The 112,282-nt window shown below is 51.7% G+C and carries 115 protein-coding genes, 4 tRNA genes, 1 rRNA gene, 1 other RNA gene, 1 pseudogene and 1 other annotated feature (1 of these 123 cut by a window edge); of the genes and pseudogenes, 64 read left to right on the top strand and 58 right to left on the bottom strand.

From position 1 onward, the window contains the following. From cysC to rpoS, 10 genes are all read left to right on the top strand, one after another. Positions 1-252, top strand: partial view of an adenylyl-sulfate kinase gene (cysC, locus tag FFT88_RS19340; RefSeq protein WP_135403825.1) — the final stretch only. It extends 354 nt beyond the left edge of the window; the window shows 252 of its 606 coding nt (coding positions 355-606); its start codon lies beyond the left edge, outside the window; its stop codon occupies positions 250-252. A 49-nt stretch (positions 253-301) separates the two neighbouring features. Beyond that, the gene (locus FFT88_RS19335; RefSeq protein WP_130221529.1) at positions 302-625 is read left to right on the top strand and encodes a DUF3561 family protein; all 324 of its coding nucleotides are present in this window, start codon (positions 302-304) and stop codon (positions 623-625) included. Between the two features lie 193 nt (positions 626-818). After that, the gene (gene ftsB, locus FFT88_RS19330; protein ID WP_000517476.1) at positions 819-1,130 is read left to right on the top strand and encodes a cell division protein FtsB; all 312 of its coding nucleotides are present in this window, start codon (positions 819-821) and stop codon (positions 1,128-1,130) included. Between the two features lie 18 nt (positions 1,131-1,148). Continuing rightward, positions 1,149-1,859 carry a 2-C-methyl-D-erythritol 4-phosphate cytidylyltransferase gene (gene ispD, locus FFT88_RS19325; RefSeq protein WP_135403783.1) on the top strand — a complete coding sequence of 237 codons (711 nt, stop codon included), beginning with the start codon at positions 1,149-1,151 and terminating at the stop codon, positions 1,857-1,859. Beyond that, entirely contained in the window at positions 1,859-2,338 is a 480-nt protein-coding gene (gene ispF, locus FFT88_RS19320) for a 2-C-methyl-D-erythritol 2,4-cyclodiphosphate synthase (RefSeq protein WP_001219242.1), read from the top strand. The genes ispD and ispF overlap by 1 nt, the downstream gene beginning before the upstream one ends. Then, positions 2,335-3,384, top strand: coding sequence for a tRNA pseudouridine(13) synthase TruD (gene truD / locus FFT88_RS19315; protein ID WP_135403784.1), 1,050 nt, complete (start codon positions 2,335-2,337; stop codon positions 3,382-3,384). Before ispF ends, truD begins: the two co-directional genes overlap by 4 nt. Continuing rightward, positions 3,365-4,126, top strand: a complete 762-nt coding sequence (gene surE, locus FFT88_RS19310; protein ID WP_001516955.1) for a 5'/3'-nucleotidase SurE — start codon at positions 3,365-3,367, stop codon at positions 4,124-4,126. Before truD ends, surE begins: the two co-directional genes overlap by 20 nt. Further along, positions 4,120-4,746: a protein-L-isoaspartate O-methyltransferase gene (gene pcm, locus FFT88_RS19305; protein WP_000254703.1), complete on the top strand. Its 627-nt coding sequence runs from the start codon at positions 4,120-4,122 to the stop codon at positions 4,744-4,746. The genes surE and pcm overlap by 7 nt, the downstream gene beginning before the upstream one ends. Before the next feature lie 141 nt (positions 4,747-4,887). Next, positions 4,888-6,027: a murein hydrolase activator NlpD gene (gene nlpD / locus FFT88_RS19300; RefSeq protein ID WP_130214482.1), complete on the top strand. Its 1,140-nt coding sequence runs from the start codon at positions 4,888-4,890 to the stop codon at positions 6,025-6,027. A 62-nt stretch (positions 6,028-6,089) separates the two neighbouring features. After that, on the top strand, positions 6,090-7,082 hold the full coding sequence (gene rpoS, locus FFT88_RS19295) for an RNA polymerase sigma factor RpoS (protein WP_000081550.1): 993 nt from the start codon (positions 6,090-6,092) through the stop codon (positions 7,080-7,082). Positions 7,083-7,202: 120 nt separating this feature from the next. Here the strand turns inward: rpoS and FFT88_RS19290 are convergent, their stop codons facing one another. Continuing rightward, complete coding sequence (locus tag FFT88_RS19290; protein WP_135403785.1) at positions 7,203-7,610, bottom strand: MarR family transcriptional regulator; 408 nt, start codon at positions 7,608-7,610, stop codon at positions 7,203-7,205. 146 nt (positions 7,611-7,756) lie between these two features. Here FFT88_RS19290 and FFT88_RS19285 point away from each other — a divergent pair, with 146 nt between their 5' ends. From FFT88_RS19285 to FFT88_RS19275, 3 genes are read left to right on the top strand one after another with little or no spacing between them, the layout of a single operon-like run. Next, a complete protein-coding gene (locus FFT88_RS19285; protein WP_135403786.1) occupies positions 7,757-8,350 on the top strand; it encodes a non-oxidative hydroxyarylic acid decarboxylases subunit B in 594 nt (197 codons plus the stop codon). After that, positions 8,350-9,777: a non-oxidative hydroxyarylic acid decarboxylases subunit C gene (locus tag FFT88_RS19280; RefSeq protein ID WP_135403787.1), complete on the top strand. Its 1,428-nt coding sequence runs from the start codon at positions 8,350-8,352 to the stop codon at positions 9,775-9,777. The genes FFT88_RS19285 and FFT88_RS19280 overlap by 1 nt, the downstream gene beginning before the upstream one ends. 10 nt (positions 9,778-9,787) lie before the next feature. Then, on the top strand, positions 9,788-10,024 hold the full coding sequence (locus tag FFT88_RS19275) for a non-oxidative hydroxyarylic acid decarboxylases subunit D (RefSeq protein WP_015963262.1): 237 nt from the start codon (positions 9,788-9,790) through the stop codon (positions 10,022-10,024). 40 nt (positions 10,025-10,064) lie between these two features. Here the strand turns inward: FFT88_RS19275 and pphB are convergent, their stop codons facing one another. Further along, a complete protein-coding gene (pphB, locus tag FFT88_RS19270; protein ID WP_135403788.1) occupies positions 10,065-10,721 on the bottom strand; it encodes a protein-serine/threonine phosphatase in 657 nt (218 codons plus the stop codon). 105 nt (positions 10,722-10,826) lie between these two features. Then, the gene (mutS, locus tag FFT88_RS19265) at positions 10,827-13,388 is read right to left on the bottom strand and encodes a DNA mismatch repair protein MutS (RefSeq protein WP_135403789.1); all 2,562 of its coding nucleotides are present in this window, start codon (positions 13,386-13,388) and stop codon (positions 10,827-10,829) included. 75 nt (positions 13,389-13,463) lie between these two features. On the opposite strand from mutS, the gene FFT88_RS25950 reads away from it, so the two are divergent. After that, positions 13,464-13,643, top strand: coding sequence for a hypothetical protein (locus FFT88_RS25950; protein ID WP_135403790.1), 180 nt, complete (start codon positions 13,464-13,466; stop codon positions 13,641-13,643). A 31-nt stretch (positions 13,644-13,674) separates the two neighbouring features. Further along, positions 13,675-14,019, top strand: coding sequence for a nitrous oxide-stimulated promoter family protein (locus FFT88_RS19255; RefSeq protein ID WP_135403791.1), 345 nt, complete (start codon positions 13,675-13,677; stop codon positions 14,017-14,019). A 40-nt stretch (positions 14,020-14,059) separates the two neighbouring features. Here the strand turns inward: FFT88_RS19255 and FFT88_RS19250 are convergent, their stop codons facing one another. From FFT88_RS19250 to hypA, 7 genes and pseudogenes are all read right to left on the bottom strand, one after another. Next, entirely contained in the window at positions 14,060-14,488 is a 429-nt protein-coding gene (locus tag FFT88_RS19250) for a TOBE domain-containing protein (protein WP_130221542.1), read from the bottom strand. Between the two features lie 44 nt (positions 14,489-14,532). After that, positions 14,533-16,611, bottom strand: coding sequence for a formate hydrogenlyase transcriptional activator FlhA (flhA, locus tag FFT88_RS19245; RefSeq protein WP_135403792.1), 2,079 nt, complete (start codon positions 16,609-16,611; stop codon positions 14,533-14,535). 71 nt (positions 16,612-16,682) lie between these two features. Then, a complete protein-coding gene (gene hypE, locus FFT88_RS19240) occupies positions 16,683-17,693 on the bottom strand; it encodes a hydrogenase maturation carbamoyl dehydratase HypE (RefSeq protein WP_130207638.1) in 1,011 nt (336 codons plus the stop codon). Then, complete coding sequence (hypD, locus tag FFT88_RS19235) at positions 17,690-18,811, bottom strand: hydrogenase formation protein HypD (RefSeq protein ID WP_130207636.1); 1,122 nt, start codon at positions 18,809-18,811, stop codon at positions 17,690-17,692. Before hypD ends, hypE begins: the two co-directional genes overlap by 4 nt. Beyond that, positions 18,811-19,082 (bottom strand): annotated as a pseudogene (gene hypC / locus FFT88_RS19230) (hydrogenase 3 maturation protein HypC). Before hypC ends, hypD begins: the two are co-directional and overlap by 1 nt. Then, positions 19,073-19,945: a hydrogenase nickel incorporation protein HypB gene (gene hypB / locus FFT88_RS19225; protein WP_064528082.1), complete on the bottom strand. Its 873-nt coding sequence runs from the start codon at positions 19,943-19,945 to the stop codon at positions 19,073-19,075. The pseudogene hypC and the gene hypB overlap by 10 nt, the downstream one beginning before the upstream one ends. A 3-nt stretch (positions 19,946-19,948) precedes the next feature. Next, positions 19,949-20,299, bottom strand: a complete 351-nt coding sequence (hypA, locus tag FFT88_RS19220) for a hydrogenase maturation nickel metallochaperone HypA (RefSeq protein WP_130207634.1) — start codon at positions 20,297-20,299, stop codon at positions 19,949-19,951. A 211-nt stretch (positions 20,300-20,510) separates the two neighbouring features. On the opposite strand from hypA, the gene hycA reads away from it, so the two are divergent. From hycA to FFT88_RS19160, 12 genes are all read left to right on the top strand, one after another. After that, positions 20,511-20,972, top strand: coding sequence for a formate hydrogenlyase regulator HycA (gene hycA, locus FFT88_RS19215; protein WP_130207632.1), 462 nt, complete (start codon positions 20,511-20,513; stop codon positions 20,970-20,972). A gap of 124 nt (positions 20,973-21,096) precedes the next feature. Continuing rightward, the gene (hycB, locus tag FFT88_RS19210) at positions 21,097-21,708 is read left to right on the top strand and encodes a formate hydrogenlyase subunit HycB (protein WP_059268566.1); all 612 of its coding nucleotides are present in this window, start codon (positions 21,097-21,099) and stop codon (positions 21,706-21,708) included. Next, positions 21,705-23,531 carry a formate hydrogenlyase subunit 3 gene (hycC, locus tag FFT88_RS19205; protein ID WP_135403793.1) on the top strand — a complete coding sequence of 609 codons (1,827 nt, stop codon included), beginning with the start codon at positions 21,705-21,707 and terminating at the stop codon, positions 23,529-23,531. The genes hycB and hycC overlap by 4 nt, the downstream gene beginning before the upstream one ends. Positions 23,532-23,533: 2 nt before the next feature. Continuing rightward, positions 23,534-24,457, top strand: a complete 924-nt coding sequence (hycD, locus tag FFT88_RS19200) for a formate hydrogenlyase subunit HycD (protein ID WP_130207628.1) — start codon at positions 23,534-23,536, stop codon at positions 24,455-24,457. 17 nt (positions 24,458-24,474) lie between these two features. Continuing rightward, positions 24,475-26,184 carry a formate hydrogenlyase subunit HycE gene (hycE, locus tag FFT88_RS19195; RefSeq protein WP_001288122.1) on the top strand — a complete coding sequence of 570 codons (1,710 nt, stop codon included), beginning with the start codon at positions 24,475-24,477 and terminating at the stop codon, positions 26,182-26,184. 9 nt (positions 26,185-26,193) lie between these two features. Continuing rightward, positions 26,194-26,736, top strand: a complete 543-nt coding sequence (gene hycF / locus FFT88_RS19190) for a formate hydrogenlyase subunit HycF (RefSeq protein ID WP_000493785.1) — start codon at positions 26,194-26,196, stop codon at positions 26,734-26,736. Continuing rightward, the gene (hycG, locus tag FFT88_RS19185; protein ID WP_000067399.1) at positions 26,736-27,503 is read left to right on the top strand and encodes a formate hydrogenlyase subunit HycG; all 768 of its coding nucleotides are present in this window, start codon (positions 26,736-26,738) and stop codon (positions 27,501-27,503) included. The genes hycF and hycG overlap by 1 nt, the downstream gene beginning before the upstream one ends. Further along, on the top strand, positions 27,500-27,910 hold the full coding sequence (gene hycH / locus FFT88_RS19180; RefSeq protein ID WP_135403794.1) for a formate hydrogenlyase assembly protein HycH: 411 nt from the start codon (positions 27,500-27,502) through the stop codon (positions 27,908-27,910). Before hycG ends, hycH begins: the two co-directional genes overlap by 4 nt. Next, positions 27,903-28,370: a hydrogenase maturation peptidase HycI gene (gene hycI, locus FFT88_RS19175; RefSeq protein WP_135403795.1), complete on the top strand. Its 468-nt coding sequence runs from the start codon at positions 27,903-27,905 to the stop codon at positions 28,368-28,370. Before hycH ends, hycI begins: the two co-directional genes overlap by 8 nt. Positions 28,371-28,412: 42 nt before the next feature. Beyond that, a complete protein-coding gene (locus FFT88_RS19170) occupies positions 28,413-29,168 on the top strand; it encodes a hypothetical protein (RefSeq protein ID WP_135403826.1) in 756 nt (251 codons plus the stop codon). Between the two features lie 161 nt (positions 29,169-29,329). Continuing rightward, positions 29,330-29,641: a type II toxin-antitoxin system HigB family toxin gene (locus FFT88_RS19165; RefSeq protein WP_000547557.1), complete on the top strand. Its 312-nt coding sequence runs from the start codon at positions 29,330-29,332 to the stop codon at positions 29,639-29,641. Next, positions 29,638-30,057, top strand: coding sequence for a helix-turn-helix domain-containing protein (locus FFT88_RS19160; RefSeq protein WP_000126291.1), 420 nt, complete (start codon positions 29,638-29,640; stop codon positions 30,055-30,057). The genes FFT88_RS19165 and FFT88_RS19160 overlap by 4 nt, the downstream gene beginning before the upstream one ends. Before the next feature lie 113 nt (positions 30,058-30,170). Here the strand turns inward: FFT88_RS19160 and ascB are convergent, their stop codons facing one another. Both ascB and ascF read right to left on the bottom strand, forming a co-directional pair. Next, positions 30,171-31,595: a 6-phospho-beta-glucosidase AscB gene (gene ascB / locus FFT88_RS19155; protein ID WP_135403796.1), complete on the bottom strand. Its 1,425-nt coding sequence runs from the start codon at positions 31,593-31,595 to the stop codon at positions 30,171-30,173. 8 nt (positions 31,596-31,603) lie between these two features. Further along, positions 31,604-33,061 (bottom strand): PTS cellobiose/arbutin/salicin transporter subunit IIBC, encoded by a 1,458-nt coding sequence (gene ascF, locus FFT88_RS19150; protein WP_135403797.1) that lies wholly within the window; start codon positions 33,059-33,061, stop codon positions 31,604-31,606. Between the two features lie 259 nt (positions 33,062-33,320). Between ascF and ascG the strand changes: the two genes are divergently transcribed. The 3 genes from ascG (at position 33,321) to hypF (ending at position 37,412) form a co-directional block, all read left to right on the top strand. After that, positions 33,321-34,331 carry a DNA-binding transcriptional regulator AscG gene (gene ascG, locus FFT88_RS19145; RefSeq protein ID WP_167851593.1) on the top strand — a complete coding sequence of 337 codons (1,011 nt, stop codon included), beginning with the start codon at positions 33,321-33,323 and terminating at the stop codon, positions 34,329-34,331. Between the two features lie 148 nt (positions 34,332-34,479). Continuing rightward, complete coding sequence (gene hydN / locus FFT88_RS19140) at positions 34,480-35,007, top strand: electron transport protein HydN (RefSeq protein WP_001078777.1); 528 nt, start codon at positions 34,480-34,482, stop codon at positions 35,005-35,007. A 152-nt stretch (positions 35,008-35,159) separates the two neighbouring features. Further along, a complete protein-coding gene (gene hypF, locus FFT88_RS19135) occupies positions 35,160-37,412 on the top strand; it encodes a carbamoyltransferase HypF (RefSeq protein ID WP_135403799.1) in 2,253 nt (750 codons plus the stop codon). Between the two features lie 127 nt (positions 37,413-37,539). On the opposite strand, the gene norW is transcribed toward hypF, so the two are convergent. Together norW and norV are read right to left on the bottom strand one after the other, a co-directional pair. Then, the gene (gene norW / locus FFT88_RS19130) at positions 37,540-38,673 is read right to left on the bottom strand and encodes an NADH:flavorubredoxin reductase NorW (RefSeq protein ID WP_135403800.1); all 1,134 of its coding nucleotides are present in this window, start codon (positions 38,671-38,673) and stop codon (positions 37,540-37,542) included. Then, positions 38,670-40,109, bottom strand: a complete 1,440-nt coding sequence (gene norV, locus FFT88_RS19125) for an anaerobic nitric oxide reductase flavorubredoxin (RefSeq protein ID WP_000029622.1) — start codon at positions 40,107-40,109, stop codon at positions 38,670-38,672. Before norV ends, norW begins: the two co-directional genes overlap by 4 nt. A gap of 186 nt (positions 40,110-40,295) precedes the next feature. On the opposite strand from norV, the gene norR reads away from it, so the two are divergent. Next, the gene (norR, locus tag FFT88_RS19120) at positions 40,296-41,810 is read left to right on the top strand and encodes a nitric oxide reductase transcriptional regulator NorR (protein ID WP_135403801.1); all 1,515 of its coding nucleotides are present in this window, start codon (positions 40,296-40,298) and stop codon (positions 41,808-41,810) included. Here norR and gutQ read toward each other — a convergent pair. Further along, positions 41,807-42,772 (bottom strand): arabinose-5-phosphate isomerase GutQ, encoded by a 966-nt coding sequence (gene gutQ, locus FFT88_RS19115; protein ID WP_001287400.1) that lies wholly within the window; start codon positions 42,770-42,772, stop codon positions 41,807-41,809. The genes norR and gutQ overlap by 4 nt on opposite strands. 254 nt (positions 42,773-43,026) lie before the next feature. Here gutQ and mltB point away from each other — a divergent pair, with 254 nt between their 5' ends. Then, positions 43,027-44,106, top strand: a complete 1,080-nt coding sequence (gene mltB / locus FFT88_RS19110) for a lytic murein transglycosylase B (protein ID WP_135403802.1) — start codon at positions 43,027-43,029, stop codon at positions 44,104-44,106. A 38-nt stretch (positions 44,107-44,144) separates the two neighbouring features. Here mltB and FFT88_RS19105 read toward each other — a convergent pair whose 3' ends face one another. Next, on the bottom strand, positions 44,145-44,384 hold the full coding sequence (locus tag FFT88_RS19105) for a hypothetical protein (protein WP_135403803.1): 240 nt from the start codon (positions 44,382-44,384) through the stop codon (positions 44,145-44,147). Between the two features lie 180 nt (positions 44,385-44,564). Here FFT88_RS19105 and pncC point away from each other — a divergent pair, with 180 nt between their 5' ends. The 13 genes from pncC (at position 44,565) to luxS (ending at position 54,281) form a co-directional block, all read left to right on the top strand. Continuing rightward, entirely contained in the window at positions 44,565-45,062 is a 498-nt protein-coding gene (gene pncC, locus FFT88_RS19100; protein WP_130214441.1) for a nicotinamide-nucleotide amidase, read from the top strand. A 79-nt stretch (positions 45,063-45,141) separates the two neighbouring features. Continuing rightward, positions 45,142-46,203 carry a recombinase RecA gene (recA, locus tag FFT88_RS19095; protein WP_000963153.1) on the top strand — a complete coding sequence of 354 codons (1,062 nt, stop codon included), beginning with the start codon at positions 45,142-45,144 and terminating at the stop codon, positions 46,201-46,203. A gap of 68 nt (positions 46,204-46,271) precedes the next feature. Further along, on the top strand, positions 46,272-46,772 hold the full coding sequence (gene recX / locus FFT88_RS19090; protein WP_135403804.1) for a recombination regulator RecX: 501 nt from the start codon (positions 46,272-46,274) through the stop codon (positions 46,770-46,772). Between the two features lie 127 nt (positions 46,773-46,899). Next, positions 46,900-49,530, top strand: coding sequence for an alanine--tRNA ligase (gene alaS / locus FFT88_RS19085; protein ID WP_135403805.1), 2,631 nt, complete (start codon positions 46,900-46,902; stop codon positions 49,528-49,530). A gap of 234 nt (positions 49,531-49,764) precedes the next feature. After that, complete coding sequence (csrA, locus tag FFT88_RS19080) at positions 49,765-49,950, top strand: carbon storage regulator CsrA (RefSeq protein WP_000906486.1); 186 nt, start codon at positions 49,765-49,767, stop codon at positions 49,948-49,950. 315 nt (positions 49,951-50,265) lie between these two features. Further along, positions 50,266-50,358, top strand: a tRNA-Ser gene (locus FFT88_RS19075). A gap of 3 nt (positions 50,359-50,361) precedes the next feature. Continuing rightward, positions 50,362-50,438, top strand: a tRNA-Arg gene (locus FFT88_RS19070). A gap of 63 nt (positions 50,439-50,501) precedes the next feature. Continuing rightward, positions 50,502-50,578 (top strand) — tRNA-Arg (locus FFT88_RS19065). A 62-nt stretch (positions 50,579-50,640) separates the two neighbouring features. Beyond that, a tRNA-Arg gene (locus FFT88_RS19060) sits at positions 50,641-50,717 on the top strand. 278 nt (positions 50,718-50,995) lie between these two features. Then, entirely contained in the window at positions 50,996-51,562 is a 567-nt protein-coding gene (gene yqaB, locus FFT88_RS19055; RefSeq protein ID WP_063120524.1) for a fructose-1-phosphate/6-phosphogluconate phosphatase, read from the top strand. Next, positions 51,559-51,987 carry a YqaA family protein gene (locus tag FFT88_RS19050; protein WP_064529936.1) on the top strand — a complete coding sequence of 143 codons (429 nt, stop codon included), beginning with the start codon at positions 51,559-51,561 and terminating at the stop codon, positions 51,985-51,987. Before yqaB ends, FFT88_RS19050 begins: the two co-directional genes overlap by 4 nt. 72 nt (positions 51,988-52,059) lie before the next feature. Next, a complete protein-coding gene (gshA, locus tag FFT88_RS19045) occupies positions 52,060-53,616 on the top strand; it encodes a glutamate--cysteine ligase (protein WP_000611804.1) in 1,557 nt (518 codons plus the stop codon). Positions 53,617-53,765: 149 nt separating this feature from the next. Next, positions 53,766-54,281: an S-ribosylhomocysteine lyase gene (luxS, locus tag FFT88_RS19040; RefSeq protein WP_001130211.1), complete on the top strand. Its 516-nt coding sequence runs from the start codon at positions 53,766-53,768 to the stop codon at positions 54,279-54,281. Positions 54,282-54,400: 119 nt separating this feature from the next. On the opposite strand, the gene FFT88_RS19035 is transcribed toward luxS, so the two are convergent. The 15 genes from FFT88_RS19035 to FFT88_RS18960 form a co-directional block, all read right to left on the bottom strand. Further along, positions 54,401-57,031, bottom strand: coding sequence for an autotransporter outer membrane beta-barrel domain-containing protein (locus FFT88_RS19035; RefSeq protein WP_135403806.1), 2,631 nt, complete (start codon positions 57,029-57,031; stop codon positions 54,401-54,403). Between the two features lie 621 nt (positions 57,032-57,652). Then, the gene (gene emrB, locus FFT88_RS19030) at positions 57,653-59,191 is read right to left on the bottom strand and encodes a multidrug efflux MFS transporter permease subunit EmrB (protein ID WP_130210892.1); all 1,539 of its coding nucleotides are present in this window, start codon (positions 59,189-59,191) and stop codon (positions 57,653-57,655) included. A gap of 16 nt (positions 59,192-59,207) precedes the next feature. Then, positions 59,208-60,380, bottom strand: coding sequence for a multidrug efflux MFS transporter periplasmic adaptor subunit EmrA (gene emrA / locus FFT88_RS19025; RefSeq protein ID WP_001295175.1), 1,173 nt, complete (start codon positions 60,378-60,380; stop codon positions 59,208-59,210). A 126-nt stretch (positions 60,381-60,506) separates the two neighbouring features. Continuing rightward, entirely contained in the window at positions 60,507-61,037 is a 531-nt protein-coding gene (gene emrR, locus FFT88_RS19020) for a multidrug efflux transporter EmrAB transcriptional repressor EmrR (protein ID WP_000378441.1), read from the bottom strand. A 90-nt stretch (positions 61,038-61,127) separates the two neighbouring features. Then, positions 61,128-61,463: an L-valine transporter subunit YgaH gene (gene ygaH / locus FFT88_RS19015; RefSeq protein WP_130210894.1), complete on the bottom strand. Its 336-nt coding sequence runs from the start codon at positions 61,461-61,463 to the stop codon at positions 61,128-61,130. Further along, complete coding sequence (ygaZ, locus tag FFT88_RS19010; RefSeq protein ID WP_130210896.1) at positions 61,453-62,190, bottom strand: L-valine exporter subunit YgaZ; 738 nt, start codon at positions 62,188-62,190, stop codon at positions 61,453-61,455. The genes ygaH and ygaZ overlap by 11 nt, the downstream gene beginning before the upstream one ends. Positions 62,191-62,313: 123 nt before the next feature. Continuing rightward, positions 62,314-63,498, bottom strand: a complete 1,185-nt coding sequence (locus FFT88_RS19005; RefSeq protein WP_135403807.1) for an MFS transporter — start codon at positions 63,496-63,498, stop codon at positions 62,314-62,316. Positions 63,499-63,789: 291 nt separating this feature from the next. Continuing rightward, positions 63,790-64,782 carry a glycine betaine/L-proline ABC transporter substrate-binding protein ProX gene (gene proX, locus FFT88_RS19000; RefSeq protein ID WP_135403808.1) on the bottom strand — a complete coding sequence of 331 codons (993 nt, stop codon included), beginning with the start codon at positions 64,780-64,782 and terminating at the stop codon, positions 63,790-63,792. A gap of 56 nt (positions 64,783-64,838) precedes the next feature. Beyond that, entirely contained in the window at positions 64,839-65,903 is a 1,065-nt protein-coding gene (gene proW, locus FFT88_RS18995) for a glycine betaine/L-proline ABC transporter permease ProW (RefSeq protein ID WP_135403809.1), read from the bottom strand. After that, positions 65,896-67,098: a glycine betaine/L-proline ABC transporter ATP-binding protein ProV gene (gene proV / locus FFT88_RS18990; RefSeq protein WP_000985481.1), complete on the bottom strand. Its 1,203-nt coding sequence runs from the start codon at positions 67,096-67,098 to the stop codon at positions 65,896-65,898. Before proV ends, proW begins: the two co-directional genes overlap by 8 nt. Positions 67,099-67,454: 356 nt before the next feature. Beyond that, entirely contained in the window at positions 67,455-68,414 is a 960-nt protein-coding gene (gene nrdF / locus FFT88_RS18985; protein WP_135403810.1) for a class 1b ribonucleoside-diphosphate reductase subunit beta, read from the bottom strand. A gap of 9 nt (positions 68,415-68,423) precedes the next feature. Continuing rightward, complete coding sequence (gene nrdE, locus FFT88_RS18980) at positions 68,424-70,568, bottom strand: class 1b ribonucleoside-diphosphate reductase subunit alpha (RefSeq protein WP_135403811.1); 2,145 nt, start codon at positions 70,566-70,568, stop codon at positions 68,424-68,426. Next, the gene (nrdI, locus tag FFT88_RS18975) at positions 70,541-70,951 is read right to left on the bottom strand and encodes a class Ib ribonucleoside-diphosphate reductase assembly flavoprotein NrdI (RefSeq protein ID WP_135403812.1); all 411 of its coding nucleotides are present in this window, start codon (positions 70,949-70,951) and stop codon (positions 70,541-70,543) included. Before nrdI ends, nrdE begins: the two co-directional genes overlap by 28 nt. Next, positions 70,948-71,193, bottom strand: coding sequence for a glutaredoxin-like protein NrdH (gene nrdH / locus FFT88_RS18970; protein WP_001223227.1), 246 nt, complete (start codon positions 71,191-71,193; stop codon positions 70,948-70,950). Before nrdH ends, nrdI begins: the two co-directional genes overlap by 4 nt. Positions 71,194-71,401: 208 nt before the next feature. Then, a complete protein-coding gene (locus FFT88_RS18960) occupies positions 71,402-71,833 on the bottom strand; it encodes a carboxymuconolactone decarboxylase family protein (RefSeq protein WP_000209788.1) in 432 nt (143 codons plus the stop codon). An 87-nt stretch (positions 71,834-71,920) separates the two neighbouring features. On the opposite strand from FFT88_RS18960, the gene FFT88_RS18955 reads away from it, so the two are divergent. Next, entirely contained in the window at positions 71,921-73,255 is a 1,335-nt protein-coding gene (locus FFT88_RS18955; protein WP_135403814.1) for a PLP-dependent aminotransferase family protein, read from the top strand. 55 nt (positions 73,256-73,310) lie between these two features. Here the strand turns inward: FFT88_RS18955 and FFT88_RS18950 are convergent, their stop codons facing one another. After that, positions 73,311-73,640 (bottom strand): DUF883 domain-containing protein, encoded by a 330-nt coding sequence (locus tag FFT88_RS18950; RefSeq protein ID WP_001295174.1) that lies wholly within the window; start codon positions 73,638-73,640, stop codon positions 73,311-73,313. 151 nt (positions 73,641-73,791) lie between these two features. Between FFT88_RS18950 and FFT88_RS18945 the strand changes: the two genes are divergently transcribed. Next, complete coding sequence (locus FFT88_RS18945; protein WP_130221564.1) at positions 73,792-74,136, top strand: DUF2002 family protein; 345 nt, start codon at positions 73,792-73,794, stop codon at positions 74,134-74,136. A 37-nt stretch (positions 74,137-74,173) separates the two neighbouring features. Here FFT88_RS18945 and alaE read toward each other — a convergent pair whose 3' ends face one another. Beyond that, positions 74,174-74,623 carry an L-alanine exporter AlaE gene (alaE, locus tag FFT88_RS18940; RefSeq protein WP_130208083.1) on the bottom strand — a complete coding sequence of 150 codons (450 nt, stop codon included), beginning with the start codon at positions 74,621-74,623 and terminating at the stop codon, positions 74,174-74,176. A 662-nt stretch (positions 74,624-75,285) separates the two neighbouring features. On the opposite strand from alaE, the gene stpA reads away from it, so the two are divergent. Then, positions 75,286-75,687 (top strand): DNA-binding protein StpA, encoded by a 402-nt coding sequence (gene stpA, locus FFT88_RS18935; protein WP_064529914.1) that lies wholly within the window; start codon positions 75,286-75,288, stop codon positions 75,685-75,687. A gap of 46 nt (positions 75,688-75,733) precedes the next feature. Here stpA and FFT88_RS18930 read toward each other — a convergent pair whose 3' ends face one another. Beyond that, entirely contained in the window at positions 75,734-76,258 is a 525-nt protein-coding gene (locus FFT88_RS18930; protein WP_130259147.1) for a rhodanese family protein, read from the bottom strand. Between the two features lie 9 nt (positions 76,259-76,267). Next, positions 76,268-76,567 (bottom strand): metalloregulator ArsR/SmtB family transcription factor, encoded by a 300-nt coding sequence (locus FFT88_RS18925; protein ID WP_130208087.1) that lies wholly within the window; start codon positions 76,565-76,567, stop codon positions 76,268-76,270. 182 nt (positions 76,568-76,749) lie between these two features. On the opposite strand from FFT88_RS18925, the gene FFT88_RS18920 reads away from it, so the two are divergent. Both FFT88_RS18920 and kbp read left to right on the top strand, forming a co-directional pair. Continuing rightward, positions 76,750-76,908, top strand: a complete 159-nt coding sequence (locus tag FFT88_RS18920) for a YqaE/Pmp3 family membrane protein (RefSeq protein WP_000508177.1) — start codon at positions 76,750-76,752, stop codon at positions 76,906-76,908. Positions 76,909-76,990: 82 nt separating this feature from the next. Continuing rightward, positions 76,991-77,437, top strand: coding sequence for a potassium binding protein Kbp (kbp, locus tag FFT88_RS18915; RefSeq protein WP_064529911.1), 447 nt, complete (start codon positions 76,991-76,993; stop codon positions 77,435-77,437). A 6-nt stretch (positions 77,438-77,443) separates the two neighbouring features. On the opposite strand, the gene csiR is transcribed toward kbp, so the two are convergent. The 8 genes from csiR to smpB all read right to left on the bottom strand — a co-directional run bounded on the left by csiR (position 77,444) and on the right by smpB (position 86,585). Continuing rightward, complete coding sequence (csiR, locus tag FFT88_RS18910; protein ID WP_130217237.1) at positions 77,444-78,103, bottom strand: DNA-binding transcriptional regulator CsiR; 660 nt, start codon at positions 78,101-78,103, stop codon at positions 77,444-77,446. Positions 78,104-78,123: 20 nt separating this feature from the next. Further along, the gene (gene gabP / locus FFT88_RS18905) at positions 78,124-79,524 is read right to left on the bottom strand and encodes a GABA permease (protein WP_130217239.1); all 1,401 of its coding nucleotides are present in this window, start codon (positions 79,522-79,524) and stop codon (positions 78,124-78,126) included. A 263-nt stretch (positions 79,525-79,787) separates the two neighbouring features. Continuing rightward, a complete protein-coding gene (gene gabT, locus FFT88_RS18900; RefSeq protein ID WP_135403815.1) occupies positions 79,788-81,068 on the bottom strand; it encodes a 4-aminobutyrate--2-oxoglutarate transaminase in 1,281 nt (426 codons plus the stop codon). A gap of 13 nt (positions 81,069-81,081) precedes the next feature. Next, the gene (gene gabD / locus FFT88_RS18895; RefSeq protein WP_088128690.1) at positions 81,082-82,530 is read right to left on the bottom strand and encodes an NADP-dependent succinate-semialdehyde dehydrogenase; all 1,449 of its coding nucleotides are present in this window, start codon (positions 82,528-82,530) and stop codon (positions 81,082-81,084) included. A gap of 22 nt (positions 82,531-82,552) precedes the next feature. Further along, positions 82,553-83,821: an L-2-hydroxyglutarate oxidase gene (gene lhgO / locus FFT88_RS18890; protein ID WP_135403816.1), complete on the bottom strand. Its 1,269-nt coding sequence runs from the start codon at positions 83,819-83,821 to the stop codon at positions 82,553-82,555. 19 nt (positions 83,822-83,840) lie between these two features. Then, positions 83,841-84,818, bottom strand: coding sequence for a glutarate dioxygenase GlaH (gene glaH / locus FFT88_RS18885; protein WP_135403817.1), 978 nt, complete (start codon positions 84,816-84,818; stop codon positions 83,841-83,843). 707 nt (positions 84,819-85,525) lie between these two features. Further along, positions 85,526-85,888, bottom strand: a transfer-messenger RNA (tmRNA) gene (gene ssrA / locus FFT88_RS18875). 214 nt (positions 85,889-86,102) lie between these two features. After that, positions 86,103-86,585 (bottom strand): SsrA-binding protein SmpB, encoded by a 483-nt coding sequence (gene smpB, locus FFT88_RS18870; RefSeq protein WP_000162574.1) that lies wholly within the window; start codon positions 86,583-86,585, stop codon positions 86,103-86,105. A 170-nt stretch (positions 86,586-86,755) separates the two neighbouring features. Between smpB and ratA the strand changes: the two genes are divergently transcribed. Both ratA and FFT88_RS18860 read left to right on the top strand, forming a co-directional pair. Further along, the gene (gene ratA / locus FFT88_RS18865) at positions 86,756-87,193 is read left to right on the top strand and encodes a type II toxin-antitoxin system toxin RatA (protein ID WP_001339419.1); all 438 of its coding nucleotides are present in this window, start codon (positions 86,756-86,758) and stop codon (positions 87,191-87,193) included. Next, the gene (locus FFT88_RS18860) at positions 87,183-87,473 is read left to right on the top strand and encodes an RnfH family protein (RefSeq protein ID WP_064529893.1); all 291 of its coding nucleotides are present in this window, start codon (positions 87,183-87,185) and stop codon (positions 87,471-87,473) included. Before ratA ends, FFT88_RS18860 begins: the two co-directional genes overlap by 11 nt. A gap of 11 nt (positions 87,474-87,484) precedes the next feature. Here the strand turns inward: FFT88_RS18860 and FFT88_RS18855 are convergent, their stop codons facing one another. From FFT88_RS18855 to nadK, 4 genes are all read right to left on the bottom strand, one after another. Continuing rightward, positions 87,485-87,991 (bottom strand): ClbS/DfsB family four-helix bundle protein, encoded by a 507-nt coding sequence (locus tag FFT88_RS18855; RefSeq protein WP_135403818.1) that lies wholly within the window; start codon positions 87,989-87,991, stop codon positions 87,485-87,487. 64 nt (positions 87,992-88,055) lie between these two features. After that, the gene (bamE, locus tag FFT88_RS18850; protein ID WP_064529892.1) at positions 88,056-88,400 is read right to left on the bottom strand and encodes an outer membrane protein assembly factor BamE; all 345 of its coding nucleotides are present in this window, start codon (positions 88,398-88,400) and stop codon (positions 88,056-88,058) included. A gap of 148 nt (positions 88,401-88,548) precedes the next feature. Then, positions 88,549-90,210 carry a DNA repair protein RecN gene (recN, locus tag FFT88_RS18845; protein ID WP_130261274.1) on the bottom strand — a complete coding sequence of 554 codons (1,662 nt, stop codon included), beginning with the start codon at positions 90,208-90,210 and terminating at the stop codon, positions 88,549-88,551. Positions 90,211-90,295: 85 nt separating this feature from the next. Then, positions 90,296-91,174 carry an NAD(+) kinase gene (nadK, locus tag FFT88_RS18840; RefSeq protein ID WP_001059169.1) on the bottom strand — a complete coding sequence of 293 codons (879 nt, stop codon included), beginning with the start codon at positions 91,172-91,174 and terminating at the stop codon, positions 90,296-90,298. A 122-nt stretch (positions 91,175-91,296) separates the two neighbouring features. On the opposite strand from nadK, the gene grpE reads away from it, so the two are divergent. Beyond that, positions 91,297-91,887 carry a nucleotide exchange factor GrpE gene (gene grpE / locus FFT88_RS18835; protein ID WP_001300112.1) on the top strand — a complete coding sequence of 197 codons (591 nt, stop codon included), beginning with the start codon at positions 91,297-91,299 and terminating at the stop codon, positions 91,885-91,887. 34 nt (positions 91,888-91,921) lie between these two features. Here grpE and FFT88_RS18830 read toward each other — a convergent pair whose 3' ends face one another. The 3 genes from FFT88_RS18830 to FFT88_RS18820 all read right to left on the bottom strand — a co-directional run bounded on the left by FFT88_RS18830 (position 91,922) and on the right by FFT88_RS18820 (position 94,746). After that, entirely contained in the window at positions 91,922-92,527 is a 606-nt protein-coding gene (locus tag FFT88_RS18830; RefSeq protein ID WP_135403819.1) for a cytoplasmic protein, read from the bottom strand. 120 nt (positions 92,528-92,647) lie between these two features. Next, the gene (locus FFT88_RS18825; RefSeq protein WP_010723175.1) at positions 92,648-93,934 is read right to left on the bottom strand and encodes an HlyC/CorC family transporter; all 1,287 of its coding nucleotides are present in this window, start codon (positions 93,932-93,934) and stop codon (positions 92,648-92,650) included. A gap of 20 nt (positions 93,935-93,954) precedes the next feature. Further along, on the bottom strand, positions 93,955-94,746 hold the full coding sequence (locus tag FFT88_RS18820) for an inner membrane protein YpjD (RefSeq protein WP_135403828.1): 792 nt from the start codon (positions 94,744-94,746) through the stop codon (positions 93,955-93,957). A gap of 166 nt (positions 94,747-94,912) precedes the next feature. On the opposite strand from FFT88_RS18820, the gene ffh reads away from it, so the two are divergent. From ffh to rplS, 5 genes are all read left to right on the top strand, one after another. Then, on the top strand, positions 94,913-96,274 hold the full coding sequence (gene ffh / locus FFT88_RS18815; RefSeq protein WP_000460035.1) for a signal recognition particle protein: 1,362 nt from the start codon (positions 94,913-94,915) through the stop codon (positions 96,272-96,274). A 136-nt stretch (positions 96,275-96,410) separates the two neighbouring features. Continuing rightward, positions 96,411-96,659, top strand: a complete 249-nt coding sequence (rpsP, locus tag FFT88_RS18810; RefSeq protein WP_000256450.1) for a 30S ribosomal protein S16 — start codon at positions 96,411-96,413, stop codon at positions 96,657-96,659. An 18-nt stretch (positions 96,660-96,677) separates the two neighbouring features. Continuing rightward, on the top strand, positions 96,678-97,226 hold the full coding sequence (rimM, locus tag FFT88_RS18805; RefSeq protein WP_050868107.1) for a ribosome maturation factor RimM: 549 nt from the start codon (positions 96,678-96,680) through the stop codon (positions 97,224-97,226). 30 nt (positions 97,227-97,256) lie between these two features. Continuing rightward, entirely contained in the window at positions 97,257-98,024 is a 768-nt protein-coding gene (trmD, locus tag FFT88_RS18800) for a tRNA (guanosine(37)-N1)-methyltransferase TrmD (protein ID WP_000264781.1), read from the top strand. Positions 98,025-98,065: 41 nt separating this feature from the next. Beyond that, on the top strand, positions 98,066-98,413 hold the full coding sequence (gene rplS / locus FFT88_RS18795) for a 50S ribosomal protein L19 (protein ID WP_000065253.1): 348 nt from the start codon (positions 98,066-98,068) through the stop codon (positions 98,411-98,413). Positions 98,414-98,489: 76 nt separating this feature from the next. Here rplS and FFT88_RS18790 read toward each other — a convergent pair whose 3' ends face one another. The 4 genes from FFT88_RS18790 to FFT88_RS18775 form a co-directional block, all read right to left on the bottom strand. Further along, positions 98,490-98,972, bottom strand: a complete 483-nt coding sequence (locus tag FFT88_RS18790; RefSeq protein WP_064529888.1) for an OmpA family protein — start codon at positions 98,970-98,972, stop codon at positions 98,490-98,492. A gap of 15 nt (positions 98,973-98,987) precedes the next feature. After that, entirely contained in the window at positions 98,988-100,211 is a 1,224-nt protein-coding gene (gene dgcN / locus FFT88_RS18785) for a diguanylate cyclase DgcN (protein WP_130217283.1), read from the bottom strand. Beyond that, positions 100,204-100,722 carry a YfiR family protein gene (locus tag FFT88_RS18780; RefSeq protein WP_135403820.1) on the bottom strand — a complete coding sequence of 173 codons (519 nt, stop codon included), beginning with the start codon at positions 100,720-100,722 and terminating at the stop codon, positions 100,204-100,206. The genes dgcN and FFT88_RS18780 overlap by 8 nt, the downstream gene beginning before the upstream one ends. Before the next feature lie 150 nt (positions 100,723-100,872). Beyond that, positions 100,873-101,235 carry a DUF2799 domain-containing protein gene (locus tag FFT88_RS18775; protein WP_130217287.1) on the bottom strand — a complete coding sequence of 121 codons (363 nt, stop codon included), beginning with the start codon at positions 101,233-101,235 and terminating at the stop codon, positions 100,873-100,875. A gap of 211 nt (positions 101,236-101,446) precedes the next feature. Between FFT88_RS18775 and aroF the strand changes: the two genes are divergently transcribed. Together aroF and tyrA are read left to right on the top strand one after the other, a co-directional pair. After that, on the top strand, positions 101,447-102,517 hold the full coding sequence (gene aroF / locus FFT88_RS18770) for a 3-deoxy-7-phosphoheptulonate synthase AroF (RefSeq protein ID WP_130217289.1): 1,071 nt from the start codon (positions 101,447-101,449) through the stop codon (positions 102,515-102,517). Positions 102,518-102,527: 10 nt separating this feature from the next. Continuing rightward, on the top strand, positions 102,528-103,649 hold the full coding sequence (tyrA, locus tag FFT88_RS18765; protein ID WP_135403821.1) for a bifunctional chorismate mutase/prephenate dehydrogenase: 1,122 nt from the start codon (positions 102,528-102,530) through the stop codon (positions 103,647-103,649). A gap of 41 nt (positions 103,650-103,690) precedes the next feature. Here the strand turns inward: tyrA and pheA are convergent, their stop codons facing one another. The 4 genes from pheA to bamD form a co-directional block, all read right to left on the bottom strand. After that, on the bottom strand, positions 103,691-104,851 hold the full coding sequence (gene pheA / locus FFT88_RS18760) for a bifunctional chorismate mutase/prephenate dehydratase (protein ID WP_135403822.1): 1,161 nt from the start codon (positions 104,849-104,851) through the stop codon (positions 103,691-103,693). A gap of 22 nt (positions 104,852-104,873) precedes the next feature. Beyond that, positions 104,874-104,999: a sequence feature (Phe leader region), on the bottom strand. Then, entirely contained in the window at positions 104,951-104,998 is a 48-nt protein-coding gene (gene pheL, locus FFT88_RS18755) for a pheA operon leader peptide PheL (RefSeq protein WP_100229775.1), read from the bottom strand. Its footprint overlaps the feature before it by 48 nt. A gap of 103 nt (positions 105,000-105,102) precedes the next feature. Next, positions 105,103-105,444 carry a ribosome-associated translation inhibitor RaiA gene (gene raiA, locus FFT88_RS18750; protein ID WP_000178461.1) on the bottom strand — a complete coding sequence of 114 codons (342 nt, stop codon included), beginning with the start codon at positions 105,442-105,444 and terminating at the stop codon, positions 105,103-105,105. A 270-nt stretch (positions 105,445-105,714) separates the two neighbouring features. Then, entirely contained in the window at positions 105,715-106,452 is a 738-nt protein-coding gene (gene bamD, locus FFT88_RS18745) for an outer membrane protein assembly factor BamD (protein WP_000197686.1), read from the bottom strand. Positions 106,453-106,586: 134 nt separating this feature from the next. On the opposite strand from bamD, the gene rluD reads away from it, so the two are divergent. From rluD to FFT88_RS18725, 4 genes are all read left to right on the top strand, one after another. Beyond that, a complete protein-coding gene (rluD, locus tag FFT88_RS18740) occupies positions 106,587-107,567 on the top strand; it encodes a 23S rRNA pseudouridine(1911/1915/1917) synthase RluD (RefSeq protein ID WP_115438707.1) in 981 nt (326 codons plus the stop codon). Beyond that, entirely contained in the window at positions 107,564-108,295 is a 732-nt protein-coding gene (gene yfiH / locus FFT88_RS18735; RefSeq protein ID WP_135403823.1) for a purine nucleoside phosphorylase YfiH, read from the top strand. Before rluD ends, yfiH begins: the two co-directional genes overlap by 4 nt. 129 nt (positions 108,296-108,424) lie before the next feature. Continuing rightward, entirely contained in the window at positions 108,425-110,998 is a 2,574-nt protein-coding gene (clpB, locus tag FFT88_RS18730) for an ATP-dependent chaperone ClpB (protein WP_130217297.1), read from the top strand. A gap of 449 nt (positions 110,999-111,447) precedes the next feature. Then, positions 111,448-112,282: ribosomal RNA gene (locus FFT88_RS18725) — 16S ribosomal RNA — on the top strand; the annotation flags it as partial.

The raw sequence follows: 112,282 nt of genomic DNA, 5'->3' as shown, positions 1-112,282 counted from the left end.
CGCGAACGTGTAGGAAAAGGGCGGTTTATCGAAGTGTTTGTCGATACGCCGCTGGCGATTTGTGAGTCTCGCGATCCAAAAGGCTTATATAAAAAAGCACGCGCTGGTGAACTGCGTAACTTTACCGGAATAGATTCCGTTTACGAAGCGCCTGAATCGGCAGAAATTCATCTCAATGGTGAACAATTAGTAACAAATTTGGTTCAGCAATTATTAGATCTACTGAGACAGAACGATATTATCAGATCCTGAGACACCACCGGGTTTTCATGCCCGGTTCGTCAAAGTAACAGGATCAGATATGCGTAATAGCCATAACATTACACTAACAAATAGTGCCAGCCTTACCGAGGACGAAGAAACCACATGGTCGCTACCTGGGGCCGTGGTCGGTTTTGTGTCCTGGCTGTGTGCACTGGCGATTCCGATGTTAATTTATGGCTCTAACACGCTGTTTTTCTTTATCTACACCTGGCCTTTCTTTCTGGCGCTAATGCCTGTTGCGGTGGTGGTAGGTATTGCGCTGCACTCCTTGATGGACGGAAAATTACGCTACAGTATTGTTTTCACTTTTATCACCGTTGGCATTATGTTTGGTGCACTGTTTATGTGGTTGTTGGGCTAATCTGTTCTTTCCTGTTCATTCTGTCCATAATTCAAACCGTAACCAATAATGAGATTATGTTCTGCGCGCCCTGGGTATACGTAACAGTGGACAAATGTGGTACATTTGCCCGCGTTGTCGCGGTATCCCCAACAGAGGATGTAGAGTCGTCTTCGGATGCATGGGATGAGGATGCCGTTTTTCAGGGGGCAGGATGGGTAAACTAACGCTGCTGTTGCTGGCTATTCTGGTCTGGCTACAGTATTCGCTGTGGTTCGGTAAGAACGGTATACATGACTATACCCGCGTCAATGATGATGTGGCGGCACAGCAAGCTACAAACGCGAAACTTAAAGCGCGAAACGATCAGCTTTTTGCCGAAATTGACGATCTCAATGGCGGCCAGGAGGCGCTCGAAGAGCGTGCGCGTAATGAACTCAGCATGACCAGGCCGGGCGAAACTTTTTATCGTCTGGTGCCTGACGCGTCGAAGCGCGCGCAGTCTGCGGGGCAAAACAATCGATAAATCAGCCCAGGAATTAACATGGCAACCACTCATTTGGATGTTTGCGCCGTGGTTCCGGCGGCCGGATTTGGCCGCCGAATGCAAACGGAATGTCCTAAGCAATATCTCTCAATCGGTAATCAAACCATTCTTGAACACTCGGTGCATGCGCTGCTGGCGCATCCCCGGGTGACGCGTGTCGTCATTGCAATAAGCCCTGGCGATAACCGCTTTGCTCAACTTCCTCTGGCGAATCATCCGCAAATCACCGTTGTTGATGGTGGTGAAGAGCGTGCTAATTCCGTGCTGGCAGGTCTGAAAGGCGCTGGCGATGTGCAGTGGGTACTGGTGCATGACGCCGCTCGCCCTTGTCTGCATCAGGATGACCTCGCGCGTCTGTTGGCGTTGAGCGAAACCAGCCGCACGGGAGGGATCCTCGCCGCGCCGGTGCGCGATACGATGAAACGCGCCGAGCCAGGCAAAAATGCCATTGCTCATACCGTTGATCGCAACGGCTTATGGCACGCGCTTACGCCGCAATTTTTCCCTCGTGAGCTGTTACATGACTGCCTGACACGCGCTTTAAATGAAGGCGCTACCATTACTGACGAAGCCTCAGCGCTGGAATACTGCGGTTTTCATCCGCAGCTTGTCGAAGGCCGAGCGGATAACATTAAAGTCACGCGCCCGGAAGATTTGGCGCTTGCCGAATTTTACCTCACCCGAACCATCCATCAGGAGAATACATAATGCGAATTGGACACGGTTTTGATGTTCACGCCTTTGGCGGCGAAGGCCCAATTATCATTGGTGGCGTGCGCATCCCTTATGAAAAAGGGCTGCTGGCACATTCTGATGGCGACGTGGCGCTGCACGCGCTGACCGATGCATTACTTGGTGCAGCGGCGCTGGGGGATATTGGCAAGCTATTCCCGGATACAGATCCGGCATTTAAAGGCGCTGACAGCCGCGAGCTGCTACGCGAAGCCTGGCGACGCATTCAGGCGAAGGGCTATACCCTCGGCAACGTCGATGTCACTATCATCGCTCAGGCACCGAAGATGCTGCCACATATTCCACAAATGCGCGTGTTTATTGCCGAAGATCTCGGCTGCCATATGGATGATGTTAACGTGAAAGCCACTACTACGGAAAAACTCGGATTTACCGGACGTGGGGAAGGGATTGCCTGTGAAGCGGTGGCGCTACTCATTAAGGCAACAAAATGATTGAATTTGATAATCTCACTTACCTCCACGGCAAACCGCAAGGAACCGGGCTGCTGAAAGCCAACCCGGAAGACTTTGTGGTGGTGGAAGATTTAGGCTTTGAGCCTGATGGTGAAGGTGAGCATATCCTGGTGCGAATCCTCAAAAACGGTTGCAATACCCGTTTTGTGGCCGACGCACTGGCGAAATTCCTGAAAATTCATGCCCGTGAAGTCAGCTTCGCTGGGCAAAAAGACAAACATGCCGTTACGGAACAATGGTTATGCGCTCGGGTACCGGGCAAAGAGATGCCTGATCTGAGCGCGTTTCAACTGGAAGGCTGCCAGGTACTGGAGTATGCGCGCCACAAACGTAAACTGCGTTTAGGGGCGCTGAAAGGCAATGCCTTTACCCTGGTGCTGCGAGAAGTGAGCAATCGTGATGACGTTGAACAGCGATTGATCGATATTTGCGTGAAAGGTGTACCGAATTACTTTGGCGCGCAACGTTTTGGTATTGGTGGTAGTAATTTGCAGGGCGCGTTGCGCTGGGCGCAAACCAATACTCCGGTGCGCGATCGCAATAAGCGTAGTTTTTGGTTGTCGGCAGCTCGTAGTGCGTTGTTTAATCAGATTGTTGCTGAGCGTCTCAAAAAAGCAGAAGTTAATCAGGTTGTTGACGGTGATGCGCTACAATTAGCCGGGCGCGGCAGCTGGTTTGTTGCAACCACCGAAGAACTGGCGGAATTACAGCGTCGCGTGAACGATAAAGAGCTGTTAATTACAGCTGCAATGCCGGGTAGCGGCGAATGGGGAACCCAGCGTGAGGCGCTGGCATTCGAACAAGCAGCTGTCGCCGAAGAAACTGAGTTACAAGCCTTACTGCTGCGCGAAAAAGTTGAGGCGGCGCGCAGAGCGATGCTGTTATATCCGCAACAATTAAGCTGGAACTGGTGGGATGACGTCACCGTCGAAATCCGTTTCTGGCTTCCGGCAGGAAGCTTTGCAACCAGCGTTGTCAGGGAACTTATCAACACAACAGGTGATTATGCGCATATTGCTGAGTAATGATGACGGGGTACATGCGCCCGGTATACAAACGCTGGCGAAAGCTCTGCGTGAGTTTGCTGACGTTCAGGTGGTCGCCCCCGATCGTAATCGCAGCGGCGCTTCAAATTCCCTGACGCTGGAATCCTCCCTGCGCACGTTTACCTTTGAAAATGGTGATATTGCCGTGCAAATGGGAACCCCGACCGATTGTGTCTATCTTGGCGTGAATGCTCTGATGCGTCCGCGCCCGGATATTGTGGTTTCGGGTATTAACGCCGGACCGAATCTGGGTGATGATGTTATTTATTCCGGCACGGTAGCCGCCGCGATGGAAGGCCGTCATTTAGGCTTTCCGGCGCTGGCCGTTTCACTTGACGGGCATAAACATTACGACACTGCTGCAGCGGTCACCTGTTCCATTTTGCGTGCACTGTGTAAAGAGCCGCTGCGTACCGGACGTATTCTCAATATCAACGTACCTGATTTACCGCTGGATCAGATTAAAGGTATCCGCGTGACTCGCTGCGGTACACGACATCCGGCAGATCAAGTGATTCCGCAGCAGGATCCGCGCGGTAATACGCTGTACTGGATTGGCCCGCCGGGCGGTAAGTGTGATGCCGGTCCGGGGACCGATTTTGCTGCGGTAGATGAAGGCTACGTCTCCATCACGCCGCTGCATGTAGATTTAACCGCGCACAACGCGCAAGATGTGGTTTCAGACTGGTTAAACAGCGTGGGAGTTGGCACGCAATGGTAAGCAGACGCGTACAAGCACTTCTGGATCAATTACGTGCGCAAGGTATTCAGGATGAGCAGGTGCTTAATGCACTTGCTGCCGTGCCGCGTGAAAAATTCATCGATGAAGCGTTTGAACAAAAAGCCTGGGACAATATCGCGTTGCCGATAGGTCAGGGGCAGACAATTTCGCAGCCGTATATGGTGGCGCGAATGACTGAATTACTCGAACTGACGCCGCAGTCGCGAGTGCTGGAGATCGGCACTGGTTCAGGATATCAAACAGCAATTCTGGCACATCTTGTCCAGCATGTATGCTCGGTCGAGCGGATTAAAGGATTGCAGTGGCAGGCGCGCAGACGTCTGAAAAATCTTGATTTACACAATGTTTCAACCCGTCACGGCGATGGATGGCAAGGTTGGCAAGCACGTGCGCCGTTTGACGCTATCATTGTAACGGCTGCTCCGCCCGAAATTCCGACAGCGTTAATGACGCAACTGGATGAAGGCGGCATTCTCGTCTTACCCGTAGGGGAAGAGCACCAGTATTTAAAGCGGGTGCGTCGTCGGGGAGGCGAATTTATTATCGACACCGTGGAGGCTGTGCGCTTTGTTCCCTTAGTAAAGGGGGAGCTGGCTTAGCGCGTGAGGAAAATACCTGGAATTTTCCTGGTTATTTTGCAGCAGGTCAGCGTATCGTGAACATCTTTTCCAGTGTTCAGTAGGGTGCCTTGCACGGTAATTATGTCACTGGTTATTAACCAATTTTTTCCTGGGGGATAAATGAGCGCGGGAAGCCCAAAATTCACCGTTCGCCGTATTGCGGCTTTGTCACTGGTTTCGCTATGGTTGGCTGGCTGTTCTGACACTTCAAATCCACCGGCACCGGTCAGCTCTGTCAATGGCAATGCGCCTGCAAATACTAATTCTGGTATGTTGATTACGCCGCCACCGAAGATGGGGACGACGTCTACAACGCAGCAACCGCAAATTCAGCCGGTACAACAGCCACAAATTCAATCGGCTCAACAGCCGCAAATCCAACCGGTACAGCCTGTTGCCCAACAACCTGTGCAAATGGAAAACGGACGCATCGTCTATAACCGTCAGTACGGGAATATTCCGAAAGGCAGTTATAGCGGCAGTACTTACACCGTGAAAAAAGGCGACACGCTTTTCTATATCGCCTGGATTACCGGCAACGATTTCCGTGACCTTGCCCAACGCAATAATATTCAGGCGCCTTACGCTCTGAACGTAGGTCAGACCTTACAGGTGGGGAATGCTTCCGGTACGCCAATCACTGGCGGAAATGCCATTACCCAGGCCGACGCAGCAGAGCAAGGAGTTGTGATCAAGCCTGCACAAAATTCCACCGTTGCTGTTGCGTCGCAACCGACAATTACGTATTCTGAATCTTCGGGTGAACAGAGTGCTAACAAAATGTTGCCGAACAACAAGCCAACTGCGACCACGGTCACAGCGCCTGTAACGGTACCAACAGCAAGCACAACCGAGCCAACTGTCAGCAGTACAACAACCAGTACGCCGATCTCCACCTGGCGCTGGCCGACTGAGGGCAAAGTGATTGAAACCTTTGGTGCTTCTGAGGGAGGCAACAAGGGGATTGATATCGCAGGTAGCAAAGGACAGGCAATTATCGCGACCGCAGATGGCCGCGTTGTTTATGCCGGTAATGCGCTGCGCGGCTACGGTAATCTGATTATCATCAAACATAATGATGATTACCTGAGTGCCTACGCCCATAACGACACAATGCTGGTCCGGGAACAACAAGAAGTTAAGGCGGGGCAAAAAATAGCGACCATGGGTAGCACCGGAACCAGTTCAACACGCTTGCATTTTGAAATTCGTTACAAGGGGAAATCCGTAAACCCGCTGCGTTATTTGCCGCAGCGATAAATCGGCGGAGCCAGGCTTTTGCTTGAATGTTCCGTCAAGGGATCACGGGTAGGAGCCACCTTATGAGTCAGAATACGCTGAAAGTTCATGATTTAAATGAAGACGCGGAATTTGATGAGAATGGAGTTGAGGTTTTTGACGAAAAGGCCTTAGTTGAAGAGGAACCCAGTGATAACGATTTGGCCGAAGAGGAGCTGTTATCGCAGGGCGCAACACAGCGTGTGCTGGACGCGACTCAGCTTTATCTTGGTGAGATTGGTTATTCGCCACTGTTAACGGCCGAAGAAGAAGTTTATTTTGCGCGTCGCGCACTGCGTGGTGATGTCGCCTCTCGCCGCCGGATGATCGAGAGTAACTTGCGTCTGGTGGTAAAAATTGCCCGCCGTTATGGCAATCGTGGTCTGGCGCTGCTGGACCTTATCGAAGAGGGTAACCTGGGGCTGATCCGCGCGGTTGAGAAGTTTGACCCGGAACGTGGTTTCCGCTTCTCAACTTACGCAACCTGGTGGATTCGCCAGACGATCGAACGGGCCATTATGAACCAAACCCGTACTATTCGTTTGCCGATTCACATCGTAAAGGAGCTGAACGTTTACCTGCGAACCGCACGTGAGTTGTCCCATAAGCTGGACCACGAACCGAGCGCGGAAGAGATCGCAGAGCAACTGGATAAGCCAGTTGATGACGTCAGCCGTATGCTTCGTCTTAACGAGCGCATTACCTCGGTAGACACCCCGCTGGGTGGTGATTCCGAAAAAGCGTTGCTGGATATCCTGGCCGATGAAAAAGAGAACGGTCCGGAAGACACCACGCAAGATGACGATATGAAACAAAGCATCGTCAAATGGCTGTTCGAACTGAACGCCAAGCAGCGTGAAGTGCTGGCACGTCGATTCGGTTTGCTGGGGTACGAAGCGGCAACACTGGAAGATGTAGGTCGTGAAATTGGCCTCACCCGTGAGCGTGTTCGCCAGATTCAGGTTGAAGGCCTGCGCCGTCTGCGTGAGATTTTGCAGACTCAGGGGCTGAATATCGAAGCGCTGTTCCGCGAATAAGCAAGCATCTGTCAGAAAGGCCAGTCTCAAGCGAGGCTGGCCTTTTTTCTTTTGGTTGGTGAGTCGGTGTGTTTGCAGGCTGGATAAGACGCGATAGCGTCGCATCCGGCAATTTGCACCCTATGTGTTCATCATTTTTCGCACCAGCTGCATAAACAGTTCCTGCTCTTCTGCACTCAAACGCCCCAAAAATTCTTCATCCACGCCGTCACCAATCGGTATCGCCGCAGCAAGTACCTTTTCTCCTTCGGCAGTCAGCCAGACAAAGCGACGCCGCTTATCGATGGTGTCATGCTCTCGTCTGACCAGGCCACGATTTTCCATTCTTGCCAACATTTCCGCCAGCGTTGCCTTAGTGCTGACAGCTGCTTCTATCAGCGCAACCTGCTCTATACCGGGTTGTTCAGCAATAGCGCGCATCACCGCGTACTGCGGTTTAGTCAGGTCAGGTAACTCATGCTGCCAGCGAGACGTGTGCTGCTGAAAAAGCTGTCGTAACTGATGGAACACTTTATTTCGTAACGCCATGTAAACTCCGGGCTAATTCTCTGCCGTTATCATAGCGGTTTTTTAGTGACGAAGAAGATGTTGTTACTTTTCTGCACTTGCCGCTACGTGAATAGAAGGGTATGTTAATAATAACGTTCGTGTACGAACAATTAAGGGAATAAAAAATGAGACTGATCGTCGGGATGACTGGGGCTACAGGTGCGCCTCTTGGTGTGGCATTACTGCAAGCACTAAAGAAGATGCCCGGTGTTGAAACACATCTCGTGATGTCGAAGTGGGCGAAAACTACCATTGAACTGGAAACGCCCTACAGCGTCCACGATGTCGCTGCCCTGGCAGACTATTGCCATAACCCGGCGGATCAGGCGGCGACTATCTCTTCAGGTTCCTTTCGTACCGATGGCATGATCGTTATTCCGTGCAGCATGAAGACGCTGGCTGGTATCCGTGCTGGCTATGCCGATGGGCTGGTGGGGCGCGCTGCTGATGTTGTTCTCAAAGAAGGGCGCAAGCTGGTGCTGGTGCCGCGTGAAATGCCGCTCAGTACTATCCACCTTGAAAATATGCTCGCGCTTTCCCGTATGGGCGTGGCGATGATACCGCCCATGCCTGCCTTCTATAACCATCCCGAAACGGTCGATGACATTGTCCACCACGTGGTTGCCCGCGTGATGGATCAGTTTGGCCTCGAACATCCTCAAGCCAGGCGCTGGCAAGGATTGCCGCAGTCCGGGAGTTTTCCTCAGGAGAATGAATAATGGCTTTTGATGATTTACGCAGCTTTTTACAGGCGCTCGACGACCAGGAACAATTGCTGAAAATCAGTGAAGAGGTTAACGCCGAGCCAGATCTGGCCGCTGCTGCCAACGCCACCGGGCGTATCGGCGACGGCGCACCCGCGCTGTGGTTTGATAATATTCGCGGCTTTACCGATGCCCGCGTGGCGATGAACACCATTGGGTCCTGGCAGAACCACGCGATTTCCCTCGGCCTGCCGCCGAACACGCCGGTTAAAAAACAGATTGATGAGTTTATCCGCCGCTGGGATAACTTCCCGATTGCCCCGGAGCGCCGCGCAAATCCAGCCTGGGCGCAGAACACTGTCGATGGCGACGAGATTAACCTGTTCGATATTCTGCCGCTGTTTCGCCTGAACGATGGCGATGGCGGTTTCTATCTCGATAAAGCCTGCGTGGTTTCCCGCGATCCGCTCGACCCGGATAACTTCGGCAAGCAGAATGTCGGCATCTACCGTATGGAAGTGAAAGGCAAGCGTAAGCTCGGCCTGCAACCGGTGCCAATGCACGATATCGCCCTGCATCTGCATAAAGCGGAAGAGCGTGGCGAAGATTTGCCGATAGCCATCACCCTTGGTAACGATCCGATCATCACGCTGATGGGCGCTACACCGCTGAAATACGATCAGTCTGAGTACGAAATGGCGGGCGCACTGCGCGAAAGCCCATACCCGATCGCTACCGCCCCGCTGACCGGTTTTGATGTGCCGTGGGGCTCGGAAGTAATCCTCGAAGGGGTTATCGAAAGCCGCAAACGCGAGATTGAAGGGCCATTCGGTGAGTTTACCGGCCACTACTCCGGCGGGCGCAACATGACCGTGGTGCGCATCGATAAAGTCTCTTACCGCACGAAACCGATTTTCGAATCGCTCTATCTCGGTATGCCGTGGACCGAAATCGACTACCTGATGGGGCCAGCCACCTGTGTGCCGCTGTATCAGCAACTGAAAGCCGAGTTCCCGGAAGTGCAGGCGGTGAACGCCATGTACACCCACGGCCTGCTGGCGATAATCTCCACCAAAAAACGCTACGGCGGCTTTGCCCGCGCGGTGGGCCTGCGTGCGATGACCACGCCGCACGGTCTGGGCTATGTGAAGATGGTGATTATGGTCGATGAAGACGTTGATCCGTTCAACCTGCCGCAGGTGATGTGGGCGCTCTCCTCGAAAGTGAACCCGGCAGGGGATTTGGTGCAGTTGCCGAATATGTCCGTGCTGGAACTCGACCCAGGCTCAAGCCCGGCGGGGATCACCGACAAGCTGATTATCGACGCAACCACGCCTGTCGCCCCGGACAACCGTGGTCACTATAGCCAGCCGGTGGTGGATTTACCGGAAACCAAAGCCTGGGCTGAAAAACTGACCGCTATGCTGGCCGCACGTAAATAAGGAGAACACGATGATTTGCCCACGTTGTGCCGATGAACAGATTGAAGTGATGGCGAAATCGCCGGTGAAAGATGTCTGGACGGTCTACCAGTGCCAGCATTGCCTTTATACCTGGCGCGATACCGAACCGCTACGCCGCACCAGCCGCGAACATTATCCGGAGGCGTTTCGTATGACGCAGAAAGATATTGATGACGCGCCAATGGTGCCGAGCATTCCGCCGCTGCTGGCGGAAGATAAGCGCTAATAAAATATGCCGGGTAAAGGCTTTACTTTACCCGGCTACGTTATTTAATTTTATAAAACGACAGGCGTCCGCTTTTCGGCGATCCGGTATCAATGTAAATCTGGTTAGCGAACGTCTGAATGTTATCAAACATCATATGTCCAAATATAAAATAGTCAGCGCCATTTATTTTTTGTAACTCGCCATTAAGCGATTTCTGCACACGATCAACAGGCCAGAGTAATTCACTTTCCGCTATTTCTTTACCAAAGAGATATTCATCACCCGGATAATCCGCATGTGCGATAACATATTTTATTATGTCGTTGGTAATTTCAATAATATGCGGAAGTTTATGGAATCTCAATAACAGATCTATTGCCTCTTGTTGTTCCGTATCATTTAAATCGAAAAACCAGTCGCCGCCGTTGGTTAACCACATATTACCATCACCTGTAGCGAACGCATCAAGCGCCATCGCTTCGTGGTTGCCTTTTACGGTGGTAAACCAGGGCTGGTTTACCATGCGCAGCACATTAAGACTCTCAGGCCCACGATCAATATTATCGCCTGTGGAAATAAGCAAGTCAGTTTCGGTACAAAAAGATAATTGATGTAAACGGGATTGTAATAATTGATAATCCCCATGAATATCACCAACGGCCCATATATGACGATAGTGATGAGCATCAATTTTTTGATAGCGTGTAGATGGCATGGTTTTACCCTGTAAAATAAGCTTTCCTATTATACAGGGTATTTTTATTTGATTCGTCAGTTGTCGTTAATACTCCCGATAGCAAAAGACTATCGGGAATTGTTATTACACCAGACTCTTCAAGCGATAAATCCACTCTAACGCCTGACGCGGAGTCAGTGAATCCGGATCAAGATTTTCCAGAGCTTCGACCGCAGGCGAAGTTTCTTCTGGTACTGATAGCAAAGACATCTGCGTACCATCCACCTGCGTCGCGGCGGCGTTCGGCGAAATGCTTTCCAGCTCACGCAGTTTTTGCCGTGCGCGCTTAATAACTTCTTTTGGCACGCCCGCCAGAGCAGCAACCGCCAGGCCGTAGCTTTTGCTCGCCGCGCCGTCCTGCACGCTGTGCATAAAGGCGATAGTGTCGCCGTGCTCCAGCGCATCGAGATGTACGTTGGCGACGCCTTCCATTTTCTCCGGTAGCTGGGTCAGCTCGAAATAGTGGGTGGCAAACAGCGTCAATGCCTTAATCTTATTCGCCAGATTTTCCGCGCACGCCCATGCCAGTGACAGACCATCGTAAGTGGACGTCCCGCGTCCAATCTCATCCATCAACACCAGACTGTACTCGGTGGCGTTATGCAGAATATTAGCGGTTTCGGTCATCTCCACCATAAAGGTTGAACGCCCGGATGCCAGATCGTCCGCCGCGCCCACACGGGTAAAGATACGGTCAATCGGGCCAATCTCGACTTTTTGTGCCGGTACATAGCTGCCGATATAGGCCATCAGCGCAATCAGTGCGGTCTGGCGCATATAGGTACTTTTACCGCCCATGTTCGGGCCGGTAATAATCAACATCCGACGCTGTGGCGACAGGTTCAGCGGGTTAGCGATAAACGGCTCATTCAGTACCTGTTCAACCACCGGATGGCGGCCTTCGGTAATGCGAATGCCAGGTTTATCAATGAAGGTCGGGCAGGTGTAGTTCAGGGTATAGGCCCGTTCCGCCAGGTTCACCAGCACGTCGAGTTCCGCCAGCGCGCTCGCGCTCTGTTGCAGCGCTTCCAGATGCGGCAACAGCAGGTCGAACAGCTCTTCATAAAGCTGTTTTTCCAGTGCCAGCGCTTTGCCTTTTGAAGTGAGGACTTTGTCTTCGTACTCTTTCAGCTCTGGAATAATGTAACGTTCAGCGTTTTTCAGCGTCTGGCGACGCATGTAGTTGATTGGTGCCAGATGGCTTTGTCCACGGCTGATCTGAATGTAATAACCATGAACCGCGTTAAAGCCGACTTTTAGCGTGTCCAGGCCGGTACGTTCACGCTCGCGGACTTCCAGACGCTCCAGATAATCGGTCGCGCCGTCAGCCAGCGCCCGCCACTCATCCAGCTCTTCGTTATAGCCCGGTGCGATAACACCACCGTCGCGTACCAGCACTGGCGGTGTGTCGATGATTGCCCGCTCCAGCAGCTCGCGCAGCTCGGCAAACTCGCCCATCTTCTCACGCAGCGCCTGAACCGGTGCACTATCGACAGTTTCTAACTGCGCGCGCAGTTCCGGCAGTTGTTGGAAAGCGTGACGCATACGGGCCAGATCGCGCGGGCGAGCGGTACGCAACGCCAGACGCGCCAGAATACGCTCCAGATCGCCCACCTGCCGCAGTACCGGCTGCAGCTCGGCGGTGAAATCCTGCAATGCGCCAATAGTTTGCTGGCGCTCAAGTAACACACGGGTGTCGCGCACTGGCATATGCAGCCAGCGTTTCAGCATACGGCTACCCATCGGCGTGACGGTGCAATCAAGCACAGAAGCCAGAGTATTTTCCGCACCGCCTGCCAGGTTCTGGGTAATTTCCAGATTACGGCGCGTCGCGGCATCCATAATGATGCTGTCCTGCTCACGTTCCATGGTGATAGAACGAATATGCGGCAGAGTCGTACGTTGGGTATCTTTCGCATACTGCAACAGGCAACCGGCAGCACAAAGCCCGCGTGGCGCGTTCTCGACGCCGAAACCAATCAGATCACGAGTGCCAAATTGCAGGTTCAACTGCTGGCGCGCGGTGTCGATTTCAAACTCCCACAGCGGGCGACGACGCAGGCCGCGACGACCTTCAATCAGCGACATCTCGGCGAAATCTTCTGCATACAGCAGTTCCGCCGGATTGGTGCGTTGCAGCTCTGCCGCCATCGTTTCGCGGTCAGCCGGTTCGCTCAGACGAAAACGACCGGAACTGATATCCAGCGTCGCGTAGCCGAAACCTTTGCTGTCCTGCCAGATAGCCGCCAGCAGGTTATCCTGACGCTCCTGCAACAGGGCTTCATCGCTGATGGTGCCTGGCGTAACGATACGGACAACTTTGCGCTCAACCGGACCTTTGCTGGTCGCCGGGTCGCCAATCTGTTCGCATATAGCGACGGACTCGCCCTGATTCACCAGTTTGGCGAGATAGTTTTCCACTGCATGGTAGGGAATACCCGCCATCGGGATCGGCTCGCCCGCAGACGCGCCGCGTTTGGTCAGCGAAATATCCAGCAGCTGCGACGCCCGTTTTGCGTCGTCATAAAACAGCTCGTAAAAGTCACCCATCCGGTAGAACAGCAGGATCTCCGGATGCTGGGCTTTCAGCTTGAGATACTGCTGCATCATTGGTGTATGGGCGTCGAAATTTTCTATTACACTCATGGAATTAGATCCGGTTCCCTGATGTTAAATGTAGTGTGATGGTTTTTATTTTCGTTGTAATCACATAAGGCGCACATGATACCGGAGTTAATCATTTCAGGGGAAGACGCGAAAGGTGAGTTCTTGATGCCGGTTCCGCGAAAAATGCTGCTTTGCAGCTTTTGCGTGATGACTATGAAACAAGATCGCAAAATTACATCGGTTGAAGAAACCTCCTCCTTCAGAGCCATAGTTCCCTTCAAAATTAAGTTGTAATATAAATGCACCTTAAGAGTATGGAGGCAGCATGTCCGGCAAGCGTATCTCTCGTGAAAAACTGACGATTAAAAAAATGATCGATCTTTATCAAGCGAAATGCCCGCAGGCGTCAGCGGAGCCGGAGCATTACGAGGCGTTGTTTGCTTACGCACAAAAACGGCTGGATAAATGTGTGTTTGGCGAAGAGAAACCCGCCTGTAAGCAGTGTCCGGTGCACTGTTACCAGCCTGCGAAGCGTGAAGAGATGAAGCAGATTATGCGGTGGGCGGGGCCGAGAATGCTGTGGCGTCATCCGATTTTAACCGTGCGTCATCTGATTGATGACAAACGTCCGGTGCCGGAGTTGCCAGAAAAATTCCGCCGGAAGAAATAAATTTGCCGGAGGAATCTATTCTCTCCGGCAAATACGGCGCTTACGCTTTGGTCGCAATCAGGATTGCTGATGCTTTGATCAACGCAATAACACGCGATCCTGTGGTGAGTTTCATTTCATCCTGGCTTTCATTGGTTACCACAGCCACAATTTCAAAACCCGCATCTGTTTTGATATGGACAGTGGCATTCACTGCGCCTTCGGTGATTTTCGACACGCTGCCAGCAAACTGGTTGCGAGCGGAGAATTTCAGTCCACAGTCTTCCGTTGCCAGCGTTACCCACGGGGCTTTAATCAGGGCAATCGCTTCTTTCCCTTTTGCCAGCCCCAGGGCTTGCTGGCTGCTGTGTGTAACAATTGCCACCAGCTTTGCACCACCTGCCAGCGTCAGTTCTACTTCATCATTCACCGCGCCCATTGCGACTGCGCTAACCGTTCCGGTTAATTGATTTCTTGCTGAAACTGCCATACTGCCTCCTTTCATTGAATGTTGATCGAGTATAACCACATCTGTTAAATCAATGCCGCTTTATCTATCCCCAGCCGCTTCATCCGTGACAGCAGAGTGGTGCGTTTTAACCCCAGACGTTGTGCAGCGCCTTTTGGCCCGGCAACCACGCCGTTCGTCTCTTTTAATACGCGGACAATCAGTTGATATTCATCCTCGCCTTCCTGGGCGACGACCGTCGCGGTCGGTGGTGTTTCAGGTTCTGACAGAGGGATATCGGGTAAAGAGAGTTGTAGAACGTTACCGCGAGTCAGCAACACCGCGCGCTCAATGACGTTTTCCAGTTCGCGCACGTTACCTGGCCATTCCATATTGCTCAATGCGCGCAGAGTCTCGGCAGGAATGCTGTCAATATTACGACCCAGGCGGCGGGCAATTTTAAATGTAAAGGCTTTAGCCAGCAGCGGAATATCTTCCGGGCGCTCGCGCAGCGGCGGCAGATGAATCGGGAAGACGTTCAGGCGGTAGTAGAGATCGCTACGGAACTCACGGTCGGCGACCATTTTTTTCAGATCGCGGTTAGTCGCGGCGATTAAACGCACGTCCGTCTGAATGATTTTGTTGCTGCCGAGGCGTTCAAACTCCTGTTCCTGCAATACGCGCAGCAACTTCGGCTGTAACTCCAGCGGCATATCGCCCACTTCATCGAGGAACAGCGAGCTTTTATCCGCCAGTTCAAAACGACCAATGCGCTGAGCGCTGGCACCAGTAAAGGCACCACGCTCATGACCAAACAGGTCACTTTCCAGTAATCCGGCAGGCATGGCGGCGCAGTTCATCTTCACCATTCGCCGACCATTGCGGTTGCTAAGATTGTGGATCGCGCGGGCAATCAGTTCCTTACCCGTCCCCGTTTCACCGAGAATGAGTACGGTACTGTCGCTTTGCGCTACCATCTCAACCTGCTTGAGCACGCTATACATGGCTTCGCTGCGACCAATAATCTCGCCAAATTCGCTATCCACATTATTGAGCTGTTCAGTCAGAGCAAGGTTTTCATCAACCAGGCGCTCTTTCAGACGGTGGATTTCCTGATAGGCGAGGGCGTTATCCACGGCAATCGCCACACGTTCAGCAATCTGGCGCAGCAAACTCAGGTTAGTGGTGGTAAAGGTTTTCTCTTCGCACTGCGCCAGTTTCAGCACGCCCAGCATGGTGTTGCCAGACATCAACGGTAGCAGGCACAGCGTCTGGATCTGGTTGCCCCAGGTGTCGAACAACATGCGTTCGTAGGGGGCTAAATCGTCTCGCTCGTGGAGATTAAGCAGCAGCATCTCTTTGCTTTTAAATACGCGCTCGGTGAGGGTTCCTGCCTCATCAACTTCACTCTGTTCGTGAGTGGGATGCTGTTTATCGAGATAGTGAGTGGAGTAAACGTTGAGTTTGTTTTTGCGGTGGCTGCGTAAAACGATGCTGATATCGTCGATATCGAAGTAGTAGTGGATTTCTTTAGCCACTTCGCTGACCAGCTCGTCCATGTCCAGGCGAGAAAGTACCGCGTTGGTGATGGCAACCAGGATGCGGAAGTTATCCCGTTCCCGGCATAGCAGTTCGTAGTCGACATTGTTGATGACGCGACTCTGAATTTGCTCGCTGACAACAGAAACAATCTGCGTAAATGTTTGCAGTCGATTGAACTCTTTTTCGCTCCACGGGCGATCGTCATAACGAATAAATTCACAGGCGCCAAAAATATGTCCTTCCGCGGCCTGCGGCATCAGGCAATAGTGACCAAATTTAGGGTATAGCCCACTCGTAGCCAGTTGCGGCCAGGTGTCACAAAATTCTTCGTAGCTGCAGTGCAGTGTGTCAGGGCGCGATAAAATGCTGCGCACCGGACCATGTGCCAGAATGGTTTCGTCTTCGTATTTAATGGGATTGTCTTTGTCACGCGACGCGTAATAAGTCGCACGTTGAGTCTGCGCTTGCCACAACACAATAGCTGCGTTGTCGGCGAGCGCAGAACGCTTTACCAGTTGCGAAAGAGCCTCACACAGCGAGGCCAGATCGGGCTGCTGCAATAGTGTCCGAGTGATGTCGAACAACCCTTGTTGCCCGAGATCACTCATCGGTGTATACGACATGTTGTTCTTCCAGGAAAGCACCGCTAAGCGGTGCAAAAGGTAAATGACAAATTCCAGGGGCTAGATTTTTATTAGCATATACGAGGTAGCGGTTCGGCGTGTGGTAGATCGAGAGTTCGTTTCACGCCATAAAGCCCAGCGAGACGAACACCTTTACGCTCAACCACTTCGCCAATTAATGCTGCATCTTGTCCCAGTGGGTGGGAACGCAGCGCCGCCAGCACTTGCTCTGCCGCGTTACGCTCTACAGCAATCACCAGCTTACCTTCGTTGGCAAAGTTGAGGGCATCCAGGCCCAGCAATTCGCAAACGCCACGCACGGCAGGTTTAACCGGCAGCGCTGCTTCTGAAAGTTCAATACCGCAACCGCAGGCTGCCGCGAACTCATGAACTACCGCGTTCACTCCACCACGGGTAGCATCGCGCAGCGCTTTCACGCCGGGAATGTCGCGCAGCGTCTGAATAAGCGGCGTCAATACCGCGCAATCGCTGACCAGTTCGCCGTCCAGCCCCAGCTGCTCGCGCAGGTTAAGGATAGTTGCTCCGTGGTCGCCGAGCGTACCGCTAACCAGCAGAACATCGCCTGCGGTGAGAGTTTGTGCTCCCCAGTGAATATTCGCCGGAATTGCGCCCATGCCTGCGGTGTTGATAAACAGTTTATCTGCCGCCCCACGCTGTACCACTTTAGTATCGCCAGTGACGATGGCGATTCCTGCCGCGCGGGCGGTTTCTGCCATGCTGGTCACTACCGCTTTCAGCGTCTCCATCGGCAATCCTTCTTCGAGGATAAATCCACAGGAGAGATAACGTGGGATAGCGCCGCTGACCGCAACGTCATTGGCCGTGCCGCAAATCGCCAGCTTGCCGATATTACCGCCAGGGAAGAACAGCGGGTCGATGACGTAGCTGTCAGTGGAGAAGGCCAGACGATCGCCTTCTGCCATTAATTGCGCCAGGTCAAGACGAGCCTGATCTTCCTGTTCTGCCAGCCACGGATTAGCAAACGCCTCCATAAACAGGCTGTTGATTAATTGCTGCATCGCCTGGCCGCCGCTGCCGTGGGCGAGTTGGATATTATTCACACTTCACTCTCCTGCTGACGATACTGATACCATGCGGCACATGCTCCTTCGGAGGAAACCATAAGTGCGCCGAATGCGGTTTGAGGATTACAGGTGTTACCAAACAGCGGGCATTGATGCGGCTTACATTTGCCGGTCAATACTTCACCACAACGTGCGCGCGGGTCATCACAAACCTGCTGCGGTGCCGGGCGGAAATGTGCTTCGGCATCGAATCGTTGATAATCCGGCGTCAGGTGCACACCAGAAGATTCAATCACGCCTAAGCCGCGCCATTCGCTGTCGCCATTGACGCAGAAGACGTCAGCAATCGCCTGTTGTGCCAGCAAATTACCCGCATCTGGCACCACTCGCCGGTACTGATTCTCTACCTTGCTGTGGGCCGCTATTTTCTGCTCTACCAGCATCACCACGCCTTGCAGTAGATCAAGTGGTTCGAAACCAGCGACCACCAGAGGACGATGAAAATCGCTGGCGATAAAATTATAGGCGTCGGTGCCAATTACCATACTGACGTGGCCCGGCGCGAGGAACGCGTCGATGCCATTGTCCGGCTGTTCCAGCAAACTGCGCAGCGTGGGGATCAGCGTAATGTGCTGGCAGAAGAAGTAAAAATTCTGCACATCGCGGGCTTTTGCCTGTTGCAGCGTGATTGCGGTGGTCGGCATGGTGGTTTCAAACCCTAAGCCGAAAAACACCACTTTACGAGTTGGGTTCTCCTGCGCCAGTTTCAACGCATCCATTGGCGAGTAGACGATGCGCACATCAGCACCGCGTGCTTTTGCCTGCAACAACGACCCCTGTTTCCCCGGTACGCGCATGGCGTCGCCAAAGGTACAGAAGATGACTTCCGGATGGCTGGCAATCTCCACGCAGGTGTCGATTCTGCCCATCGGCAGAACGCACACCGGACAACCTGGTCCGTGGATAAACTCAACGTTTTCCGGCAGTAACTGGTCGAGGCCGAATTTAAAGATGGCGTGGGTATGACCGCCGCACACTTCCATAATCCGCAGAGGGCGTTCGGCGGTGTAAGAGAGATGTGAAGCACGTTCGCGCAGATGCTCAATTAACTGCATCACCTGTTCCGGCGCGCGATATTCATCAACAAAACGCATTATTTTTCCTCGCCATACAACAGCGCACCGACATCCGGCTCAACATCAAACATGTTTTGTAAGGCGTCGAGAGTGTCACGCGCTTCGGCTTCATTAATTACGCTCATGGCAAAGCAACGTGAACCAGTACCCACTGGCCCACGCGTGGCTGACCGTTTTCATCGCAGCTGCCGACTAGCGTTAAATCGACATCGCGCTGAATGCCGCAGACGTCGACTTTCGCCAGGTTGCCGTCAATGGTGCGAATCTGGCCAGGAACGCCTATGCACATCGCTGTGCCTCCAGCCAGTTCAGCCACTGGTCCATCCCTTCGCCGCTGGTGGCGGAAATAAGGATGATTTCAATTTCTGGATTGACTTCGCGGGCGCAGGCGATGCACTTCTCAACGTCAAAGTTGAGATACGGCAGCAAGTCAACTTTGTTGAGCAGCATCAGCGAGGCGGCGGCAAACATATGCGGATATTTCAGCGGTTTGTCTTCACCTTCGGTAACGGAAAGCACCGCCACTTTGTGTTTTTCACCGAGATCGAAGCTGGCCGGGCATACCAGGTTGCCAACGTTTTCGATAAACAGAATACCGTTATCGTCCAGTGGCAGGCGCGGTGCGGCATCAGCGATCATCTGGGCATCAAGATGGCAGCCTTTACCGGTATTCACTTGAATCGCTGGTGTGCCGGTAGCGCGAATGCGGGCGGCATCGTTCACGGTTTGCTGGTCGCCTTCAATCACTGCACACGGAACGCTGTCTTTCAGGCGCATTAAGGTTTCCGTCAGCAGCGTGGTTTTACCGGAACCAGGGCTGGAAACCAGGTTGAGCACCAACTGATTGCGGGCAGCAAAGCGCGCGCGGTTGCGTTCAGCCAGACGGTTGTTTTTGTCCAGCACGTCAATTTCGACTTCCAGCATCCGACGCTGGCTCATACCTGGCGCATGAGTGCCCGCTTCGCCGTGACCATAATGCAGATCGCCTTCTTCGGTCTGGCTGGGGGTAAATTCAGGCGCTTTAATGCCGGTGATTTTCATCTTCGGCCGTGCCGCCGGGGCAAATGGCGCGCTACGAAACGCGGAATGAGGGTTATGTTCATCACCCTCGATATACAGGTTGCCTTCACCGCAACCGCATGTTGTACACATCGCTCACTCCTGGTCTATTTCTATCCGCCGAATCTGTAAACCGTCGTCTGCCACAATGCGCAGCATGTCGCCATGACACTGTGGACAGCGGCGGACGCGCTGGGTCAGTAGCGTCACATACTGCTGGCATGTTTCACACCAGCACTCGGCCTCTTGTTCTTCGAGGTGCAGTTTACAACCTTCTGCCACGCTGCCGCGGCAAACCAGATCAAAACAAAAGGCAAGAGAGCTGGTTTCGACACAAGAAAATGCGCCAATTTTGAGCCAGACCGCAGTTACGCGTTTTGCGCCGTGCTGTATGGCCTGCTGTTCGATCAATTCCAGTGCCCGCTGGCAGAGGGTTATTTCGTGCATATCGCCTCCCATTAACTGTTGCCCGTGATAAGCAATAATTATGCCAGTGTTGATTATCCCTGATGTGAACAATGTCGATGATGTCGAAATGACACGTCGTCATGGCGTCGAAAGTCGGTTGTCTTATGAAAAATATATAAATAACAATGAGATAAAAATTGGCACAAAAAATGCTTAAGGCAGGCATCTCTGTTAAACGGGTAACCTGACAATGACTATTTGGGAAATAAGCGAGAAAGCCGATTACATCGCACAGCGGCATCGTCGCCTACAGGACCAGTGGCATATCTACTGCAATTCGCTGGTTCAGGGGATCACGTTATCAAAAGCGCGTCTGCACCACGCCATGAGTTGCGCGCCAGATAAAGAACTCTGTTTCGTACTTTTTGAACATTTTCGCATCTACGTCACCCTGGCGGATGGTTTTAACAGCCACACCATCGAGTACTACGTCGAAACGAAAGACGGCGAAGACAAGCAGCTGATTGCACAGGCTCAGTTAAGCATTGACGGCATGATTGATGGCAAGGTCAACATCCGCAATCGCGAACAGGTTCTGGAACACTATCTCGAAAAAATCGCTGGTGTTTACGACAACTTATACACCGCCATTGAGAACAATACGCCGGTGAATTTAAGCCAACTGGTAAAGGGACAAAGCTCAGCAGCATGAGCTGAGGCTTTGTCCGGTTTGCAGGCATCATGCCTGTTTGGGGATGGGCGTGTCGATGAGTGTCGAAAATGACATTTCATCGGCATGTTTTCGTCAAAAATGACAATCACCTGAGGAATGCCCGGTGAATCGTTTTGTAATTGCTGACTCCACGCTCTGTATCGGCTGCCACACCTGTGAGGCCGCCTGTTCAGAGACGCATCGCCAGCACGGCCTTCAGTCTATGCCGCGCCTGAGAGTGATGCTAAATGATAAAGAATCTGCGCCGCAGCTCTGTCACCACTGTGAAGATGCACCCTGCGCGGTGGTCTGCCCGGTTAACGCCATCACCCGCGTTGATGGGGCCGTGCAGTTGAATGAAAGCCTGTGCGTAAGCTGCAAACTGTGCGGCATCGCCTGTCCGTTCGGCGCAATCGAATTTTCCGGTAGCCGTCCGCTGGATATTCCTGCAAATGCCAATACCCCGAAAGCGCCACCGGCACCGCCTGCTCCGGCGCGTGTCAGCACATTGCTTGACTGGGTGCCGGGTATTCGCGCGATCGCCGTCAAATGTGACCTCTGTAGCTTTGATGAACAAGGTCCGGCCTGCGTGCGGATGTGCCCAACCAAAGCCCTGCATCTGGTGGATAACACCGATATCGCCCGCGTTAGCAAACGTAAGCGTGAGCTGACCTTTAACACGGACTTTGGCGATCTCACCTTGTTTCAGCAGGCTCAAAGTGGAGAGGCTAAATGAGCGCAATTTCCCTGATCAATAGTGGCGTGGCGTGGTTTGCCGCCGCCGCTGTTCTGGCATTTCTCTTTTCTTTTCATAAGGCACTAAGTGGCTGGATAGCCGGAATTGGTGGCGCAGTCGGTAGCCTGTACACGGCAGCAGCGGGCTTCACTGTGCTGACTGGCGCGGTCGGCGTGAGCGGTGCGCTGTCGCTGGTAAGCTACGATGTGCAAATCTCTCCGCTTAATGCGATTTGGCTGATTACGCTCGGCCTGTGCGGCCTGTTTGTCAGCCTCTACAACATTGACTGGCATCGCCACGCGCAGGTGAAGTGCAACGGCTTGCAGATCAATATGTTGATGGCTGCCGCCGTCTGCGCCGTCATCGCCAGTAATCTGGGCATGTTCGTGGTAATGGCCGAAGTCATGGCCCTGTGCGCGGTGTTCCTTACCAGCAACAGCAAAGAGGGCAAACTGTGGTTTGCGCTGGGACGTCTTGGCACTCTGCTGCTGGCGATTGCTTGCTGGCTACTGTGGCAGCGTTACGGCACGCTGGATCTGCGCCTGCTGGATATGCGCGTGCAGCAACTGCCGCTCGGTTCCGATATCTGGCTGCTAGGTGTGATTGGCTTTGGCCTGCTGGCCGGGATTATCCCGCTGCACAGCTGGGTGCCACAGGCACATGCTAACGCCTCTGCGCCAGCTGCCGCGCTGTTTTCCACGGTAGTCATGAAAATTGGCCTGCTGGGCATTTTAACCCTGTCGCTGCTGGGTGGTAACGCGCCGCTGTGGTGGGGGATCGCGCTGCTGGTGCTCGGCATGATCACCGCGTTCGTCGGCGGTCTGTATGCGTTGATGGAGCACAACATCCAGCGCCTGCTGGCTTACCACACCCTGGAAAATATCGGCATCATCCTGCTGGGGCTGGGCGCTGGCGTAACGGGTATCGCACTCGAACAACCGGCGCTGATTGCCCTTGGTCTGGTCGGTGGTCTGTACCATCTGCTTAATCATAGCCTGTTCAAAAGCGTACTGTTCCTCGGGGCGGGGAGCGTCTGGTTCCGTACCGGTCATCGCGATATCGAAAAACTCGGTGGTATTGGCAAGAAAATGCCGGTTATCTCCATCGCTATGTTAGTCGGGCTGATGGCAATGGCTGCGCTGCCGCCGCTGAACGGTTTTGCCGGGGAATGGGTTATCTATCAATCCTTCTTCAAACTGAGCAATAGTGGCGCGTTTGTTGCCCGTCTGCTGGGGCCGCTGCTCGCTGTGGGTCTGGCAATTACCGGTGCGCTGGCGGTGATGTGTATGGCGAAAGTCTATGGCGTCACGTTCCTCGGTGCGCCGCGTACCAAAGAAGCCGAAAACGCCACCTGTGCGCCGTTCCTGATGAGCGTCAGCGTAGTGGCTCTGGCGATTTGCTGCGTAATTGGCGGTGTTGCTGCGCCGTGGCTGCTGCCGATGCTGTCTGCTGCTGTACCTCTGCCGCTGGAGCCTGCTAACACCACCGTTTCTCAACCAATGATCACGTTGCTGCTGATTGCCTGCCCGCTGCTGCCATTCATCATTATGGCGATTTGCAAAGGCGACCGTTTGCCGTCACGTTCCCGTGGCGCTGCCTGGGTGTGCGGCTACGACCACGAAAAATCAATGGTGATTACCGCTCACGGTTTTGCCATGCCGGTTAAACAGGCGTTTGCGCCAGTGCTGAAACTGCGCAAATGGCTGAATCCGGTGTCGCTGGTGCCGGGCTGGCAGTGCGAGGGGAGTGCGTTGCTGTTCCGCCGGATGGCGCTGGTTGAACTGGCGGTGCTGGTGGTGATTATTGTTTCACGAGGAGCCTGAGAATGAGTGTTTTATATCCGTTAATTCAGGCGCTGGTGTTATTTGCCGTTGCGCCGCTGCTCTCCGGTATAACCCGCGTGGCGCGAGCCCGCTTACATAACCGTCGCGGGCCGGGCGTGTTGCAGGAGTATCGCGACATTATCAAACTGCTGGGGCGTCAGAGCGTTGGCCCGGATGCCTCCGGCTGGGTGTTCCGCCTGACGCCGTATGTGATGGTGGGTGTCATGCTGACTATCGCTACTGCGCTGCCGGTAGTAACCGTTGGTTCTCCGCTGCCGCAACTGGCTGATTTGATCACCTTACTGTATCTCTTCGCCATCGCGCGTTTCTTCTTTGCCATTTCTGGTCTGGATACCGGCAGCCCGTTTACCGCCATCGGCGCGAGCCGTGAAGCGATGCTTGGCGTGCTGGTCGAACCGATGTTGTTGCTTGGTCTGTGGGTCGCCGCGCAGGTTGCTGGTTCCACCAATATCAGCAACATCACCGACACCGTTTATCACTGGCCGCTGAGCCAGAGCATCCCGCTGGTGCTGGCGCTTTGTGCCTGTGCATTCGCCACCTTTATCGAAATGGGCAAACTGCCGTTCGACCTGGCGGAAGCCGAGCAGGAGTTGCAGGAAGGTCCGCTCTCTGAGTATAGCGGCAGCGGCTTTGGCGTCATGAAATGGGGTATCAGCCTGAAACAGCTGGTGGTGTTGCAGATGTTCGTCGGGGTGTTTATTCCGTGGGGACAAATGGAAACCTTCACCGCTGGTGGGCTGCTGCTGGCGCTGGTGATTGCCATCGTCAAACTGGTGGTCGGCGTACTGGTTATCGCGCTATTCGAAAACAGCATGGCCCGTCTGCGTCTTGATATTACTCCGCGCATTACTTGGGCTGGTTTTGGTTTTGCATTTTTAGCGTTCGTCTCCTTGCTGGCGGCGTGATTAAAGAGAGTTTGAGCATGTCTGAAGAAAAATTAGGTCAACATTATCTCGCCGCGCTGAATGAGGCATTTCCGGGCGTCGTGCTGGACCACGCCTGGCAGACCAAAGATCAGCTGACTGTCACCGTAAAGGTGAACTATCTGCCGGAAGTGGTGGAGTTTCTCTACTACAAACAGGGGGGCTGGCTGTCGGTGCTGTTTGGTAACGACGAACGCAAACTGAATGGTCATTACGCCGTTTATTACGTGCTGTCGATGGAGAAGGGGACTAAGTGCTGGATCACGGTTCGCGTCGAAGTTGACGCCAATAAACCAGAATATCCGTCCGTGACGCCACGTGTTCCGGCGGCGGTGTGGGGCGAGCGTGAAGTGCGCGATATGTACGGTTTGATTCCGGTTGGGCTGCCGGATGAGCGCCGTCTGGTGCTGCCGGATGACTGGCCGGATGAACTCTACCCGCTACGTAAAGACAGCATGGATTATCGTCAGCGTCCGGCGCCGACCACCGATGCTGAAACCTACGAGTTCATCAACGAACTGGGTGACAAGAAAAACAACGTCGTGCCGATTGGCCCGCTGCACGTCACTTCTGACGAACCGGGTCACTTCCGTCTGTTCGTCGATGGCGAAAACATTATCGACGCCGACTATCGCCTGTTCTACGTCCATCGCGGCATGGAAAAACTGGCGGAAACTCGTATGGGTTACAACGAAGTGACCTTCCTCTCTGACCGTGTGTGCGGGATCTGCGGATTTGCTCACAGCACCGCCTATACCACTTCGGTGGAAAACGCGATGGGTATTCAGGTGCCAGAACGCGCGCAGATGATCCGCGCCATTCTGCTGGAGGTAGAACGCCTGCACTCGCATCTGCTCAACCTCGGCCTGGCCTGTCACTTTACCGGCTTCGACTCCGGCTTTATGCAGTTCTTCCGCGTGCGTGAAACCTCCATGAAAATGGCAGAGATCCTTACCGGTGCGCGTAAAACCTACGGCCTGAACCTGATCGGCGGGATTCGTCGCGATCTGCTGAAAGACGACATGATCCAGACCCGCCAGCTGGCACAACAGATGCGTCGTGAAGTGCAGGAGCTGGTGGATGTGCTGCTGAGCACACCGAACATGGAACAACGCACCGTCGGCATTGGTCGTCTGGACCCGGAAATCGCTCGCGACTTCAGTAACGTTGGCCCGATGGTCCGTGCCAGCGGTCACGCCCGTGATACCCGTGCCGATCACCCGTTTGTTGGTTATGGCCTGCTGCCAATGGAAGTCCACAGCGAGCAGGGCTGCGACGTTATTTCCCGTCTGAAAGTGCGTATCAACGAAGTCTATACCGCGCTGAATATGATCGATTACGGTCTGGATAACCTGCCGGGCGGCCCGCTGATGGTGGAAGGCTTTACCTACATTCCGCACCGTTTCGCGCTGGGCTTTGCCGAAGCGCCGCGCGGCGATGATATCCACTGGAGCATGACCGGCGACAACCAGAAGCTGTACCGCTGGCGCTGCCGTGCCGCGACCTACGCGAACTGGCCGACCCTGCGCTACATGCTGCGTGGCAACACTGTTTCCGATGCGCCGCTGATTATCGGTAGCCTGGATCCTTGCTACTCCTGTACCGACCGCATGACCGTGGTCGATGTGCGTAAGAAGAAGAGCAAAGTGGTGCCGTACAAAGAACTCGAGCGCTACAGCATTGAGCGTAAAAACTCGCCGCTGAAATAAGGAATCGCCATGTTTACCTTTATCAAAAAAGTTATCAAAACCGGCACGGCGACCTCGTCTTATCCGCTGGAGCCGATTGCGGTTGATAAAAACTTCCGTGGTAAGCCAGAGCAGAACCCGCAGCAGTGCATCGGCTGCGCGGCCTGCGTCAATGCCTGCCCGTCAAACGCCTTAACGGTTGAAACTGACCTCGCCACCGGTGAGCTGGCCTGGGAGTTCAATCTTGGCCGCTGCATCTTCTGTGGACGCTGCGAAGAAGTCTGCCCGACGGCGGCGATCAAACTGTCGCAAGAGTACGAACTGGCGGTGTGGAAGAAAGAAGATTTCCTGCAACAGTCCCGCTTTGCGCTGTGCAACTGCCGCGTCTGCAATCGTCCTTTCGCTGTCCAGAAAGAGATCGACTACGCCATTGCGCTGCTTAAGCACAACGGCGACAGCCGCGCGGAAAACCACCGCGAAAGCTTTGAGACTTGCCCGGAATGTAAGCGCCAGAAATGCCTGGTGCCGTCCGACCGTATTGAACTGACTCGCCATATGAAAGAGGCCATCTGATGAGCAATTTATTAGGCCCCCGTGACGCCAACGGCATTCCGGTCCCGATGACGGTGGATGAGTCCATCGCCAGCATGAAGGCGTCGTTACTGAAAAAAATCAAACGTTCTGCCTACGTTTACCGCGTGGACTGCGGCGGCTGCAACGGCTGCGAAATCGAAATTTTCGCCACGCTTTCGCCGCTGTTTGATGCAGAACGCTTCGGCATTAAAGTCGTTCCGTCACCGCGTCATGCGGATATTTTACTGTTTACCGGCGCGGTCACCCGTGCAATGCGATCCCCTGCGCTACGTGCGTGGCAGTCCGCGCCGGACCCGAAAATCTGTATCTCCTACGGTGCCTGCGGCAACAGCGGCGGCATTTTCCACGATCTTTACTGCGTGTGGGGCGGTACGGATAAAATCGTCCCGGTGGATGTTTATATCCCTGGCTGCCCGCCAACACCAGCCGCCACGCTGTACGGCTTTGCAATGGCACTCGGCCTGCTGGAGCAGAAAATTCACGCCCGTGGCCCGGGTGAGCAGGATGAACAACCGGCTGAGATCCTGCATGGCGATATGGTGCAGCCGCTGCGCGTGAAAGTGGATCGCGAAGCACGCCGCCTGGCGGGTTACCGCTACGGTCGTCAGATTGCCGATGACTTCCTGACACAGTTAGGGCAGGGCGAAGAACAGGTTGCACGCTGGCTGGAAGCGGAAAACGATCCGCGTCTGAACGAGATTGTCAGCCATCTGAATCATGTTGTTGAAGAGGCGCGTATCCGATGAGTGAAAAGGTGGTGTTCAGTCAACTGAGCCGTAAATTTATTGATGAGAACGATGCCACGCCCGCCGAGGCGCAGCAGGTGGTCTATTACAGCCTGGCGATTGGTCACCACCTTGGGGTTATCGATTGCCTGGAAGCGGCGCTCACCTGCCCGTGGGATGACTATCTGGCATGGATTGCCACTCTGGAGGCGGGCAGCGAAGCCCGCCGCAAAATGGAAGGCGTGCCGAAATATGGTGAGATCGTCATCGACATTAACCATGTGCCGATGCTGGCCAACGCATTCGATAAAGCCCGGGCAGCGCAAACTGCGCGGCAGCAGGAATGGAGTACAATGCTGTTAAGTATGCTGCATGATATTCATCAGGAAAACGCCATCTATTTGATGGTGAGGAGACTGCGTGACTGACGTTTTACTCTGTGTTGGCAATAGCATGATGGGCGATGATGGCGCAGGCCCGCTGCTGGCGGAAAAGTGCGCCGCCGCGCCGAAAGGTAACTGGGTGGTGATTGACGGCGGTAGCGCACCGGAAAACGACATCGTCGCCATCCGCGAACTGCGCCCGACACGACTACTGATTGTCGACGCCACGGATATGGGACTAAACCCCGGCGAGATCCGCATCATCGACCCGGATGACATCGCCGAGATGTTTATGATGACTACCCATAACATGCCGCTGAACTATCTTATCGATCAGTTGAAAGAAGATATTGGCGAAGTGATTTTCCTCGGCATCCAGCCGGATATCGTCGGCTTTTACTACCCGATGACCCAGCCGATTAAAGATGCGGTAGAAACCGTTTATCAACGACTGGAAGGCTGGGAAGGGAACGGCGGCTTCGTGCAGTTAGCGGTGGAAGAATAATTCTTCATTAGGGAATTCAGGGAATTGAACATCAAAACAGGGATGTGCGCTTTTTTATTGAGCTTAGTGCTGCCTGCACAGGCCACCAGCTTTACCGAATATCTGCCAATGAGTGACAGCGAATACGCGCAAAAGCGGGTGCTGAAACCTCTCCTGACCATGCCTTATGATGCCGAGAAAACCTGGCATTTTATAAAAGTGGGCGTTGCTGGCGTGACGCTTGAAAAGATGCCAAACGATGATAGTGAATGGCAATTGAACGGTAAAGATCGCGCCGGTAAATCCTGGTCTGTGCCTGTGGGGGTGCTGCAAAATATGGCGGGTAATGCGCAACTTTACCGTGCCGATCTTGATCGTAACGGCATTCAGGATCTGGTTATCTGGCGGGGTAGTTCAGGAAATGGTCTGGCACCTAACGCGTTTTTGATTCTGATGACCTTTAATCAGAAAGGTCGCCCGTGTGTTTTTCAGTCCGATGGTTTTTATACCGCAAGTGAAACTGGCATTGATGATTTGCTGGATTTACAAAGGAATGGTCACACGCAATTGCTGGATATGCAGTTTAATTCTGGTTACTGGATAACCAGTCTGTATCAGGTAAAAGACGCCAAATGGCAGCGTGTTCACGGCTGGTTTGGCAAGTTAAGCTATCCCGCGCTCACGCGCTTTACTTATACCCCCAACCGTAAACTCGTCCTCAAACCCATCGCCGGACGCGACCCGCAAACGGAAGATCTGGCGCTGACGCAGCGTTGCTTGATAAAGGGGGATGTGCTTGATGGGGTGAACCAGAACTGACGTTTTGCAGAGTGGCTATGAGGATTTTGGGGGTAATTATATAGCGCACAAGTGTTTACATATTGTGAACTTGGATTTGATGAGCTATAGTTTCCGAACACATAAGGATAGAACTCGCAGATGTGGCTGTTTACTTACTATAAGGAAGTTAAAACTTAAAAATGCACATCATTTCTAAAGCGCCATTTGAAGAGTGTGCGCGCAAATATCCTAACGACGCTCTGGCTCTACACTCATTGTATCGGGTTATTAAGGAAACGGATTTTTCTACACCAGAAGAAATGCGAACGGCGTTTCCCAACCTCGACAATTTTAGATATCGCAACAAATGGTACGTTCTGGATGTCGGCGGGAACAATCTTAGGGTTATTGCCTACATAAACTTTGTTAATAAGCGGTTCTTTGTGAAGCACATAACGAATCACGCAGAGTATGACAAACTGACACGTTACTACAGAGAGAACAAAGAATGACTGCTAATGCTGCACGCGCTGTTAAAGCAACAAGAGAACTGGTCAATGCAGTCCCCTTTCTGGGAGGCAGTGACTCAGAAGATGATTATCGTGAAGCACTGGAACTGGTCGAATATTTGATTGAAGAAGATGACACCAATCCACTTATCGACTTTCTGGCGAGCCGCATTGCAGAGTATGAAAACAACCACGAAAAGTTTGCAGAGTTCGACAAAGCCGTTGCTGCAATGCCGGTTGGCGTGGCGTTACTTCGCACGTTGATTGATCAACATAATCTGACCTATGCGGATTTGAAGAACGAAATCGGCTCTAAATCCCTGGTCAGTCAGATTTTGTCTGGACAACGATCTCTGACGATATCCCACATTAAGGCACTTTCAGCCCGATTTGGCGTTAAGCCGGAATGGTTTCTTTGATTTTGACTGATGCCAAACGCCAGATTGCCCGATGCGCTGCGCTTATCGGGCCTACCTGGTTCGTGCGACACGTAGGCCGGATAAGGCGTTCACGCCGCATCCGGCACTGTTACTTACTCTAAATCTTCACCATTACTGGCAATCACTTTTTTATACCACCAGAACGATTTCTTACGCGTGCGCGCCAGCGTACCGTTGCCTGCGTCGTCACGGTCAACAAAGACAAAACCGTAGCGCTTGCTCATTTCACCCGTTGAGGCGGAAACCAAATCAATACAGCCCCAGGTGGTGTAGCCCATCAGCGGAATGCCGTCTGCAATCGCTTCGCCCATTGCGCGGATATGTTCGCGTAAATAGCTGATGCGATAGTCATCGTTAATCTCACCATTGGCAGCAAATTCATCTTTTGCGCCCAGGCCGTTTTCCACCAGAAACAGCGGCTTCTGATAACGATCGTACATCATGTTCATGGTGATGCGCAGACCGAGCGGATCAATTCCCCAGCCCCAGTCGCTTACCTGTAGATACGGGTTACGCAGCGATTTCACCACGTTCGCCGCACTGCTGTTGTTGGCGTTCATCTCCGCCGAGGCGCAGCGCGAGGCGTAATAGCTGAAGGAGACAAAATCGACGGTGTTTTTCAGGATCTCATCATCGCCCAGCGCTTTATCTATGGTTACCCCTTTTTCGCGGAATACGCGGGCAGAGTAAGCCGGATACGTGCCCCGCGCCTGCACATCGATAAAAAACAGGTTTTCCCGATCTTTCTCCAGCGCCGCCCAGACATCCTCCGGCTTGCAGCTGTAAGGGTAGAAGTTACCGCCCGCCAGCATACAGCCTACCTGATTTTGCGGGTTAACCTCATGGGCGATTTTGGTGGCTAGCGCACTGGCAACCAGCTGGTGATGCGCGGCCTGATATTTCACCTGATCCTGATTTTCACCTTCTTCAAACACCAGACCCGCGCCGGAGAACGGGCTATGCAACATAATGTTGATTTCATTGAAGGTTAGCCAGTATTTCACCAGTCCATCAAATGCTTCAAAGCAGGTCCGGGCGTAGCGGCTGAAAAACTCCACCAGCTTGCGGTTACGCCAGGAGCCATATTCGGTGACCAGATGCATCGGCACATCGAAGTGGCACAACGTGACCAGCGGTTCGATACCGTACTTTTTACACTCTTCAAAGACAGAACGATAAAAAGCAATGCCCTGCTGATTGGGCGTGATTTCATCGCCCTGCGGAAAGAGACGGCTCCAGGCAATTGAGGTACGGAACACTTTGAATCCCATCTCTGCCATCAGGGCGATATCTTCTTTATAACGATGATAAAAATCCGTCGCCTCATGGCTGGGATAAAACTCGTCATCGCGCAACTGAAAACGTTTTTCCAGCCCCAGTTTCACCGCCATTCGATGCTCGCCGTGTGGGATCATATCGACCGTGGTCAGTCCTTTGCCACCTTCACGGAACGCACCTTCAGACTGGTTGGCGGCAAGCGCGCCGCCCCATAAAAAACCTTCTGGAAATACTGACATTTTCATCCTCAATTAAGACTTACTTCTTTGGCGACGGTCGGTTGTACGCTCTGATGCTTTCGCGCCTCGGCAGCCGCTTCCTCAACAGGAATATCCTCAAAGCCGAGCAACAGTGTGAGGATAAACGACAGCACCACCGCCAGCGCCATGACCGCGAACACCCAGACGATGCTCATTGGATTCGCCGGATCGAAGAACTGCACGCTGGTAAATAGCCCCGGCGCTGCCATTGAGTGGCTGGCAAGCCCCGCCATACCGGCAACCGCGCCGCAAATAAAACCGCTGATAAGACTGGCGATAAGCGGACGTTTCAGGCGAAGAGCCACGCCGTATAACGCCGGTTCGGAAATCCCCGCCATAATGGCTGATGCCGCCGCAGCCAGCGCCGTCTGGCGCAGTTCCGGGTTTTTCGTTTTCCACGCCACCGCCAGTGATGAACCGCCCAGCGACAGGTTAGCGCCGATCTCTGACGGCATGACCATCCCTTCTTTGCCGGTTTCGGCAATGGTCTGAATGATGGTTGGCGTAAAGACGCGGTGCATCCCGGTCATTACCAGCAGAGGCCACAGCGCGCCCATAATGGCGACTGAAAGCCAGCCCAGATAACCATGAATGGTGTAAACCAGCGCCGAAATGGCGCTACCGATCCAGATACCAATCGGGCCAATCAGCAGGATTGCCAGCGGTGCGGCAATCAACACAATCAGCATTGGCTTGAGGAAGTTTTTGGTCACCGCCGGTGTAATGCTGTCCACCCAGCGTTCGATATATGACAGGCACCAGGTCATCACCAGCGCCGGGATCACCGTGTAGGTGTATTTCACCGCGGTGACCGGGATCAGGGCAAATTCGACATGTTCCCCCTGGGCCGCTTTCGCCATCAGTTCAATAAAACTCGGATGTACCAGCACACCCGCGATGGCAATCGCCAGCGACATATTGGTTTTAAATTTGATGGCGGCCGAAGCCGCGACCATCAGCGGCAGGAAGAAGAAAGCACCGTCACCAATCACATTCAGAATGGTTAAGGTCGGCGATCCTTTTGTCAGCACGCCGCTCATCTCGAGGATCATCGCCAGCAGTTTGACCATCGATCCGCCGATAATCGCCGGGATCAGCGGTGACATGGTGCCGATCAGCGCATCGAGGATCCCCGCACCAATGCGACGCAGCGTGAGTTTGGGTTTACCCACGGGCAGGGCGGGCTGCATATCTCCCGGCAGCAGGCTGACGACTTCCTGAAAGGCTTGTGAAACGGTATTGCCGATAATCACCTGACACTGGTTGTCACTACGTACCACGCCGAGCACGCCGGGGATGGTTTTTAACGTCGGGCTGTCGATAAGCGCATCATCTTTGATAACAAAGCGCAAACGCGTCATACAGTGCGTGACTGCTGAGATGTTATCAACGCCGCCCAGTGCCGCTATCACCGAGCGTGCCAGCGCCGCATAATTTTTGGCCATCGGATTTTATCCTGTTATCAGTAGGGTAGAGGTAGTTGTTATCAGTCGACGGGACGGAAAAATGCCGATGCTGAAACGGAATGAAGAAACCGGTTTCACAAAATCATGAATAGTTGTCAAAAAATAAGCAAGAGAGTTAATTGTTCATTTTTTATATTTGTGAAACCGGTCACCTGAATATTTTTCCCGCCGATTGCGCAAGGACAATCGGCAAACGGTGCAGTACACTGCGTTGATTGCGTGTAAAGGGATGAAAATGATGACGACGATGCTGGAAGTGGCGAAGCGCGCCGGGGTTTCAAAAGCGACCGTTTCCCGCGTGCTTTCAGGTAATGGCTACGTCAGCCAGGAGACTAAAGATCGCGTGTTTCAGGCGGTAGAAGAGAGCGGTTACCGTCCAAACTTGCTGGCGCGCAATCTGTCGGCGAAGAGTACGCAGACGCTGGGGCTGGTAGTGACCAACACGCTTTACCACGGCATTTATTTTAGTGAATTACTCTTTCATGCCGCGCGAATGGCGGAAGAGAAAGGGCGGCAGTTGCTATTGGCAGATGGTAAACACAGCGCCGAAGAAGAGCGCCAGGCGATTCAGTATCTGCTGGATCTGCGCTGCGACGCGATCATGATTTATCCGCGCTTTTTAAGCGTGGATGAAATTGATGACATCATTGACGCGCACAGTCAGCCGATAATGGTGCTTAATCGCCGCCTGCGCAAAAATAGCAGCCATAGCGTCTGGTGCGATCATAAACAGACCAGCTTTAACGCCGTGGCAGAGTTGATAAACGCCGGGCATCAGGAGATTGCTTTCCTTACCGGCTCGATGGATTCCCCCACCAGCATTGAACGTCTTGCCGGGTATAAAGACGCGCTGTCGCAGCATGGTATTGCGCTCAATGAAAAACTTATCGCTAATGGTAAATGGACGCCCGCCAGCGGGGCCGAAGGGGTAGAAACGTTGCTCGAACGTGGGGCTAAATTTAGCGCGTTAGTTGCCAGTAACGACGATATGGCGATAGGTGCGATGAAAGCGTTACACGAGCGCGGCGTAGCGGTGCCAGAGCAGGTGTCAGTTATCGGATTCGATGATATCGCAATTGCCCCCTACACCGTTCCGGCGCTCTCCAGCGTAAAAATTCCGGTGACTGAGATGATTCAGGAAATTATTGGACGGCTGATTTTTATGCTCGATGGCGGGGATTTCTCACCGCCGAAAACCTTCAGCGGAAAACTGATCCGCCGCGACTCACTCATTGCTCCTTCGCGATAAACATTGTCATCACATGTCATCGTCACTAGTGTCGATGACATCGTTTTTCCTGCATCACAGAATTTAATTTCCTTAAATAACAGTAAATTAAAAACTGGCATGATTTGTGAATGTATCGGCGCATTAACTGTCATTGCTGGAGAATTTGATGAACCGTTTCATCATTGCTGACGCGAGTAAATGTATTGGTTGCCGTACCTGTGAAGTAGCGTGCGTGGTTTCTCATCAGGAAAACCAGGACTGTGCATCGCTGACCCCGGAAACTTTTTTACCGCGAATCCATGTCATTAAAGGTGTGAACATTTCCACGGCAACAGTCTGCCGTCAGTGTGAAGATGCACCGTGCGCTAACGTCTGCCCGAATGGTGCTATCAGCCGTGATAAAGGGTTTGTTCATGTGATGCAGGAACGTTGCATTGGTTGCAAAACCTGCGTTGTGGCTTGCCCGTATGGCGCGATGGAAGTGGTGGTACGTCCGGTGATTCGCAACAGCGGCGCGGGGCTTAATGTACGTGCTGACAAAGCTGAAGCCAATAAATGCGACCTGTGCAACCATCGTGAAGACGGCCCGGCGTGTATGGCGGCTTGCCCGACCCATGCGCTGATTTGTGTCGATCGTAATAAACTTGAACAACTGAGCGCAGAAAAACGTCGCCGTACGGCGCTGATGTTCTAAAAATCTTACAGAACTGTTCTGGCATCAAAGGAATTCCCGGAAATATTCGTAGAATACGGAGCGGGCGGTATCGCCGACCTGTGACTGCCGGATACGACGCTGTCGTGTCCGGCAGAGCGGGTTACGCAATTCATGATGGCGGGAATAACTCAATGGCAAAAAACACATCTTGCGGTGTCCAACTGCGTATTCGTGGCAAAGTGCAGGGCGTCGGTTTTCGTCCGTTTGTCTGGCAGCTGGCACAGCAATTAAATCTTCACGGCGATGTCTGTAATGACGGAGATGGCGTAGAAGTCCGGCTGCTGGAAGACCCGGAAACGTTTCTTGTTCAATTGCATCAGCACTGCCCGCCGCTGGCGCGTATTGATAGCGTCGAGCGTGAGCCGTTTATCTGGTCACAACTGCCCACTGAGTTCACCATTCGCCAGAGCACAGGCGGCACCATGAATACGCAAATTGTTCCCGATGCCGCCACTTGCCCTGCCTGCCTTGCCGAAATGAATACCCCTGGCGAGCGACGCTGGCGTTATCCGTTTATCAACTGTACCCACTGCGGCCCGCGTTTCACCATTATTCGCGCCATGCCTTACGATCGCCCGTTTACCGTGATGGCGGCGTTTCCGCTGTGTCCGGCCTGTGACAAAGAGTACCGTGACCCGCTCGATCGTCGCTTCCACGCCCAGCCGGTGGCTTGCCCGGAGTGTGGCCCGCATCTTGAATGGGTAAGTCATGGTGAACATGCAGAACAAGAGGCGGCATTACAGGCAGCTATCGCACAGTTAAAAATGGGCAACATTGTCGCCATCAAAGGGATTGGCGGATTCCATCTCGCCTGCGATGCACGTAACAGTAACGCGGTGGCGACACTGCGGGCGCGCAAACATCGCCCGGCGAAACCGCTGGCGGTTATGCTGCCAACGGCAGAAGGCTTACCTGACGCTGCCCATCAGTTGCTCACCACGCCCGCCGCGCCGATTGTGCTGGTGGATAAAAAATACGTTCCTGAACTTTGTGACGATATCGCCCCTGGCCTTAACGAAGTCGGGGTGATGTTGCCTGCGAATCCGCTTCAGCATTTGCTGTTACAGGAACTGCAATGCCCGCTGGTGATGACCTCCGGCAATCAGAGCGGTAAACCACCGGCTATCAGCAACGAACAGGCGTTGTTGGATTTGCAGGGCATTGCCGACGGATTCTTGATACATAACCGCGACATCGTGCAGCGGATGGATGATTCGGTGGTGCGCGAAAGCGGCGAAATGCTGCGCCGTTCGCGGGGGTATGTGCCGGATGCGCTGGTTTTGCCTCCGGGCTTTAAAAATGTTCCGCCTGTGCTGTGTCTTGGCGCGGATCTGAAAAATACCTTCTGCCTGGTGCGCGGTGAACAAGCGGTGTTGAGTCAGCATCTGGGCGATTTAAGTGACGATGGCATCCAGATGCAGTGGCGCGAAGCGTTACGCCTGATGCAAAACATCTACGATTTCACTCCGCAATACGTTGTGCATGACGCGCATCCGGGCTATGTCTCTAGCCAGTGGGCGCGCGAAATGAATCTGCCGACGCAAACGGTGCAGCATCATCATGCCCACGCAGCGGCGTGTCTGGCAGAACACCACTGGCCTCTGGATGGCGGTGATGTCATTGCGTTGACGCTCGACGGTATCGGTATGGGGGAGAACGGCGCTTTATGGGGGGGCGAGTGCTTGCGGGTGAACTATCGCGAATGCCAGCACCTGGGCGGCTTGCCTGCAGTGGCGCTTCCGGGGGGCGATTTGGCTGCTAAGCAGCCGTGGCGTAACCTGCTGGCGCAGTGCCTGCACTTTGTGCCGGAGTGGCAGAATTACCCTGAAACGGCAAGTGTGCAACAGCAAAACTGGAGCGTGCTGGCGCGGGCCATTGAGCGTGGAATTAACGCGCCGCTGGCGTCATCGTGTGGGCGTTTGTTCGATGCTGTGGCGGCGGCACTGGGCTGTGCGCCAGCCACGTTAAGTTATGAAGGTGAAGCGGCTTGTGCCCTGGAGGCGCTCGCAGCCTCATGCCACGGAGTGACGCATCCGGTGACAATGCCGCTGGTGGACAATCAGCTGGATCTCGCCACTTTCTGGCAGCAGTGGCTGAACTGGCAGGCACCGGTTAATCAACGCGCGTGGGCGTTTCATGATGCGCTGGCGCAGGGTTTTGCCGCGTTGATGCGTGAGCAGGCCACGATGCGTGGTATCACTACGCTGGTATTTAGCGGCGGGGTTATTCATAACCGTTTGCTGCGTGCACGTCTGGCGCATTATCTCGCTGATTTCACATTGCTCTTTCCACAGAGTTTACCGGCGGGTGATGGCGGCTTGTCTCTGGGGCAGGGGGTTATTGCTGCGGCGCGTTGGTTAGCGGGTGAAGTCCAGAACGGATAAAACGTGTTGCATTTGGACACCATTGCCGGATGCGGCGTAAACGCCTTATCCGGCCTACACGTGCGTCCCCGTAGGTCGGATAAGACGCACCAGCGTCGCATCCGACATTTTAGGCACAGTAGCCCACCTACATCGGCAATGTTTTCAACAATCCAAATGCCTCTTTCATCCGATCCTCACTGACCACAAAGGCGCGAAGCTGGTCAGCATCGTCAACGCCGCGCGCCACCATTCCCTGGCGTTCGGTATTAATCTGCCAGCGTAAATCCTGACGCTGGGTTTCGCCTGCCAGATGCAGCGGTAATTCCGGCGTTTTGATTTTCACCAGCATCGCCGGGAGTTTCAGCGGCGTGTTATTGCCGAGAAGATTTTTTGCCAGCACCATCGCGCTAAGTTGAATCGGCTGGAGGAACGGCAATACCTGACCGTTAATTTCCGCGCAATCGCCCAGCGCGTAAATATCGGTATTACTGGTTTGCAGATAACTATCGACGCAAACGCCGCGATTAATCGTCAGCCCGGCGCGTCGTGCCAGGGCGGTTTCCGGGCGCAGTCCGGTGGCGGCAATTACTGCATCCACTTCGATGCTACGCTGGCGGTCCAGCGTTGCCAGAATGCCAGAATCCGTTTTTTCCAGCCCCTGCAACTGAGATTTCAACAGCAGATGAACGCCCATCTCCGTCAACCGATGCTGCAAGCGGCTGCTTACTTCCGGTGGCATTAACGACGCCAGAATACTGGCAGCGTTGTCGATTAGCGTGACCGCTTTGCCTGCCCGACAAAAATCCATCGCCAGTTCGCTACCAATCAAGCCACCGCCAACAATCAACACGCGTCGGGCATCCCGCAGTTGCGTTTCACAGGCGCGATACTCTTGCTGACTATTTAACGTCAGCATTAACTCACGCCCAGGCACAGGCGGGACAAAGGCACTGGCACCGGTTGCCAGCACCAGCTTGTCGTATTGCCACTGATTATTCTGGCTTTTCACCACATGGGCTTCGGCATCGATATCCGTCACCCAGGTGTGCGGAAACAGGTGCAGATTAAACTGCCCGGCAAATTCACCTGCTGTCTGGCGGGTAAGGTCGTCGGCACATTGCCCCTGGCTAATAACATGGCTGAGGTCAGGTTTGTTGTACTCATCCATGCTGTCGGCGGCAATCAGGGTTAATGGAATACTGGCGTCCTGTTTGCGAATATTTTTCACCAGTTGGCGGGCGGCGAAGCCCGAACCAATGATCACAATGCCGTTGCTCATTTTGCCTCCGATGCCAGTTCGTCAAAGACGTCTTTGCCGAGGGAGCATTCCGGGCAGAGGAAGTTATCCGGAACTTCACTCCACGGCGTTCCTGGCGCAACGTCCTGCATTGGCTCGCCTTTTGCCGGATCGTAAATCCACTGGCAGACGCTGCACTGCATCCGTGGGCCGAGGTCAGCCGTCGTGGTGGCAGAGGTTTCTTCTTTAACTACCGTATTCACCGTGCTCTGCGGCAGCGGCGCGAGCGCCCACTGACGGGCGATTTCGCGACCGTGTTCACGGCATAACTCCAGAGCGTCCTGGTCCGGTCGCCATTTAGCTTTCAGGCTAAGCGACATTTCGAAACCTGCATCCTGCAGGCGCGTGGAAAGACGATCTACCGCACCGCCGCTCCAGCCGTGAGAGCCGAAAGCACTGGCGCGTTTGTTACGGAAGCGTAATCCAGTCATCTCCTCCACCAGCCCGGCGATTTTCGGCATCATCACGTTATTCATCGTCGAAGTGCCGACCAGCACGCCTTTTGAGCGGAAGACATTGGTCAGGATTTCGTTTTTATCGCTTCGGGCGACGTTGAAAATTTTCACCGCCACGCGTGGGTCGGTTTCCGCAATCCCCTGGGCGATAGCGTCAGCCATCATGCGGGTGTTGTTCGACATGGTGTCGTAGAAAATGGTGATTCTGTCTTCCTGATAGTCAGCCGCCCACTTCAGGTACAGCTCGACAATTTGCGTCGGGTTATCGCGCCAGACCACGCCGTGGGAGGTCGCTATCATATCGACTGGTAAGTTAAAGCCCAGGATCTCGGTAATTTTCGGCGTTACCAGGCGGCTGAACGGCGTCAGGATATTGGCGTAGTAACGCTGGCACTGCTCGAAAAGTTCCGTCTGATCCACTTCATCGTTGAACAGATGCTCGTCGCAGTAGTGCTGACCGAAAGCATCGTTACTGAACAGCACCGCGTCGCCTGTCAGGTAAGTCATCATGCTGTCCGGCCAGTGCAGCATTGGTGTTTCGACAAAAATGAGCTGTTTGCCGTTGCCGATATCCAGCGTGTCGCCAGTTTTCACCACATTAAAATTCCACTCCGGATGATGGTGATGACCATTTATCGAGTCGATAGCGTTGGCAGTACAGTAAATCGGCGTATCGGGAATTTGCGCCATCAGTTCGGTCAGCGCCCCAGCGTGGTCCTCTTCTGCATGGTTAATCACGATGTAATCGATATCCGCCAGATCGATTTCATTACGCAGGTTCTGCACAAATTCGCGGCTGAATTTATGGTCGACGGTGTCGATCAGCACGTTTTTTTCTTCGCGGATGAGGTAGCTGTTGTAGCTGCTGCCGCGCAGCGTTTTATATTCTGTACCGTGAAAATCACGCACTTCCCAGTCACGTTGACCAACCCAATGAATGTTATTTTTCACCACAATAGACATAGCAACCTCAATTTATTCAGCGTGTTCTAAAAAGATGTCTTGCTAATTGCAGATTGCGTGCCAGTTTTTTATCTGATTGATTTTGATGTGTAAATTAATTCATGCTCATTAATGAGTAGTCAAAATGACTATCAATCAAATGGTCGATATGACAATATCTATAGTCAAATTGACAGTGAGGCAAAGATGAGTTTTTCCGTTGATGTGCTGGCGAATATCGCCATCGAATTGCAGCGTGGGATTGGTCATCAGGATCGTTTTCAGCGCCTGATCACCACGCTACGTCAGGTGCTGGAGTGCGATGCGTCTGCGTTGCTACGTTACGATTCGCGTCAGTTTATTCCGCTTGCCATCGACGGTCTGGCAAAGGATGTACTCGGTAGACGCTTTGCGCTGGAAGGGCATCCACGGCTGGAAGCGATTGCCCGCGCCGGGGACGTGGTGCGCTTTCCCGCAGACAGCGAATTGCCCGATCCCTATGACGGTTTGATTCCCGGGCAGGAGAGTCTGAAGGTTCACGCCTGCGTTGGTCTGCCATTGTTTGCCGGGCAAAACCTGATCGGCGCATTGACGCTCGACGGGATGCAGCCCGATCAGTTCGATGTTTTCAGCGACGAAGAGTTACGGCTGATTGCCGCGCTGGCGGCGGGAGCGTTAAGCAATGCGTTGCTGATTGAACAACTGGAAAGCCAGAATATGCTGCCAGGCGATGCCACGCCGTTTGAAGCGGTGAAACAGACGCAGATGATCGGTCTGTCTCCAGGCATTACGCAATTGAAAAAAGAGATTGAGATTGTGGCGGCGTCCGATCTCAACGTCCTGATCAGCGGTGAGACGGGAACCGGTAAGGAGCTGGTGGCGAAAGCGATTCATGAAGCCTCGCCACGGGCGGTGAATCCGCTGGTCTATCTCAACTGTGCTGCACTGCCGGAAAGTGTGGCGGAAAGTGAGTTGTTCGGGCATGTGAAAGGAGCGTTTACTGGCGCTATCAGTAACCGCAGCGGGAAGTTTGAAATGGCGGATAACGGCACGCTGTTTCTGGATGAGATCGGCGAGTTGTCGTTGGCATTGCAGGCCAAGCTGCTGAGGGTGTTGCAGTATGGCGATATTCAGCGCGTTGGCGATGACCGTAGTTTGCGGGTCGATGTGCGCGTGCTGGCGGCGACTAACCGCGACTTACGCGAAGAGGTGCTGGCAGGGCGATTCCGCGCCGATTTGTTTCATCGCCTGAGCGTGTTTCCACTTTCGGTGCCGCCGCTGCGTGAGCGGGGCGATGATGTCATTCTGCTGGCGGGGTATTTCTGCGAGCAGTGTCGTTTGCGGCTGGGGCTCTCCCGCGTGGTATTAAGTGCCGGAGCGCGAAATTTACTGCAACACTACAATTTTCCGGGGAACGTTCGTGAACTGGAACATGCTATTCATCGGGCGGTAGTGCTGGCGAGAGCGACCCGCAGTGGCGATGAAGTGATTCTCGAGGCGCAACATTTTGCTTTTCCTGAGGTGACGTTGCCGCCGCCAGAAACGGCGGCGGTGCCCGTTGTTAAGCAAAATCTGCGTGAAGCGACAGAAGCGTTCCAGCGTGAAACCATTCGCCAGGCACTGGCACAAAATCATCACAACTGGGCCGCCTGTGCGCGAATGCTGGAAACTGACGTCGCCAACCTGCATCGGTTGGCGAAACGTCTGGGATTGAAGGATTAAATAATCCCGGCCTGATAGAAATCCTGCAGGTTAATTGCGCCGGTGAGTTTGCCGTTTTCATCTACCACTGGTGCGGCAGTGATTTTGCGCTTCATCAGGATCTCTTTGGCGTCGATGGCGCGACTTTGCGCCTGTAATGTGGTGCCGCCTGTCGTCATCGCTTCATTAACTGGCGTGGTGAGTGCGCCGCCGCCAACCAGCCAGCGACGTAAATCGCCGTCGGTAAAGACGCCTTGTACCTGTTGTTGAGCGTCACATACCGCCACCAGCCCCAGACCGGTGCGGCTGAGTTCCAGCATCGCATCCATCACGCTGGCGGTTAACGCTACCTGCGGGATAGCGTCATCACGGCGCATCAGATGATGCACTTTATTCAGCAAGCGAGCGCCCAGTGCCCCGGCTGGGTGGGAGCGGGCAAAATCTTCTTCATTAAATCCGCGCGCCTGCATGACCGCCATCGCCAGCGCGTCACCCATCATCAGGGTATTGACGGTGCTGGAGGTCGGCGCAAGGTGCATCGGGCAGGCTTCGCGTTCTACGGAGATATCCAGCACCGCTTTTGCCGCCAGGCCCAGCGGTGACGTCGGTTTGCCGGTCATCGCCAGCAGCGCGATAGATTTATCTTCCAGACGCGGAATAATCAGATCCAGTTCCTTCGCGCCACCGGAGTAAGAGATAAACAGCATCACATCGCGGCTTTCAATCATCCCCAGATCGCCGTGCAGTGCTTCTGCCGGGTGGACAAAAAAAGCCGGTGTGCCGGTGCTGGCAAGTGTTGCGGCGATTTTCTTACCAATGTGGCCCGATTTGCCAATTCCCGAAACCACCACTTTGCCTTCGCAGTGCAGGATGATATTGGCGGCGCGAACGAAATCATCGCCCAGACGTTCCGGTAAATGGCTTGCTTCCTGCAACTCCAGCATTAACGTCTGACGTCCCGCGTTCAGTAGTGCTTCACTCATTGCTCTCTCCGGTTAAGGTCCATTTATTTATTCCAGCCAGGGATTGATGGCCGGAATGAGCGCTCATTATCCAGCGCTATGGGAAGGGAAACAATATATGCGAGATTTAGTTACAACATACTTTAAGAAAAAATATGAACTGAAAGAAGAGACTAAAGAGAAATTGAGTGCCGAAAACAGACTACCGCTTCCTTGTGCTGGGCGGGATGCTTTACCATACTTGCCCCTGGTTGAATTTGTTAAATGGACCCCTCATGTTCAAGCATCGTTATGTAACATTGCTTCCCCTTTTTGTGTTACTTGCCGCCTGTAGCAGCAAGCCAAAACCGACTGAGACAACCACCGGAACGCCGTCAGGCGGCTTCCTGCTTGAGCCGCAGCACAATGTGATGCAGATGGGCGGAGATTTCGCCAATAACCCCAATGCGCAGCAGTTCATCGAAAAAATGGTGAACAAACATGGTTTCGATCGTCAGCAGTTGCAGGAAATTCTCTCTCAGGCGAAACGTCTGGATTCGGTACTGCGGCTGATGGATAACCAGGCACCAACCACATCGGTGAAACCGCCATCTGGTCCGAACGGCGCATGGCTGCGTTATCGCAAAAAATTTATTACGCCGGATAACGTGCAGAACGGCGTGGTTTTCTGGAATCAGTATGAAGATGCGCTGAATCGCGCGTGGCAGGTGTATGGCGTACCGCCGGAAATTATCGTCGGGATTATCGGCGTTGAAACCCGCTGGGGGCGCGTGATGGGGAAAACCCGCATCCTCGATGCGCTGGCAACGCTGTCATTTAACTACCCACGCCGCGCGGAGTATTTCTCTGGCGAGCTGGAAACTTTCCTGCTGATGGCGCGTGATGAGCAGGACGATCCGCTCAATCTGAAAGGTTCCTTTGCCGGTGCGATGGGCTACGGACAGTTTATGCCGTCGTCTTACAAACAATATGCGGTAGATTTCAGCGGCGACGGGCATATCAACCTGTGGGATCCGGTTGATGCGATCGGTAGTGTGGCGAACTATTTCAAAGCGCACGGCTGGGTGAAAGGCGATCAGGTCGCGGTAATGGCAAACGGCCAGGCTCCAGGTTTGCCAAATGGTTTCAAAACCAAGTACAGCATTTCGCAGCTTGCTGCGGCAGGTTTAACGCCACAGCAGTCGCTGGGCAACCATCAACAGGCCAGCCTGCTGCGTCTGGATGTTGGAACAGGTTATCAGTACTGGTACGGTCTGCCGAACTTCTACACCATTACCCGTTATAACCACAGCACCCATTACGCAATGGCGGTCTGGCAGTTAGGACAAGCCGTGGCGCTGGCGCGCGTACAGTAACTATCTGCAAGAGGGAGGTTAAACTTCCCTCTGCTTTCTTACTGTTTATTCGAATGACGTAATTGCCTGATTTTTTTTGACAGCGATATCGCATATCCCAGGCAGACAACGCCTAACGCAGCCTGACCGAAGTCGAAAGGTTCAAGATAGCCAGAAGATAAAATCTTACATACCACTGCAACCAGGGCGCTGACGCCGCCAATGGTGACCCACATGCGCATTTGCGTGGTCTGTTTGAGTACGTTTTGTGGGGTGTTATCCGTTTTCTTTGTTGCCATTGCTTTTCTCTCCCTGTGAATACATATCAATGCGAACGCGGCATGGTAGCCTTTTTCTTTACTGGTTGGTCGCAACAGTCTTATTTCGGAATGCGACTCGTAAAATGAATCGCTCGTCCCCATCTTTTACGGGAAAGTGCTATCTTGTCCGGCATAAATTTTTGACTGACAGAGGTTGTGATGACTGACAGTGAACTGATGCAGTTAAGCGAGCAGGTAGGGCTGGCGCTGAAATCCCGTGGCGCAACCGTAACAACCGCTGAATCCTGTACTGGCGGTTGGGTAGCGAAAGTGATTACCGATATTGCCGGCAGTTCCGCCTGGTTTGAACGCGGATTTGTCACCTACAGTAACGAAGCCAAAGCGCAGATGATCGGCGTACGCGAAGAGACGCTGGCGCAGCATGGCGCGGTGAGTGAACCTGTCGTGGTGGAAATGGCGATAGGCGCACTGAAAGCGGCTCGTGCTGATTATGCGGTTGCTATCAGTGGCATCGCCGGACCGGATGGCGGCAGCGAAGAGAAGCCTGTCGGCACCGTCTGGTTTGCTTTTGCCACAGCCCGCGGCGAAGGCATTACCCGCCGGGAATGCTTTAGCGGCGACCGCGATGCCGTGCGTCGTAAGGCGACGGCTTATGCCTTAAATACGCTGCGGCAACAATTTCTACAAAACACTTGATACTGTATGACTATACAGTATAATTGCTTCAACAGAACATATTGACTATCCGGTATTACCCGGCATGACAGGAGTAAAAATGGCTATCGACGAAAACAAACAGAAAGCGTTGGCGGCAGCACTGGGCCAGATTGAGAAACAATTTGGTAAAGGCTCCATCATGCGCCTGGGTGAAGACCGTTCCATGGATGTGGAAACCATCTCTACTGGTTCGCTTTCACTGGATATCGCGCTCGGGGCAGGTGGTCTGCCGATGGGCCGTATCGTCGAAATCTACGGACCGGAATCTTCCGGTAAAACCACGCTGACGCTGCAGGTGATTGCCGCTGCCCAGCGCGAAGGTAAAACCTGTGCGTTTATCGATGCTGAACACGCGCTGGACCCAGTCTATGCACGTAAACTGGGTGTCGATATCGACAACCTGCTGTGCTCCCAGCCGGACACCGGCGAGCAGGCACTGGAAATCTGTGACGCTCTGGCGCGTTCTGGCGCAGTAGACGTTATCGTCGTTGACTCCGTGGCGGCACTGACACCGAAAGCGGAAATCGAAGGTGAAATCGGCGACTCTCACATGGGCCTTGCAGCACGTATGATGAGTCAGGCGATGCGTAAGCTGGCGGGTAACCTGAAGCAGTCCAACACGCTGCTGATCTTCATCAACCAGATCCGTATGAAAATTGGTGTGATGTTCGGTAACCCGGAAACCACTACCGGTGGTAACGCGCTGAAATTCTACGCCTCTGTTCGTCTCGACATCCGTCGTATCGGCGCGGTGAAAGAGGGCGAAAACGTAGTGGGTAGCGAAACCCGCGTGAAAGTGGTGAAGAACAAAATTGCAGCGCCGTTTAAACAGGCTGAATTCCAGATCCTCTACGGTGAAGGCATCAACTTCTACGGCGAACTGGTTGACCTGGGCGTGAAAGAGAAGCTGATCGAGAAAGCTGGCGCGTGGTACAGCTATAAAGGTGAGAAGATCGGTCAGGGTAAAGCGAATGCGACTGCCTGGCTGAAAGATAACCCAGAAACTGCGAAAGAGATCGAGAAGAAAGTACGTGAGTTGCTGCTGAGCAACCCGAACTCAACGCCGGATTTCTCTGTAGATGACAGCGAAGGCGTAGCAGAAACTAACGAAGATTTTTAATCGTCTTGTTTGATACACAAGGGTCGCATCTGCGGCCCTTTTGCTTTTTTAAGTTGTAAGGATATGCCATGACAGACTCAACATCCCGTCGCCCGGCATATGCTCGCCTGTTGGATCGAGCGGTACGCATTCTGGCGGTGCGCGATCACAGTGAGCAAGAACTGCGACGTAAACTCGCGGCACCGATTATGGGCAAAAATGGCCCGGAAGAGATTGATGCCACGGCAGAAGATTACGAGCGCGTTATTGCCTGGTGCCATGAACATGGCTATCTCGATGACAGCCGATTTGTTGCGCGCTTTATCGCCAGCCGTAGCCGCAAAGGTTATGGACCTGTGCGTATCCGTCAGGAACTGAATCAGAAAGGTATTTCCCGCGAAGCGACAGAAAAAGCGATGCGTGAATGTGACATCGACTGGTGCGCACTGGCGCGCGATCAGGCGACGCGAAAATATGGCGAACCTTTGCCAACTGTCTTTTCAGAAAAAGTTAAGATCCAGCGTTTTCTGCTCTATCGTGGCTATCTGATGGAAGATATCCAGGAGATTTGGCGAAATTTTGCCGACTGAACGCATACGGTATTTTACTTCCCAGTCAAGAAAACTTATCTTATTCCCACTTTTCAGTTACCAGCCCGGCGGTTAAGACTCGCTGTAGCTGGTGGCGATATTTCGTTAGCTTGATTTCAGGATAATTATGAGCAAGAGCACCGCTGAGATCCGTCAGGCGTTTCTCGACTTTTTCCATAGTAAGGGACATCAGGTAGTTGCCAGCAGCTCCCTGGTACCCCATAACGACCCAACTTTGTTGTTTACCAACGCCGGGATGAACCAGTTCAAGGATGTGTTCCTTGGGCTCGACAAGCGTAATTATTCCCGCGCTACCACTTCCCAACGCTGCGTGCGTGCGGGTGGTAAACACAACGACCTGGAAAACGTCGGTTACACCGCGCGTCACCATACCTTCTTCGAAATGCTGGGCAACTTCAGCTTCGGCGACTATTTCAAACACGATGCCATTCAGTTTGCATGGGAACTGCTGACCAGCGAAAAATGGTTTGCCCTGCCGAAAGAGCGTCTGTGGGTTACCGTCTATGAAAGCGACGACGAAGCCTACGAAATCTGGGAAAAAGAAGTAGGGATCCCGCGCGAACGTATTATTCGCATCGGCGATAACAAAGGTGCGCCATACGCATCTGACAACTTCTGGCAGATGGGTGACACTGGTCCGTGCGGCCCGTGCACCGAAATCTTCTACGATCACGGCGACCACATTTGGGGTGGCCCTCCGGGAAGCCCGGAAGAAGACGGTGACCGCTACATTGAGATCTGGAACATCGTCTTCATGCAGTTCAACCGCCAGGCAGATGGCACGATGGAACCGCTGCCGAAGCCGTCTGTAGATACCGGTATGGGTCTGGAGCGTATTGCCGCCGTGCTGCAACACGTAAACTCCAACTATGATATCGACCTGTTCCGTACGCTGATTCAGGCGGTGGCTAAGGTGACTGGCGCGACCGATCTGAGCAATAAATCGCTGCGCGTTATCGCTGACCACATTCGTTCTTGTGCGTTCCTGATCGCGGATGGCGTAATGCCGTCCAACGAAAACCGTGGTTATGTACTGCGTCGTATCATTCGTCGCGCAGTGCGTCACGGTAATATGCTGGGCGCGAAAGAAACCTTCTTCTACAAACTGGTTGGTCCGCTGATCGACGTTATGGGCTCTGCGGGTGAAGACCTGAAGCGCCAGCAGGCGCAGGTTGAGCAGGTGCTGAAGACTGAAGAAGAGCAGTTTGCCCGTACTCTGGAGCGCGGTCTGGCGCTGCTGGATGAAGAGCTGGCAAAACTTTCTGGTGATACGCTGGATGGCGAAACTGCTTTCCGCCTGTACGACACCTACGGCTTCCCGGTTGACCTGACGGCTGACGTTTGCCGTGAGCGCAACATCAAAGTTGACGAAGCTGGATTTGAAGCAGCAATGGAAGAGCAGCGTCGTCGTGCGCGCGAAGCCAGCGGCTTTGGTGCAGATTACAACGCGATGATCCGTGTTGATAGCGCATCTGAATTTAAAGGCTATGATCATCTGGAACTGAACGGCAAAGTGACCGCGCTGTTTGTTGATGGTAAAGCGGTTGATGCCATCAATGCAGGCCAGGAAGCTGTGGTCGTGCTGGATCAAACGCCATTCTATGCAGAATCCGGCGGTCAGGTTGGCGATAAAGGCGAACTGAAAGGCGCTAACTTCTCCTTTGCGGTGGAAGATACGCAGAAATATGGCCAGGCGATTGGTCACATCGGTAAACTTGCTGCGGGTTCTCTGAAAGTGGGCGACGCGGTACAGGCGGATGTAGATGAAGCTCGTCGCGCTCGTATTCGTCTGAATCACTCCGCAACGCACCTGATGCACGCTGCGCTGCGTCAGGTTCTGGGTACTCATGTCTCCCAGAAAGGTTCGCTGGTTAATGACAAGGTGCTGCGTTTTGACTTCTCGCATAACGAAGCGATGAAACCAGAAGAGATTCGTGCTGTCGAAGATCTGGTGAACGCGCAGATTCGTCGTAACTTGCCTATTGAAACCAACATCATGGATCTCGACGCGGCGAAAGCGAAAGGTGCGATGGCGCTGTTCGGCGAGAAGTATGATGAACGTGTACGTGTGCTGAGCATGGGCGATTTCTCCACCGAGCTGTGTGGTGGTACTCACGCCAGCCGCACCGGTGATATTGGTCTGTTCCGTATCATTTCTGAATCGGGTACTGCTGCAGGCGTTCGTCGTATCGAAGCGGTAACCGGAGAAGGTGCTATCGCCACCGTTCATGCAGACAGCGATCGCTTAAGCGAAGTCGCGCATCTGCTGAAAGGCGATAGCAATAATCTGGCTGATAAAGTGCGCTCAGTACTGGAACGTACGCGTCAGCTGGAAAAAGAGTTACAACAGCTTAAAGAACAGGCTGCCGCACAGGAGAGCGCAAATCTTTCCAGTAAGGCAATTGATGTTAATGGTGTTAAGCTGTTGGTTAGTGAGCTTAGCGGTGTTGAGCCGAAAATGTTGCGCACCATGGTTGACGATTTAAAAAATCAGCTGGGGTCGACAATTATCGTGCTGGCAACGGTAGCCGAAGGTAAGGTTTCTCTGATTGCAGGCGTATCTAAGGACGTCACAGATCGCGTGAAAGCAGGGGAACTGATTGGTATGGTCGCTCAGCAGGTGGGCGGCAAGGGTGGTGGACGTCCTGACATGGCGCAAGCCGGTGGTACGGATGCTGCGGCCTTACCTGCAGCGTTAGCCAGTGTGAAAGGCTGGGTCAGCGCGAAATTGCAATAATATAAGTGTCAGGCAATGCCGTGGACTTGCTTCACGGCATTCGCATCGACGCTATCGACAATGATAAAGTCAGGTTGAAGTTGTGTATATCGGCTAAACTTAGGTTTAACAGAATGTAATGCCATGACTGCTTAGATGTAATGTGTTTGTCATTGCTTACTTTTTGGCGTTATATGATGGATAATGCCGGGATACAGAGAGACCCGACTCTTTTAATCTTTCAAGGAGCAAAGAATGCTGATTCTGACTCGTCGAGTTGGTGAGACCCTCATGATTGGGGATGAGGTCACCGTGACAGTTTTAGGGGTAAAGGGCAACCAGGTACGTATTGGCGTAAACGCCCCGAAGGAAGTTTCTGTTCACCGTGAAGAGATCTACCAGCGTATCCAGGCTGAAAAATCCCAGCAGTCCAGTTACTAATCTTTCCGCGTCTCATCTTTAACGGTGAGACGCACCCTCAAAATTTCTCCTTCACTTCATTTTCTTTTCGCGTTACTCCCGTTCATTTAACTTTTGCCTTCATTTTTCTCTATCACTGCTACCTGTCAGAGGCCTGTTTTTCTGTTGATAAAACACTCTTTTTGACGTTTTTACAGACTAATTGAGCGCGAAGTGTGCAAACGATAAAAGTGTGGGAAAAATTGTTTGACTTATAAGTCTCAGAAAGTAATATGTGCGCCACGCAGCGACGATGAGCGACAAACAAGTTCTTCGAAGCACTCGTAAGAGGCGTGTGGTGAGGTGGCCGAGAGGCTGAAGGCGCTCCCCTGCTAAGGGAGTATGCGGTCAAAAGCTGCATCCGGGGTTCGAATCCCCGCCTCACCGCCATTTGCATCCGTAGCTCAGCTGGATAGAGTACTCGGCTACGAACCGAGCGGTCGGAGGTTCGAATCCTCCCGGATGCACCATCTCTTACTTGATATGGCTTTCGTAGCGATATCAATATCAGCAGTAAAACAAATTTCCCAGATGCATCCGTAGCTCAGCTGGATAGAGTACTCGGCTACGAACCGAGCGGTCGGAGGTTCGAATCCTCCCGGATGCACCATCTCTTACTTGATATGGCTTTAGTAGCGGTATCAATATCAGCAGTAAAATAAATTTCCCAATGCATCCGTAGCTCAGCTGGATAGAGTACTCGGCTACGAACCGAGCGGTCGGAGGTTCGAATCCTCCCGGATGCACCATCTTCTCTGTATTACTCACGATTGATAATCTTCACGGTCTGCAATATTGATGTATGCACCAGGGAGGATAACGTCGCGCCAGCAACGGCCCGAAGGGCGAACGCCAGTGAGTCATCCTCCCGGATGCACCATCTTCTCCAAAAAATTTCCTTCAAAAATATCTCATTTCTAAATAACTATTTTATCCATATCCTGAATAATCTTCCCTTTCGCCATCAGCGACAAAATCAAGCAATTACGCTAAAGTAGCGTCATATTTTTCGACTTGCGAGAAGACCATGTACGAGCGTTATGCAGGTTTAATTTTTGATATGGATGGCACAATCCTGGATACGGAGCCTACGCACCGTAAAGCGTGGCGCGAAGTATTAGGGCATTACGGTCTTCAGTACGATGTTCAGGCGATGATTGCGCTTAATGGCTCGCCCACCTGGCGTATTGCTCAGGCGATTATTGAGCTGAATCAGGCCGATCTCGACCCGCATGCGTTAGCGCGTGAAAAAACAGAAGCAGTAAGAAGTATGCTGCTGGATAGCGTCGAACCGCTTCCTCTTGTTGAAGTGGTGAAAAGCTGGCACGGACGTCGACCAATGGCTGTTGGAACGGGGAGTGAAAGCGCCATCGCTGAGGCATTGCTGGCGCACCTGGGATTACGCCGTTATTTTGATACGGTCGTTGCCGCCGATCACGTCAAACACCATAAACCTGCGCCAGACACATTTTTGTTGTGCGCACAGCGTATGGGCGTGCAACCAACGCAGTGTGTGGTCTTTGAAGATGCTGATTTCGGTATTCAGGCGGCTCGCGCTGCAGGCATGGACGCAGTGGATGTTCGCTTGCTGTGAGTGAAGCTTTATCGCTTTTCTCGTTGTTTGCCAGTAGTTTCCTCAGCGCTACACTATTACCCGGTAATTCCGAAGTAGTCCTGGTTGCAATGTTACTTTCCGGGGTAAGTCATCCCTGGGTTTTAGTGTTAACAGCAACAATGGGTAATAGCCTTGGAGGGCTAACTAACGTTATCCTTGGGCGTTTCTTTCCACTGCGCAAAACATCGCGCTGGCAAGAGAAAGCCATCGGCTGGCTGAAACGATATGGTGCAATCACACTATTATTAAGCTGGATGCCCGTGGTTGGCGATTTACTGTGTCTGTTAGCGGGATGGATGCGCATCTCGTGGGGACCGGTAATCTTTTTTTTGTGCCTTGGTAAAGCGTTACGCTATGTTGCGATTGCAGTAGCTACCGTTCAGGGCATGATGTGGTGGCACTAATTGTAGGCCTGCACATATGGCCACCATTACAGTTATGCTAAATAAAACGATTTTGACAGGCGGGAGGTCAATTTGATCCCGGACGTATCACAGGCGCTGGCCTGGCTGGAAAAACATCCTCAGGCGTTAAAGGGGATACAGCGTGGGCTGGAGCGCGAAACTTTGCGTGTTAATGCGGATGGCACACTGGCAACAACAGGTCATCCTGAAGCATTAGGTTCCGCACTGACGCATAAATGGATAACCACCGATTTTGCGGAAGCATTGCTGGAATTTATTACACCAGTGGATGGTGATATTGAACATATGCTGACCTTTATGCGCGATCTGCATCGTTATACGGCGCGCAATATGGGCGATGAGCGGATGTGGCCGTTAAGCATGCCATGCTACATCGCAGAAGGTCAGGACATCGAACTGGCACAGTACGGCACTTCTAACACCGGACGCTTTAAAACGCTGTACCGTGAAGGGCTGAAAAATCGCTACGGCGCGCTGATGCAAACCATTTCCGGTGTGCACTACAATTTCTCTTTGCCAATGGCATTCTGGCAAGCGAAGTGCGGTGATATCTCGGGCGCTGATGCCAAAGAGAAAATTTCTGCGGGCTATTTCCGCGTTATCCGCAATTACTATCGTTTCGGTTGGGTTATTCCTTATCTGTTTGGTGCGTCTCCGGCGATTTGTTCTTCTTTCCTGCAAGGAAAACCAACGTCGCTGCCGTTTGAGAAAACCGAGTGCGGTATGTATTACCTGCCGTATGCGACCTCTCTTCGTTTGAGCGATCTTGGCTATACCAATAAATCGCAAAGCAATCTCGGTATTACCTTCAACGATCTTTACGAGTACGTAGCGGGCCTTAAACAGGCTATCAAAACGCCGTCGGAAGAGTACGCGAAGATTGGTATTGAGAAAGACGGTAAGAGGCTGCAAATCAACAGCAACGTGCTGCAGATTGAAAACGAACTGTACGCGCCGATTCGTCCAAAACGTGTTACCCGCAGCGGCGAGTCGCCTTCTGATGCGCTGTTACGTGGCGGCATTGAATATATTGAAGTGCGTTCGTTGGACATCAACCCGTTCTCGCCGATTGGTGTAGATGAACAGCAGGTGCGTTTCCTCGACCTGTTTATGGTCTGGTGTGCGCTGGCTGATGCACCGGAAATGAGCAGTAGCGAACTTGCCTGTACACGCGTTAACTGGAACCGGGTGATCCTCGAAGGTCGCAAACCGGGCCTGACGCTGGGTATCGGTTGCGAAACCGCGCAGTTCCCGTTGCCGCAGGTGGGGAAAGATCTGTTCCGCGATCTAAAACGCGTCGCGCAAACGCTGGATAGCATTAACGGCGGCGAAGCGTACCAGAAAGTGTGTGATGAACTGGTCGCCTGCTTCGATAATCCTGATCTGACTTTCTCTGCGCGTATCTTAAGGTCTATGATTGATACTGGCATTGGCGGAACAGGTAAAGCGTTTGCAGAAGCCTACCGTAATCTTCTGCGTGAAGAGCCGCTGGAAATTCTGCGCGAAGAGGATTTTGTCGCCGAGCGCGAGGCGTCTGAACGCCGTCAGCAGGAAATGGAAGCCGCTGATACCGAACCGTTTGCGGTGTGGCTGGAAAAACACGCCTGACAGAAAAGAAAAAGGCCACTCGTGAGTGGCCAAAATTTCATCTCTGAATTCAGGGATGATGATAACAAATGCGCGTCTTTCATATACTCAGACTCGCCTGGGAAGAAAGAGTTCAGAATATTTAAAAAAAATTTACCGGAGGTGGCTAAATGCCGTTGTTAGATAGCTTCACAGTCGATCATACCCGGATGGAAGCGCCTGCAGTTCGGGTGGCAAAAACAATGAACACCCCGCATGGCGACGCAATCACCGTGTTCGATCTTCGCTTCTGCGTGCCGAACAAAGAAGTGATGCCAGAAAGAGGGATCCATACCCTGGAGCACCTGTTTGCTGGTTTTATGCGTAACCATCTTAACGGTAATGGCGTTGAGATTATCGATATCTCACCAATGGGCTGCCGCACTGGTTTTTATATGAGTCTGATTGGTACGCCTGATGAGCAGCGTGTCGCTGATGCCTGGAAAGCGGCAATGGAAGACGTGTTGAAAGTGCAGGATCAGAATCAGATCCCGGAACTTAACGTCTATCAGTGCGGTACTTACCAGATGCACTCTTTGCAGGAAGCACAGGATATTGCGCGTAGCATTCTGGAACGTGACGTGCGCATCAACAGCAATGAAGAACTGGCGCTGCCGAAAGAGAAGTTGCAGGAACTGCACATTTAGTTGGTTAGTGCAGAAGCAGCCGGAGATGCAACAGCACCGTCCGGCTTGCCTGGTGCGCTACGCTTATCTGGTTGACGCAGGGAGCATGCCACCTGTACGTGACAGGTGGCAAAGTGGCATTAAAAGAGATATTTCATGCCCAACATTCCCTGGGTATCACTGTAACCGTTGTCACCCAACTGCTGGGCGACGTTGCCCCACAGTTGCAGACGCGGAGTAATCTGACCTTCCACCCCCGCTTTTAACTCGCCAGTGTTACGCGCGCCGATGATCTCATCGCCGATGTGATCCATCTTCACGCTGTAATTGCGGGAGTTATAAATCCAGTTGGCTTCCACGAAAGGCTGGAAAGAACGCTCTTTATGATCATCAATAGCATGATGACCCTGCAGATACGCTTTCACCCCCAGACGTGTTTGCAGGTTGCCTTCGGTGTTGTCCTCAACAAGCGTGCCATTGTCTTCCGTATGATTGTCTGCCTTCACATCCATCCATGTCAGTTGCATTTTTGGCTGCAACCAGTAGCTGGTACGTGCATCTGCGCTTTCACCAAGACGGAAGGTATAACCCGCTTCAATGGCGGCGGTGATGCCGTCAGAGTGATATTTCTCACTGGGCAGATACTCGCCGGAGACGGTGTTATCAAACCAGTTATAGAGTAACCAGCTGTCAACATAAGTCCCTGTTTTGTCTGCTTCGTTAGCGTACCAGGTGCCATACATGCCCACACTGTAGCCGTCGATTTGCCCACGTGAGCTGTACCCGGTCAGATTGGAATGCGTGTGACTCTTGCTGTTGGCATAGCCAGCCATCAGGCCGAGATGCCAGCGATCAAGGTCATTACTGCTCCATTGTGCGAGGTCACCACCCAGTTGCAGAACATAACGGTTGCTCTGAGTGCTCAATTCATCCGAGCGATCTTTAAAACGATTATGTCCGCCAATGTTACGCATCCACAAGCTGGTCACTTTCTGCTCGCCAGTGAGCAGGTCGGTGTATTGTGTTTCCCCCAGACGGTCATGCAGCCGGGTATTAAACAGCGTATTTGCCGCCTGAATATTGGCCAGATAGCTACCAATTTCCGGGCGATACAGATGTTTTCTAACAGGCGGTTCTGGTGTTACAGGTGGCTCCGGTGTCACAGGCGGTTCTGGTGTTACAGGGGGCTCAGGTGTTACAGGTGGCTCAGGATCGGGGTCCGGGATGACGGGTAGTACCGGAGTATACGGTCCTGCGGGAATTTCACTGGTTAAAAACCAGTTCTGGTTGTCGCTTTTTACCACGTTGTAGTCATAGGGACCGGCAACAATACGACCTTCTTTACTGAAAACGCCCTCTGACAGGCCGCCAACCTCGACAATTTTTATCCCTTCCAGAGTATCCGCGCCCAGACCGCCCGCATTGTTGACCATAACGCGGGTACTACCGGAAGTATCCCCTTTTACGATGAGCTTATCAGTCGCGGAATTATCATCGCCGAGTTCGGTACGCATAACTAACAAACCATTATTAGCAGTGTAATTACCATTAATGGTGAGTGTGGCAGGCGTGAATTTGTCGCCATTTTTTGAGGAAGACAGTGTTGCTGTACCCGCCAAATCCAGTGTATTTAAGGTTTGTGAAAAACCGTCTAAATCGATATTCCCTTCACTGTCGACAACATAATCGGAGTTTGGGCTGAAGGTATCGTTGATACCGGCGCGCAAGGTGCCTTTATTAATATTTGTTTGGCCAGAGTAGGTATTTGCGCCAGTCAACGTCGTGACTCCGGAACCTTCCTGGTTAACTTCGCCTTTGCCAACTATATCTGCAGCCAGGATAAAATCTTCGCTGGAGTGGTTAAAATTAATTTGGGCAGTACTATTCCCGACATTGCTTCCCATATGGATAATCGGCGTCTTGATGATCCCCGCTTTCTGTTCTGCTTCTCCCTGCGCTCCACCAATGTTTAGAATACCGGTGCTGGTTTCTGCTATCCCAAGCCAGATAAATTGATTAGCACTGACCGTGGCATTATTACTAACGGTAAGTATCCCCTTGGCCTCGTTCTGCAATGAACTCAATCCCCCGAGGTTGATATATTCATTCACTGTTAATGAAGAATTATCGCCATCAACCAGCGTTTCACCGTATCCAGTCCCGTGAAAATCAGCTGAACTTCCAGTAAAACCAATGAGCACATCCTTTGATGCTGTAAGACGACCGCCATGCGTGATTTCGAGTTTACCTGTTCCCTGATCGCCGACCATCACATACGTTGCAGAAACGGAAGAACCCGCACCGTCAATTATGACTTGCCCTTGTGCCTGGTAATCATATTCACCGATTCTGAATTCATTTAAATCGGTGATAGTACTGCCGCTAAGCACCATTAAGGTTCCTGAACCACCATTGATACCTAAATAAATATTGCGTTCATAAGGCGATGCCTTATTAATCGTCAGATGAGCATTGTTTTCTAATTTCATTATCCCTGAAGTTGCATTACCGATTGTGATTTTGGAGGTGGTCAGATCACGCCCATCTATATTTAACGTTCCTTCACTTGTTGCTCCAACATTAAGATAACGAAATTGATCCCAGGTTGATGAATTATTTTCGGATGAGGATAGCGTTACAACATCATTATTGTTGATAGTAACATCACTGTTGATACTTGTTGGTGGTGCCCATGCCAGTGCAACGGGTATTGATAACACGGTCGAAATAGCTATTGCCAGCGTTGACAAGGGATGCTTTTTGATGTTCATAAAGTTCCTTCTCATCCTTATGATTTATTTTTAGATAAATAATGAACTCACAGTAACTACGTAAGAAAATTAGATTTTAACGTCTTTGGAACAGGTTACTGTTTCTTTAAATGAAGAGTAGTGCGTGAAACCAATGTTTATAAATCAGTTTAATTTATGGTTAATTTAATATTAATTTATTTTGATGATTTAGGTGTTGTGCTAAAAAATAAGTTGCATAGTTTTCTGTAGCAAAAATCTTTAAATATCTTAAGTGGTAAAAAATGATAAAAAGAAAAATGAGGAAAATCATTAAGATATATGATGCCGATATTTTTTGAATTTAATAAAAGTGACGAATTAATTGCATGTTTATTGTTTGTACATTTTCTTAGAAGGGGTAAACACCAGGATTTTTATCAAAAAAATAATATAAATGTGATTTCTGTGTATCGATAAAACGCATAAAAATATGAGATAAAACACACGATTCTTAAGAAGAATATAAATACATTGTCTATTTTTTTGATTGCAGAACTGTTTATTAAGCAACTCTCAATAATGGCATCATTTGGCGTTGATTAAACAACCGTTTACAGAATGAGCATATAAAAAAGGGAGCTGCAGCTCCCTTTGACAACCTTAGTGCGCACCGCCTCCGCCGCCACCTGCGCCAAATGGCGGTTTAGCAAACCACACCAGCCCCAGCAGGATGAGGAATATCCCGGCTGACATCCAGAAGATCTCATTGGCGGAAATAATCAGCCCCTGATTGGTGATCTGCTGAGCAATCCAGCCCGATGCCTGCTGTTGCGTCATCCCCAGACCTTCCAGTTGACTGTACATCGCCTGGGCGTTCGGGTTATACGGGTTCACCGATTCGGTCAACTGAGCATGGTGCATCGACTCGCGGTTAGTCCACATCGTCGTCGTTATGGACGTACCGATAGACCCCGCCAGCGTTCGCGTAAAGTTGGAGAGGCTCGACGCCGCCGCCAGTCGTTCCGGTGGCAGACCAGACAGCGTAATGGTGGTCAGCGGCATAAAGAAGCAGGCCACTGCGAAGCCCTGGATAAACTGCGGCCAGGCCGACGCGCCAAAATCCATACCCGGTTCAAAGGTATAGGCACGCCAGTAGAAGCAGACGGCATACATAATAAAGCTGAACGTCACCAGCCGCCGCATATCCAGTTTATGCGCAAATCGACCGATAATCGGCGACAGGATCACCGGAATAATCCCTACCGGCGCAGAGGCCAGCCCTGCCCATGTTGCCGTGTAGCCGTAGACTTCCTGCAACAGCTGCGGCAGCAGAACAATAGCGCCGAAGTAGAGCATATACGCGAGGCTGATACACAAGCAGCCGATGGTGAAGTTGCGCGACTTAAACAACGACAGATCGACTATCGGGTTATCATCCGTTAGCTCCCAGACAATCAGGAAGCAGATAGCCACCACCGCTACCACGGTGAGGATGATAATTTCCTGTGATGAGAACCAGTCCAGCTCTTTACCCCGGTCGAGCATAATCTGCAGGCTGCCGATACCAATCACCAGCAGCGCCAGCCCCACGGCATCAATCCGCCGCCGTTCGGTGCGGGTTTCGCGTCCGCGCAGGGTTTGCAGTGTCATCAATACCACCGCCACGCCAATCGGCACGTTGATGAAGAATATCCAGCCCCAGTGGTAATTATCACTGATATAACCGCCGAGGATCGGGCCGCAAATTGGCGCGACAATCACCGTCATCGACCACAACGCCAGCGCGATAGAACGTTTGGCCGGTGGGTAGTTATTCAGTAACAGACTTTGCGAAAGCGGGATCAATGGCCCGGCGACAATCCCCTGAATCACGCGGAAGAAGATCAGCATATTCAGACTGCTGGAGACACCACATGCCCACGAAGCAATGGCGAAGGCGATGGTCGACCAGAGGAACAGTTTCACTTCCCCGAAGCGCTTTGCCAGCCAGCCGGTAAGCGGGATCGAGATGGCATTCGCCACCCCGAAGGAGGTGATTACCCACGTTCCCTGACTGAGTGATGAACCCAGGTTCCCGGCGATAGTGGGGATCGCCACGTTAGCAATGGTGGAGTCCAGCACCTGCATGAATGTCGCCAGCGACAGCGCAATCGTCATAATGACCAGTTGCGCGCCTTCCAGCGGTTTTTGCTGTTGCATCACACGCACCTCTGGATTAGCCAGCGTTAGCTTTTACGATGTCGTCGATCAGTTTATTGACAGGTGCCAGGCTGATTTCACGCGCGGTGCTTACCGCGACCGGTGTGGAGCGTACTTTGTTTGCCAGTACCTGGCCGTCACGGTTAGTGGTATTGACGCTCACCAGCGTGGATAAACCGATACGCAGCGGGTATTGTTCCAACTGTTTCTGGTCCAGTTCGATACGAACAGGCAGACGCTGAACGACTTTGATCCAGTTACCGGTGGCGTTTTGCGCCGGAAGCAGCGAGAACGCGCTACCCGTACCCATATCCAGACCAACCACTTTACCGGTGTATTTCACATCATCGCCGTAAATATCGGTGGTGATGGTAACCGGCTGACCGATGCGCATATTGGCAATCTGCGTCTCTTTAAAGTTAGCATCCACCCACATATTCGTGGCTGGAACGACCGCCATCAGCGGCGTGGTTGGGCTAATTTGTGCACCAGGCTGTACTGCGCGACGGGAGACATAACCAGTCATCGGGCTGACAATACGGGTACGCTCCAGCGCCAGCCAGGCATTACGCACTTCAGTGGCAGCCTGTTGCACGGCAGGTTGATCTTCCAGTTTAGTCCCCAGAATCATCGCCTGATTGGCATTGTATTGTTGAATGGCGACATCCAGCTGCGCCTGGGCGCTGGTGACGGCGTCGCGGGCGTGTTGCAGCTCTTCGCGGCCAATCAGGTTGGCATTGCCCAGCGGCACGCGGCGGTTGTAGTCACTCTGAGCTTTGGCGAGGGCGATTTTCTGCACCTCAATATTTGCCTGCAACTGTTTGCTGTTAATCATCAGTTGGTGGGTTTGACGTACGCTGGAAGCCAGCGCAGTTTTGGCTTTTTCAAACGCCTGGCGAGCATCCGTCGGGTCGAGAGTGACCAGCACATCGCCTTCTTTTACAAAATCGGTGTTATCGGCCCAGACTTTCGTCACACTGCCTGACACCTGAGACATAATTTGAATCTGATTTCCTGCCACGTATGCGTCATCCGTTTCTTCGAAATGACGCAGTACCAAAAACCAATAAATCCCTATCGCTACGGCAATAATAATAAAGAGCAAGGTGAGAAGGAGGAGCAGACGCTTACGTTTGCCGCTCTTCTTTACCGGTTGCTGCGGGGTTTGTGTCTCCGCATTTGCGCTCATAGTATTCTCCACGATCTTCTTAACTCATCGGCTGAGCCGACCTGCTTGCCAAAAAGGCCAGCACGTTGCGATGCTGGCCGGTCAGTTTTTCTTTTATAAGTCTGGATTTTTGAGCGAGATGACGCGTTAGCTCATCGCTTCGAGAACAGCACCGTCTTGTTCCATCTGATCGAGACGGGAGAGCAATTTGCGGGTGATTTGCTCGAGCTGATCTTTTTCTGTTGTGCTGAGCGCGGACCAGAGTTGATGCAGGCAGTTATGCTGCGGCGGTAAAACCTCGCGCAAAAACTCGTGACCTTTTTCCGTTAATTGCAGATGCAGGCAGCGGCGATCGTTATCGCTTTCACGACGTTCGATCCAGCCACGTTTTTCCAGCTCATCGGCAATACGCGTCGCATTGGTACGGGATGATCCAAGAGCACAGCTCAATTCAGAAGGCTGAATACTGTGGTTTTCCTGAGACTCCAGCGTAATCAACGCCATAAACAACGTCTCGTTAATCCCCTGAGCCTTCAGCATTTTATTGCGGTTCTCCAGCAGCTTGCTTTGCATATGCATACAAAGACGGGTCAGAAGGATCTCCTGATAAGGAAAATCTTCGTGGCGGCTGGCGCGAAATTTTAGCATTTGTTCAATGGGCGTAAACGAACTATCCATTTGGGTATGACCTCATTAATTTCAGCCGATATAGTAACGACAGTGACAAATAAAGTAAATGTATTGTTTTAGAAAAATGATTCTTGTGGTCTATAGAAACGTCATCACTTTCCACGTCAGCCCGTAGGCCAGCGCACTCAATAAAGTGGGAATAATGATGCTGCGTGTTTTATAGAAACTGGCTCCCAGTACCGCAAAACCGACCAGCGTGGGTACGAAACGGCGTGAATCGTGTATCACTTCTGGTGCGGTAGAGACAACCAGCAGAGCGCAAATCGAGGCGATGCCAATGGTGTCGAGCAAAATACCCACTGCGCCACGCTTGGTTGGGCGGGCATTGCCCACTCGCAGGCGTAGGGGTAAATAGCGGAAGCAGTAATTCGCCGCGCCAACCAGTAATCCAAGCAGCAGAACCTCATAGCTCATCAGGTGCTCCTTGCCAGAATGACTGGATTAACGCAGTGAGGCAGCCAAAGACAATGCCTGCCAGAATGGCGACGGGAATAGAAAATAGCGTTACGCCAGCAAGGGCACCAACTAACGCTGCGGTAACGCAAAGAGATTGTTTGCGCTGGAAAGAGGCGAGCAGAAAACTCATAAAGAGTGCCGGCAGCATAAAGCCTAATGCTGCTTCGACGGCTGGATAACCTTGCAGCAAACCGCTGCCCGAAAATGCCCCTATTACCGTACCAAATACCCACGATGACCATGAACTGAAGGCAATGCCGATCATCCAGTTTTCGCTCCAGCGGCGATTATTACGTACCAGTTTTGCCGTTGCTGCGGCAAAAACTTCGTCCGTCAGGCCAAACGCCCACAGTGCGGTTTTCGATTTTTGCAGGCGTTGAACAATGCGGCTACGCAACGATGGACCATACAGTACATGGCGAACATCCATTGCCATAACGGTCAATGCGGCTACCCACAAGCTACTACCAGCTGCCAGCATTGCGGTGATGACAAACTGGCTCGCTCCTGCATAAATAATGCAGGAGAAAAAAACGCTTTCCAGGGGAGAGAATCCCAGACGGGTCGCATTTAGACCAAATGCAAAGGCCACCGGAATATAACTAATAACAATCGGTAAACTGTCTTTGCAGCCTTCCATGAAGGTCGCCGAACCAGAAGCAGGCAGTGGAGTAGGGCTTACCATAGAGTGTACGCTTAACGATTGTTAATATTATTAATAGTCTGGATGAATATCCTAACCTTATCAGACTGATGGGATTCTTAACACCCTTATAAGTGTAAAGCCACGAAAACGGTTGCTGATTGCTTAATTTGCGACTTCCTGACGATGAAAACCTCGCCACCAGACCAGTAAGTTAACCAGGGCAATCGTCGCGCCAGCCAGACAAACGCCAGCCCAACCGGCATGTTGCCAGGCGGATGCCGAGATCATCGAACCAGCAGCACCGCCAATAAAGTAGCTGGTCATGTAACCTGCGGTCAGGCGATTACGCGCATCAGGATGAATACGATAAATCACGGTTTGATTGGTGATATGCACGCCCTGCACGGTGAGATCCAGTATCAGAATGCCGATAATTAGCGCCAGTACGGAAGCGTGGCCAAACCAGATCGCCAACCATGAAAGTAACAGCAGCAGCAGACCAAACGTTGTTGTGAGATGCGATTTGCCTTTATCGGCAAAACCGCCCGCCGGGCGAGCGCCCAACGCCCCGGCAGCCCCCGCAAGTCCAAACAGACCAATTACACCATCGCTGTAATTAAAAGGCGGCGCGGCGAGCAAAAAAGCCATTGATGTCCAGAGAATGCTAAAGTTGGCAAAGGTCAGGCAGCCCAGTATCGCGCGGGTACGCAGGATCTTCTCGCTGATAAACATGCTGAAAACGGAACCAAGCAACTGTGGGTAGTTGAGGTGGGTTTCAGATTTCATTTGTGGCAGGCCGCGCCATAACGCCAGTGCCATCAGTGCCATTAACACCGATGCGACCCAAAAGACGGTGCGCCAGCCGCCGAGATTCGCCAGCAACCCGGCAACGGTACGCGCCAGCAAAATCCCCAGCAGCAGGCCACTCATAATGGTGCCAACCACCTTGCCGCGTTTGTCCGGTGAAGCCAGCGTCGCTGCCAGCGGAACCAGAATTTGTGCCACGACCGAGAATAAACCGGTTAATGCCGTACCGAGGATCATCATCGCCAGCGACTGACTGCTGGCGGTAATCAACATACCGCCTGCTGCCAGTAAGGTCATGGTGACAATCAGGCGGCGGCGTTCAAACATATCACCGAGGGGAACAAGAAACAGCAGACCTGCGGCATAGCCCAACTGCGCGGCGGTAACAATAAAGCCTGCCGAACTGGCAGAAAGGGAAAAGTTACGCGCGATGGTGTCGAGCAATGGCTGTGCGTAATAGTTGCTGGCGACCGCCAGACCGGTGGCGATAGACATTAGCACGATCAGCGCCGGGCTAAGCTCATGATTGGGTTTAGTCATTATTTTTGTTCATCAGGTGATGATTAAGCTGGAAATCAATAATAGCGGATGTTGATGAATATGGGATGAAAGATAGATTGTTGAAATGTGCGGTGTGGTTTGTAGGCATGATAAGACGCGTTAGCGTCGCATCAGGCATTGTGCACAGAGCTGCGGATGCGGCAAAAACGCCTTATCCGCCCTACGGAATGAGTGTGTTTTGTAGGCATGATAAGACGCGTTAGCGTCGCATCAGGCATTGTGTACAGAGCGGCGGATGCGGCGAAAACGCCTTATCCGCCCGAATAAAAATTACTTCTGCGCTGCCAGCGCCTCATTCACCCAGCCATCGAACTGCTGCTGGTGGGCTTTGATCCAGCCATCAACATGGCCCTGAATATCGCCTTCTGAGGCTTTGCCGTCATGCATAATGGCGTTCTGGGCGTTAATATCTGCCACTGGCAACTGCATAATGGCAAACAGTTTCGCTGCTGCCGGGTTTTTCTCGGCCCAGGCTTTGTTGGCAACGATATGCATGGTGCTGACCGGGAAGCCGTAATTCGCACCATTCGGCAGTTTGGTATCGGCATTTTTATCGCCCGGCAGTGCAGAGAACGGCACCTGCAACCAGACCACATCTTTCCCTGGCTTCAGCTCATTACTCACCCAGTACGGCGTCCAGGTGTAGTAAAACACCGGCTTACCCTCTTTGAAACGACTGATGGTGTCAGCCATCATCGCTGCGTAGTTCCCCTGATTATGCGTCACGGTGTTGGTCAGTTCATACGCAGCAAGCTGGTGGTTGATGGCACCTTCGCAGCCCCAGCCAGGGTTACAGCCGGTTAAATCCGCTTTACCGTCGCCGTTGGTATCGAACAGTTTGGCGATCTTCGGATCTTTCAGTTGCGCGATGTTGGTGATTTTGTACTGGTCGGCAGTTTTCTTATCGATCAGGTAACCTTGTGCCGCGCCGTTAACAAATACCCCTTCACGATAAAATTTCTTATCGCCACCGGCAGCTTCGTACATGTTGTCATGCAGTGGCGTCCAGTTCACGGCGGTAAAGGTCGCATCGCCAGATGCAAGCGAGGTATAGCCAACGTTGTAATCCACTTCGCTGGGTTTATTGACGGTATAACCTAATTTCTCCAGCGCACGGCTGACCAGCAGCGTCTGGAAAGTTTCTTCGGTGATGGTGCTCTGAACCGGATTAACGGTAATGCCTTTGCCCGGCAGATCGGCAGCAAAAGTTTGTGTAGAGATAAGCGTGGCAAACGCTGTCGCAAAAAGTACGCTATGTCGCATTGTTATTCCTTTTTTGGGCAGGGTGATATGCCCGGCGTCACCGGGCAAGTGCAGAGTTACTTAATGAATGGGCGGGTCAGCAGACCGACAGGACCAGTGGTGTACCAGCGACGGTTGCCGCGACTGCGTGAGTCGCGCCCAACGGCCTGCGTCAGGCGGTCGAGGATAATGGCGAGGATCACAATCCCGACGCCGCCAACGGTGGCAAGCCCCATATCCAGACGCCCGATACCGCGAAGTACCATCTGACCCAGCCCGCCGACGGCAATCATCGAGGCGATGACCACCATAGAAAGGGCCAGCATCAGCGTCTGGTTAACGCCCGCCATAATGGTAGGCATCGCCAGCGGTAACTGAACTTTGAACAGCATCTGGCGCGGGCTGGCACCGAATGAGCGCGAGGCTTCAATCAGATCCGCCGGAACCTGGTTAATCCCCAGAATAGTCAGACGGATAATCGGCGGCAGCGCAAAGATGATCGTCACCACCACGCCCGGCACGTTACCGATACCAAACAGCATGACGATTGGCACCAGATAAACAAACGCGGGCGTGGTCTGCATGGCATCAAGCAGTGGACGAATAATTTTCGCCGCTCGCGGACTTCTCGCCAGCCAGATCCCCAACGGCAAACCGATGACGATACAGAACAGCAGGGCGGTTAACACCAGCGCCAGAGTAACCATTGCCTGTGACCAGGCACCGATTGCGCCGATGGCAATCAGCGAAATCAGCGTCGCAACCCCCATTCCAACCCCGGAAATTTGCCAGGCGATGAGAGCGAAAACGATAATCGCCACCGGCGCGGGCATACCCAGCAGCAATTGCTGGAAACCGTTGAGGATGTAATCGACCGGAACGCGCACGCCCTGGAAGACGGGACGGAAATGGGTAACGACCCAGTCGATCCCTTCAGTGACCCAACTGTCGAGTGGGATCAGTGTCTTATGGAACGGATCGAGAATATTAAAATGCTCGGCGTTTGGAGCAGGCGTGCTGGTCAGCCAGTCGGCGCCGCCACCGTCAGTCGGTGTAGCAGCCGGTGTACCCCAGGCATCTGCGGATTGTGCGGCACTGTCCGCCGCTGGTGTGGTATCCCACGGATTATTTTGATCAGCCATTATTTACCCCCTCACGATCTAAAGCGCGCAGCAGCATTCCTTTCGAAATGATGCCGACATACTGTTGGTCCTCGTCGACCACGGGCACCGCACAGGGTGCCTGTCCGACATGAGAGAGCAACTCGCTAAGAGGCGTTTGCGCATCGACCGCTAACGGCGCATCAATCAGCGCCGCATCAAGACCTTGCTGCTGCGTTAATGCGGCCTTAAGCGAATCGATAGAGACTGCGCCGACAAACTTATTACCGCGTTCGATAACGTAGCCATATTCGCGATCTTCATCCTGCAATAATTTCAGTGCCGAACGTGGGCCGAAGCCAGGGGTTTTACGAATTAAGCCATTAGGGCTGCGGCGGGCAATATCTTTCGCACTGAATACCTGGCTAATATCGACGCCACGGAAGAAGGTACGGACATAATCATTCGCCGGATTATTGAGAATTTCATCCGGTGTGCCGACCTGTACCACTTCACCATTTTGCATAATGGCAATTCGGTCGCCAATACGCATGGCTTCATCGAGATCGTGGGAAATAAAGACAATGGTGCGCTGATGTTTCGCCTGTAATTTTACCAGCTCATCCTGCATCTCGGTGCGAATTAATGGATCGAGCGCCGAGAAGGCTTCATCCATTAATAAAATATCCGGATTAATTGCTAACGCGCGGGCTAATCCCACACGTTGACGCATCCCGCCAGAGAGTTCATCCGGGTAGCTGTGGGCATAATTTTCCAGCCCGACCTGACGCAGTGCATCAATGGCTTTTTCCCGGCGTTCTTCGGCATTAATTCCGGCCAATTCCATACCAAACGCAGTATTGTCCAGCACGGTCATATGCGGCATTAAGGCAAAGGACTGGAAGACCATCGCAATCTTTTTTCTGCGCACCTCACGGAGTTCGGCGTCGGATATTTTGGCAATATCCACACCATCAATCAGCACTTGCCCGCGGGTGGGTTCAATCAGGCGATTGAGAAGGCGTACCATTGTGGATTTACCCGAACCGGATAATCCCATGATGACAAATATCTCGCCTTCTTCAATGGCCAGACTGGCGTCTTTTACGCCAAGCGATAGCCCAGTTTTTTCCAGAATTTGTTCTTTTGAAAGTCCTTGTTCGATATATTTGAACGCTCGCTGTGGATGCTCGCCAAATATTTTATAAAGATTTTTAATTTCTAATTTAATTGCCATGCAATAGAAAGATTCCTGTTATTTGTTTATGTCGATATATTACCCAATGGAAATAGTCACTTTTTTCTACCCTAACATACTGAGAATCTGAGGCAACCCCTGATGGCAAATGTGGCATGAATATTGATGCGAGCAAATTGCCGGAATTTCCCATGATATAAGGGCTGAGAGCAAATCGAGAAAAGTTGATATTTTTTGTTATAGATAGCGAAAAAACGCCTGAATATTGTAGTTTCAGGCGAATAATGCAACAGAGAGTCAGTGTAGATCACCACAAATTATTTGCGTGATATAAAGATATTTGGCGGGAATTATTTCCCTGCTGCGGGTAGTGATATTTTTGAAAAATAACCCCGTCAGAAATTCCAGTCTTCATCTTCTGTTTCGACCGCTTTCCCCATCACATAAGAGGAGCCAGAGCCGGAAAAGAAGTCGTGATTTTCATCGGCATTCGGCGAAAGCGCGGCGAGGATTGCCGGATTCACTTCTGCCATTTCTGCCGGGAAAAGCGGTTCGTAGCCCAGATTCATCAACGCCTTATTGGCGTTGTAGCAGAGAAACGCTTTTACATCGTCAGCCCACGTTGTTTCGGCGTACAGCTCATCGGTGTATTGCAACTCGTTGTCATAAAGTTCCAGCAACAAATCGAAGGCGAAACTCTTCAATTCTTCACGTTGTGCCTGGGAGATCTTTTCCAGGTTTTTCTGATATTTATAGCCGATGTAGTAACCGTGGACTGCTTCATCGCGGATAATCAGACGGATCAGGTCTGCGGTATTGGTTAGCTTTCCGCGGCTGGAAAAATACATCGGCAGCCAGAAACCGGAATAGAACAAAAATGATTCAAGAAACACACTGGCGATTTTCTTTTTCAGCGGATTATCACCGCGATAATGTTGCTGAATAATCTGTGCTTTTCGCTGCAACGGTGCGTTTTCTTCACTCCAGGCGTAGGCGGCATCGACATCTTTGGTTTGGCACAGCGTCGAGAAAATCGAACTGTAAGAGCGGGCATGAACCGCTTCCATAAAGCTGATATTCGATAATACCGCCTCTTCATGAGGCGTTAGCGCATCGGGCATCAGCGAAGGCGCGCCGATAACATTTTGCAGCGTATCGAGCAGCGTCAGGCCAGTAAAAACGCGCATCGTCAGTTGTTGTTCTACGACACTTAATGTCTGCCACGCAGGAACATCGTTCGATAGTGGCACCTTTTCTGGTAGCCAGAAATTGCTGGTCAGGCGATTCCACACCTCCAGATCTTTATCGTCTGTTATCTTGTTCCAGTTGATGGCGCTGATACGTGAGAGTTTCATAGATATTCCTTAAAGTGCACAGGAGACGCAGCCTTCAATTTCAGTGCCTTCCAGCGCCATCTGACGCAGGCGAATGTAATAGAGTGTTTTGATACCCTTGCGCCAGGCGTAAATCTGCGCTTTGTTGATATCGCGAGTGGTGGCGGTATCGGGGAAAAACAGCGTCAGCGACAGCCCCTGATCGACATGGCGAGTCGCTTCGGCATAGGTGTCGATGATCTTTTCTGCGCCAATTTCGTAAGCATCCTGATATAGCGCCAGATTTTCGTTAGTCATAAACGGGGCAGGGTAGTAAACGCGTCCTGTTTTGCCCTCTTTGCGTATCTCTACTTTCGCCACAATCGGATGAATACTCGACGTGGCATGGTTGATATAAGAGATAGAACCGGTTGGCGGCACCGCCTGGAGATTCTGGTTGTATATGCCATAGCGCATCACGTCGTCGCGCAGTTGCGCCCACATCTCACGGGTAGGTAACGTAATTCCGCTGCGGGCAAACAGTTCGCCAACTTTCGCCGTTTTCGGCTGCCAGTTACCTTGCAGATATTGGCTGAAATATTCACCGCTGGCATAGCGTGACTGTTTGAACCCGGCGAAGGTTTCACCGCGTTCGCGCGCCAGCAACATCGAGGTACGCAGTGCGTGCCAGGTGATGGTATAGAAATAGAGATTGGTGAAATCCAGTGCTTCCGGTGAACCATAAGCGATGCCTTCTCGCGCCAGATAACCGTGTAAATTCATCTGCCCCAGTCCGATGGCGTGTGAGGCGGCATTTCCGGCTTCGATGGACGGCACGCTGCGGATATGACTCATATCTGACACCGCCGTTAAACCGCGTACCGCGGTCTCTACCGTGCGGGCAAAGTCGGGGGAATCCATGATGTGGGCAATATTCAACGAACCTAAATTGCAGGAAATATCATGGCCTGTGCGGGTATAGTCGAGATTCTCGTCATACTCTGAGGCGCTGTTAACCTGCAAAATTTCTGAGCAGAGATTGCTCATATTTATGCGCCCGGCGATAGGGTTAGCACGGTTAACCGTGTCTTCATACATGATGTAGGGATAGCCGGACTCAAACTGGATTTCTGCCAGTCGCTGGAAGAAATCACGGGCGTTGAGGTATTTTTTGCGGATGCGTTCATCGGCAACCAGTTCGTCATAGTGTTCACTGATGGCGATATCGGCAAACGGCTTGCCATAAACTCGCTCAACGTCATAAGGCGAAAACAGCGCCATCTGCGCATTCTCTTTTGCCAGATGGAAAGTGATATCCGGGATCACCACGCCCAGCGACAGTGTTTTAATGCGGATTTTTTCGTCGGCATTTTCCCGCTTTGTATCGAGAAAACGCAGAATATCGGGATGATGGGCATGTAAATAGACTGCACCTGCCCCCTGACGAGCGCCGAGTTGGTTGGCATAGGAAAATGCGTCTTCCAGCATTTTCATCACCGGAATTACACCAGAAGATTGATTTTCAATACGTTTAATTGGCGCGCCCGCTTCCCGCAGATTCGACAGCAAAAATGCCACGCCGCCGCCGCGTTTCGACAGTTGCAGTGCGGAATTTACTGCCCGGCCAATCGACTCCATATTGTCTTCAATGCGCAGTAGAAAACAGGAAACCAGTTCGCCGCGCTGCTGCTTACCGCAGTTGAGGAATGTTGGCGTGGCTGGCTGAAAGCGTCCTGACAGCATCTCATCAGTCAGTTGCGTCGCCAGCGTCTCATCGCCTTGTGCCAGCGTCAGCGCCACCATCGTGACTCGATCGGCAAAATCTTCCAGATAACGTTTACCGTCGAATGTCTTCAACGTATAGCTGGTGTAAAACTTCCATGCCCCGAGGAATGTCTGGAAACGAAAACCGCTGGTGTGTGCGTGGGCAAACAGCGTAATGACAAAGTCGCGAGAGTAGCGATTAAGAACGCTTTCATCATAGTAACCTTCGTTGACCAGCCAGTTCAGGCGCTGCTGCTGGCTACTGAAGGTCACACTGTTCGGACGCACATGCGTCGCCATAAAGGCGTCAACAGCCTGGTGGTCTTTATCGAACTGAATGCGACCTGCGCTATCGTAAAGGTTAAGCATCGCATTCAGCGCGTGGTAATCCATCGTGTTCTGCGTCAGGCGTTCTGCGGTTGTCGTTGCCAAAATTCGGTTACTCCTTTACGAACGTTTTCGATATCGCTTTGCGTACCCATGAGCTCAAAGCGGTACAGCCACGGCACGCTGCATTTCCGGGCTATCACATCTCCGGCGCGGCCATACGCCTCACCAAAGTTGCGATTACCCGAAGCAATCACGCCGCGAAGCAACGCCCGGTTGTGCTCGTCGTTTAAAAAGCGAATTACCTGTCGTGGCACCGCGCCAGCCGTACCGCCGCCGCCGTAAGAGGGCACGATCAGGATGTAAGGCTCGTCTACCTGAATCCGTTGCCGCTCATTAAGCGGGATGCGCACCGCGGGCAGCCCTAAACGTTCGATAAAACGCTGCGTATTTTCGGAGCTGCTGGAAAAGTAGACGAGCTGGCTCATGCACTGGCCGCGTGTGGCGCTGGATGCAGACGATTGATCATGTCCGGGCGGAAACCAGACCAGCTAAGATCGCCTGCAATCACTACCGGCAACTGACGAAAGCCCTGAGCACGCAGCGCTTCTGCCGCTTCAGGAACGCGATCGACATTAATCATTTCAAAATCAAAGCCCCGGTTTTCCATCGCCCGTTTGGTGGCGTGGCACTGAACGCAATCGTTACGAGTGTAAATAGTAATGCGCATGATTCGTATTTCCGTTTAAAATGAAGATACGGCGCGATGATACGCGTCGGGTTGTCTCTCTGTTGATACAGAGATACTAGATGTAGTTGAAAAAAGATTCAACCATACAAGATATGGGAATTTTAGATTGATTACGCCACCGCTGAATGGCCCGACGGGGTAGGGGATTTTGTGTTTTTTTGCCGGGCGATTACCCGGCATCAAGAAGTTACATGCGCATGGAAACGGCCAGACGGTTAAAACAATTCATCAGCCCGATGGCAAACGTTAAGTCGCTGATTTCTGCTGCGCTGAAATGCTCAAGCAAAGGTTGATAAACCTCGTCTTCCGCATGAGTTCGGGCAATATCGGTTACCGATTCCGCCCATGCCAGCGCCGCCCGCTCGCGATCGTCAAAATGATGGCTTACGCGCCAGCCTGCCAGGGCGTCCAGTTTGTGCTGTGGCACGCCGGATTTGCGTAATGCTTTGCTGTGCATCTCCAGACAAAATGCGCAGCCGTTGATTTGCGAGACGCGCAAATAAATTAACTCCATCAGCGTGGTATCCAGCGCGCTATTTTCCAGTGCTGTTTTGGCCTGCACCAGTGCGTTATACACTGCCGGGCTAAGTTCGTAGTAAGGCTGACGTAATGTAGTCATACAGTTTCTCCTCTTATTAACGCCCGCAATGTAGCACTATAATGGACTGCTAAAGAGAGCCATAAATTACGTAAAAAAGCAGACCATATGCCACGTTATCAGGATATCGCCCGTCAGTTAAAAACGGCTATTGAGCAAGGGGAACTGAAACCTGGCGCAAGGCTACCTTCGAGTCGTACCTGGTCGCAGGAACTGGGTGTCTCTCGATCCACTGTCGAAAATGCGTATGCTGAGCTGGTGGCGCAAGGATGGCTGGTCAGGCGGGGACAGGCTGGCACATTTGTCAGTGAGCAGATACATCCGCAACAATCTGCTGTGGATGTCGTGGCTTTTGCTGGTGAAAGTCAGCAGCCATTGCCATTTCAATTGGGATTACCCGCACTCGATCTCTTTCCGCGAGAGCAGTGGGCGCGGGTGATGGGCCGCCGTCTGCGTACCCAGACGCGCTTTGATTTGGCATTAGGCGATGTCTGCGGCGAGGCGGCGTTGCGCGAGGCAATAGTTGATTACTTACGCGTTTCACGTGGGATTGATTGTCAGCCAGAGCAGGTCTTTATCACTCACGGTTATGCGGCCTCAATGGCTTTAATTCTGCACGCGCTGGCGAAACCGGGAAACGGGATGTGGATGGAAGATCCCGGCTTTCCACTGATTCGCCCGATTGTCACTCGCCACGGTGTGGAAATTTTACCGGTGCCGGTTGATGACAACGGACTGGATGTCACAAGCGGAATACAAAATTATCCTGATGCGCGTTTTGCTCTGATTACTCCGGCACACCAGAGCCCGCTGGGTGTGGCGCTTTCTTTAGCGCGCAGGCACCAGATACTGGAATGGGCAGAGCGTAGTCAGGCATGGATTATTGAAGATGATTACGACAGTGAGTTTCGCTATCACGGTAAGCCGTTACCGGCGCTGAAAAGTCTCGACGCACCGCAGCGGGTAATTTATGCCGGAACATTCAGCAAATCGCTATTTCCTGCACTGCGCTGTGCGTGGCTGGTGGTGCCGGTGGAGCAGATTACGCAATTCCGCCAACAGGCGTCACTGGAGCCATGTGCGGTACCCGTACTGTGGCAGAACACACTGGCAGATTTCATTCGTGAGGGGCATTTCTGGCGGCATCTGAAGAAAATGCGTCAGCACTATGCTCAACGTCGGCAGTGGATTGAGCAGGCGTTGACGCAGCAGGGATTTCAGGTTGTGCCGCAAAAAGGCGGTATCCAGATGGTTATCAGCATGGTGGGCGACGATATTGCCCACGCGCGTAAGGCCAATGCTGCTGGCCTTGCGGTGCAGGCACTTAGCGACTGGCGTATCCGCTCAAATGGGGAAGGAGGATTGCTGCTCTCGTTTACCAATATCGTTAGCGAAAGTATGGCGCAGCAGGTGGCACAACAATTACGCAGTGCCTTAAGTTAAAAACCCCGAAGTCAGGCTTCGGGGCCAGGGACGTGTATTTATTATCATTGTTTCACTACGATTTACGCATGCTTAACAACGCGCCGATAAAAATACCTACCGCAGCAGCTGTTCCCACACTACACCAGGGTCTTTCACGAACAAAAGAGTCTGCGCAGCCAACAGCATCGCGCGCGGCTTGCTGGACGCGAGTTCGACCATGCATCCGCGCTCTGGTTTCTTTCAGTAAAGCCTGAGCTTTACTGCGTGCGGCTTCGGCTTCCCCTTTAGCGTCGCTGCCCCAGGACTTCAATACAGATTCCAGGCTGTCAGCTAATTGATTGACATCATTCTGAATATCCTGCACGCCATCATCGACGTCGTTACGGTTCGGTCTGTTAAACATATGATCTCCCATCAGGATTCAATGTAATTTTCAGTGTAGACCATAATTTTCTTAACAGAGATTCATCGTGGCTTTATGGACTTTTCTGAAAGCGTTGTGAATGCTCAATCAGGTAAGGTAGGGCCGCGGTAGATAATAACGAGGATAAAATATGTATTTACGACCAGACGAGGTGGCGCGCGTACTTGAGAAAGTCGGTTTTACCGTCGATGTGGTAACCCAGAAAACTTATGGTTATCGCCGTGGGGAAAATTATGTCTATGTTAATCGCGAAGCGCGAATGGGACGTACCGCACTGGTAATTCATCCCACGTTAAAAGAACGTAGTTCGACACTGGCAGAACCGGCTTCCGATATTAAAACTTGCGATCATTACCAGCAGTTCCCGCTCTATTTAGCGGGTGAGCGTCACGAGCATTACGGCATTCCACACGGTTTCAGCTCGCGTGTTGCGCTTGAACGTTATTTACATGGATTGTTTGGCGAAGCCAATTAAAGACGCGACTGGCATTGCCAGTCGCGACAAAGAAGGATCAGGCTTTTACCTGCTGGTAATTGCTGACTTTGAACAGGCGGCGGCAGTAATCAAGGAAGTAGCCATAGACCGCACCCATCAACATCGAAACGACGATGTTTGAACTGACTGCTGCCATAATCTGGTGCCAACCCGCGCCCACGACGAGTAAGATTGCCATATATACCGGTGACTGGAACGTCACATAAGCCAGAATATCCGCAAGATTTTTTACCCAGCCCGACGAGCCAACTTTGCGTGCCATTCGCATAAATAGATCGCGGTACATACCGTATGGCCATGCAATTAAGATGTTCACCGGAATCGCTACCAGTCTGGAATAAAGGGACTGTTCGAAGCTCATTCCGGAGAGAAATACTTCGATAAACATGTTCACGACAGAACAGTAAACAACCATCGCGAACGTATCTGCTACTGCATGACGCAAGCGTGACTGCGGTGAGAACATGCCCATGCTCCTTAATAAACGCGAAATCGGATGAATGTGAATGCAGTGGTTTAAATTACCGTTTGCACTTTCGCATAGCGTATATCGCTGGCTATGACTTATCAATTAGTGAAAAATTTTTATTTCCTTGGTTTTTGTAGATAAAATATTCCGTAGTGGCGCATTTTTTGTACATTCTGGATTTTTTTATGTCTTAAAAGATAATGTTATTTTAAATCATTATGTTATGACGTAGTTCAGATGTCTTTTGGCAGAGTGATCAAGGTGTGTTTACGCAGCAAAGCGTAGAGAATTCGGCTTAGGAGCGCGCCTGGCCTCATTCAGCATCTTTTATGTTGTAAAGCCTGTAATGGCAGCACAAAGTTTCAGGTTTGAATAACTAATATGTATTCTTTTTATATGCATATTTATGCTGGTTGCGTGTTCCATTATCGGCCGGGAGGTTGTATCGTACGCCGGAACACTCACCAGTAGCTGTAATAAGTAAGTTAAATGGCTGCTATATAATTTGCATATAAGCATTAATGTGTCAGCAAATAACGCGCGAAATAATATCCCTTCGCGATTGTAAATATATTAAATTTTGTGGAAATATAATAAGTGATCGCTTACACTACGCGGCGAAATACTTTTTGTTTTGGCGTTAAAAGGTTTTCTTTATTATGTCTGTAATGTTACAAAGCTTAAATAATATCCGCACCCTTCGTGCAATGGCTCGCGAATTCTCCATTGACGTTCTTGAAGAAATGCTCGAAAAATTCAGGGTTGTCACTAAAGAAAGACGTGAAGAAGAAGAACAGCAGCAGCGTGAACTGGCAGAACGCCAGGAAAAAATTAGCACCTGGCTGGAGCTGATGAAAGCTGATGGTATTAACCCGGAAGAGTTATTGGCTAACGGCACCGCTGCTCCGCGTGCAGGTAAAAAGCGTGAACCGCGTCCAGCAAAATATAAATTCACCGACTTCAATGGTGAAACCAAAACCTGGACCGGTCAGGGCCGTACGCCGAAGCCAATTGCTCAGGCGCTGGCAGAAGGTAAATCTCTCGACGATTTCCTGATCTAATCCCTGGCGCCGGATGCCGCCTCTATGGCGCATCCGGCGTTGCTTCTCAAGTTCGCTGATTCCACGGCATCTTGTCTAATAGCCTTGCCATCCCGCAAAAACCGCTGATTCCTGCAAACATTAATCCTGCGCCGACAAATCCACTTAATAAGAAGAAGCTGCTATTAATGGCATAACCCAGTACGACGCCGATTAATATTAAGCCGCCAGCGGCGATCTGTACCTGACGCATTAATGGCAACGGTTGAGATTTATTTTCTGCTACTGGCAATCCCGCTTTTTTCCAGCCATCGATCCCATCTTCCAGTAAAAAGACCTCTGCGGGGGCGGCAATCGCTGCTAATTTATCGGCGTTATTGCTGGTGCGTTTACCTGCCTGGCAGTGGAATATAATTTGTTCGCTACGCAATTTATCCGGAAGACCAGACTGTTCTATCACGGATAATGGTGCCAGAGAGGCTGCTGGAATATGTTCACGAAGATATTCGTCGGCATCACGAATATCGATTAACTTTGCACCACGCGCGATTAATTCTTGCGCGTCATGCGGTGAAATTGTTATCAAAGCCATCGTCACTCCTTACGGACAATAGATATTTTTCAGGGTGGCGATAATGGCATTTACCGCCTCATTTTTAATGGAATAAAGAATGCGTTGGGCGTCCCGCTGGCTGTCAATAAGTCCCTCGTCACGCATGCGAGCCAGATGCTGTGACGTGGCGGAGGCGCTAAGTCCGGTAATGCGAGCCAGTTCTCCGGCGCTGGTCCCAGGTGACCCGCAAAGCATGCACAGAATCAACAACCGTTTGGGGTGACTCATTGCTTTCAGTAAGGCCGCAGCCTGTTCGGCGCTGGCCTGTAGTTGGGCGAGTTCAGTCATAATTATTTAAGTGTTTTCTAAATTAAGTAAATTCTAAACTAAAAGTTCAACGTATACCAGCGTCAGCAGCGTAAATGAGGGTAAACGCGTAGGCTGAAACTGGCAGGTTCCGCTAAAATTATTTCGCTTAGGAGATAAAATCTCTTTTTAAACAATGGTTAATTTTCTTATAGGGAGTACATATGGGTTTCTGGAGAATCGTCATCACCATCATTTTGCCGCCGCTCGGCGTGCTGCTGGGCAAAGGATTTGGTTGGGCGTTCATCATTAATATCTTGTTGACGCTGCTTGGGTATATCCCTGGTTTAATTCACGCTTTCTGGGTGCAAACCCGAGATTAACTCTGTGCTTACTCCGCGGCGTTAGTGCGCCGCGTTCCTCTGCTACACTTTCTGAGTGTTTCCGTTAACGAACGAGGTAACTATGGGTCTGTTCAATTTTGTGAAAGATGCCGGAGAAAAACTCTGGGATACAGTTACTGGTCAGCATGATAAAGACGATCAGGCGAAGAAGGTGCAGGAGCATCTGAACAAAACCGGCATTCCAGATGCCGATAAAGTAAATATCCAAATTACCGATGGCAAAGCGACAGTGACTGGTGATGGTTTGAGCCAGGAAGCGAAGGAAAAAATCCTTGTTGCGGTGGGGAATATTTCTGGTATCGCCAGCGTCGACGATCAGGTAAAAACTGCGACACCAGCCACTGCCAGCCAGTTTTATACCGTTAAGTCTGGCGACACTCTTAGCGCCATTTCCAAACAGGTCTACGGCAACGCCAATCTGTACAATAAAATCTTCGAAGCGAATAAACCGATGCTGAAAAGCCCGGATAAAATTTATCCGGGACAAGTGTTGCGTATTCCAGAGTAATAGCGGTTAGTCCGCCATCGCCTGCTGGATAATGGGAATCGGCGTCAGCAAATGCTGGCGCATTAACTCACTGGCGCGCGCGGCATCCCGCGCCAGCACAGCTTCGGTTAAAATTTGATGTTGGTTGTGTTTATCTTCCAGCATTTCCACGGAAAGCACCGTTCGCCGCAACCAGATGAAGCGATAGCGCGCCGCCAGATCAAACAACCGTTCACGCATTTGCAGCAAATAGTGAGAACCACAGCCTGTCACAATTGCAGTATGAAACGCCTGATGACGCAGATCCCACTCATCAAGCATTTTCTCACTGGCGTCACAGGCCTCAAGCTTACTGAGCAGATGCGCCTTCGCAAGAACGTCTGCCTCCCACTCATCGCCACCGCGGGCAATCGCCAGGCTTACCAGCATCGCTTCCATATTGGCACGGGCATCGAAAATATCGAGCAACTCCTGCTCTGACATAGACGCCACCCGATACCCTTTTTGATTCACCACCGTGACCAGTCGTTCTGCCACCAGTTGCGAAAGCGCTTCCCGCAACGGCCCGACGCCAAGTGCATAACGCGATGTCAGCAAACTCATCCGTAATTTTTCATCCGGCTGAAAATTGCCGCGAATAATATCGTTCTTCAACCAGCGATAGCCATCCAGAGAGGTAATGGTCATGGTGTGACTCCTGATCATTATCAGCGCGTATTATGAATGGGTGTTTTTTGCCACATTATCAGCTTTTTCCAGCGAGCCATAATTGGCACGGTACAGATAATCCCTATCGCTAATAAGCCGGTGGAGATCACTTCTAACTGTTGAGCCGGACGGAATAGCATCACCACCAACACAAAAGTAATAAAGCCAATCACCAGCCAGGTGAGCCACGGATAAAGCCACATGCGCAGGCGAATATCGCCGCCTTCCGCCAGTAGGATTTTACGCATCCGTAATTGCGAAACGGCAATGACTAAATAAACCAGCAAGGCGATAGCGCCGGAGCTGTCGATCAGGAATTTAAACACTTTCGCAGGCGCGTAATAGTTCACTACCACCGTTAAAAATGCCGCACCGGTGGAGAGTAATACTGCCACGTACGGGGTTTTACTGCGGTTGATTTTACCCATTACCGCGGGCGCATCACCGCGACGGCTTAAGGAGTAGAGCATCCTTGACGCGGTATACAGCGCCGAGTTCAGGCAACTGGTTACTGACAGCAAAATAACGCAATCCATAATGAATTTTGCATGCGGAATATTCAGCAGCTCCAGCACGGAACGGTAGGAACCCACGGTTTTCAGTCCTGGCATATTCCACGGAATGAGAGCCACGACGACAAAAATAGAACACAAATAGAAAATAGAGATACGCCAGATAACCGAGTTGGTGGCGCGGACAATATGTTTATCCGGCGTGTCGGATTCTGCGGCGGCGATGGTGACAATTTCCGCGCCCATAAACGAGAACATGGTGATCAGCATCGCGCTTAATACCGCCCCGAAGCCGTTGGGCATAAAGCCGCCGCTATCCCATAATCTTGAAATACCGCTCACTTCTGCATATGGGTAAAAACCGCTAATCGCCACTGCGCCGAGGAAAATAAATGCCAGGATGGCAATCACTTTGCATATCGCTAACCAGAACTCAAATTCACCGTAGTTTTTAACGCTTAATAAATTACTGCCGGTTAAGGCGAGGGTAATGACGAGGGAAAATAACCAGATGGGAATGCCGGGAACCCACGAGTGCAGGATCATGGCGGCGATGTTGGCTTCCAGAGGGATAACCAGTACCCAAAACCACCAGTACAGCCAGCCGATGGTATAGCCCGCCCAGCGGCCAATGGCTTTATCGGCATAGGTGGAAAAGGAGCCGGTGTCAGGCGTAGCAACCGCCATTTCCGCCAGCATCCGCATAATCATAACCACCAGTAGCCCGGCGAACAGATAGGCCAGTAATACCGCCGGGCCCGCTTCGGCGATGGCGACGCTGGAACCGACAAACAGACTTGCGCCGATAACACCGGCAATAGACAACATGGTGACGTGGCGTGATTTCAGCCCGCCGCCTAACTCATGTGGTTGCGATGATTGCCCCATCCTGAATCCTCTCGAAAGTGTGTCACTTGGGAGAGCGCCCCGACATTTCCCGCGTCGGGTCACGCGTTTAATTGTTATTGATTCTTTTTGCCGGAGAGCGGCTCCGCCTTATCCGGCCTGGATCCCCGTAGGCCGGACAAGACGCAAAGCGTCGCCTCCGGCATGGTGCGCTGAATGTCGGATGCGGCGTAAACGCCTTATCCGACCTGGATTTCCGTGGGCCGGACAAGACGCAAAGCGTCGCTTCCGGCATGGGTACGGACCTACTGTTTCGCCTCAGCAAAACACTGGCCGATGATCTCCAGACCCTGACGAATCTGAGCATCTTCAATGGTGAGCGGTACCAGGATGCGCAGCACGTTGTAATACGGGCCACAGGAGAGAAGAATCAGGCCCTTATCGCGGGCGCGAGCCACGATCTCGGCGGTGAGTTTGGCGTCCGGTTTGTTGTGATCGCCATCTTCAAACAGCTCGATGGCGATCATCGCCCCCAGCCCGCGTACGTCGCCGATCTCCGGGTGTTTTTCGGCGATCGCCAACATTCCGTCTTTCAACTTCTGCCCCAGATCGTTGGCTTTTTGCAGCAGATTTTCCTGCTCGAACACCTTCAACACTTCCAGCGCTGCCACGCAGGCAATCGGGTTACCGGCATAAGTGCCGCCCAGACCGCCAGGTGCGACAGCGTCCATCACTTCGGCGCGCCCGGTGATGCCCGCCAGCGGGAAACCGCCTGCGATCGATTTCGCAAAGGTGGTGAGATCCGGTGCTACGCCCATTTGCTCCATCGCAAACAGCGTGCCGGTACGCCCCGCGCCGCTCTGCACTTCATCGGCAATCAGCATGATCCCGTGCTCGTCACACAGCGCGCGTAAACGTTGCATAAAGGCTGGCGTCGCGGCGTAGAAACCGCCTTCGCCCTGAACCGGCTCAATCACGATGGCGGCGATATCTTCCGGCGCCGCGTCATTTTTGAAGATCCGGTGGATGCTGGCGATAGCATCATCCTCGCTTATGCCGTGCAGCGGGCAAGGATAAAGCGCGCGATAAACATGGCCCGGCATCAGGCCCATCCCCGCAGAGTACGGATTCACCTTGCCGGTCAGCGCCAAAGTGTAATGCGTGCGCCCGTGATACGCGCCGCTAAAGGCGATGGTGCCGCTACGTTTGGTGGCGGCGCGGGCGATTTTCACCGCGTTCTCTACCGCTTCAGAACCTGTGGTGACCAGCAGCGTTTTTTTGGCAAAATCGCCTGGCACCTTCTGATTCATAATCTCGCACAGCTCAAGATACGGCTCGTAGGCCAGCACCTGGAAGCAGGTGTGCGACAGTTTTTTCAACTGCGCTTCCACCGCCGCAACCACTTTCGGATGCAGGTGCCCGGTATTGAGCACCGCAATGCCGCCCGCGAAATCAAGATACTCACGGCCTTCAACGTCCCACACCCGGCAGTTTTCCGCGCGGTCAGCGAAAATCGGGTGAATTTGCCCAACGCCACGGGGAATCGCCTGACTGCGGCGCTGCATTAACTCTTTATTGCTGCTCATTCGCGTTCTCCAGTTAAAGACCGATGCACATATATTTGATTTCTAAGTAATCTTCGATGCCATACTTCGAACCTTCACGACCCAGACCCGAGGCTTTGATACCACCGAACGGGGCCACTTCATTAGAAATAATGCCGGTATTGATGCCGACGATGCCGTACTCCAGCGCCTCGCCCACGCGGAAGACGCGGCTTAAATCACGGGCGTAGAAATAGGCGGCAAGGCCAAATTCGGTGTCATTGGCTTGCGCAATCACATCAGCTTCATCTTTAAAGCGGAACAGCGGGGCGAGGGGGCCGAACGTCTCTTCTTTCGACACTTTGGCGTTAGCCGGAACGTCCACCAGAATGGTTGGCTGGAAGAAGTTGCCGCCGCGTTCGTGCGCTTTACCGCCGCAAACCACACGCGCGCCTTTCTCCAGCGCATCGGCAATATGCTCTTCCACTTTTGCTACCGCTTTTTCATCGATCAGCGGCCCGATGGTGACGCCTTTATCCAGCCCGTCGCCGATGTGCAGTTTGCTCACCGCCTGCTGCAATTTTTCGGCAAAACGGTCATACACGCCGTCCTGCACGTATAAACGGTTGGCGCAAACGCAGGTTTGCCCGGCGTTGCGGAATTTCGAGGCCAGCGCGCCTTCCACGGCTTTATCGAGATCGGCATCGTCAAAGACGATAAACGGCGCGTTGCCGCCGAGCTCCAGCGACACTTTTTTGATGTCTTTCGCGCACTGTTCCATTAACTGGCGGCCAATTTCGGTCGAGCCGGTAAACGACAGTTTGCGTACCAGCGGGTTGCTGGTCAGTTCATTACCGACCGCGCCTGCCGAACCGGTGACCACGTTAAACACGCCAGCCGGAATGCCCGCGCGAATCGCCAGTTCCGCCAGTGCCAGCGCAGAGAACGGCGTCTGACTGGCGGGCTTCAGTACCATGGTGCAGCCTGCCGCCAGCGCCGGACCGGCTTTACGGGTAATCATCGCCGCCGGGAAGTTCCACGGCGTGATGGCGGCGGTAACGCCAATCGGCTGCTTGATCACAATCAGGCGCTTATCGGCCTGATGACCGGGAATGGTGTCGCCATAAATGCGTTTGCCTTCTTCGGCAAACCACTCAATAAAGGAGGCGGCGTAGCTGATTTCGCCTTTCGCTTCAGCCAGCGGTTTGCCCTGTTCGAGGGTCATCAGACGCGCTAAATCGTCCTGATGCTCCATCATTAAATTGAACCAGTTGCGCAGAATGGTGGCGCGTTCTTTAGCGGTGAGCGCACGCCAGGCGGGCAGGGCGCGGTTGGCGGCGTCGATAGCGGCGCGGGTTTCATCAGCGCCCATTTTCGGCACGCTACCCAGCTTGTCGCCGTTCGCCGGATTAGTGACATCGATGACCTCGCCATTGTTGGCGTCCAGCCATTCCCCGTTAATCAACGCCTGCTGGCGGAATAAGTTACTGTCGTTAAGTTTCATCGCTACATCCTGTTTTCAAAGGTTATTGATTAAACGCGGCGTGTAAGGCATCCACACTACGTGCCGCTCGCAGCGTGCGTCCGGGGTTACTCTGGCTTGCCAACAGCGTTTGTACCTTGCTGACAATATGCGCACCAATAGGAATTGCTGATGTCGCTGCCGGGGAGGGCGCATTGCAGGTGTGGATCGTGCGCGGGGTGGTGACAAACAGAAAATCGTCAATCAGCTTGCCGTCCGGCGATACCGCCTGCGCCCGCACACCGGCAGGCCAGGGCTGGAGATCGCTTAACGAAAGCCGGGGACAATACTTTTGCACCAGCCGCAGATAGCCGCTTTTGCACAGCGAGTTTTTCATCTCGCCTAGTCCTGAGCGTAGATGGTTTTGCAGCACCCGGCGAATCCCCGACGAGCCCAAAATCTCCAGCGTGTCGCTAAATGAGAAGTCGCGCTTGCGATAGCCTTCGCGTTTGAACGCCAGCACCGCGTTTGGCCCTACGGTCACGCTGCCGTCGATCATCCGGGTGAGATGAACGCCTAAAAAGGGCATTGCCGGGTCGGGAATGGGGTAAATCAGATGGTTAACAATCTGGTTATGCTCCGGCGCAAGGCGGAAATATTCGCCACGGAACGGGCAGATGATAAAGCCCGGTTCGAGGCCGAGCATTTTCACCAGCCGGTCAGCCATCAGCCCGGAACAGCTAATCAGTGTCGATGCTTCATATTCGCCGCCCTGACGGGTACGTATCACCACGCCGTTTTTATGCTCACTGAGGGCGCTGACTTCGGCGTTATAGATAATCTCACCGCCTCTGGCCTGGAAGATTTTTGCCATCGCCGCTGTGACTTCGCGGTAGCTGACAATGCCGCTGGACGGCACAAAAATACCGCCAAGCCCGGTGATATTCGGTTCGTGCTCGCGCAGTTCGTCGGCGTTTAACCACTCGCGCTCGATACCGTTCGCCGCCGTGCGTTCCCATAAGGCGCGCATCCGTTCCATTTCGAGTTCAGAGGTGGCGACCAGCATCTTGCCGCAGTTGTCAAAGCGAATGCCGTTTTGATCGCAAAAGGCTTTAGTGGCGCGGTTCCCCGCCAGGCAAAACTGCGCCTTCAGGCTACCGGGCGTGTAATAAACCCCGGCATGGATCACGCCGCTGTTGTGGCCCGTCTGATGACAGGCAGGGCCGGACTCTTTTTCCAGCAACGCTATGCGGGCGTCCGGATAGACATCAATCAGTTGCATGGCGGTCGACATGCCGATGATGCCGCCGCCAATAATCACAAAATCATACATCCGCTCAATTCCTTTGCGCTTACTGATGCGTCTGGTAGTGGTGAGTGGCATAAGCGAAATAGCCGCGCTGGCGCATCAGTTCACGACGCAGATCCGGATGCGCGGTAAAGCGGTCGCGACCGTGCAGCCAGAACAGATTGTTAATCAACAGGAATTTGCCAACGGGAACGGGCACAGAAAGAATGCCTTTGCTGGTTTCAATGGCATCGGAAAGCTCGCTCAACCACACGCCTTCTTCGAAGTCTTTCGGCTGGACGAACTGGTCGATATAGCGCATCACCGGGCGACCCTGCTGATCAACGTCGAACACCGGATGGAAAACATCTTTGCTGACGTTTTTGCTCGGCGGCGCGGCAAAGCGCATCGGACGGCGCGCCAGCGGGTGGCGGAAAAAGTGGTCCAGATGTTCCCAGTCATCGAGATGCAGCAGCAGCGAATTTCCGCCCTGCATGTTCTGCTCGTCGATTTTCATCATCAGTACGTAATCAGTGATTTCTTCGACGTAGGTGCCGTCGTTGTGCAGCTCCATTACGCGGTGCGGCTGACGCAGATAGCTGTCTGAGTTATCGACATTTTTCACTACAAAACGCGCATAATACTGACCGCTCATGGCATCGAAATTGGAACGGCCAATCAGATGCGCCACCGCCGTCGCCAGCTTCACCATCTCATCCGCCTGCTTCACATCATCGACACCTACTGCATTGATCAACAGCGCACCTTCAGCGCGGTTTAGCAACGTCTTCAACAGCAACGGTTGCAGCTGGTTCGCACACAGATCGTCAAGAATTTTGCCTACCCGAAAACGCAGAAACGATTTGTACTCCAGCGCCTGCACGGGCCACTCGGCTACCTGCTCGAGGAACTGTTTGGTCGTCTGTTCGGTGAAGGTGAGTTCCAGCAGACGCGGGGATTGTGCCGACGGGATGAGGGTGAATCCGCTATAGTCCTGGCCTGAATCGACAGTGTTATTTTGTACGGCGGTCAGTGCATTCATCAGAAGCGCTCCTCTTATGAGATGTAGGGTGACATGGCGATGCTCATTTCGTAGCCATAATCTAAAAATATCTACATTTCTGAAAAATGCGCACAAAAGTTACATATTGTTTTCTTATTGTGATCAAAAACAACAAATCAATAACAAAAAATGTAAGGGATAAAAATTGGGCTGAACATAAATATATAATTAAAACAATATATTAATTTCGGTTTTATCCAGTTTTCGACCGGATGGCATTTGTTTGCTCATCTGTTGAAATGCTATTTAAACTACTTTTTCAGAGTTCGGAGTTACTTCAACTTACTGAGTTCCGTATCGACTAATGTGAGTAAGAACAATCCCATTCAACCGATGTTATTTGATGACATCGATAACAATCTTAATGAACAAACAGATTCCGGGAAGACTGGCTATGGAGGCTAATTTTTCTATTTCTGGCAACGGGTTAATGACAGTTACTATTTTTCGAGAAGCTGATACTGACCTGAGGGATGCTGTATATGTCTGGACTGTAATTGAATGGGGTTTACACACGATGGAATCCGGACCAATAAAAAAGCCCGCATCAGCGGGCTTTAATGTCACAGGGAGTCGCGACTCCGTTGCGTATCCTTTTTTGTCTCCCCACCGTCTGGTCGGTGTCCTGATGAGACTTCTAACTTCCTGTTTTTGTTGGTGTTGTGATAACACCATCCAATCATGATTGGTGGAGCTGGCGGGAGTTGAACCCGCGTCCGAAATTCCTACATCCTCGGTACTACATGCTTAGTCAGTCTTTACATTCGCTTGCCAGCTGCGGACGGACACGCCACTAACAAACTAGCCTGATTAAGTTTTAACGCTTCAACCCCAGGCAGGGCTTCCACGCGATCTCTTTTGGGTTTGACCTCTCTTGATCCCCGTCCTAAGAGCGGAGGCTAGGGAGAGAGGGCTCTAAGCAGGTTATTAAGCTGCTAAAGCGTAGTTTTCGTCGTTTGCGACTATTTTTTGCGGCTTTTTACGAGGCCAACCGCCCCTCGGCATGCACCTTGGGTTTCGCAAATCCCGTCGAATCCAGAATCAGCCCCAATGTGTAACGTTAAGTATACCAGATTTTTGAGCGCCATGACTAGCCCCAAAGGCGTTATCATCCTGGAATTAGCGCCTGCATAGTATGATTTTTCTTCGATTAAGCAATGGGATGGCTACATCAATGTCAGATTTGACAGTCGACAAGGTGTTCATTCGCGCCACCGGATAGGGAGGCGCGGTGAAGATTTGATTAGTATCGCTTATATAGGTTTAACGGTGCGCGTTTTTCATGATACGTGCTTTATCAACCTGCCATTCGCGTTCTTTTATATCAGAACGTTTATCGTGTTGTTTCTTACCTTTCGCGACGCCGATTTTTACTTTGCACCAGGCATTTTTCCAGTACAGGGAGAGCGCCACTACGGTATAACCTTCACGGTTCACTCGGCCATAGAGAGAGTCAAGTTCGCGCTGGTTGAGAAGCAGTTTGCGGGTGCGAGTAGGGTCGCACACCACGTGCGTGGAAGCCACTGCCATCGGCGTGATGTTTGCTCCAAACAGGAACGCTTCTCCGTCGCGCAGAAGGACATAGCTGTCGCTAATATTGGCTTTTCCTGCGCGCAGGGATTTAACTTCCCAGCCCTGCAGGGCAAGTCCCGCTTCGAACTCTTCTTCAATAAAGTATTCGTGACGGGCGCGCTTGTTAAGCGCGATGGTCGCTGAACCAGGTTTATGTGCTTTTTTCTTCGTCATAAGCGTCGTGAATCATCGGTAATCTGAAATCGAAAATACCCCATATCAATCCTGCGGGGGACAAGGCTCTATCTTAGCATGAACCGGATGTTACCCAGCGTCGGGATAGCGTTTTTTTTACGGCAGGATAAATGATATTATTTGTTGGATTTTTGTTGATGGAAATTGTTATGCCTCAGATTAGCCGGACCGCACTGGTACCCTACAGCGCGGAGCAAATGTATCAGTTAGTGAATGACGTTCAGTCTTATCCTCAGTTTTTACCAGGGTGCACTGGAAGCCGGATTCTGGAGTCCACTCCTGGGCAGATGACCGCTGCGGTAGATGTGTCTAAGGCTGGGATCAGCAAAACGTTTACTACCCGCAACCAGTTGACCAGTAACCAAAGTATTCTGATGAGTCTGGTTGATGGACCGTTTAAGAAATTGATCGGCGGCTGGAAGTTTACGCCGTTGAGCCAGGACGCGTGCCGTATTGAGTTTCATCTCGACTTTGAGTTTACCAATAAGTTGATTGAACTCGCCTTTGGTCGCGTGTTTAAAGAGCTGGCAGCTAATATGGTGCAGGCTTTTACTGTTCGTGCAAAAGAGGTCTACAGTGCCAGGTAAAATTGCCGTTGAGGTTGCTTACGCATTACCCGAGAAACAATACCTGCAACGGGTAAGATTGCAGGAGGGCGCGACGGTTGAAGAAGCAATTCGCGCCAGTGGCTTGCTGGAATTGCGTACCGATATCGATTTAACTAAAAACAAAGTCGGCATTTACAGCCGTCCGGCAAAACTGAGCGATACCGTGCATGATGGAGATCGGGTGGAGATTTATCGTCCTCTCATTGCCGATCCGAAAGAGCTTCGCAGGCAACGAGCAGAAAAATCAGCGAATAAATAGCAAATCTATTGTCAGAATTGTTTTAGTAGGGCGTTCAAACGTGTGCTTGCATTTCTATAGGGTGATACGGTATTAAATTGGATCATTCGGCCACGCGTCCATTTACCGTACCAGGGATGATGGTATAACTCGTTATCGCTGTAGCGTTCCACTAGCGATTTGAGTTGCTGATGGTTGGTTTCTAACATTTCGCACAATTGGGACCATAATGTGACATGGGAATAATTAGCGTAAAATGTCTGCGCTAGTTTCCCAAGTTCATTCCACTTATGGTCTTTAGCCGGAAAATCAATGGGGATTCCTGCTTCTTCTTGTCTGTGCCAGATAAGAACCTGCTCTCCCCAACCTATTAGATAGCTTACCAGGTTAGCCGCACTCATCACAGTGCCGCTGGCATGCCCTTCCATTGTGATGAGAAAAGCTTTTTCTTCTGGAATGCGAGATAACTTTTTTGTAAGTCCATTCCATGATTTTTCCATTTCCTGCAACAGTGCAGCTTTGCTTTCTGGTACAGACATAGGATCCTCCTATGAAAAAGGTGCTCATTGAGCACCTTTTTTTAATCGTTATAAACAGCAAATTTTATTCGTTGCCAGTCAGCGCGGGTTTGTTATCAATGTTGGTCAACACACCGCTACTGTTAAAGGTCAGCGTCAGCGTTTGCTGTGTTACACCTTCATGGCCTGGTTGCTGACGGAACACATAGAACCAGGTATTCGTACCAAATGGATCGGACATCAGCGGTGTACCCAATGCGTACGCAACTTGTTGTTGCGTCATGCCAACACGTATTTTGGATACGTCGTTAGCGGTCAGATAGTTCCCCTGGTTGATGTCAGGACGGTAAACCACTCGCTCCAGAGTGGAACAGCCTGCGGTCAACATCAATAGTACTGCTGCTGCAGCAGTCAGCGTTTTACAGCGCATAATGATTTGATTCCTTTTCGGGCCCGAGCAGTACGTGGCTCATCTGTAATATGCCGATGATAATAGACCTTTCATCACTTTAAAACCTTTTGCTTTCCGGTCTTACGGCGTTTTGCTGTTTACTCTGACCGTGAAGCAGGAAAAAAGTTTACGCCGCAAGCAGTTCTTTCGCATTCGCCAGTGTGTTACGTGTGACTTCACTGCCGCCAAGCAGGCGCGCCAGCTCCTGTAACCGCGCTTTTTTGTCCAGCGACTCCATATGAGTTTCGGTCATCGCGCCATCGGTTTCTTTGCTGACAAAATAGTGTTGATGACCGCATCCTGCGACTTGCGGCAAATGGGTAACACACATCACCTGGGTTGATTCGCCAAGCTGACGCAGCAGTTTGCCGACGACTGCCGCTGTTGGACCGCTAATCCCTACATCCACTTCATCAAAAATCAGTGCCGGGGTTTCCATTTTACGCGCAGTGATGACCTGGATTGCCAATGCGATGCGGGACAACTCACCACCGGATGCGACTTTGGCAATAGGCTGCATTGGCTGACCTGGGTTGGTGGTTACCCGAAACTCAATACGATCGGCACCGTCAATGCCCAGGTGATGCTCGTCAAATTTAACATCAATCGTAAACTGCCCATGCGGCATAGAGAGTGCATGCATACTATCGGTGATCAGCTGTGCCAACTCATTTGCATAATGCTGGCGTTGCTGGTGTAACGCGCGTGCCGTTTCCAGTGCTTGCTGATGATGTTTCGTTACCGCCAGCGCGAGCGTCTCTTGTGAGTCGGCCTGATCGTCCAGTTGCTGCTGTTCTTCCAGTAGCGACTGGTAATACTGTGGCAATGCCTCAGGGCTGACGTGATGTTTACGTGCCAGCGAAATTTGTTTTGAGATGCGCTGTTCAAGTTCAAACAGTCGGTTGGGATCGAGATCCAGACGATCGCAGTAGTGGCGCAGTTCGTCGCTGGCTTCAGCAATCTGGATGGTAGCTTCTTCCAGCATATCAAGTACGCCGGACAGTTTGCTGTCCATGCCAATCAATTCACTCACCAGCTGTTTAGCCGTGTAAAGCTGACTTTGCAGGTTTGCGTCTTCACCGTCGGCCATTAATGCCAATGCATTCTGGCTGGTAGTCAGTAATTGACCGCTGTTCGCCAGACGTTTGTACTCTTCATCAATTTGCTCAAACTCTCCGGGCTGCGGATTAAATTCGTTAAGTTCTTTTAATTGGTATTGCAGCAGTTCCGCACGGGCGGCGCGTTCCTGACTTAGTTGTTGATGGTGCGCGAGGTCGCGGCAGCTTTGATGCCACAACTGATAACGTACGGTCATTTCCTGGAGCAGAGAGGTTTCATTGGCATAGCCATCAAGCAGGAATTTTTGGTGCTCGGATTTGGTGAGTAATTGATGAGCGTGCTGACCATGGATCTGAATCAGCAACTGACCCAGTTCGCGCAGTTGTGACAGAGGAACAGCTGTACCGTTGATGAAACCACGGGAGCGACCATCGCTACTGATTACGCGACGAAGCAGGCATTCACGGCCATCTTCCAGTTGGTTTTCTTCCAGCCAGCGCAGAGCCGCTGGCGTATCTTTCAGTGAAAAACGGGCGCACAGGTCAGCGCGAGCAGCGCCGGTACGCACCATGTCGGCTTCAGCGCGACCACCGAGACAAAGGCCGAGGGCATCTATCGCAATAGATTTACCCGCACCGGTTTCACCGGTTATTACGGTCATGCCGCTGTGAAAATCAATCTCAAGCTCACGAACGATAGCAAAGTTGCTGATGGTCAGTTGTGCCAACATAGTCGTTTTCCTGTATGAAAAACCATTACTGTTATTGTGTACAGTATAAACTGGTTTTATATACAGTAAAGAGGCTGGCGTAAAATTAGAATAATTTTTTTGACCAGCCGAGCTTGGTGCTTAATGTATTGAAATAGCTGTAATCTTTCGGATGAATCAAATTCAGATGATAATCACAGCGACGAATCAGGACATCTTCACCTTCCTGAATCGGCAGTGCTATCTGGCTGTCGCAACTGATTTCCAGGTCGTTACGGCGATGCGAAAAACGCAGACGGATCGTGCTGCTGCTGTTTATGACCAGTGGTCGTGCTGACAACGTATGCGGGAACATGGGCACCAGGGTAATTGCATCCAGAGAGGGTGTCAGAATAGGACCGCCCGCAGAGAGGGAATAGGCAGTGGAGCCTGTTGGCGTTGAAATAATTAGTCCATCAGATCGCTGAGAAAACGCAAAGATCTCGTCGATATACACTTCGAACTCAATCATATGCGCCACTTTGCCTGGATGAAGTACAACTTCATTTATCGCTGTGCTGATGCGTTTCTGGCAATCTTGCTGGCAGACTTGCGCTTCCAGCAAAAAACGTTTCTCGCTGATGTAGTGGCCTTCCAGCACATCGGCTAATTGTTGCTGGGCGTTATCGGGGTCAAGGTCAGTCAGGAAACCCAGGTTGCCACGGTTGATTCCAATAACTTTAATATCGTAACGGGCGAGTGTGCGCGCCGCGCCCAGCATATTACCGTCGCCACCAACAACTACCGCGAGATCAGCCAGTTGCCCAATCTCGGCGAGCGTGCCAGTTTTCACATTCTTCAGTTGCAGTTCGTGAGCGATTTGTTGCTCAACGATGACCTCGTAACCTTTTGTGCACAGCCAGCGGTAGAGCATTTCATGTGTTGTCAGTGCAGTAGGGTGCCGTGGGTGTCCCACAATGCCAATACACTTGAAATGATTATTCATTTTTCCGAGGTCCTTGTTGCGAAGATTGATGACAATGTGAGTGCTTCCCTTGAAACCCTGAAACTGATCCCCATAATAAGCGAAGTTAGCGAGATGAATGCGAAAAAAACGCGGAGAAATTCATGAGTAGTAAAGAACAGAAAACGCCTGAGGGGCAAGCCCCGGAAGAAATTATCATGGATCAGCACGAAGAGATTGAGGCAGTTGAGCCAGAAGCTTCTGCTGAGCAGGTGGATCCGCGCGATGAAAAAATTGCGAATCTCGAAGCTCAGCTGGCTGAAGCTCAGACCCGTGAACGTGACGGTATTTTGCGCGTAAAAGCCGAAATGGAAAACCTGCGTCGTCGTACTGAACTGGATATCGAAAAAGCCCATAAATTTGCGCTGGAGAAATTCATCAACGAATTACTGCCGGTGATTGATAGCCTGGATCGTGCGCTGGAAGTGGCTGATAAAGCTAACCCGGATATGTCCGCGATGGTTGAAGGCATTGAGCTGACGCTGAAGTCGATGCTGGATGTTGTGCGTAAGTTTGGCGTTGAAGTGATCGCCGAAACTAACGTCCCACTGGACCCGAATGTGCATCAGGCCATCGCAATGGTGGAATCTGATGACGTTGCGCCAGGTAACGTACTGGGCATTATGCAGAAGGGTTATACGCTGAATGGTCGTACGATTCGTGCGGCGATGGTTACTGTAGCGAAGGCGAAGTAAATATCTGATGGCCGACGCGAAGTCGGCCATTTTTTTAGCTTAAAAAATCCTGTACTTCCAGCCACGGCGTATTGAAATCATCTATTTTTTTATATTCGTTCATTGGCAGAACGACCACGTTATAGGTGTCAGATCCTTCATTCAGATCAAAAATCTGAAAGCCCCTTTTATTGAGTTCGGTTTGGATGCGTTCAAAGATTTCGTCAAGGTAGCGGTCTCCGGCTTCACAGACATCGGAGATTTCATCCTCTTGGGTTATTTCGACAAGAAGACTCCTTAATTCCTCAGAAGCTGTCAGGTTTTTTGTGAGCTCATAAAAGCGATCTGCAGCAAAATTAGCCAGCTCACCTTCTTCATCTTCACCTTTCCAGTCAACGAGTTGAATTAATCCTTCACTGCGTAGAACCTGTAAAAATGCCTGCGCCAGGTCATGATTTCCGAGATCGCCACCACTGCAATCGAGAACGTCCTGCAATCCATATTCGTCTTCATCTTCGTCTTCAAAGATTTCAGGTTGCGTCGAAAGTTGAGAGAAAATAGTGGGCCATAAGGTTGGGGTGTGCTGTAAAAAAACGCTGGCGACGACGTTGAGATCGTCTGCAAAATCCTTATCCCATTCAATTACATAATCTTCTGACATAACATCAATATCCTTTCCGAATGCTTGAAAAGACATTATTACATTGCTAAGTAAATGACAGGAATTGATGGAATCCTAAAAGACGGCGATAAAAAAGGCGAACCGGAGTTCGCCATTGTGTTACTCCGCCACACTCTCGCGCAGCGGTTTCACAGGAAAAACTTTTACCTGCTTAATCATATTGTCCTGTACGTCGAGAATATCGATATCGTACTCGCCAATACGCACGCGGGTGCCTGCAACCGGGATCTCTTCCAGTGCCTCAAGAATGACGCCATTAACCGTGCGGGCATCATCTTCCGGTAGATGCCAGTTAAAGGCTTTGTTAATTTCTCGCACGTTGGCGGTGCCATCGATAATCACCGAACCGTCGTTTTGCGGAGTGACTTCTTCGGCAAGTGTTGGCGACATGGACGTAGTGAAATCGCCGACAATCTCTTCCAGAATATCTTCGACCGTCACCAGCCCCTGAATGTCTCCGTATTCGTTGACGACCAGGCCGACTTTCTTTTTGTTGCGCTGAAACTTCACCAACTGTGTGCTGAGTGGCGTACCTTCCGGGACAAAATAGATCTCGTCCGCGGCGCGTAGCATGGTTTCTTTGGTGAACTCTTTTTTCTCCGACATCAACCGCCAGGCTTCACGTACTCGCAGCATACTGATGGCGTCGTCCAGCGAATCACGGTAGAGCACGATGCGCCCGTGAGGTGAGTGGGAGAGTTGGCGCAGAATCGATTTCCAGTCATCGTTGATATCAATACCGATAATTTCACTGCGCGGCACCATGATGTCATCGACAGTCATTTTTTCCAGATCGAGTACCGAAAGCAGCATATCCTGATTGCGACGGGAAATTTGTGAGCGCGATTCGTGCACGATGGTGCGCAACTCTTCTTTGCTCAAAGAGCCGCTAACCACGATATCGGTTTTGATGCCCATCATGCGCATTAACATGCGGGTAATAGCATTCAGCAACCAGACCAGCGGCATCATCAAAATTTGCAGCGGTGCTAACAGAAAACTACTCGGATAAGCGACTTTTTCCGGGTACAGCGCGGCAATGGTTTTCGGCAATACTTCAGCAAAAACCAGTACGACAAAAGTCAGCACACCAGTCGCAATTGCCACGCCCGCATCGCCGTACAAACGCATCCCGACAATAGTGCCGAGCGCGGAGGCAAGAATATTGACCAGGTTATTGCCGATTAACACAAGGCTAATCAGGCGGTCTGGCTTACGCAGCAATTTTTCGACGCGTTTGGCCGAGCGATTACCCTGTTTCGCCATATGTCGCAGACGATAGCGGTTGAGGGTCATCATTCCGGTTTCGGACCCGGAAAAATAGGCTGAAATGACCACCATGATGATCAGAATAATGATCAACGTAGTAGTAGAAATGTGTTCCAGGGGAAACTCCTTTTCTGGGGTTAGCTGATTAACTGCTGGACAATTCGGCTGCCGAAATAGGCCAGTGTCAGAATGACTGCACCCGCGACGTTAAACCAGACGACGCGTCGTCCACGCCATCCTTCATGATAATGTCCCCACAGCAGCACAATATAGACAAACCACGCCACGATAGAGAGCACGGCCTTATCGATATTTTCCATGCTAAATAAGTTGTGCATGTAGAACAGGCCAGTGCAAAGAGTAAGCGTTAACAGCACCACGCCAATCTGCGTAATGTGGAACATTTTACGCTCGATACTCATCAATGGCGGCATTTCCTGACTGAATGCCAACTTCTTGTTCTTCAGTTGGTAATCAATCCATGCCAGTTGCAGCGCATACAGGGCGGCGATAATTAGCGTGGCATAGGAAAAGAGCGATAAGCCAATGTGCACCAGCATCCCTGGCGTTGCTTCCAGATGGGTGATGTATTCATTGGGCATGAAGGTCGCCAGCGCCAGGTTGATAAGCGCAAAGGCATAGACAATGGGTAGCAGCAACCAGCCACGATTGCGAGAAGCCACAATGGTCATTACCGTACAGATCATCAAACTGACCAATGAACCAACGTTCAGCAGGCTGAGGTTTTGTCCGCTATCACCGTCGGGCAGGATGCGGGCTTCCAGAGCGATTGCGTGGCAGACCAGCGCAATGGCCGCAGAAATAATAGCCATGCGCCGCCAGCCGCCGTTTTTTTGCAGCAGACCGGGAACAATCAGCGCAAGACTGACGGAGTAGGCGACAAGCGCGAGCAGAGCAAAAACGGGCATAGTAATGTCGACAGTTTGAGCAATAAGAAAGAGAAGCAGTATAGCGTCAGGTGAACGCTGCTCCAACCGTTGCATAACAACAAAGACGCCTTCATGTTATACTGCGGCAAAATACTGATGATGTGTCGCGATTGCGGCCAACCGTTTCCACCCCAGGCGAGAGACAATGTTTGATAATTTAACCGATCGTTTGTCGCGCACGCTGCGCAATATCAGTGGCCGTGGACGCCTCACTGAAGACAACGTAAAAGATACGCTGCGCGAAGTGCGCATGGCGCTGCTGGAGGCGGACGTCGCTCTGCCGGTAGTGCGTGAGTTTATCAATCGCGTAAAAGAGAAAGCGGTTGGTCATGAAGTTAATAAGAGCCTGACGCCGGGGCAGGAGTTCGTCAAAATCGTCCGTAACGAACTGGTTGCGGCGATGGGCGAAGAGAACCAGACCCTGAATCTGGCTGCGCAACCGCCTGCGGTCGTGCTGATGGCGGGCCTGCAAGGTGCCGGTAAAACAACCAGCGTGGGTAAACTCGGTAAGTTCCTGCGCGAGAAGCACAAGAAGAAAGTGCTGGTGGTTTCTGCCGACGTTTATCGCCCGGCGGCAATCAAACAGCTTGAGACGCTGGCAGAGCAGGTGGGCGTTGATTTCTTCCCTTCTGATGTTGGTCAGAAGCCGGTAGATATCGTTAACGCGGCGCTGAAAGAAGCCAAACTGAAATTCTACGACGTGCTGCTGGTGGATACCGCTGGTCGTCTGCACGTTGACGAAGCGATGATGGACGAGATCAAACAAGTCCATGCGTCGATTAACCCGGTTGAAACCCTGTTTGTGGTTGACGCCATGACCGGTCAGGATGCGGCCAATACGGCAAAAGCATTCAATGAAGCGTTACCGCTTACCGGCGTAGTGTTGACCAAAGTGGACGGCGATGCCCGCGGCGGTGCGGCGCTCTCTATTCGTCACATCACTGGCAAACCGATCAAGTTCCTCGGTGTTGGCGAGAAAACTGAGGCGCTGGAGCCGTTCCATCCGGACCGTATCGCTTCCCGTATTCTCGGCATGGGCGATGTTCTGTCGCTGATCGAAGATATCGAAAGCAAAGTTGACCGTGCGCAGGCAGAGAAATTAGCCAGCAAGCTGAAAAAAGGCGACGGCTTCGATCTCAACGACTTCCTTGAGCAACTGCGGCAGATGAAAAATATGGGCGGCATGGCTAGCCTGATGGGCAAGCTGCCGGGCATGGGGCAGATCCCGGATAACGTCAAGTCGCAGATGGACGATAAAGTGCTGGTGCGTATGGAAGCCATCATCAACTCGATGACGATGAAAGAGCGCGCTAAGCCAGAAATCATCAAAGGTTCGCGTAAGCGTCGTATCGCTGCCGGTTGCGGTATGCAGGTGCAGGACGTTAACCGCCTTCTGAAGCAGTTCGACGACATGCAGCGCATGATGAAGAAAATGAAGAAGGGCGGAATGGCGAAGATGATGAGAAGCATGAAAGGGATGATGCCACCGGGATTTCCTGGTCGCTAAATGACCTTATGCGACAGAGTTATTAACTGTTGATTGCATTTTCTCCAGAAATCAGTAAAATTTTCGGGCTTTTAATATGACACCGGACTCCGTTCCTCGATGGGGTCCGGTTGTTTTATTCACACAAGAGGATGTTATGGTAACTATTCGTTTAGCACGTCACGGCGCTAAAAAGCGTCCGTTCTACCAGGTTGTTGTCGCTGACAGCCGTAATGCACGCAACGGTCGCTTCATCGAGCGCGTTGGTTTCTTCAACCCAATCGCTAGCGAAAAAGAAGAAGGCACTCGCCTGGATCTGGATCGCATCGCTCACTGGGTTGGCCAGGGCGCAACTATTTCTGATCGCGTTGCTGCGCTGATCAAAGAAGTAAACAAAGCAGCTTAATCTGTCACGGTGGTCATGATGAGCAAACAACTCACCGCGCAAGCACCTGTTGAACCCATCGTTTTGGGAAAAATGGGTTCGTCTTACGGTATTCGTGGGTGGCTCAGAGTGTTTTCTTCCACCGAAGACGCCGAAAGCATTTTTGACTATCAGCCCTGGTTTATCCAGAAGGCGGGTCAGTGGCAGCAAGTCCAGCTGGAAAGCTGGAAGCACCACAATCAGGACATGATCATCAAGCTGAAAGGCGTTGACGATCGTGATGCGGCGAACCTGCTGACGAATTGTGAAATTGTCGTGGATTCATCGCAACTGCCTCAGCTTGAAGAGGGTGACTACTACTGGAAAGACCTGATGGGCTGCCAGGTAGTAACCACTGAAGGCTACGATCTCGGTAAAGTCGTCGATATGATGGAAACCGGATCTAATGACGTTCTCGTCATTAAGGCAAACCTGAAAGATGCGTTTGGTATCAAGGAACGTCTCGTACCGTTCCTCGATGGGCAGGTTATCAAGAAAGTCGATCTCACTACTCGTTCAATCGAAGTAGATTGGGATCCTGGTTTTTAAACCACCGGATAAACGGTAAAAGACGGCGCTATGTGGATTGGCATAATTAGCCTGTTTCCTGAAATGTTCCGCGCAATTACCGATTACGGGGTAACTGGCCGGGCAGTTAAAAATGGCCTGCTGAGCATCCAGAGCTGGAGTCCTCGCGACTTCACGCATGACCGGCACCGTACCGTGGACGATCGTCCTTACGGCGGCGGACCGGGGATGTTAATGATGGTGCAACCCTTGCGGGACGCCATTCATGCAGCAAAAGCCGCGGCGGGTGAAGGCGCAAAGGTGATATATCTGTCACCACAGGGACGCAAGCTTGATCAAGCGGGCGTCAGCGAACTGGCAACGAATCAAAAATTGATTCTGGTGTGCGGTCGCTACGAAGGTATAGATGAGCGCGTGATCCAAACCGAAATTGACGAAGAATGGTCAATCGGCGATTACGTTCTCAGTGGTGGTGAGTTACCAGCAATGACGCTGATTGACTCCGTTTCCCGGTTTATTCCGGGAGTACTGGGACATGAAGCATCGGCAACGGAAGATTCCTTTGCTGAAGGATTGCTGGATTGCCCGCACTATACGCGGCCTGAGGTGTTAGAAGGGATGGAAGTGCCGTCAGTGTTACTGTCGGGCAACCATGCCGAGATACGTCGCTGGCGTTTGAAACAGTCGCTGGGCCGTACCTGGCTTAGAAGACCTGAACTTCTGGAAAACCTGGCTCTGACTGAAGAGCAAGCAAGGTTGCTGGCGGAGTTCAAAACGGAACACGCACAACAGCAACATAAACATGATGGGATGGCGTAAGCCCCCGAGATATCAGTTTACCCAGGATAAGAGATTAAATTATGAGCAACATTATTAAGCAACTTGAACAAGAGCAGATGAAGCAGGACGTACCTTCCTTCCGTCCGGGTGATACCGTGGAAGTGAAAGTATGGGTTGTTGAAGGTTCCAAAAAACGTCTGCAGGCATTCGAGGGCGTGGTTATCGCTATTCGTAACCGCGGTCTGCACTCTGCATTCACTGTTCGTAAAATTTCCAACGGCGAAGGCGTTGAGCGTGTCTTCCAGACTCACTCTCCGGTAGTTGACAGCATTTCTGTCAAACGTCGTGGTGCTGTTCGTAAAGCTAAACTGTACTACCTGCGTGAGCGTACTGGTAAGGCTGCTCGTATCAAAGAGCGTCTTAACTAAGATTTCGCTTAAGCGACATCCTGTTAAGAAGGGCTGGCCAATTGGCTGGCCCTTTTTTTATTTATTGAAATTGCGTTTACGGTGCACTAATCACCACAGCGACACGACGGTTCTCGGCGCGACCCTGTGCGGTCTTGTTACTGGCGATGGGGTATTTTTTCCCTAAGCCCTGAGTGGTGAGATTGCTGCGAGGAATTTGTCCACCTTCTGCCCACGCATCGGCGACGACATTTGCCCGCTTCAGCGATAAAGCTTCGTTGTAACTGTCCTCGCCGTAATTGTCGGTATGTCCATCCATACGGGCATGGGTTAAGCCCGTGGAGGTCAGTTTTGCGGCCATGGTCTGGATCTGTTGCTGACTTTCCGGGAGCAGTTTGTAGTCATTTTTAGCAAACAGAATGGTATCAGATAAGCCCAGCGACCAGTCGCCAGCGGATTCAGTAAAACCATAAGACTGCATAGCGGCGACTTGTTCCGGAGTAAACTTCCCTTGTGGTGACTGGCAGCCAGTCAGTATCAGTGAAGAGAACACCAGGGGAACTACCAGTTGCTTTATCATGTAGATATTTCCTTGTTATTTCACCAGCTTTTTAGCGCGCTGGTGTTTGGCCTGATACATATTATGGTCGGCCAGCTCTTGTAATTTTTCGGCGGAGACGTGCTCAATGGTCATCGCGTAACCAATGCTTAATGTCATAGTGGTTTGATGGCCATTATTAAGATCGAATGGTCGATTAAAAATTTGTGTCAGTGCCGTGCAAATCCGCTGCACTTCAGATTCCGACTGCACGCCATAGAGGACCATAGCGAATTCATCGCCGCCAATGCGGTATGCCTGATGTCGCAGCCCACCAAATTCAGCTAATCGTTTTGCCACTTCAATCAAGACCTGATCTCCCGTCGCATGACCCCAGGTATCATTGATATATTTGAAATTATCGCCATCAAGAAACAGTAATGCCGACGTTTTTCGGGCATCGGAACTGTTCATCAACGTGTTGATGCCGCTACGAAACGCTGCGCGGTTAGCCAGCCCGGTTAATGGGTCATGTAGCGCGGTACGTAGAAGCTGCGCATTTTTGGCCTGTAAACGAAGCTGCCACTCTTCCATTTCATCCAGCAGACTGTTGAAGTCGAGAGCGAAGCGGTGAAACTCTGCGATACGCTCTTCCGAAACTCGTCGGGAAAAATTGCGGTTGGAACGCACATCATGTACGACATCGGTGATGTTTTTTAACGCTTCAACCAGACCATTGTGCAAATGGCGGGTGAGGGTAATCGCGATGCCTGATGCCAGCAGAATACATGCAGTCAGGACAGCGAGTGAAAACCAGATAAAATGGCTAATTGAGCTGTCGCGTGCGGTTAACTGCACTTCGCCAATGGTTTCGCCATTGTGGCGAATCGGCTGAATGACGGGAGCCGGAAAGAGCCAGTGGCTAATGAAATTACTGAAGGTATCTCCCGGTTCTCTGGCAGTGTAGTGCCAGGAGGCAATAATGTTTTGCTGATTATCACGCACTTCTGCGGTTGAAAATTGGCCTTGCTGACCTAGTGCGGCCAGAGTTTCTGTTGCTGCAGGACCATCGGCAAAAACGACAGCAGCTTCCAGGCTGTAAGTCATTGTTGCAGCGGTTAGTGCCAGGTTTTTTTGCGCGTATTGTTTCAGGGTTAGTACTGACGTCACGGAAAGCAGCAGCCAGATCAGCGTCATAGTGATAAATATGCTGGTCATGCTGATGTTGCGTAATGCTCTTTTAAACGTGGGGCGCTTATGAAGAGAATTATCGTTATCCATCGTTTTTCTTCCGTGCGAGCATTAAGACATCCGGGTTGACCTTAACACCACTACGCGATAAGGCATCCAGGTTTACGGCAAACCTGACGTTATTATTGTTGATGACCAGACAAAATGCGCTGCCAATAATGCACTCGGTATTTTGTTCGGCAATTAATAATAACGCCTTAGACGGATATTGTTCGATTAATTCTGTCTGGAATGTCGGTGACTCGCTGCCAAAATAAAAACCATTGCAGCCTGAAATCATCGCCTCTTGTTTGTTGTTAACGATGACAGGCAGATAAGGCAAAGGCGTCGCACCTTTCTCTTGCAGGGCGGTGCTAAATCGTGAAGATGAAAAAATACATAGTCTTGGCGGACCAGATACCGTCGGCCAGCGAGTGTAGCTTACGATACCGGAAACCATTAAACGCACATTTTTCGCAACGTCAGTGGTTTCCTGAGCGAGTAATGGCGCGCCTGCCAGAAGGAATATCAGCAGTAAGAACAGTAGGTGAGAAAAGCGCATTCAGGGATCCTCACCATCTTCGCTCGAAACGTATCGAAAATTTTTCAGAATGTTCATTAAAATATCATTCTTTTGTGTGGTCGTCATCCAGAAGAGAATTAAAAATCGAATAAGTTAAATCTTATGATTAATTTTGTGGTGGGATTTAAATTAATTAAGTCTCATCGTGCGGGCATTTTCATCCGCTCCTTTTTGCCATACTTCATGCAATTGGCTGGCATTTTCTACATTGTTGCAGCTGGCAGGGAAACTTTTACCGGAAAGCCCTCGGGCATAAGTAAAATCGACCTGGCAGGTTTTCTTTTGCCCTTCGGCATATCCTTTAAGATATATCCCCCGATCAGCCTGTGAATCGTTAAAAGCATCGTCATTTTTTATAGCAACGCCTGATATCGCATCTTCCATACCAACATCATACCAGTCAGTACTGGTCAAGGTTGGTGCGTGAGTATAGGGATCAATCTGACAGCCGCTAACAACCAAAGCTAACAAAGAGGCGATAAAGTGTTTCATTGTTTTTTCTCCTTTTTCAAAGCATAGCGGATTGTTTTTATTGTGTGTGTAAATTTATTTGTACATCTATTGGTGGTTAAAACGTATATAAATTGCTTGTGTAAACTATTATTTACGAAATATGGATTGAAATCTTTACTTGTTGTGATATCGTTGCGTCATCCTCGCTGAGGATCAACTATCGCAAACGAGCATAAACAGGATCGCCATCATGCAAAAAGACGCGCTGAACAACGTACATATTACCGACGAACAGGTTCTGATGACCCCGGAACAGTTGAAGGCAGCTTTTCCATTAAGCCGACAACAAGAGGCCCAGATTGCTGATTCGCGTAAAACTATTTCAGATATCATCGCCGGGCGCGATCCCCGGCTGCTGGTGGTGTGTGGTCCTTGTTCCATTCATGATCCTGAAACTGCACTGGAATATGCTCGTCGATTTAAAGCCCTTGCCGCAGAGGTCAGCGATAGCCTCTATTTGGTGATGCGCGTCTATTTTGAAAAGCCCCGTACCACTGTCGGCTGGAAAGGGTTGATTAACGATCCACATATGGATGGCTCCTTTGATGTTGAAACAGGATTAAAGATTGCACGTAAGTTGCTGTTGGAACTGGTAGATATGGGATTACCGTTGGCGACGGAAGCGTTAGATCCAAACAGCCCGCAATATTTGGGTGATCTATTTAGCTGGTCGGCAATTGGTGCTCGTACCACGGAATCGCAAACGCACCGTGAAATGGCATCCGGGCTTTCCATGCCGGTTGGTTTTAAAAACGGCACTGATGGCAGTCTGGCAACGGCAATCAATGCTATGCGTGCCGCTGCACAACCGCATCGCTTTGTTGGTATTAATCAGGCAGGACAGGTGGCGCTGCTACAAACTCAGGGTAATCCGGACGGACATGTGATCCTGCGTGGCGGAAAAGCACCGAACTATAGCCCGGCGGATGTCGCGCAATGTGAAAAAGAGATGGAACAGGCGGGACTGCGCCCCTCACTGATGGTAGATTGCAGCCACGGTAATTCCAATAAAGATTATCGCCGTCAGCCTGCGGTGGCAGAATCCGTGGTTGCCCAAATTAAAGATGGCAATCGCTCAATTATTGGTCTGATGATCGAAAGTAACATCCACGAAGGCAATCAGTCTTCCGAGCAACCGCGCAGTGAAATGAAATACGGTGTATCCGTAACAGATGCCTGCATAAGCTGGGAAATGACCGATGCCTTGCTGCGTGAAATTCATCAGGATCTGAATGGGCAGCTGACGGCACGCGTGGCTTAAGAGGTTTATTATGGTTGCTGAGTTGACCGCATTACGCGATCAAATTGATGAAGTCGATAAAGAGCTGCTGAATTTATTAGCAAAGCGTCTGGAGTTGGTTGCTGAAGTCGGTGAGGTGAAAAGCCGCTTTGGGTTGCCCATTTATGTACCGGAGCGCGAGGCATCCATGCTGGCCTCGCGGCGCGCAGAGGCGGAAGCCCTCGGCGTTCCGCCAGATCTGATTGAAGATGTTCTGCGTCGGGTAATGCGTGAGTCCTACTCCAGCGAAAACGACAAAGGATTTAAAACGCTTTGTCCTTCACTACGTCCAGTAGTTATTGTTGGTGGCGGCGGTCAGATGGGGCGCTTGTTCGAGAAGATGTTGACGCTCTCTGGCTATCAGGTGCGGATTCTGGAGCAACATGACTGGGATCGCGCGGCTGAGATTGTTGCCGATGCCGGTATGGTGATTGTTAGTGTGCCCATCCACGTTACTGAACAAGTCATTGGCAAATTACCACGTTTACCGCAAGACTGTATTCTGGTCGATCTGGCATCAGTGAAGAATGGACCATTACAGGCCATGCTGGCGGCGCATGATGGTCCGGTGCTGGGGCTTCACCCGATGTTTGGTCCGGATAGCGGCAGCCTGGCGAAGCAGGTCGTGGTCTGGTGTGATGGACGTCAGCCAGAAGCGTACCAATGGTTTCTTGAACAAATTCAGGTCTGGGGCGCGCGACTGCATCGCATTAGCGCCGTCGAACATGATCAGAATATGGCGTTTATCCAGGCGTTGCGCCACTTTGCCACTTTTGCTTATGGCCTGCATCTGGCAGAAGAAAATGTTCAGCTTGAGCAGCTTCTGGCACTTTCTTCGCCCATATATCGTCTTGAGCTGGCGATGGTCGGGCGACTGTTTGCCCAGGATCCGCAGCTTTATGCCGACATTATTATGTCTTCAGAACGTAATCTGGCGTTGATCAAACGTTATTATAAGCGTTTTGGTGAGGCGATTGAGTTGCTGGAGCAGGGCGATAAGCAGGCGTTTATTGACAGCTTCCGCAAGGTGGAGCACTGGTTCGGCGATTACGCACAACGCTTCCAGAATGAAAGCCGCGTATTATTGCGTCAGGCGAACGATAGCCGCCAGTAATAATCCTGTGCCGGATGATTCACATCATCCGGCTTTTGTCATCAGGCTGGATCAACAGGCACTACGTTTTCACTTGGGTAACAGCCCAATACCTTCATTGAACGGGTGATTTCCCCTAACTCTTTTAACGCCTTTTGCATTTCCACGGATTCAAGATTGGCCTGAATATCCAGATAAAACATCTCTTCCCACGGATTACCGTGAATCGGGCGTGATTCCAGACGGGTCATAATCAGATTGTGGTTGCGCAATACCAGCAACGCTTCAACCAGAGCACCAGCTTGTTGTCCGGTAGCCATTAACAGTGTGGTTTTTGCCGGAACCTGGTCAGACACGTTAATGGCTTTACGTGCCAGCACCACAAATCGGGTGAAGTTTTGTCGTTGATTCGCCTCAATGCGCTCCAGTACCTGTAAACCGTACAAGGAACCGCCAGCTTCGCTTCCCAACGCAGCAACATGCGGTGATTTTGTCTGCGCAACCTTTTCCATTGCCGCGGACGTACTCTCGGTATATTCAATCTTCCAGTGCGGGTAACGGTTAAGGAATTTGCTGCATTGCTGGAACGGCTGCGGGTGGCTGTAGACCGTGTTGATAGTCGATAAATCGGTGGTGCCGGAAACCAGCAAACAATGGTCGATAGTTAACGTCATCTCGCCAACAATCGACAAGCTGGTATGTTGCAGCAGATCGTAAACGTCGTTTATGGCACCGGAGCTGGTGTTTTCGATCGGTACGACGGCATAGTCGGCCTGGCCGGTTTCCACCTGATTAAAAATATCGGCAAATTTGGCGCAGCCGCTTTCAATGAATTGCTCAAAGTGACGGGCAGCGTACTGGCGCGCCGCAAGATGTGAATAAGAGCCTTTGGGCCCGAGAAAAGCAATGCGGGCTGAGTGCGGATTAATTTTATTGAGATGCTGCTGGAGTAAAGCCTGCTGAGTTAATACGGAATCTTCAATAATGAGCTGGAACAGGCGAGTAATGTAGTGGGCATCCAGATGGTGTGTCTTACCAAGCGTAATTAATCTTTCCAGCAAATCGCGCTCACGATCGATATCACGTACCGGGCGATGAGAAAGCAGTTTGGCTTTTCCCACCTCAACGGCTAGCTCGCGCCGCTCTGCCAGTAACGCCAGCAATTTTTCGTCCAGCGTGCTAATTTTCTCGCGCAGCGCCAGTAACGGGTTTTCCGATGTCATAGTGTTGCCTTTTTTGTTATCAATAAAAAAGGCCTCCCGATTTGGGAGGCCTTATTGTTCGTCTTCGCATTCTGTTTCACACGACGAAACGCCTCCCATTCAGGGGAAGGTAAAAAAGAATGCGAAGAAAAACGGCGTTTGTTTCATGTTTGTTTCCTTAAGCAACTTCAGTACAGTACCCGTACTGTTTTCATGCTGTCAACAAAAAAACGCGCCCGAAGGCGCGTTGGCGATACACTCAATATAAAGGACTACTCTTCTTCAACTTCTTCGACGAAGTTGGCGTCTTTCACCGACGTTGCGGCACGACGTGCTTCGCCTTTGTGCTGCAGTTTATTGAGCTGCCGTTCCAGCTTGTTGATCAATTCGTTAATTGCAGTGTACATATCTTCATGTTTACCACTGGCAACCAGAACGCCGTTAGGTGTATTGATAGTGGCGTCAGCAACGAACCCTTGTGGTTCCTTGGACAGAATGATATGCGGATTAATCAGGTGCGTTTGCCATTTTTCCAGTTTGGCGAGACGGTCTTCGACATGTTGGCGGATTGCCGGAGTAATTTCCATTTGTTTGCTGGTAATGTTCATTGTCATAAATTTTACCTCTTGTCTTCCCGTCTTGGTGAATTCAGCATACCGCTCCTGATGTCAAAATGTGTGATGAAAATCTCATAATTTTGTCACTTTTTGTCAACGAAGTTTTTTTGTGAGAAATCGCAGGAAGAGGTGTTTTTTTACTTGAGGAATGTCTCAAAGCGAGCCATATTTGATAAGATCAGTCGCGACTGAATCGCTTTAGTTAGCGTTCAAATCGAATAAAAAAACGGCAGCTCCAGGGCTGCCGTTTTGCGTATATCACACCAGTTAAGTGTTGCTGCTGTTAGCGGCAATAATTTTCGCGACTTTTTCAGCCTGAGCGTTCATCTGCATCTGGCGGTAAGCATTTTCCATCAGCGGCAGCGCATCACGTGTAGCCTGGGTATCCGGGTAGTCACGCAGCATGCCTTCGACGCGGTTGACGACGGCAACCCATGCGCCACGTTCGGTGTAGTACTCTGCAACGGAGTATTCATATTTCGCCAGACGATCTTTCAGGAACACCAGACGTTTGGTTGCATCAGTGGTGTACTGGCTGTTTGGATAGCCGCGCACCAGTTTGGAAAAGTCACTAAACGCAGCTCGGGCATGTTGAGGATCGCGATCGCTACGGTCAACGCCAAAGAACCCTTGCAGCGCACTGTCATCCAGCGCCATATTGGTCAAGCCACGCATGTACATGACATAATCGATATTCGGATGGGTCGGGTTGAGGCGAATAAAACGATCGATGGCAGCCTGTGCTAACGGCAGATCGGCGTTTTTATAGTAGGCGTAGATGAGATCCAGCTGCACCTGCTGCGAATACGGACCAAACGGATAGCGATTATCTAACGCTTCCAGTTGCGTTATTGCCTGTCTCCAGTTACCGTCCTGCAGCTTTTGTTGTGCAGTCGCGTAAATTTCATTTGGCGGATTATCAGGTACTTCTTCCTTTGACCCCGAGCAACCCGCCAAAAACAGGCTTAGTGTGGCGGCTGCCACCAGATATTTCATGCGCGTCATGACGTTTTGACTTTCCTCAAAATGTAATACGGGAGATTCTCTGTTCCTGCTCCCGGTTAAGACCAGCTACAATAGCACACTATATTAAACGGCAAAGCCGTAAAACCCCAACGATAAACGAAGAAGCAGTATATATGGCACAACGAGTAGAACTCACTGCAACAGTGTCCGAAAACCAACTCGGTCAACGCTTAGATCAGGCTTTAGCCGAAATGTTCCCGGATTATTCACGTTCGCGAATAAAAGAATGGATCCTCGACCAGCGCGTGCTGGTTAACGGCAAAGTTTGTGATAAGCCGAAAGAAAAAGTATTAGGTGGCGAGCTGGTGGCCATCAACGCCGAGATTGAAGAAGAAGCGCGTTTTGAACCGCAGGATATCCCGCTGGATATCGTCTATGAAGATGAAGACATCATCGTCATTAATAAACCGCGCGACCTGGTGGTACATCCTGGCGCAGGTAACCCGGATGGCACGGTATTGAATGCGTTGCTTCATTACTATCCACCCATTGCCGATGTACCGCGTGCGGGTATTGTCCATCGTCTGGATAAAGACACCACTGGCCTGATGGTTGTGGCAAAAACCGTTCCAGCCCAGACGCGCCTGGTGGAATCTCTGCAACGACGTGAAATTACTCGTGAGTATGAAGCGGTAGCAATTGGTCATATGACTGCTGGTGGCACGGTGGATGAGCCAATCAGCCGCCACCCGACCAAACGTACTCACATGGCGGTACATCCGATGGGCAAACCGGCGGTCACTCACTATCGCATTATGGAACACTTCCGTGTGCACACGCGTCTGCGGCTGCGTCTGGAAACTGGACGTACGCACCAGATCCGCGTGCATATGGCCCATATCACCCATCCGCTGGTGGGCGATCCGGTTTATGGTGGCCGTCCGCGTCCGCCAAAAGGTGCTTCGGAAGCGTTTATCTCCACGCTGCGTAAGTTTGACCGCCAGGCGCTACATGCAACCATGCTGCGTCTTTATCACCCGATCTCCGGCATCGAAATGGAATGGCATGCGCCTATTCCGCAAGATATGGTGGAGCTGATTGAGGTGATGCGCGCCGATTTCGAAGAGCATAAGGATGAAGTGGACTGGTTATGAGTAAGCTGATTGTCCCGCAGTGGCCGCTGCCAAAAGGTGTTGCGGCCTGTAGCTCTACCCGTATCGGCGGCGTGAGCTTGCCGCCCTACGACTCGCTCAACCTCGGTGCTCATTGTGGTGATAACCCGGAGCACGTCGAGGAAAATCGCAAGCGGCTTTTTGCTGCGGGTAATTTGCCTTCAAAACCGGTCTGGCTTGAGCAGGTACACGGCAAAGATGTGCTTAAGCTTACTGGCGAACCTTATACCTCAAAACGGGCGGATGCCTCGTATAGCAACACACCCGGCACGGTTTGTGCCGTAATGACAGCCGATTGCCTGCCTGTGCTGTTTTGCAATCGGGCAGGAACGGAAGTCGCGGCTGCCCATGCAGGCTGGCGCGGATTGTGCGCTGGCGTTCTGGAAGAGACGGTTTCCTGCTTTGCCGATAAGCCCGAAAACATTCTTGCCTGGTTGGGGCCGGCAATCGGTCCACGCGCGTTTGAAGTGGGGCCGGAGGTTCGCGAGGCGTTTATGGCAGTAGACGCCAAAGTGAGTACAGCTTTCATTCAGCATGGTGATAAGTATCTGGCGGATATTTATCAGCTTGCCCGGCAGCGTCTGGCGAGCGTTGGTGTTGAACAAATTTTCGGCGGTGACCGTTGTACATATACGGAAAATGAGACTTTCTTCTCTTATCGTCGCGACAAGACCACCGGTCGTATGGCAAGTTTCATTTGGCTGATATAACCTAAAGAATCAAGACGATCCGGTACGCGTGATTTTCTTTTCACATTAATCTGGTCAATAACCTTGAATAATTGAGGGATGACCTCATTTAATCTCCAGTAGCAACTTTGATCCGTTATGGGAGGAGTTATGCGTCTGGATCGTCTTACTAATAAATTCCAGCTTGCTCTTGCCGATGCCCAATCACTTGCACTCGGGCACGACAACCAATTCATCGAGCCACTTCATTTAATGAGCGCCCTGCTGAATCAGGAAGGGGGTTCGGTTAGTCCTTTATTAACATCTGCTGGCATCAATGCTGGCCAGTTGCGCACAGATATCACTCAGGCATTAAACCGTTTACCACAGGTTGAAGGTACAGGTGGCGATGTCCAGCCATCACAGGATCTGGTGCGCGTTCTTAATCTTTGCGACAAGCTGGCGCAAAAACGTGGTGATAACTTTATCTCGTCAGAACTGTTCGTTCTGGCGGCACTTGAGTCTCGCGGCACGCTGGCCGATATCCTGAAAGCAGCAGGGGCGACCACCGCCAACATTACTCAAGCGATTGAACAAATGCGTGGAGGTGAAAGCGTGAACGATCAAGGAGCTGAAGACCAACGTCAGGCTTTGAAAAAATACACCATCGACCTTACCGAACGAGCCGAACAAGGCAAACTCGATCCGGTGATTGGTCGTGATGAAGAAATTCGCCGTACCATTCAGGTACTGCAACGTCGTACTAAAAATAACCCGGTGCTGATTGGTGAACCTGGTGTTGGTAAAACTGCCATCGTTGAAGGTCTGGCGCAGCGTATTATCAATGGCGAAGTGCCGGAAGGGCTGAAAGGCCGCCGCGTACTGGCGCTGGATATGGGCGCGCTGGTGGCTGGGGCGAAATATCGCGGTGAGTTTGAAGAACGTTTAAAAGGCGTGCTTAACGATCTCTCCAAACAGGAAGGCAACGTCATCCTGTTTATCGACGAATTACATACTATGGTTGGCGCAGGTAAAGCCGATGGCGCAATGGACGCCGGGAATATGCTGAAACCTGCACTGGCACGTGGTGAGCTGCACTGTGTGGGTGCTACGACGCTGGACGAATATCGCCAGTACATCGAAAAAGATGCTGCGCTGGAACGTCGCTTCCAGAAAGTGTTTGTTGCAGAACCTTCTGTTGAAGACACCATTGCTATTCTGCGTGGCCTGAAAGAACGTTACGAGCTGCACCACCATGTGCAAATTACTGACCCGGCAATTGTTGCAGCGGCGACGTTGTCTCATCGCTACATTGCTGACCGTCAGCTGCCGGATAAAGCCATCGACCTGATCGATGAAGCAGCATCCAGCATTCGTATGCAGATTGACTCAAAACCAGAAGAACTCGACCGACTCGATCGTCGTATCATCCAGCTCAAACTGGAACAACAGGCGTTAATGAAAGAGTCTGATGAAGCCAGTAAAAAACGCCTGGATATGCTCAACGAAGAACTGAGCGACAAAGAACGTCAGTACTCCGAGTTAGAAGAAGAGTGGAAAGCAGAGAAAGCGTCGCTCTCTGGTACGCAGACCATTAAAGCGGAACTGGAGCAGGCAAAAATCGCCATTGAACAGGCTCGCCGTGTAGGTGACCTGGCGCGGATGTCTGAACTGCAATACGGCAAAATCCCGGAACTGGAAAAGCAACTGGAAGCCGCAACGCAGCTCGAAGGTAAAACTATGCGTCTGTTGCGTAATAAAGTGACCGACGCCGAAATTGCTGAAGTGCTGGCGCGTTGGACGGGGATTCCGGTTTCTCGCATGATGGAAAGCGAGCGCGAAAAACTGCTGCGTATGGAGCAAGAACTGCACCAGCGCGTTATTGGTCAGAACGAAGCGGTTGATGCGGTATCTAATGCTATTCGTCGTAGCCGTGCGGGGCTGGCGGATCCAAATCGCCCGATTGGTTCATTCCTGTTCCTCGGCCCAACAGGTGTGGGTAAAACTGAACTTTGTAAGGCGCTGGCGAACTTTATGTTTGATAGCGACGAGGCGATGGTCCGTATCGATATGTCTGAGTTTATGGAGAAACACTCGGTGTCTCGTCTGGTTGGTGCGCCTCCGGGATATGTCGGTTATGAAGAAGGTGGCTACCTGACCGAAGCGGTGCGTCGTCGTCCGTATTCCGTCATCCTGCTGGATGAAGTGGAAAAAGCGCATCCGGATGTCTTCAACATTCTGTTGCAGGTACTGGATGATGGACGTTTGACTGACGGGCAGGGGAGAACGGTCGACTTCCGTAATACGGTGGTCATTATGACTTCTAACCTCGGTTCTGATCTTATTCAGGAACGCTTTGGTGAACTGGATTATGCGCGCATGAAAGAGCTGGTGCTCGGTGTGGTAAGCCATAACTTCCGTCCGGAATTCATTAACCGTATCGATGAAGTGGTAGTCTTCCATCCGCTGGGTGAACAGCACATTGCGTCGATTGCGCAGATTCAGTTGAAACGTCTATACAAACGTCTGGAAGAACGTGGTTATGAAATCCACATTTCTGACGAGGCGCTGAAACTGCTGAGCGAGAACGGTTACGATCCGGTCTATGGTGCACGTCCTCTGAAACGTGCTATCCAGCAGCAGATCGAAAACCCGCTGGCACAGCAAATACTGTCTGGTGAATTGGTTCCGGGTAAAGTTATTCGCCTGGAAGTTAATGAAGACCGGATTGTCGCCGTCCAGTAAATAAGAAAAGCGAGCCCTTCGGGGCTCGCTTTTTGTCTAATTTCTAACCGGGAATGGTCGTTTTTAAGGTGTTTCGCTTAAGAATTGAACGAACGATAAATTTTTTATATTTTCCGCTTGTCTCTTCAGAATAACTCCCTATAATGCGCCACCACTGACACGGAACAACGGCGAACAAGCCGCCGGGTCAGCGGGATTCTCCTGAGAATTCCGGCAGAGAAAAGCGAAAATAAACGCTTGACTCTGAAAGAGGAAAGCGTAATATACGCCACCTCGCGACAGTGAGCTGAAAGCCGCGTCGCAACTGCTCTTTAACAATTTATCAGACAATCTGTGTGGGCACTCGAAGATACGGATTCTTAACGTCGCAAGACGATAAATGAATACCAAGTCTCAAGAGTGAACACGTAATTCATTACGAAGTTTAATTCTTTGAGCATCAAACTTTTAAATTGAAGAGTTTGATCATGGCTCAGATTGAACGCTGGCGGCAGGCCTAACACATGCAAGTCGAACGGTAACAGGAAGCAGCTTGCTGCTTCGCTGACGAGTGGCGGACGGGTGAGTAATGTCTGGGAAACTGCCTGATGGAGGGGGATAACTACTGGAAACGGTAGCTAATACCGCATAACGTCGCAAGACCAAAGAGGGGGACCTTCGGGCCTCTTGCCATCGGATGTGCCCAGATGGGATTAGCTAGTAGGTGGGGTAACGGCTCACCTAGGCGACGATCCCTAGCTGGTCTGAGAGGATGACCAGCCACACTGGAACTGAGACACGGTCCAGACTCCTACGGGAGGCAGCAGTGGGGAATATTGCACAATGGGCGCAAGCCTGATGCAGCCATGCCGCGTGTATGAAGAAGGCCTTCGGGTTGTAAAGTACTTTCAGCGGGGAGGAAGGGAGTAAAGCTAATACCTTTGCTCATTGACGTTACCCGCAGAAGAAGCACCGGCTAACTCCGTGCCAGCAGCCGCGGTAATACGGAGGGTGCAAGCGTTAATCGGAATTACTGGGCGTAAAGCGCACGCAGGCGGTTTGTTAAGTCAGATGTGAAATCCCCGGGCTCAACCTGGGAACTGCATCTGATACTGGCAAGCTTGAGTCTCGTAGAGGGGGGTAGAATTCCAGGTGTAGCGGTGAAATGCGTAGAGATCTGGAGGAATACCGGTGGCGAAGGCGGCCCCCTGGACGAAGACTGACGCTCAGGTGCGAAAGCGTGGGGAGCAAACAGGATTAGATACCCTGGTAGTCCACGCCGTAAACGATGTCGACTTGGAGGTT

Origin of the sequence: Escherichia sp. E4930, from assembly GCF_005845405.1 — a bacterium.
Classification (GTDB): Bacteria; Pseudomonadota; Gammaproteobacteria; order Enterobacterales; family Enterobacteriaceae; genus Escherichia.
This window is presented reverse-complemented; position numbering and strand designations above follow the sequence as displayed.

Excerpts from the sequence above, each read along its gene's own strand:
- FFT88_RS19335 (WP_130221529.1), top strand. The coding sequence starts at position 302 with ATGCGTAATAGCCATAACATTACACTAACAAATAGTGCCAGCCTTACC.
- ftsB (WP_000517476.1), top strand. The coding sequence starts at position 819 with ATGGGTAAACTAACGCTGCTGTTGCTGGCTATTCTGGTCTGGCTACAG.
- ispD (WP_135403783.1), top strand. The coding sequence starts at position 1,149 with ATGGCAACCACTCATTTGGATGTTTGCGCCGTGGTTCCGGCGGCCGGA.
- ispF (WP_001219242.1), top strand. The coding sequence starts at position 1,859 with ATGCGAATTGGACACGGTTTTGATGTTCACGCCTTTGGCGGCGAAGGC.
- truD (WP_135403784.1), top strand. The coding sequence starts at position 2,335 with ATGATTGAATTTGATAATCTCACTTACCTCCACGGCAAACCGCAAGGA.
- surE (WP_001516955.1), top strand. The coding sequence starts at position 3,365 with ATGCGCATATTGCTGAGTAATGATGACGGGGTACATGCGCCCGGTATA.
- pcm (WP_000254703.1), top strand. The coding sequence starts at position 4,120 with ATGGTAAGCAGACGCGTACAAGCACTTCTGGATCAATTACGTGCGCAA.
- nlpD (WP_130214482.1), top strand. The coding sequence starts at position 4,888 with ATGAGCGCGGGAAGCCCAAAATTCACCGTTCGCCGTATTGCGGCTTTG.
- rpoS (WP_000081550.1), top strand. The coding sequence starts at position 6,090 with ATGAGTCAGAATACGCTGAAAGTTCATGATTTAAATGAAGACGCGGAA.
- FFT88_RS19290 (WP_135403785.1), bottom strand. The coding sequence starts at position 7,610 with ATGGCGTTACGAAATAAAGTGTTCCATCAGTTACGACAGCTTTTTCAG.
- FFT88_RS19285 (WP_135403786.1), top strand. The coding sequence starts at position 7,757 with ATGAGACTGATCGTCGGGATGACTGGGGCTACAGGTGCGCCTCTTGGT.
- FFT88_RS19280 (WP_135403787.1), top strand. The coding sequence starts at position 8,350 with ATGGCTTTTGATGATTTACGCAGCTTTTTACAGGCGCTCGACGACCAG.
- FFT88_RS19275 (WP_015963262.1), top strand. The coding sequence starts at position 9,788 with ATGATTTGCCCACGTTGTGCCGATGAACAGATTGAAGTGATGGCGAAA.
- pphB (WP_135403788.1), bottom strand. The coding sequence starts at position 10,721 with ATGCCATCTACACGCTATCAAAAAATTGATGCTCATCACTATCGTCAT.
- mutS (WP_135403789.1), bottom strand. The coding sequence starts at position 13,388 with ATGAGTGTAATAGAAAATTTCGACGCCCATACACCAATGATGCAGCAG.
- FFT88_RS25950 (WP_135403790.1), top strand. The coding sequence starts at position 13,464 with ATGATACCGGAGTTAATCATTTCAGGGGAAGACGCGAAAGGTGAGTTC.
- FFT88_RS19255 (WP_135403791.1), top strand. The coding sequence starts at position 13,675 with ATGTCCGGCAAGCGTATCTCTCGTGAAAAACTGACGATTAAAAAAATG.
- FFT88_RS19250 (WP_130221542.1), bottom strand. The coding sequence starts at position 14,488 with ATGGCAGTTTCAGCAAGAAATCAATTAACCGGAACGGTTAGCGCAGTC.
- flhA (WP_135403792.1), bottom strand. The coding sequence starts at position 16,611 with ATGTCGTATACACCGATGAGTGATCTCGGGCAACAAGGGTTGTTCGAC.
- hypD (WP_130207636.1), bottom strand. The coding sequence starts at position 18,811 with ATGCGTTTTGTTGATGAATATCGCGCGCCGGAACAGGTGATGCAGTTA.
- hypB (WP_064528082.1), bottom strand. The coding sequence starts at position 19,945 with ATGTGTACAACATGCGGTTGCGGTGAAGGCAACCTGTATATCGAGGGT.
- hypA (WP_130207634.1), bottom strand. The coding sequence starts at position 20,299 with ATGCACGAAATAACCCTCTGCCAGCGGGCACTGGAATTGATCGAACAG.
- hycA (WP_130207632.1), top strand. The coding sequence starts at position 20,511 with ATGACTATTTGGGAAATAAGCGAGAAAGCCGATTACATCGCACAGCGG.
- hycC (WP_135403793.1), top strand. The coding sequence starts at position 21,705 with ATGAGCGCAATTTCCCTGATCAATAGTGGCGTGGCGTGGTTTGCCGCC.
- hycD (WP_130207628.1), top strand. The coding sequence starts at position 23,534 with ATGAGTGTTTTATATCCGTTAATTCAGGCGCTGGTGTTATTTGCCGTT.
- hycE (WP_001288122.1), top strand. The coding sequence starts at position 24,475 with ATGTCTGAAGAAAAATTAGGTCAACATTATCTCGCCGCGCTGAATGAG.
- hycF (WP_000493785.1), top strand. The coding sequence starts at position 26,194 with ATGTTTACCTTTATCAAAAAAGTTATCAAAACCGGCACGGCGACCTCG.
- hycG (WP_000067399.1), top strand. The coding sequence starts at position 26,736 with ATGAGCAATTTATTAGGCCCCCGTGACGCCAACGGCATTCCGGTCCCG.
- hycH (WP_135403794.1), top strand. The coding sequence starts at position 27,500 with ATGAGTGAAAAGGTGGTGTTCAGTCAACTGAGCCGTAAATTTATTGAT.
- FFT88_RS19170 (WP_135403826.1), top strand. The coding sequence starts at position 28,413 with ATGTGCGCTTTTTTATTGAGCTTAGTGCTGCCTGCACAGGCCACCAGC.
- FFT88_RS19165 (WP_000547557.1), top strand. The coding sequence starts at position 29,330 with ATGCACATCATTTCTAAAGCGCCATTTGAAGAGTGTGCGCGCAAATAT.
- FFT88_RS19160 (WP_000126291.1), top strand. The coding sequence starts at position 29,638 with ATGACTGCTAATGCTGCACGCGCTGTTAAAGCAACAAGAGAACTGGTC.
- ascB (WP_135403796.1), bottom strand. The coding sequence starts at position 31,595 with ATGTCAGTATTTCCAGAAGGTTTTTTATGGGGCGGCGCGCTTGCCGCC.
- ascF (WP_135403797.1), bottom strand. The coding sequence starts at position 33,061 with ATGGCCAAAAATTATGCGGCGCTGGCACGCTCGGTGATAGCGGCACTG.
- ascG (WP_167851593.1), top strand. The coding sequence starts at position 33,321 with ATGACGACGATGCTGGAAGTGGCGAAGCGCGCCGGGGTTTCAAAAGCG.
- hydN (WP_001078777.1), top strand. The coding sequence starts at position 34,480 with ATGAACCGTTTCATCATTGCTGACGCGAGTAAATGTATTGGTTGCCGT.
- hypF (WP_135403799.1), top strand. The coding sequence starts at position 35,160 with ATGGCAAAAAACACATCTTGCGGTGTCCAACTGCGTATTCGTGGCAAA.
- norW (WP_135403800.1), bottom strand. The coding sequence starts at position 38,673 with ATGAGCAACGGCATTGTGATCATTGGTTCGGGCTTCGCCGCCCGCCAA.
- norV (WP_000029622.1), bottom strand. The coding sequence starts at position 40,109 with ATGTCTATTGTGGTGAAAAATAACATTCATTGGGTTGGTCAACGTGAC.
- norR (WP_135403801.1), top strand. The coding sequence starts at position 40,296 with ATGAGTTTTTCCGTTGATGTGCTGGCGAATATCGCCATCGAATTGCAG.
- gutQ (WP_001287400.1), bottom strand. The coding sequence starts at position 42,772 with ATGAGTGAAGCACTACTGAACGCGGGACGTCAGACGTTAATGCTGGAG.
- mltB (WP_135403802.1), top strand. The coding sequence starts at position 43,027 with ATGTTCAAGCATCGTTATGTAACATTGCTTCCCCTTTTTGTGTTACTT.
- FFT88_RS19105 (WP_135403803.1), bottom strand. The coding sequence starts at position 44,384 with ATGGCAACAAAGAAAACGGATAACACCCCACAAAACGTACTCAAACAG.
- pncC (WP_130214441.1), top strand. The coding sequence starts at position 44,565 with ATGACTGACAGTGAACTGATGCAGTTAAGCGAGCAGGTAGGGCTGGCG.
- recA (WP_000963153.1), top strand. The coding sequence starts at position 45,142 with ATGGCTATCGACGAAAACAAACAGAAAGCGTTGGCGGCAGCACTGGGC.
- recX (WP_135403804.1), top strand. The coding sequence starts at position 46,272 with ATGACAGACTCAACATCCCGTCGCCCGGCATATGCTCGCCTGTTGGAT.
- alaS (WP_135403805.1), top strand. The coding sequence starts at position 46,900 with ATGAGCAAGAGCACCGCTGAGATCCGTCAGGCGTTTCTCGACTTTTTC.
- csrA (WP_000906486.1), top strand. The coding sequence starts at position 49,765 with ATGCTGATTCTGACTCGTCGAGTTGGTGAGACCCTCATGATTGGGGAT.
- yqaB (WP_063120524.1), top strand. The coding sequence starts at position 50,996 with ATGTACGAGCGTTATGCAGGTTTAATTTTTGATATGGATGGCACAATC.
- luxS (WP_001130211.1), top strand. The coding sequence starts at position 53,766 with ATGCCGTTGTTAGATAGCTTCACAGTCGATCATACCCGGATGGAAGCG.
- FFT88_RS19035 (WP_135403806.1), bottom strand. The coding sequence starts at position 57,031 with ATGAACATCAAAAAGCATCCCTTGTCAACGCTGGCAATAGCTATTTCG.
- emrB (WP_130210892.1), bottom strand. The coding sequence starts at position 59,191 with ATGCAACAGCAAAAACCGCTGGAAGGCGCGCAACTGGTCATTATGACG.
- emrA (WP_001295175.1), bottom strand. The coding sequence starts at position 60,380 with ATGAGCGCAAATGCGGAGACACAAACCCCGCAGCAACCGGTAAAGAAG.
- emrR (WP_000378441.1), bottom strand. The coding sequence starts at position 61,037 with ATGGATAGTTCGTTTACGCCCATTGAACAAATGCTAAAATTTCGCGCC.
- ygaH (WP_130210894.1), bottom strand. The coding sequence starts at position 61,463 with ATGAGCTATGAGGTTCTGCTGCTTGGATTACTGGTTGGCGCGGCGAAT.
- ygaZ (WP_130210896.1), bottom strand. The coding sequence starts at position 62,190 with ATGGTAAGCCCTACTCCACTGCCTGCTTCTGGTTCGGCGACCTTCATG.
- FFT88_RS19005 (WP_135403807.1), bottom strand. The coding sequence starts at position 63,498 with ATGACTAAACCCAATCATGAGCTTAGCCCGGCGCTGATCGTGCTAATG.
- proX (WP_135403808.1), bottom strand. The coding sequence starts at position 64,782 with ATGCGACATAGCGTACTTTTTGCGACAGCGTTTGCCACGCTTATCTCT.
- proW (WP_135403809.1), bottom strand. The coding sequence starts at position 65,903 with ATGGCTGATCAAAATAATCCGTGGGATACCACACCAGCGGCGGACAGT.
- proV (WP_000985481.1), bottom strand. The coding sequence starts at position 67,098 with ATGGCAATTAAATTAGAAATTAAAAATCTTTATAAAATATTTGGCGAG.
- nrdF (WP_135403810.1), bottom strand. The coding sequence starts at position 68,414 with ATGAAACTCTCACGTATCAGCGCCATCAACTGGAACAAGATAACAGAC.
- nrdI (WP_135403812.1), bottom strand. The coding sequence starts at position 70,951 with ATGAGCCAGCTCGTCTACTTTTCCAGCAGCTCCGAAAATACGCAGCGT.
- nrdH (WP_001223227.1), bottom strand. The coding sequence starts at position 71,193 with ATGCGCATTACTATTTACACTCGTAACGATTGCGTTCAGTGCCACGCC.
- FFT88_RS18960 (WP_000209788.1), bottom strand. The coding sequence starts at position 71,833 with ATGACTACATTACGTCAGCCTTACTACGAACTTAGCCCGGCAGTGTAT.
- FFT88_RS18955 (WP_135403814.1), top strand. The coding sequence starts at position 71,921 with ATGCCACGTTATCAGGATATCGCCCGTCAGTTAAAAACGGCTATTGAG.
- FFT88_RS18950 (WP_001295174.1), bottom strand. The coding sequence starts at position 73,640 with ATGTTTAACAGACCGAACCGTAACGACGTCGATGATGGCGTGCAGGAT.
- FFT88_RS18945 (WP_130221564.1), top strand. The coding sequence starts at position 73,792 with ATGTATTTACGACCAGACGAGGTGGCGCGCGTACTTGAGAAAGTCGGT.
- alaE (WP_130208083.1), bottom strand. The coding sequence starts at position 74,623 with ATGTTCTCACCGCAGTCACGCTTGCGTCATGCAGTAGCAGATACGTTC.
- stpA (WP_064529914.1), top strand. The coding sequence starts at position 75,286 with ATGTCTGTAATGTTACAAAGCTTAAATAATATCCGCACCCTTCGTGCA.
- FFT88_RS18930 (WP_130259147.1), bottom strand. The coding sequence starts at position 76,258 with ATGGCTTTGATAACAATTTCACCGCATGACGCGCAAGAATTAATCGCG.
- FFT88_RS18925 (WP_130208087.1), bottom strand. The coding sequence starts at position 76,567 with ATGACTGAACTCGCCCAACTACAGGCCAGCGCCGAACAGGCTGCGGCC.
- FFT88_RS18920 (WP_000508177.1), top strand. The coding sequence starts at position 76,750 with ATGGGTTTCTGGAGAATCGTCATCACCATCATTTTGCCGCCGCTCGGC.
- kbp (WP_064529911.1), top strand. The coding sequence starts at position 76,991 with ATGGGTCTGTTCAATTTTGTGAAAGATGCCGGAGAAAAACTCTGGGAT.
- csiR (WP_130217237.1), bottom strand. The coding sequence starts at position 78,103 with ATGACCATTACCTCTCTGGATGGCTATCGCTGGTTGAAGAACGATATT.
- gabP (WP_130217239.1), bottom strand. The coding sequence starts at position 79,524 with ATGGGGCAATCATCGCAACCACATGAGTTAGGCGGCGGGCTGAAATCA.
- gabT (WP_135403815.1), bottom strand. The coding sequence starts at position 81,068 with ATGAGCAGCAATAAAGAGTTAATGCAGCGCCGCAGTCAGGCGATTCCC.
- gabD (WP_088128690.1), bottom strand. The coding sequence starts at position 82,530 with ATGAAACTTAACGACAGTAACTTATTCCGCCAGCAGGCGTTGATTAAC.
- lhgO (WP_135403816.1), bottom strand. The coding sequence starts at position 83,821 with ATGTATGATTTTGTGATTATTGGCGGCGGCATCATCGGCATGTCGACC.
- glaH (WP_135403817.1), bottom strand. The coding sequence starts at position 84,818 with ATGAATGCACTGACCGCCGTACAAAATAACACTGTCGATTCAGGCCAG.
- smpB (WP_000162574.1), bottom strand. The coding sequence starts at position 86,585 with ATGACGAAGAAAAAAGCACATAAACCTGGTTCAGCGACCATCGCGCTT.
- ratA (WP_001339419.1), top strand. The coding sequence starts at position 86,756 with ATGCCTCAGATTAGCCGGACCGCACTGGTACCCTACAGCGCGGAGCAA.
- FFT88_RS18855 (WP_135403818.1), bottom strand. The coding sequence starts at position 87,991 with ATGTCTGTACCAGAAAGCAAAGCTGCACTGTTGCAGGAAATGGAAAAA.
- bamE (WP_064529892.1), bottom strand. The coding sequence starts at position 88,400 with ATGCGCTGTAAAACGCTGACTGCTGCAGCAGCAGTACTATTGATGTTG.
- recN (WP_130261274.1), bottom strand. The coding sequence starts at position 90,210 with ATGTTGGCACAACTGACCATCAGCAACTTTGCTATCGTTCGTGAGCTT.
- nadK (WP_001059169.1), bottom strand. The coding sequence starts at position 91,174 with ATGAATAATCATTTCAAGTGTATTGGCATTGTGGGACACCCACGGCAC.
- grpE (WP_001300112.1), top strand. The coding sequence starts at position 91,297 with ATGAGTAGTAAAGAACAGAAAACGCCTGAGGGGCAAGCCCCGGAAGAA.
- FFT88_RS18830 (WP_135403819.1), bottom strand. The coding sequence starts at position 92,527 with ATGTCAGAAGATTATGTAATTGAATGGGATAAGGATTTTGCAGACGAT.
- FFT88_RS18820 (WP_135403828.1), bottom strand. The coding sequence starts at position 94,746 with ATGCCCGTTTTTGCTCTGCTCGCGCTTGTCGCCTACTCCGTCAGTCTT.
- ffh (WP_000460035.1), top strand. The coding sequence starts at position 94,913 with ATGTTTGATAATTTAACCGATCGTTTGTCGCGCACGCTGCGCAATATC.
- rpsP (WP_000256450.1), top strand. The coding sequence starts at position 96,411 with ATGGTAACTATTCGTTTAGCACGTCACGGCGCTAAAAAGCGTCCGTTC.
- rimM (WP_050868107.1), top strand. The coding sequence starts at position 96,678 with ATGAGCAAACAACTCACCGCGCAAGCACCTGTTGAACCCATCGTTTTG.
- trmD (WP_000264781.1), top strand. The coding sequence starts at position 97,257 with ATGTGGATTGGCATAATTAGCCTGTTTCCTGAAATGTTCCGCGCAATT.
- rplS (WP_000065253.1), top strand. The coding sequence starts at position 98,066 with ATGAGCAACATTATTAAGCAACTTGAACAAGAGCAGATGAAGCAGGAC.
- FFT88_RS18790 (WP_064529888.1), bottom strand. The coding sequence starts at position 98,972 with ATGATAAAGCAACTGGTAGTTCCCCTGGTGTTCTCTTCACTGATACTG.
- dgcN (WP_130217283.1), bottom strand. The coding sequence starts at position 100,211 with ATGGATAACGATAATTCTCTTCATAAGCGCCCCACGTTTAAAAGAGCA.
- FFT88_RS18780 (WP_135403820.1), bottom strand. The coding sequence starts at position 100,722 with ATGCGCTTTTCTCACCTACTGTTCTTACTGCTGATATTCCTTCTGGCA.
- FFT88_RS18775 (WP_130217287.1), bottom strand. The coding sequence starts at position 101,235 with ATGAAACACTTTATCGCCTCTTTGTTAGCTTTGGTTGTTAGCGGCTGT.
- aroF (WP_130217289.1), top strand. The coding sequence starts at position 101,447 with ATGCAAAAAGACGCGCTGAACAACGTACATATTACCGACGAACAGGTT.
- tyrA (WP_135403821.1), top strand. The coding sequence starts at position 102,528 with ATGGTTGCTGAGTTGACCGCATTACGCGATCAAATTGATGAAGTCGAT.
- pheA (WP_135403822.1), bottom strand. The coding sequence starts at position 104,851 with ATGACATCGGAAAACCCGTTACTGGCGCTGCGCGAGAAAATTAGCACG.
- raiA (WP_000178461.1), bottom strand. The coding sequence starts at position 105,444 with ATGACAATGAACATTACCAGCAAACAAATGGAAATTACTCCGGCAATC.
- bamD (WP_000197686.1), bottom strand. The coding sequence starts at position 106,452 with ATGACGCGCATGAAATATCTGGTGGCAGCCGCCACACTAAGCCTGTTT.
- rluD (WP_115438707.1), top strand. The coding sequence starts at position 106,587 with ATGGCACAACGAGTAGAACTCACTGCAACAGTGTCCGAAAACCAACTC.
- yfiH (WP_135403823.1), top strand. The coding sequence starts at position 107,564 with ATGAGTAAGCTGATTGTCCCGCAGTGGCCGCTGCCAAAAGGTGTTGCG.
- clpB (WP_130217297.1), top strand. The coding sequence starts at position 108,425 with ATGCGTCTGGATCGTCTTACTAATAAATTCCAGCTTGCTCTTGCCGAT.